This window comes from Nonomuraea sp. B208 (genome assembly GCF_057536035.1).
This window is the reverse complement of sequence record NZ_BAAJOU010000031.1, coordinates 1-115,343: the sequence shown is the minus strand read 5'-3', so window position 1 is coordinate 115,343 and position 115,343 is coordinate 1. Positions and strand designations below refer to the sequence as shown.

Genomic DNA, 115,343 nt, shown 5'->3' with positions numbered 1-115,343 from the left:
GGCCTCCAGCAGCTCGGTGGGCAGCGCCCGCGACAGGTACTGGGTCATGAAGAACACGCCGAAGGCGTTGACCAGCGCGGGCACGATCAGCGCGTAGTTGGTGCCGGTCCACTCCAGCTTCACCATGAGCATGTAGAGCGGGATGATGCCGAGCTGCGCCGGGACCATCATGGTGGCGACGGTGATGACCAGCATCGCGTTCCTGCCGCGGAACCTCAGCTTGGCGAAGGCGAACCCGGCGAGCGTGGAGAAGAACATCACCGCGATCGAGATCGACCCCGCCACGATCAGGGAGTTGACCAGCGCCAGCCCGAACGGCACGGTGTCGAAGACCCGGGAGACGTTGGCGAAGAAGTTCCCGCCGGGGATCAGCGGCGGCGGCACCTGCGCGAGCGCCGAGTTGTGCCGCGAGGCCACGACGACGCTGTAGTACAGCGGGAACGCCGAGAAGAACGCCACGGCCGTCAGGGTCAGGTAGCGCAGCCTCATACGATCCCTCCCTTCGCCCTGCGGGTGATGAGGAAGTTGACGCCGGAGACGATCACCACGGCCAGGAACATCAGCCAGGACGCGGCCGAGGCGTAGCCGAAGTCGAAGGTCGAGTTGGCGAAGGCCTGCTCGTAGACGTACAGCGCCAGGGTCTGGAACTGGCGGTCGGGGCCGCCGGTGGCGAAGGTGCCGCCCCCGCTGCCGGTGCTCTGCGCGAAGAGCATGGGCTCGGCGATGATCTGCATGGCGCCGATCGTGGAGACGATGACGACGAAGATGATCGTCGGGCGGATCATCGGCAGCGTGACGCTGCGCAGCTGCCGGAAGCTGCTCGCGCCGTCCAGGGTGGCGGCCTCGTACAGCTCGCGCGGCACGGCCTGCATGGCGGCCAGGAAGATCAGCGCGTTGTAGCCGGTCCACCGCCACATGATCATGACGGACAGGGCGACGTGCGAGGTGGCGGTGCCGGCCGCCCAGTCGATGTTGCCGACCCCGAACCACGACAGCATCCAGTTGATCAGGCCGAAGTCGCGGCCGAAGAGCTGGCTGAAGATCACCACGACCGCCACCACGCTGGTGACGTTCGGCAGCAGCAGCGAGATCCGGAACAGCGTCTGCAGGCGCAGCCGCCGGTTCAGCAGGTGCGCCAGCCAGATGGCGAGCAGGAGCTGGGGCGCGGTGGACAGCACGCCGATGGACAGCGTGTTGAAGGTGGCGTTCCAGAAGTAGCCGTCGGCCAGCAGCGTCGAGTAGTTGCCGAGGCCGACGAACTCCTGGGTGTCCGACAGCAGCGTCCACTCGTGCAGGCTGACCCAGGCCGTGTAGATCAGCGGGAACAGGCCGAACGCGCAGAACAGCAGGAAGAAGGGCGCGACGTAGGCGTACGGCGACACCCTCATGTCGAGGGTGTGCCGCACGCTGCGCCTACGCCGCCGCGTCGCCGCGAGGGGGTAGGTGCTCATTTGATCTTCTGTACGTCCTGAAGGACCTGGGCCCACGCCTCGTCCGGCGTCTGCTTGCCCTGCTCGACGCGGCCGAGGCCGTTGCCGATCGCCACCCGGACGTCGGCCTCCTTCGGGCCGAGGTGCTGCGGCTTGAGCGCCTTGGCGGCGTCGGAGTAGATCTTGCCGATGGGGGCGTCACCGAAGAACGGCTTGGTGAAGTTCTGGATCGACGGGTCGTCGTAGAGCGACGGGATCGACGGGAAGGTGCCCTCCTCCTTGAAGACCTTGGCCTGGTTGTCCTTGGAGGTCAGGAAGTCGATCAGCTCGGCGGCCTCCTTGGGGTGCTTGCTCTGCTTGGGCACCATCAGGTGCGAGCCGCCGCTGTTGCCCGAGCCGCCGGGAACGGTGGCGATGTCCCACTTGCCGGTCGCGTCCTTGGCCTGCTCCTGGATGAAGCCGGTCATCCAGGCCGGGCAGATGATCGTGGCGAACGAGCCCTTGGCGAAGCCCGTGTTCCACGGCGGGGAGAAGGCCGCGAGCTTGGCGGTCAGGCCCTCCTGGGTGAGCTGGTTGGACAGGTCCCAGGCCTTCTTCACGTCGGGGTTGGACGCGACGATGATGTTGTCCTGGGCGTCGTACAGGCCGGTCGGGGCCTGGTTGACCATCGCGCGGAAGATCTCGCCGGGGGAGTCGGTGAACTTCGCGCCCGCCACGTCGGCCGCGGCGAACTTCTTGCCGGTCGCGATGTACTGCTCCCACGTCGGCCACAGGGCCGCGACCTCGGCGCGGTCGGTGGGCAGGCCGGCCTTCTTGAACAGGTCCTTGCGGTAGCACATGGCCAGGCCGCCGACGTCGGTGCCGAGGCCGAGCACCTGCCCGCCGTCCTTGCTGAGGCCCTGCTGCCACTTCCAGTCGAGGTAGTCGGACTGGCGCTTGTCGAGGCCGAACTGCTTGAGGTCGACGAACTTGTTCGGCTGGGCCGTGAAGGTGCTGATGTAGCCGACCTCGACCGCTTCGACGTCCCCCGCGCCGGCGTTGGTGGCCAGCCGCTTGACCAGGTTGTTGTGATGGTCGTTGAACTGCGTGACGTTCTCGACGATCTCGATGTTCGGGTGGGTCTTCTTGTACTCCTCGTACAGGGGCTTGAAGCCGAAGTCGCCGAAGAGCCCGATGGTGAGCTTGATCTTCTCGCCCGGCTGCGCGCTCGCCGGTGCGGCGGCGTTCCCTCCGCCTCCGCCGCCGCACGCGGCGCTGAGCAGGGCCGCGGCGAGCAGGGGGACGGCAAGACGGATCCGAGGGGTCATGGAACCCTCCTGGGTTGTGCGTGGGGGACAGGTGAGAGAGCGCTCTCTCAGAGAGTCGTGCGGCTCACATGCCTGTGTCAACCGGGGTTAGATAACGATCGCCGTTACCCGAGAGAGCGTTCCCCGAAATGTTTCAGTCTCCCTGCGGACTGGGTTAGGCTGCCCCGGATGCACGAACGAGACCCCGCTCCCTGCCGCCACGGGCGCCGCGCCCGCCGCCGCCGCGCACGCCGACCGGGGGTCAGCCGCCGAGGACGCGGCCCGCCATGCGGGCGTACATGCCGCCAGGGCTCGGCGCGGGCGCCAGGAAACCCGGCAACTGGGGCAGGCCCACCGCGAACGGGTCGAGCCGCTCGTACAGCTCGTTCGCGTCCGCGGGCCGGTCCTCGGGCTGCTTCTCCAGCAGCTGCGCCAGCAGCGCCGCGAGGCCGGGCGGCAGGCCGGGCACGGCCGGCGGCTGCTCCTTGACCTGCTTCTCGAAGACCACGTAGTCGGTCGGCCCGGTGAAGAGCTGGCGGCCGGTCAGCATCTCGTGCAGCACGCAGCCCAGCGAGTAGAGGTCGCTGCGCGGCTCGGCCACCCCGTGCTGGATCTGCTCGGGCGCCATGTACGCGGGCGTGCCCAGGATCTGCCCGATCCTGGTGAACGTGGTGACGTCGGCGTCCCGCAGCAGCGCGAGGCCGAAGTCGAGCACCTTCACGCTGCCGTCAGGGCAGAGCATGAGATTGGTCGGCTTGAGGTCGCGATGGCAGATCGCGAGGGCGTGGGCCGCCGACAGCACCGCGCACGCCTGCGCCGCGATGGCCGCCGCCCACGGCACCGGCAGCGGGCCGTGCTCGCTCACCACGTCGGCCACGGTGACGCCCTCGATGAACTGCATCACCTGGAAGAGCCGCTGCTCGTGGGTGCCGAAGTCGTAGAGGACGGGCGCGCCGGGGTGCTCCAGCCTGGCCAGGATGCGGGCCTCACGGATGAAGCGCCGCTCCAGCTCGTGATCGGGGCCGCTCGGCAGGCGCAGCAGCTTGACCGCGACCCGGCGGTCGAGATGCCGGTCGTGCCCCGCGTAGACCGCCCCCATGCCGCCCGTGCCGAGAGGGAGGTCGTCGAGCACATACCGGTCGCCGATGACCATAGCCCCTCCCTCCCACCTTTGCGAGAAAAACTACACCGTCAGGACAAGGACGGCGTGAGGCTACGACGCCCGTCTCACGGAGTGAGGCCATCGGCCCCGCGAGGGAGTGCCGTCGCCTGGAGGAGTGGCGGGAGCGTAGCGACCAGAGCGGGGGAAGGCGGCGGCGTTGGGCGACCGAGCCTGCCTCACGGAGCGAGGCCATCGGCAGGGTGCAGGTGGCCGTCGGCCAAGCCGTCGAGGCCCAGTCTGATGAGGGTGTGGCCGAGGGTGGAGGTCTCGCGGATGGCGTCCTCCAGCACGGCGAGCTGGCGGAAGGCCTCGCCGTACGCCTTCTGCTCCTTCAGCGGCAGCCGGGGCAGCCGGGTGCGGCGCACGTCGAACCTGCTGGAGCCGGTGGTCGCCCGTCCGCCCGCGGCCCGCAGGTAGCCGGCCAGGAAGTCGGGGTCGAGCCGCCGGCCGTCCACCCGGTAGAGGGTCAGGTGGGGGCCCAGCGCCGCCCCGCCCTCGGCGATCACGCGCACGCTGGAGTAGGACGCCACGACGTCCCCGGACCGCAGCGTGACCAGGCCCTGCTGGGTGGCCGCCGAGCCGGAGGGCGGGCTGCCGCTGAGCACGTCGTCGGCGGTCAGCACGGGCACCTCGCCGCCGTCGGCGACCATCTTCGCCGGAGCCTGGATCATGGTCACCAGGCCCTCCTTGATCAGGTCGCCGAGCGTGATGGCGGGCTGGTCGAGCGGCTGCTCCAGCACCTTCAGGTCGGGCGGCGACGCGCTCGCGGCCAGGAACCGGTCACGGACCTCGGCGAACGCCTTGCCCACGTCGTCGCGGCGCTGGTGGCGGGCCGGGGTCATGTCGACCTCGTCGGCCAGCAGGTCGATGATGCGTACGGTCTGGTCGGAACGGTCCTCCAGGTAGGCCCGCCAGGCCGGCTCGACGAGCTCCAGGTCGCCGGCGGCGTCGAGGATCAGCACCTCGGACGGGGGCCGCTCGCCCGGCCTGGGCCGGCGCAGCAGCCACAGGTCGGCGCCGGGCAGCGCGACGACGGCCCGCAGGGCGCCCGCGCGCAGCAGGTTGGCCCGGATGCGGCGGCCCGCCTTGCGGCTGGCGGCGGCCGGGGGCATGAGGATGGCGACCGCGCCGCCGGGCTTGACGTGCGTGAGGCAGTGCTGGACCCAGGCGAGCTCGGGCTCGCCGCGCGGCGGCAGGCCGTACTCCCAGCGCGGGTCGCCGGTCAGCTCCTCGTAGCCCCAGGCCCGCTCGTTGAACGGCGGGTCGCACACGACGGCGTCGGCCCGCAGGCCGGGGAAGGCGTCGGCGCGCATGGCGTCACCGGCCACGACCTCGGCGTCGAGGCCGCGCAGCCGGAGCCGGGCCGCGGTGATGGCCGCCGAGGTCTCGCTCAGCTCCTGGCCGAGCACCTTGGCCGGGCGGCGGGGGGCCTCGCCGCCGGGTCGCGGGGTGCGGTCGAGGGCCAGCAGGAGCGTTCCGACGCCGCAGGCCGGGTCGAGGAGCGTGCCGCCCTCGGCGCGGACCAGCCGGACCATGAGCTCGGCCACGTCGTCGCGGGTGACGGAGAGCTGCCTCGAGTGGGCCTCCAGGTAGCGCTCGCACAGGAACTCGTACGCGGTCAGCGGCTCGTGCCGCTCGGCCAGCTCGGTGACGAGCCCGGCGAGCTCACCGTCGAGCCCACCGCCCGCGGGGGTGTGGTGGCCGGTGAGCAGGACGCCCGCCTGGGCCACCAGCTCGCCCAGCCGCAAATCACCCGCGGCTTTCAGGCGTTGCCATACCCGATCTCCCAGGGAGACCTGGTAGGACTTCCCATAGCGGCGCAGCCAGGACTCGATCTGGGGCAGGGAGAACAGCGGCTGATTGGCGGTGCCGCCCACCGGTTGGGGAAAATCGTCGTGGCGGCGGCGCCAGTTGCTGACCGCGGCACGCCCGACACCGGCGAGCCGGGCGATGTCCCCGGCGTTGACGGTCGGGTCGTGGCTCATGGTGCCCACAGTACGTCACAAGAGTCTTCAGCGCATCTGCTTGTGAAGTCTTTCAACCAATGATTTACTGCGGTGTATGAAGCACAACATCCGCTATGCCGCCGGATCAGATGTGGGCCGTCGCAGGGAGCAGAACGAGGACTCCGGCTACGCGAGCGGCCGGTTGCTCGTGGTGGCCGACGGGATGGGCGGTCACGCGGCGGGCGAGCTGGCGAGCTCGGCCGCCATCGCGGTCATGCGCGAGCTGGATGCCACGCTTCCCGAGACGGGCGCCGACCTGGAGGCCGCACTGGAGAGCGCGGTGGCCGAGGCGGGCCGCCGGCTGGTCGAGCTGGCCGACATCGACCCGGCGCGCCGGGGGATGGGCACCACGGTGACCGCCATGCTGTTCGACGGCTACCGTTTCGCCTTGGCCCATCTCGGTGACTCCCGCGGTTATCTGCTGCGCGACGGCGCTCTTTACCAGATGACCAAGGATCACACACTTGTGCAGTCGATGGTGGACGAAGGCCGGATAACGGAGGACCAGGCCGCGGTGCACCCCCGCCGTTCCATGGTGCTGCGGGTGCTGGGCAGCGAGGGGCGGGCCGAGCCCGACATGGCGCTGCGCGAGGCCGAGCCGGACGACCGCTATCTCCTGTGCTCCGACGGGCTGACCGCCGTGCTCGGCCCCGAGATGCTGCACGAGGTGCTGACCACCGTCGCCGACCCCGTCGTGGCGGTGCAGCGGCTCATCGACCTGGCCAACGAGGGCGGCTCGCCGGACAACGTGACCGTGATCGTGGCGGACGTGGTCGCGCAGGGAGCGGGCGACGTCGCGGTCTACCGCGTCGGCGCGGGCGCGTGAGGGCCCTCCTGGCTCACCGGTCACACCAGTCACTTAGCCGATATTTCATCTCATAGCAAGACACTTTCCGGGTGGCCCGCGCAATTTCCCGATGACGCTATTACAGTCCATCGTGGTTTTGTCGGTTTTCCCCCGGAGGAGTCACCCTGGACCCGATCGCCCAGAGGCTGCTGGAGACGGTACGGCAGGAACTCGGCTACAAGGAGAAGAGCGGCCAGTTCACCAAGTTCGGCCAGTGGTACGCGGATCGCGTCCAGGACAACCAGTTCCGCAACGCGCCCTGGTGCGACATGTTCCTCGCCTGGGCGGCGGACAAATCGGGCCTCACCCCCTACGTCGGTGAGTTCGCCTGGACCCCCTCGCACGCCGCCTGGTTCATGAAGCAGGGCGCCTGGAGCCAGCGGCCCGAGCCGGGAGCCCTGGTCTTCTACGACTGGCGCGGCGGCAAGTCCTACAAGGGCATCGACCACGTCGGGATCGTCGAGCGGGTCAAGGGCAAGAAGATCCACACGATCGAGGCGAACGTGGACGGGGTCTGGCTCAAGCGCAAGGTCCGCGAGACCGACAAGGTCGTCGGGTACGGCGTCCCGCGCCTGGTCAAGGCCAACGCCGACCGGGCCGGCGAGATCCCCGGCACCGAGCAGCCGTTCGTGCGGCCCCCGCAGTCCGCCACGGGCGGGAGCTCGCCGCTGGACTTCCTTGGCACGCCGCCCGCGCTGCTGGCCGCGATGGTGCTGGCCACCGTTCTGCTGTCCTTACGTTTCACCCGCCGGCGCGGCATCCACCGCCGCTTCACCTGGCCTTGGCCGGTCGCGTGGCCGTGGAACGAGCCGGACGGGCCCGGCGGGACCGAGGAGGCGGAGGCCCGGCGCCCCGCGCCGATCCCCGAGACCTTCCGCGGCAAGCTCACCCGCGTCGGCGCCCCGCCCGTCCCGAGACAGCAGCGAAAGCCCTCCCGCCCGGGCGGACGCCCGGAGGAGCCCGAGCAGCCCCGCGGCAGAGAGCCCGAGACGGCCCGCGCCAGGGAGCGCGAAACGGCCGGCGCCCGGGAGCGCGAGCCGGTCCGCGTCGGCGGAGGGCCGGGGCCGGGGCCGGGGCCGGAGGCGAAGGCCCAGAAGGCCCAGAAGGCCCAGAAGGACACCGGCGCGGCCGTCGCCCGTCACTCCACCCCGTCCCGCCGCAAACCGTACGATCCCCGCTGAAGCCCGCTCCGCCCCTCAGGAGGCGTTGAGCTCGACCACCACCTTCACGTCCCCCTGGGCCGGCTCGAACGCCTGCGTGGCCCGCTCCAGCGGCACCCGCCGCGTGATCAGCCGCTCCAGCCACCCCAGCTCCGCCTTGGCCAGGGACTCGGCCGCGGCCGCGAAGTGGTGCTGGTTGGCGTTGACGGTGCCGAAGACCACGTCGTTCTCCAGCACGATGTCCCGGTTGATCACGCCCGCGTCCACCCGGTGCGTACGCCCGCCCGCCGCGAGCCCGCACAGGCAGACGATCCCGCTGGCCGCCGTGGCCGTCATCGCGTCGATGACGAGCTGCCCCGCCCCGGTGCACTCGATGATGATGTCGGGCTGGAGCCGGGCCAGCGGCGCGAGCGAGGAGTCGGAGTGGTAGGTCCCGCCGAGCGCCTCCACCAGCTCGGACTTGAGCCCCTTGGGTGAGCGGTCCACGACGTGCAGCTCCAGGCCGCGCTGCCGTCCCATCATGGCGGCCAGCAGCCCGATCGGCCCCGCGCCGGTCACCAGCAGCTTGGCGGGCTCGAAGTAGGCCCGCGAGCCGATCCGCCAGATCTGGTCCCACGCCTTGGCCACCACGGACGCGGGCTCGGTCAGCACGCCGACGTGCTCCAGCGACGGGTCCAGGCGCACCGCGTACTCGGCCTCGACGGTCCAGCGCTCGCTCGCGTAGCCGTCGCGCTCCTTGATGCCGCGCTCGGTGTACTGGCCGTTGCGGCACATGTCGAACTCGCCGCGCGCGCACGCGCCGCACGGCACGGGGTCGGGGCGGCGTACGACGCCGACGACGAGGTCGCCCGCCGAGAACGAGGAGTCGTCAGGGGCCTCAAGGACCCGCCCGAACGACTCGTGCCCGATGACCATGCGCTCCCGGCCGGTCGGGGGCCAGCCGTACTCGGCCGCCGCCAGCTCCCTGTCGGTGCCGCAGATGCCGAGCGCGAGCCCTTCGACGAGCAACTCGCCCGGACCTGGCGTGGGTTCTGGCAGGTCCGTGACCTCCAGCGTGCCCCGTTTTCCCGGCGCGAACGTGAGTGCGCGCATCGGCCCCACCTCCTCGCCGGGTCCCCTACCCCACAGGTTCCTGGGAAATAGTAGGACGTCCTAGTATCTTGGGAGGAGAGCCCCTCACAAAGGAGTGATCAGGCGTGCACGTCCCGGTGAACCCCGTGCGTTTCGTGACCGCCGCGGCCCTGTTCGACGGCCATGACGCGGCGATCAACATCATGCGGCGCATCCTGCAGTCGCAAGGCGCCGAGGTGATCCACCTCGGGCACAACCGGTCGGTCGACGAGATCGTCACCGCCGCCATCCAGGAGGACGTCCAGGGCGTGGCGATCAGCTCGTACCAGGGCGGGCACGTCGAGTTCTTCACCTACCTGGTGGAGCTGCTGCGCGAGCGCGGCGCCGGGCACGTCAAGGTGTTCGGCGGCGGCGGAGGCGTGATCGTCCCCGAGGAGATCGAGCTGCTGCACTCGCGCGGCGTCACCCGCATCTTCTCGCCGGAGGACGGCCAGCGCTACGGCCTGCCCGGCATGATCAACAAACTGATCGAGGACTGCGACCACGAGCTGGGCGACCCGCCCGCGCCGGAGGCCGTGCTCTCCGGCGACCAGGCGGCGCTGGCCCGCGCGATCACGCTCATCGAGTCGGGCCGCGCCCCCGAGCCGCTGACCGACGCGCTCAGGCGCGCCGCGGGCGAGCGGCGCGCGCCGGTGCTCGGCATCACCGGTACGGGCGGCTCAGGCAAGTCCTCGCTGACCGACGAGCTGGTACGCCGCTTCCGCGTGGACAACGACGACAAGCTGCGCATCGCGATCGTCGCCATCGACCCCACCCGCCGGCGCGGCGGCGGCGCGCTGCTCGGCGACCGCATCAGGATGAACAGCCTGGGCCCCCAGGTCTACTTCCGCTCCCTGGCCACCCGCGGCGCGCCCAACGAGGTGCCCACCTGCCTCGACGACGTGATCGCCGCCTGCCGCGCCGCCGGGTACGACCTGGTGATCGTCGAGACGCCGGGCATCGGCCAGGGCGACGCCGGCATCGTCCCGCACGTGGACGTGCCCATCTACGTGATGACGCCCGAGTTCGGCGCGGCCTCCCAGCTGGAGAAGATCGACATGCTGGACTTCGCCGAGGCCGTGGTGATCAACAAGTACGAGCGCCGCGGCGCCGAGGACGCCCTGCGCGACGTCCGCCGCCAGCTCGTACGCAACCGCGAGGCGTTCTCCGCCCGCCCCGACGACATGCCGGTCTTCGGCACCATCGCCTCCCGCTACAACGACGCCGGCGTCACGGCCCTCTACCACCACCTCAGGGGCCTGCTGCTGCCGGAGCCCGGCCCCGGGCTGCTGCCGAAGGTCGCCGGCCGCACCTCGCAGGCGTCGGCCGCGATCGTCCCGCCCGCCCGCGCCCGCTACCTCGCCGAGATCGCCGAGACCGTACGCGGCTACCACGCCGAGACGCTGGCCCAGGCCGAGGCGGCCCGCCGCCGCCAGCAGCTCGCCGCCGTCCGCGACCTCCTGACAGGGGACGACGAGCGGCTACGGGACCTCCAGGACCGCGCCGAGCGCGAGCTGACCGACGAGAGCCGCGCGCTGCTCGCCGCCTGGCCCGCGACGGTCGAGCGCTACCGGGCCGACGAGCTGGTGGTCAAGGTCCGCGACAAGGAGATCCACACCCCGCTGTGGCGCGAGACGCTGTCCGGCAACCGCATCCCGCGCGTGGCCCTGCCCCGCTACAGCGACCACGGCGACCTGCTGCGCTTCCTGCGCGCGGAGAACCTGCCGGGGGCGTTCCCGTTCACCGCCGGGGTGTTCCCGTTCAAACGCGACGACGAGGACCCGACCCGGATGTTCGCCGGCGAGGGCGACCCGTTCCGCACCAACCGGCGCTTCAAGCTGCTGTCGGCCGGCCAGCCCGCGACCCGCCTGTCCACCGCGTTCGACTCGGTCACCCTCTACGGCAACGACCCCGACCCGCGCCCGGACATCTACGGCAAGGTCGGCACCTCGGGCGTGTCGATCGCCACGCTCGACGACATGAAGGCGCTCTACGACGGCTTCGACCTGACGGCGCCCGACACGTCGGTGTCGATGACCATCAACGGCCCCGCCCCGACGATCCTCGCGTTCTACCTCAACACCGCGCTCGACCAGGTCAGGGCGCGCTTCCGGGCCGAGCACGGCCGCGAGCCCGACGAGCGCGAGGACCGGGAGCTCGCCGCGCGCACGTTCGCCACCGTGCGCGGCACGGTGCAGGCCGACATCCTGAAGGAGGACCAGGGCCAGAACACCTGCATCTTCTCCACCGAGTTCAGCCTGCGGATGATGGCCGACATCCAGGAGTGGTTCATCCGCAACGGCGTGCGCAACTTCTACTCGGTCTCGATCTCCGGCTACCACATCGCCGAGGCCGGGGCGAACCCGATCAGCCAGCTCGCCTTCACCCTCGCCAACGGCTTCACCTACGTGGAGGCGTACCTCGCGAGGGGCATGAAGGTGGACGACTTCGCGCCGAACCTGTCGTTCTTCTTCTCCAACGGCATGGACCCCGAGTACAGCGTGCTCGGCCGGGTGGCCCGCCGCGTCTGGGCGATCGCCATGCGCGAGCGCTACGGCGCCGGCGAGCGCTCGCAGAAGCTCAAGTACCACATCCAGACCTCGGGCCGGTCGCTGCACGCCCAGGAGATGAACTTCAACGACATCCGCACCACCCTGCAGGCGCTCATCGCGATCTACGACAACTGCAACAGCCTGCACACCAACGCCTTCGACGAGGCCGTCACCACCCCGTCGGCCGACTCGGTCCGCCGCGCGATGGCGATCCAGCTCATCATCAACCGCGAATGGGGCCTGGCGCGCAACGAGAACCCGCTGCAGGGCTCGTTCATCGTCGAGGAGCTGACGGACCTGGTGGAGGAGGCGGTGCTGGCCGAGTTCGAGCGGTTGTCGGACCGCGGCGGCGTGCTCGGCGCGATGGAGACCGGCTACCAGCGCGGCCGCATCCAGGACGAGTCCATGCTGTACGAGATGCGCAAGCACGACGGCTCGCTGCCGATCGTCGGCGTCAACACCTTCACCAAGGACGACGGCGACGAGCCGGCGCCGCACCAGCTGGAGCTGGCCCGCGGCACCGAGGAGGAGAAGCAGTCGCAGCTCGACCGGCTGCGCGCCTTCCACGAGCGCCATCGGGAGGAGGCCCCGAGGCAGCTCGCCCGGCTGCGCGAGGCGGCGATGTCGGACGAGAACGCCTTCGCGGTCCTCATGGAGGCGGCCAGGCACTGCTCGCTCGGGCAGATCACCGAGGCCCTGTTCGAGGCGGGTGGCCAATACCGGCGCAACGTGTGAGCCGTCGTAGGATCGGCGATCGGGGAAACATCGGTATTCAGGAGGCTTTTTCATGTCCGACGTCACCTTCAAGGGCAACCCGATCACCGTGGGAGGCACCTTCCCGAAGCCGGGCGACAGCGCCCCTGACTTCCGGCTGGTGGGCGGCGACCTCGCCGAGCTGTCGCTGGCCGACCTCGGCGCGTCGACCAAGGTGCTCAACATCTTCCCGAGCGTCGACACCGGCGTCTGCGCCGCCTCGGTGCGCCGCTTCAACGAGGTGGCCGCCGAGCACCCGGACGTGAAGGTGCTGTGCGTCTCGGCCGACCTGCCGTTCGCGCAGAAGCGGTTCTGCGGCGCGGAGGGGCTGGACAACGTGACCATGCTGTCGCTCATGCGCGGCCGCGAGTTCCTGCGGGACTACGGCGTGGCGCAGGAGTCGGGGCCGCTCGCGGGCCTCGCCGCCCGCGCGGTCGTCGTGCTCGACGGCGACAACAAGGTGGTCTACTCCGAGCTCGTGCCGGAGATCACGCAGGAGCCCGACTACGACGGCGCGCTCGCCGCGCTGAAGTAGGCGGGCGTGCTCACCCGGTGCGGCGTCCTAGAGCTTCCTGGCGACGCCGCACAGGGTGAGCGAGGAGTCGGGGGCCGCCACGAAGTCGACGGTGTCGGCCGGCTCGGGATGCCACTCGGGGAGCCAGACCAGGCCGGGGTCCTCCAGCGCGAACCCGTCGAACAACTCCAGGATGCGCCCCCGTTCGCGCAGCGTGAGCGGCGCGTTCGAGCGTTCGTAGACCTCGGTGGCCCGCTGCGCGGCGGCGCGCCGGGGGCCGGAGGCGTCGAGGACCCCGTGGGAGAGCACGAGGTAGCTGCCGGGGGCCATCGCCTCGCGCAGGGTCGCAAGGATCTCCCGCGGCCGGTCGGCCTCGGCCACGAAGTGCATGACCGCCACCAGCAGCACGCCCACCGGCCGGCTGAAGTCGATCGCCCCGAGCACCTCGGGATGGTCGATGATGTCGCGGGGCTTGCGCAGGTCGCCCTGCACCACGACGGTGCCGGGCCGGCCGCACAGCAGCGCCCGCGCGTGCACCAGCACGACCGGGTCGAGATCGACGTAGACGACCCGCGAGTCCGGGGCCACCTTGGCGGCGACCTGGTCCACGCTGTCCTGCGCCGGCAGCCCCGTGCCGATGTCCAGGAACTGCCGGATGCCCGCCTCGGCGAGGTGGCGGACCGCCCGGCCCAGAAAGGCGCGGTTGGCCCGCGCCGCGGCCCGCGTCTCCGGAGCCACCCGGAGGACCCGCTCGGCCGCCTCGCGGTCGGCCGGGAAGTGGTCCTTGCCCCCGAGGTAGTAGTCGTAGAGCCGGGCTACGTTGGGCGTGTGCGGATCGAAGCCGAGGGACTTCTGGTCCAACCGCCGTACCCCCGATCAGGAGTTGATCATCATCGGTCCCGATTCTACGGACATCCGCCGACAGAAAGGGAGCCTTGTGGATGACATCGGCGTCCCGGTGACGGTTCCGGAGACCGTGCGGCGGATCGTGTCCCTGGTGCCGTCGCTGACCGAGGCCGTGGCGGCGACCGTGCCCGGCGCCCTGGTGGGCGCGACCGACTGGTGCTCACACCCCGCCGACCTCGACGTGGCGAGGGTGCGCGGCACCAAGAACCCCGACGTGGAGGCGATCGTCCGGCTCCGGCCCGACGTGGTGCTGGCCAACGAGGAGGAGAACCGCCCGGCCGACCTGGAGGCGCTGCGCGCGGCCGGGCTCGCCGTGTGGGTCACCAGGATCGAGACGCTGGAGCAGGCGTTCGCCTCGCTGGAGCGGATGTTCCTGCACGCCTGCCGCACCGCCCGCCCGGCCTGGCTGGACGCGGCGGAGGACGCCTGGCGGCTGCCGCCCCCGGCCGGCCGGCGCACGGCGATCGTCCCGATCTGGCGGCGGCCCTGGATGGTGGTCGGCCGCGACACCTTCGCCGGCGACGTGCTGCGCCGCCTCGGGGTGGACAACCTCTACGCCGGTCACGCCGAGCGCTATCCCAAGGTCCCGCTCGCCGAGTTGGTGGCGCGCCGGCCCGGCCTCGTGGTCCTGCCCGACGAGCCCTACGCCTTCGCCGCGGACGACGGCCCCGAGTGCTTCCCCGGCCTCGACTGCGCGCTGGTCAGCGGGCGGCTGCTCACGTGGTACGGCCCGTCGCTGACCGAGGCCGCCCGCGCGGTCCCGCGCGCACTGGGCGTCGGCTAGGCCGGCTTGGGCCGCAGGGCGGCGTCCACGGCGGCGGCGGAGAGCACGTGCTCCATCACGATCACCGCCATCCCGGTGACGCCCGCCCGGCCGCCCAGCGACGAGGTGACGATCTCCAGGTTCCTCGTCGTGTACGGCAGGCTCCGCCGGTAGACGACCTCGCGGATCCCGGTCAGATAGTGCTCCCGCGTCTCGGCCATGTCCCCGGCCAGCACCAGCACGGCCGGGTTGAGCAGGCTGACCGCCGTGGCCAGCACCACGCCGAGCGTGCGCCCGGCCTCCTGGGTGCGGGCGATGGCCGTCGGGTCGCCCGCCTGCACCAGCCGGACCACGTCCAGGCTGGACTCCTGGCCGAGGTCGGCGGCGAGGGCCCGCCCGCTCGCCAGCGAGGCCACGCAGCCGCGCGAGCCGCAGGTGCACACGCGGTCGTCGCCCTCACGGATGCGGACGTGCCCGATGTTGCCCGCGGCCTCCTCGACGCCCCGGTAGACCTGACCGTCGAGCACGATGCCGGTGCCGATGCCGGTCGAGACCTTGACGAGGACCAGCGCGTGGCTCTCCCGCCAGGACGCCCACCACTCGCCCAGCGCCATCGCGTTGGCGTCGTTCTCGACCAGGATCGGCACGTCGTAGCCCGCGCCGACGGCCTCGCTCACCGGGAAGTCGTCCCAGCCGGGCATGAGGAAGGAGCGGATCACCCGCCCGCCGACGTGGTCGACGGAGCCCGGCAGGTCGATCCCGATGCCGCACACGTCGCTCCGCGGCCGGCCGGCCCGGTCCAGTAACCGCTGGAAGCTCTCGCGCACCCACGACAGCACCGCCTCGGGGCCGAGGTCGATGCGCAGGCCGGCGCTCTCCTCGCCGAGCGGGCGGGCCGCCAGGTCGGTGAGCGCCACCCGCGCGTGGATGGCGCCGAGGTCGGCGACGAGCATCAGGCGCCGCCCCGCGTCCACGTCGAGGACCGAGGGCGGTCGCCCGCCCCCGGACGCCCCGACGCCGGACTCGTGGATGTAGCCGGCGTCGATGAGCCGATCGACCCGGTCGGTGATGGTCGAACGGGACAGGCCGGTGTGCTCGATGAGTTCCTTGCGTGTCCGGCAGGTGCCGTTCCGGATGAACTGGAGGATCTGCCCTGCCGTCAGCATGCGTGCTATCCCTTCTCTGCTCCAGCCGTCAGCCCTTCGGTCAGCAGGCGTTCACTGGCGAAGAACACGATCACGATCGGCAGCGTGAGGACCACCGATCCCGCCATCAGCACCGTCGTCGGGATCTCGATGCTCCCCGCGAGCTGGGACAGCCCGAGGGAGACCGTCCAGCTCTCGCGCTTGTCCACCAGGAAGAGCAGGGCGAACAGGAACTCGTTCCAGGCGATCATGAAGACATAGAGTCCCGTGGCCATCAGCGCGGGCTTCGACAGCGGCAGCACCACGCGCCAGATGGTCGACAGTCTCGTGCACCCGTCGATCGCGGCCGCCTCCTCCACGCTCTGCGGCACGGTCTCGAAGTAGTTGCGGAGCATGTATACCGTGACGGGCACCGTTTGCGCGATATACACGAGGATCAGGCCCACCAGTGACCCGCGCAGCCCGAGCATGGTGAAGAGCACGAACAGCGGGATGGCCAGCACGATCGCCGGGAACAGGTACACCGCGAGGAACAGGAAGTGCACCTGCCGCCGGCCGAAGAAGCTCAGCCGCGCCACCGCGTACGCCCCCGGGATCGAGATCAGCAGCGTGACCGCCACCGACGCGACCGCCACGATCGCGCTGTTGCGCATGAACGTCAGGAAGCCCTGCCTGGTCAGGACGTCCACGTAGGTGTCGAGGGTGAACCGTTCCGGCCAGATCGAGCCCGGGTCCAGGATGAGCTCCTGGATGTCGCGGACCGACAGCGTCACCATGTAGAGGAACGGGAAGGCGGTGGCCAGGAAGAGCACCAGGATCACCACCGGCTTCAGCACCCGCAGCAGCCCGCGCTCGAACCTATCTCTGCTCACGTTCGCCTCCCGCGAAGAACCGCAGGTAGATGGCCAGGAAGACGACCAGGAACACGGCGAGGACGAGGGCCTGCGCGGCCGCGGCCCCGATGTCGTCGCGCGAGGTCAGGAAGTTGTAGACCCGTACGCTGACCACCTCGGTGCCGGCCCCGCCGCCGGTCAGCAGGTAGACGTCGTCGAACTTGGTGAAGGTGAACACGAAGCGCAGCACCGACAGCAGCGCGATCGTCCGCCAGAGCTGCGGCATGATCACGTAACGGAAGCGCTGGGTCGGCGTCGCGCCGTCCACGACCGCGGCCTCGTCCAGCTCGGCCGGCAGCGCCTGGAGGCGGGCCAGGATGAACAGGAACGCGAACGGGAAGTACCGCCACGCCTCGAACGCGATCACCGTGAGCAGCGCCACCGGCACCTGCACGCCCAGGAACTCGCCCTTGGCCTGGGTGAGGAAGGCGATCGGCTCGCGCAGCCAGGTGTTGACGATGCCGTACTGCGGGTTGAGCATCGTCTCCCACAGGAACGCCACGGCCACGACGGGCGCCACGTACGGGATGAGGATCGAGGCCCGCACCAGCGTCCGCCCCCGGAACCTGTCGCGCAGCGCCAGCGCGGCCACCAGCCCGATCACGATGGACAGCCCGGTGCCGGCCACCGTGTAGACGAGCGTGTTGACCAGCGACGACCAGAAACCCGGCTCGGAGACGACGTAGCCGAAGTTCTCCAGCGTGTAGTGGCCGAAGACGCCGGTCCGCCGGATGTTGATCAGCCGGGCGTCCTGGAACGCCAGCATGATCGCCCACAGCAGCGGCAGCACCACCACGACCAGCGTGATGACGAGCGTCGGCGAGATCAGCGACAGTCCGGCCCGGCCCTCCTGCTGCCGCAGGGTGCGGGCAGGAGTCCGGCTCACTCTCTGATCCCGCGCTTGATGGACTCGACGTCGGCCTTGGCCTGGTCAGCGGCGGCCTGCGGGGTGAGCGAGCCGTCGACCAGCGCGCTCAGCGCCTTCGGCACCGGCAGCTCGCCCATGGTGGCGCCGACCAGCTTGCCCTGGCCCTGGGGGATGCCCCAGCGGGCGAAGGTGTCGGGGCTCTCGCGCAGGGTGGTGAGCACGTCGGCCGGGTAGATCTCCGACAGCGGCTTCTTGGTGTCGACGCCGGCGGGCAGCTTGTCCCACTGCTCGGCGAAATTCGTCCTGGTGGGGAACTTGCCCTCGGGGGCCATGCCGAGCCAGCGCGCGTAGCCCTCGTCCATCATGTACGTCACGAACGCGCTCGCCGGATCCTTGGCCGCGTCACGGGTGATCGCCCACGAGACGATCTCGCCGTACTGGGCGGGGGCGCTCCCGTCAGGGCCCTTGAGCGCGGTGACGATGCCGGTGTTCTTGGCCAGCCACTCCGGGTCCTTCCGGCATTCCGGGCAGCTCGGCAGCGCGTCCTTCCTGAGCCCGGCCAGCTCGTCCAGGATGAACGACGACCAGATCATCATGGCCGCCTTGCCGGAGAAGTACGTGGCTCTCGTGGTGTCGACGTCCTGTTTGCCCTTGACCGAGTAATTTTTGGCCAGGTTCGCATAGAACTCGAATGCCTTGACGCATGGCGGCGAATTAAGAACGACATTTCCGGAATTGTCGACCAGTTGGCACCCGTTCGCCAGCGCCACGTGCTCGAAACTCTGCGCCGTGAACGAGTCCTTCGGCGCGATCGCCAGCGTGATCCCGGCCGTCCCGGCGGTGTTCAGCTTTCGCGCGGCGGCCTCCAGCGCCTCGTACGTGTCCGGCGGTCGCAGCCCGGCCTTCTCGAACAGGTCCTTGCGGTAGAGGATCAACTGCGCCCATCCGTCGCTCGGCACGGCCAGCAGCTTGCCGTTCGCCGTGTCGAGCTCCAGCGCGCGGGGGGAGAAGGTGTCCCGGCCGAGCCGGTCCACGATCCTGCCGGGGGTCTCGGTGTCGAGCAGGTCGTTGGCCTCCAGCTCCCGTACCGACGCGAGGGGCAGCGCCCCGATGACGTCGGGCAGGTCGTCGGCGGCGGCCGCGGCGGTCACGGTCTGGCTGAACTGGTCCTCGGCGACGCCCACCAGCTCCACCTGGACGCCGGTCTTCCTGGTGAACTCGGCGATGATCTGCCTCTGCACCGCCATGCGGTCCTCTAGGTTCTCCTCGGTCCACACCGTGATCTTGGGGGCCGCGCCCTGCTCCTCGCCGCCGCCGCCGCAGGCGGTCAGCGTGGCGGTCACCAGCAGGGCGGCGGAGAGGACGGCGGAAACCTTCTTCGGCATTGCACGCTCCTCCGTTCGGGGATATGCCGCCCTTACCCCGGGAGCAGTTGCCGCAACGTCCGCCAGGCCACGCCGGGACCGGTAAGGTCGCTTTCCACAAGACACGCGGTCAGAAACCCCAATTACCTCAGCCGCATCGCGCGGAAGCCGTAGACTTACGCCGGTTACGGGCGCAACTATCGTGTGCAAAAGACCAATAAATCTTCTACTTCTGTTTGATCATTAAGCGTAAGTGTGGGGAATGCGCGTCATCACGTTCGAGGAGCCGGGCCGTGTCCGCGTCGGCCTGGAAGCTCCCGCCGAAATCGTCCCCGGCTCCGTCCGGGTCCGGACGATCTACTCAGGCGTCTCGGCAGGCACCGAGCTCACCGCCTACCGCGGAACCAACCCCTACCTCAACCGCAAGTGGGACACCGAGCGCCGCCTCTTCGTCGAGGGCAGCACGCACGCCTACCCCCTGAGCGGCTGGGGCTACCAGGAGGTCGGCGAGGTGGTGGAGGCGGCCCCCGACGTCGCCGACCCGCCCGTCGGCAGCCTCGTCTGGGGCATCTGGGGCCACCGGGCCGAGGCCGTCGTCCCCGCCGAGAAGCTGGTCGGCCACGTGCTGCCGCCCGGCGCCGACGCGCTCGGCGGCGTCTTCGCCCGCGTCGGCGCCATCGCGCTCAACGCCGTGCACGCCGCCGACATCCACCTCGGCGACCAGGTCGCGATCTTCGGCCAGGGCGTCATCGGCCTGCTGGCCACCCGCCTCGCCGTGCTCAGCGGCGCCCGCGTGGTCGCCGCCGACGCCATCCCCGACCGGCTGGAGCTGGCCAGGAGGTTCGGCGCGGCCGAGACCTTCGACGTGCGCGCCGGCTCCGTCGCCGAGTTCACCCGCAAGCGCCTCGCGGGCGCCGACACCGTCATCGAGCTCAGCGGCACCCACCTCGGCCTGCACGAGGCCATCAGGACCGTACGCAAGGGCGGCCGGGTCGTGGCCGCCGGCTTCTACCAGGGCGACGGCGTCGGGCTGCGGCTCGGCGAGGAGTTCCACCACAACCAGGTCCAGCTCGTCTCCTCCCAGATCGGCGGCGTCGCCTCGTGGCTCAGCCACCGCTGGGACGTCGAACGCCTCCAGCGCACCTTCATGGAGCTCGTGCACCGCGGCGAGGTCGAGGTCGCCGAGCTGATCACCCACGTCGTCCCCGTCGAGCGGGCCGCCGAGGCGTTCGACCTGCTCGACAAGCACCCGTCCGAGGTGCTCCAGCTCATCTTCCGATTCGAGGAGTGACCGTGAAGCTCGCCGTCCAGGAGCAACTCTTGCCCGGCCGCTCCCTTCAGGAGAAGTTCGCCTTCGCCGTCGAGGCCGGCTTCGACGCGATCGAGCTGCGTGGCAAGGGCGACTTCCACTTCGCCGGCCGCCTCACCGAGCTCAAGCGGGCGCTGGCCGACGGCGTCGTCATGCCGACGGTCTGCGTGGACATGCCGCACTTCATCGGCGACTTCGACCCCGCCAAGCGCAAGGACGCGATCCAGCAGCTCCGCTCGCAGCTCACCGTCATCGGCGAGCTCGGCGGCATCGGCGTCATGACCCCCGCCTCCTGGGGCCAGTTCTCGCTCCGGCTGCCGCCGTTCGAGCCGCCGCGCAGCGCCGAGCAGGACCGCGAGGTGCTGACCGAGGCGCTCGGCGTCCTCGGCGAGCACGCGCAGCGCAACGGCGTCCTGATCATGCTCGAACCGCTCAACCGGTACGAGAACCACATGGTCAACACGCTCGCCGACGCGGTCTCGTACTGCGCCATGGACTCCATCAGGGTCGTCGGCGACACCTACCACATGAACATCGAGGAGGACGACCCCTGCCGCGCGCTGGCCGAGGCCGCCCCCTACCTCGCCCACATGCAGATCAGCGAGTCCAACCGGCACCAGCCGGGCACCGGCCACCTCGACTGGGGCGCCCAGCTCGCCACCCTCGACGCCTACGGCTACGACGGCTACCTCGCGCTCGAATGCCGCCTGCGCGGCGAGCCCGAGGTCGTGCTCCCGCAGACCGCCGCGTTCGTACGGAAGTTCCTGTGATCCCGCGCGAGGCCGTGCGCGTCCTGGTGTCGAACTGGGACGGCAACCACACGGTCCCCTCCCGCCGCCTGTACCCCCACCAGTGGAGCTGGGACTCCGCCTTCATCGCCATCGGCCATTCACGCTGGTCGCCGCGGCGCGGCCGGGCCGAGTTGCTCAGCCTCCTCGGCGCGCAGTGGCGCGACGGCCGGGTGCCGCACATCGTGTTCAACCCCCGGGTGTCCGACGGCGCCTACTTCCCCGGCCCCGACTTCTGGCAGGTCCGCGCGCCGTCCGGCACCGCGACCTCCGGCATCGTGCAGCCGCCGGTGCACGCGCTGGCCGCGTGGAAGACCCATCTGGCCGAGCCCGACCCGGCGTTCCTGCGCCGCGTCTACCCCAAGCTCGTGGCCCAGCAGGAGTTCCTGCGCACGGCCCGGCGCTCGCCCGAGGGCCTGATCTCGATCGTGCACCCGTGGGAGTCGGGCATGGACAACAGCCCGGCCTGGGACCAGCCGCTGCGGGCCGTCCACGACCGCCCCACCGGCTACGTCCGGCGCGACCTCAGCACCGTCGACGCCGACGAGCGGCCCACCGACCGCGACTACGAGCGGTACGTCGCCCTCGCCAGGGCCTACCGCGACTCCGGCTACCGCACGCCCGGCGCGTTCCAGGTCGAGGACCCGCTGTTCAACGCCGCCTACGGGCAGGCCGAGCACGTGCTCGCGCTGATCGCCGCCGAGCTCGGCCTCGACCCCGGGCCACACCGGCGCGAGGCCGCCGCCGTCACCGCCGCCATGGTCGAGCACCTGTGGGACGGCGCGCTCTTCCAGCCCCGCGACCTGGTCGCCGGCCAGGTGATCCGCTCCGACAGCGCCGCCGGCCTCACCCCGCTCCTGCTGCCCGGCCTGCCGGGCGACGTGGTCGAGAGGCTGATCTCGACCGCGCTCGACCGGTTCGCGCTCAAGGACGGCGTGCTGCCCAGCTTCTCGCCGGCCGCGCCCGACTTCGACCCGGTGCGCTACTGGCGCGGGCCGAGCTGGGTCAACCTGAGCTGGCTGATCTGGCAGGGGCTCAGCGAGCACCGCCCCGAGCTGGCCCGGCCGGTCGCCGAGGGGATCGTGCGGGTGATCACCAGGTCGGGCTTTCGGGAGTACTTCGACCCGTTCACGCTGCGCGGCCACGGCTGCTCGGACTTCAGCTGGTCAGCGGCCCTCCTCCTCGACCTCGTGGCGGAGCACGGCCTGGAGGCTCTGACGCCGGCGGGCGGCGAGGTCGCCGAGGAGCTGGGGAGCGTCACGGAAGCCGACGACATCGGTGACCAGGTGCCGGCGTAGCAGGGGGCCCCACTCCCTGAGCAGGCCGATCGTCTCGTACGACAGCCGCTCCCTGTCCCAGGCGTGCGCCAGCCCGCGCGGCACCCTGCCGATCTGCGCGCAGCGCACCGACAGGCCGTTGTGGTGGAACTCCTCGCCGAGCCGCACCTCGTCCGCGCCCTCGGTGTAGAAGGCCAGGTCCACCAGCGTGCCCTGGGGGCGGAGCAGGCGCAGCCCGAGGGCGAGCGCGCGGGCCCGGCCGCGGCACTGGAACACCACGTCCGCGCCCCGGTCCTGCGGGGCGTGCCGCCAGCGCCGCTTCAGCGTAACGGCCGGGTCATCATCCGTTGACAGCACGTCCGCGCCGAGGGCCGCGGCGACCTCCAGCCTGGCCGGGGTCTCGTCCACGACGACGACCTCGGCCGCGCCGCCGTGCATCGCGAAGCAGGCCACCAGCAGGCCGACCACGCCCGCGCCCACGACCACGACCCGGCGGCCGCGCACGCCGTCGCCGAGCTGCCGCGCGGCCGGGCCGTACAGGTCGTGGGCGGCGTGCAGCAGGCCGTTGGCGCAGATGGGGCCCATGTGGGCGACGTAGATGCCGAGCAGCGGGTCGAGGTCTTCCGGCAGCTCGACGAAGCGGTCGGTGAGCGGGTCGGCGACGTACGCGGTGCGGTGCCCGTACGCCATGGCGACCCGCGCGCCCTCGCGCACGGCCGCGGTCCTGGTCTCCACCACCAGGCCGACCTGCATGTAGCCGATGCCGCGGACCGGGTACTCGATCGACGGCGTGCCCGGCACGAACAGGCCGAGCTCGCGGTCGAAGGTGGCGTTCAGATAGGGGTTGTCGCCCTTGACGTAGGTCAGCTCGGTCCCGGCGGAGACGCCGCTGTGCGTCGTCGCCACCCTGAAGCCGCCCTCGGGGAGCTCGGGCGGCTTCTCCTCGACGAGCGAGACCTTGCCGGGAGCCTCGATCGTGAGCACCTCACCCATCGAGCGTCACCGGCCCTCCCTCGGCGGCGGACCGGGCGAGGGCCAGGGCCAGGCGGTGGGTCCGCAGGGCCTCGCGGTACGTGGCCCGCACGTCCGCGTCCTTGCCCTGCACGGCGTCGATGAACTCGCGGTCCACGCGGGTCTTCGCGCGGCCGTCGTCCTCGATCACCCGCTCGCCGTCCACCACCAGGTGCGTCTCGGTGAGCTCCAGCGCGATGCCGTCGGCGCAGACCTCCAGCCCCACCCGGTGCTTGCGGGTGAGCAGGCAGGAGGTGGCGAGCATCCCGGCCGCGCCGCCGGCGAAGCGGAGGACGGCGGCGGACGCCCGGTCCACCTCGCCGTCGGGGGCCTCGCCCGAGGCCACGGCGTGCACCATCGTGACCTCGCCGACCAGCACCCGCGCCAGGTCCAGGACGTGGACGGCCTGCTCGACGACTTGGCCGCCGGACAGGTCGCGCCGCAGCCACCAGCCGACCGGCGGGACCTTGTCCAGCCAGTGGCCGATCGCGAGCCGTACGAGGCGGCCGGCCAGCAGTTCCGTGGCCCGGTCGAGGAGGTCGAGATAACGCCAGTGATGGCCGACCGCGGACGGAAGGGACCTGCGGTCGATTTCGGCCGCGATGGTTTCCGCGGTTCGGAGGTCCAAAGACAGTGGTTTTTCCACGAAAAGCGGGAGGTCGGACGACAAAACGTCCAGTTCGGGGTTACCGTGCGCGAAAGGAGGCACGCAAACATAGACCGCATCGAGACGGCCGGCACTGAGCAGGTCCGCGTGGCTGCCATAGGCGGGGGAGCCATGCCGTGAGGCGAGAGCCTCGGCCTTCGCGAGATCCGTGTCGGCGATCCCGGCGATCGTGACATCGGAGAACCCGGACAGGACGTCTGCGTGACGGGCGGCGACATTTCCGGCACCTACGATGCCGACTCGGGTCAGTGGGGACACAACCCCGCATATGCCACAACCAGTTGCTATCAAACAAAGATGTTCGAAGGCGCATGAAACGGGCAGGTTGCGGGTCCTCATGAGAACGGGGCCAACTGCATGAAAACAGATGTGCGAGCCTTATCCAGGGTCCAGGAGTGGTACGGCCCTCATTCGAGCACTGCCGCCGAATGGCCCGTCGACGCCTTGATGCTGGCCAAGGGAACCACCACGGTGAGTGTCGTGCTGCCTGCTCGCGACGAGGAGAGCACGGTCGGCGACATCGTCACCGTCATCCGCAGGGAGCTCGCCGAGCGCGTGCCCCTCGTCGACGAGATCCTCGTCGTCGACTCCAACTCCACCGACGCGACCGCCGAGCGGGCCCGCGCGGCGGGCGCCCGCGTCGTGGCGCAGAACGACGTGCTCTCCCACCTGCCCCCGCTGACCGGCAAGGGGGAGGCCCTGTGGAAGGGGCTCGCCGCCAGCAGCGGCGACATCGTCGTGTTCGTGGACGCCGACCTGCGCAGCTTCGGCCCGCACTACATCGCGGGACTGGTCGGGCCGCTGCTGGTCGACCCCGGCGTCCACTTCGTGAAGGCCACCTACGAGCGGCCCTACATCGGCGCGGACGGCGTCCCTCAGCGGGGCGGCGGCGGACGCGTCACCGAGCTGGTCGCCCGGCCGCTCATCAACATGTTCTGGCCCGAGCTGGCCGGGTTCGCGCAGCCGCTCGGCGGCGAGTACGCCGCCCGCCGCGCCGTGCTCGAACAGGTGCCCTTCGTCACCGAGTACGGCGTCGAGTTCGGCCTGCTGGTGGACCTGCTCGACCTCGTCGGGCTGGACGCCATGGCCCAGGTCGACCTCGGTCACCGTACCCACACCCACCAGGACATGAGCGCCCTCGGCCGGATGGCCGGGCAGATCATGCACACCGCCTGGTCCCGCCTGGAGCGGCAGGGCCGGGTGATGGCCTCCGAGCCGCCCGCCCACACGCTGCTGCAGTGGGGCCTCGACGGCGACGCCGGCCTGGTGGACGTGGCCGTGGCCGAACGCCCCCCGCTCGCCTCCGTCCTTGAGGAGGATCCGGCGTGAAGGTCCTCATGAACGCGGGCCCGTGGCTCACCGTCCCGCCCCCCGGCTACGGAGGGATCGAGAACGTCGTCGCCACGCTGGTGCCCGCGCTGCGCGAGCGCGGCGTGCAGGTGGTCCTCGCCTCCGTAGGGAGCAGCGATTTAGAGGTGGACGAGCTGATCAGCGTCTTCGACGACGGTCAGTTCGGCGAGCTGCAGAAGCCGTACAACCAGGTCATGGGCATCGCGCACGCCCACCAGGCGCGGATCGTCGCCGAGCTGCGCGGGCGCGACGACATCGACCTCGTCCACGACCACCTGGAGGTGGTGGGCCCGGCGGTGCTGGCGGCCTACGGCGGGCCGCCCGTCCTCCACACCCTCCACTGGGACCTGCGCAAACATCCGCACTTCTACGGCGCGTTCCCGTCCTCGATCAAGGTGAACGGCGTCTCGGAGTCGCAGCTCGCCCGCGCCCCCGAGGCCCTGCGCGCCGCCTCGCTCGGCGCGATCCACCTGGCCACGCCGCTCGCCGATCGGCGGGTCGAGGCCGAGCGCGGCGAGCACCTCGTGGTCATGGGCCGGGTCTGCGGGCTGAAGGGGCAGCACGTGGCGGCCCGCGTCTGCCAGAAGCTCGGGCTGCCGCTGGTGCTGGCCGGGCCGGTCAGCGGCCGGGACAGCCAGGCCGAGCTGGACGCCGTGGCCCAGGACCCCGACCATCCGCTGCACGGCCACCCCGACGTGCGCTACCACCTCGACCAGGTGACCCCGTACCTGGACCACGACCTCGTGAAGTGGGTCGGCGCGGTGGGCGGCGAGGAGCGCGACCGGCTCTACGCCTCGGCGCGGGCCGCGCTCTTCCCCATCCAGTGGGACGAGCCGGGCGGCACCGCCGTCGTCGAGGCGCTGGCGCTCGGCGTGCCGCCCGTCGGGCTGCGCCGGGGCTGCCTGCCGGAGATCATCGACCACGGCCGCACCGGCTTCCTCGCCGACACCGAGGAGGAGCTGGCCGAGTGGCTGCTGCGGATCGACGAGATCGATCCCGAGGAGTGCCGCGCGGAGGCCCGCCGCCGCTTCTCGCCGTCGGTGATGGGCGAGCGCTACCTGGAGCTGTACGAGCGGGTCCTGCGCGGGGCCTGACGCCGCTGAAGGGCCGCTCTCGCGGCCCTTCAGCGGGACGCCACGGCGGCGGCCGGTCGCACCCGCAGCGCCAGCCGGGCCGGGACGGAGGTGGCGAGCAGGGCCAGGCCGGTCGCGGCGGCGATCACGAGCGCGTACGTCCCCAGCGGCACGTACGGCGCCGCCGACCCCGTCATGCCCGCCCCGAACGCCGCCAGCGTGACCAGCGCGATCCCCGTCCCGAGCACCGCCGCCACCAGCGCCGCGCCCAGCGTCTCCAGCCGCAGCATGCGCAGCACCTGCCGCTTCGTGGTGCCCGCCAGGCGCAGCGCCGCCAGCTCCCTGACCCGCCCCGAGGTCGCCATGGCCACGGTGTTGACCACGGCGATCGCGGTGAAGGCGACGATCAGCCCGAGCGCGACGAGCGTGGCCTGCTGGTTCGCGCCGCCGCCCGGCGCGGCGTTCCCGGAGGCGCCGGACAGCTCCGCGCCGTCCGGGAGGGCCGCCGCGAGCGCGCCCGCGCCCAGCGTGGGGGCCGACACGAGCACGACGCCCGAGGGGTCGTCCACGTGCCGGGGGACCAGCTCGTACGGCAGGGTGAGCTCGCCGAAGCCGAGCCCGCGGGCGTAGAGCGCGGCCACCGTGAGCCGCGCGGGGGTGCCGTCGCCGAGCGTGAGCCGCAGCGGGTCGCCGACGCCGATCCCGAGCCGGGCGGCGGCCGCCGTGCTGACCGCGACGCCCTTCGCGCCGAAGCCGTCCATCGAGCCCTGGGTGACGCCCAGGTCCACGGTGCGCGGGTCGTAGGCGAGCGCCTGAGCGGAGAACTTGTCCAGCCCGACCCGGACCGTCGTGCGCAGCACCGGGGTGGCCGCCTCGACGCCGGGCACCTCGGCGAGCGCCGCCGCGTCCGCGCCCACGACCACGTAGCCGGCCCGCAGCCCCGCGCCGGCCTGCTCCAGCGCCGCCTGCCCCACCGTGGCGGGGGCGAACAGGATCGTGCACGTCATGGCCACCAGCAGGGTCAGCGGCGACAGCACCGAGGCCAGCCCCTGGGGTGTGGCCCGCAGGTTGCGCGAGGCCAGGAAGCCGCTCACCCCGGCCGCCCGCAGCGGCAGCACCCGCGCGGCCGCCCGCGCGAGCAGCGGCCCGAGCAGCGTCACGGCGACCGTCCACACCAGCGCCGTCAGCATCGTCACGGGCGTGGCCGCGGCCTCGGTCCGCAGCCCCGACAGCACCAGCGCCAGCACCACCCCGCCCGTCAGGCAGGCCAGCCCCACGACGGCCCGCCACCACGGGAGCCGCCCCCGGTCCAGCGCGGCCTCGCCGAGCGCCTCCACGGGACGGATGCGCGCGATCCGCCGGGCCGACACCCGCGCCGCCGCCAGCGCGGCCCCGAGCGTGGCCACGAACGCCACCAGCGGCGGGAACGGGCTGACGACCAGCCGCAGGTTCGCCGGGGTGGTCCCGAGCGCCACGAACGTGGCGTGCAGCCACACGCCGAGCCCCATGCCCGCGCCCGCCCCGAGCGCCCCGGCGGCCACGCCCACCAGCAGCGCCTCGCCGGTCACCAGCTCGCGGACCTGCTTCGGGGTCGCGGCGACGGCCCGCAGCAGGGCCAGCTCGCGGTGCCGCTGCTGCACCGACAGCGCGAACGTGCCGACCACGACGAGGATCGCCACCAGCAGCGACGTCCCGGCCAGCGCGCCGCCCATGCTGATCAGCGACACCCTGGCCTGCTCGGCGTCCAGGAACTCCAGCCGCCCGCGCTCGTCACCGGTGTACGCCACCGCGTCCCGCGGGAGGGGCACGTCGCCCGAGGCGAAGACGCCGATGGCGCTCACCAGGTCGGGCCGGCCCGCGAGCCTGCGGGCCTCGGCGGTGCTGAGGAAGACCGTGTCCTGGCTCGGCAGGGCCTGCGCGGTCACGCCCACCACGCGCCGGCCGCGCAGCCTGTCGCCGACCGCCAGCCCGGCGCGGGCGTCCACCACGACCTCGCCGGCCGCCCGCGGCTCACGCCCCTGGGCGATCGTGAACGGCGTGAGCCCCGCGGACTCCCAGCCGTGCCCGGTGAACCCGCCGAAGGGGAACGTCACCTCCGTGATCACCTTGGCCACGCCGGGCGCGCGGCGCAGCTCGGCGGCGGCCGAGACGGGCAGCCAGGCGCGCTCGGTCAGCGGCTTGGCCTTCGTCTTCGTCTTGCCCTTCCCCTTGTCGACGCTCTCCCTGACGTACTGGTCGGCGGCCACGACGAGCGGCGTGCCCGCGTACCGTTCGGGGGCGACCGCGCCGCGCAGGCCGGTCTCCAGCAGCATGAGGCAGGCGCACACCAGCGCCGCCGCGCACAGCAACGCCACGAACGCGCCCGCGAAGGCGCCCTTGCGGTGCCGCAGGGTCCTGATCGCGAGGCCGATCACGCGTACGCCCCCATCCTGGTCATGCGCTCGGCCACCTTGTCGGCGGTCGGCGCGCTCATCGCGTCCACGATCCGGCCGTCGGCGAGGAACAGCACGGTCCCCGCGTACGAGGCCGCCACCGGGTCGTGCGTCACCATCACCACGGTCTGGCCCATGGTCTCCACCACCTCGCGCAGCAGGCCCAGCACCTCGCGGGCGGTCATCGTGTCGAGCGCCCCGGTCGGCTCGTCACCGAACACCACCTCCGGCCGCGTCACCAGCGCCCGCGCGATCGCGACCCGCTGCTGCTGGCCGCCGGACAACTGGGCGGGCCGGTGCCCGGCGCGGCCCTCCAGCCCGACCCTGCGCAGAATCTCCGCCAGCCACTCCCCGTCCACGCGGGCGCCCGCCAGGCGGAGGGGCAAGGTGACGTTCTCCACCACGTCCAGCGCGGGGATCAGGTTGAACGACTGGAACACGAAGCCGACCCGGCGCCTGCGCAGCTCGGTCAGCTCCGTCTCGCCCATGCCCGCCAGCTCCGTGCCGCCGAGGCGCACCGACCCCGACGACGGCACGTCCAGGCCGGCCGCGCAGTGCAGGAACGTGCTCTTGCCCGATCCAGAAGGGCCCATCACCGCGGTGAACGTCCCGCGCGGGATGCCCGTCGTCACCTCGCGGAGGGCCGCCACCGCGCCCTGTCCCTTGCCGTACACCTTGCTCACGGCGTCCAGCCGCACCACGTCCGTCATGTCCTCAAGCCTGTCGGCCGGGCGCGGCGCGTCCCAGAGACACCGTCACCGATCACCCATGACGTCGTCATGAACCGGACACCCCTACATTGGTGTGCCGTGATTCGTGTACTGCTGGCCGAGGACCAGGCGGTGATCCGCGGCGCCCTCGCGGCCCTGCTCGACCTGGAGGAGGACCTGGAGGTGGTGTCCGCGGTCGACTCGGGGCAGGCCGCCGTGGACGCGGCCGCCGTCGGGCGGCCCGACGTGGCCGTTCTCGACATCGACATGCCGGGCGCGCTCGACGGGCTGGCCGCCGCCGCCGAGATCAGGGTCCGGGTGCCCGCGTGCCGCACCCTCATGCTGACCGGCTACGGCAAGCCGGGGCATCTCAAACGGGCGCTCGCGGCGCAGGTCGGCGGGTTCCTGCTGAAGACGGCCCCGCCGGAGGAGCTGGTCGCCGCCATCCGGGCGGTGGCCCGGGGCGAGCGGGTGCTGGACAAGGCCCTCGCGGTCACCGCCTGGGACCTCGCCGACAACCCGCTCACACCGCGCGAGGCCGACGTGCTGCGCCTCGCGGCGGACGGGGCCGACGCGCCGGACATCGCCGCCCGGCTCCACCTGACGCCCGGCACCGTGCGCAACTACCTGACGGCCATCGTGGCCAAGCTAAACGCGCGCAACCGTACCGACGCCGTGCGCATCGCCACCGAGAGCGGCTGGATCTGAGGCCCGCACCCGGGCCTCCAGCACGAACCAGCCGTCCTCGACGCCCGTGCTGAGGTGACCGCCGAGCGCGGCCAAGCGGGTGGTCAGGTTGCCGAGGCCGGAGGAGCCGCGACGGGCCGGGGCGGCCCGCGCGCCGTCGTTGCGTACGGTGAGCCGGACCAGGCCGGCGTCATGGGCGGTCACGATCGAGCAGTGACGGGCGGCCGGGCTGTGCCGCAGGACGTTCGTCACCGCCTCGCGCAGCACCGCGCTCAGCGCGGTCTCCACCTCCGGCGGCAGCGGCGGGTGGGCCAGCTCGGCCGTGACCTCGACGCCGGCCGCGGCCAGGGTCGCCCGCGCCGCGTCCGCCTCGGCGGCGAGCGACAGGTCGCGGTGCTCGCCGGAGACGGCGCGCAGGTCGTGCTCGGCGCGTTCGGCCATGGCGAGGACGTCCGCCAGCTCCGTCCGCGCCCGTTCCGGCGGCAGGCGGCGGGCCAGCTCGCACTTGAGCAGGATCGCGGCCAGGCTGTGGCCCAGGAGGTCGTGCAGGTCGCGGGCCGCGCGCAGGCGCTCCTCGACGACCGCGGAACGGGCGAGGCTCTCCCTGGCCGCCTCCAGCTCCCTGGCGAGCTGGGCCAGGCGGAGCAGGCTGTAGACCACCAGGCCGGTGACGACGTTGCTCACCGTGACGTTCACCGCCTCGGGCAGCGGAAGGGCCAGGTGGGCGGTGACGGCGCCGGTGGCCGCGACGACCGCCCCGGCCAGCGGCCAGGCCACCCAGGGGCGGAAGGCCAGCAGCACCGGGCCCGCCAGGAACCCGCCCACGCCCAGCCACACCGGGCCGAAGACCGGGATCGGCGCGAAGGTGAGCACCGCCATCACGGACAGGGCCGCCATGTGCCGGCCGGACACCGACCTGAGCTGCATCACCACGATCACGGCCAGCGTCGCGGCGGCCGGGAGCAGCAGGTGCGGCGGGATCAGGAGCAGCGCCTTGACGCTGAACCCGACGAGCACCGCCGCCAGCAGCCACACCGACACGTCCACCGACGCGAGGCCCAGTCCGGCCCGGTCGGGACCGCCCGCCTCGGGGGCGGGGAGCGCGGCCCGCACCGTGTAGTGGCCCTGCGGGGACAGGTCGCTCGTCAGCTCGCCGCCCGCGGCCCGCACCTGGGCGGCCAGGTCCGCCAGCCCGTCGCCGTCCTCGGCCGTGCGGCGGCCGTCGTCGCGGACGCGCAGCAGCACCCGGCCGCCCTCCTCGGCGGTCTCGATCACGCACGTACGGGCCGCCCCGCGCCGGACCACGTCCGTGACCGCCTCCCGCAACACCGCGGCGAGCAGCGACCCGGCCGGCCCGAGCGGCTCCTCGTGCCCGGCCCGCACCTCCACCGCCACCCCGGCGGCCTCCAGCATGCCCCTGGCCGTCGTCAGCTCGGGCCCGAGCGACATCGCCCGGTAACCGGCCGCCGCCGAGCGCGCCTCCGCCAGCGACCGCCGCGCCTCCGCCACGACCGCGCCCAGCACCTCGCCCGCCCCGGCCGGCGCCGCCACGGCCCGCCGCACGCCCATGATGATCGCCGCCAGGCCGCGCCCGAGACCGTCGTTGAGCTCGGCCGCGATACGCAGCCGCTCCTCGCCCACGGCCGCCGCGGCCAGCGCCGGGCGGGTGCCGTGCAGCTCGTCCACCCGCTGCACCAGCCGGATGAGCCCGGGGACGATCAACGTCATCAGCACCGTGGTGACCGCCAGGTCGAGCGTGCGCGGCACGTCGCCGGTCCGCGCGTACGCGATCACCACCGCGCCGAACACCACCAGCGGCGCGGCCGCCCACAGCCGGGTGACCAGCAGCGACCCGGCCAGGAAGCCGAACACCACGACCGACGCCCCGGAGCCCAGCGTCACCCAGCAGACCAGCGCGGCCTGCACGGCCACCAGCCACCAGGACCGCGACCAGAAGGTGAGCAGGCACTGCACGGCGAAGACCAGCGCCGTCCCCGGCGCGCCCGCCAGGACGTACACGCTGGACAACGCGGCCAGCACCGCGACGACGATCACCCGCGCGACAAGCACGGGCAGCAGCCTAGGAGAAACCTCTCGGCAGCACGGTGACGGGGCAGGGGGAGGCGCGCAGCATCTTCATGGCCAGCTCGCCCAGGAACACCCGGTGCGGCTGGGCGTCCTCGCTGGCCGCGCAGACCAGCAGCTCGCCGGGCAGCCACTCGACGCCGGCCATCGCCGCCGCCACGTCGTGGCCCTCGGCCACCTCCGCCTCCGCCTCGATGCCGGTGCTCTCCCACGCCAGCCGGACGGCGAGCGCGAGGTCGTCCCTGAGCCTGCTCTGATCCTCGGTACGCAGGTCGAACGTGATCAGCCGCAGCGGCACCCCCAGCCGCAGCGCCGCCTGCGCCACCCGCTCCACGGCGGCGTCGCACTGCGGCCGGTGCACGTACGCGAGCGTGAGCCGGCCGGGCTCCTCGGGCGGGACGTACTGGGCGGGCGCCACCATGACCGCCTCCGGCGACAGGTGGAGCAGGTGGTCGGCGGTGGTGCCGACGGCGATGCGCCCGTGCTGCCCGCCGCCCGCCGAGCCGACCACGACGAGGTCGGCGCGCATCCGGCTGGCCAGCACGGCGAGGCCGCGCCCGCTGCCCCGGCTCTCGTAGGCGAGGTATCCGGCGGGGGCGCCCCCCAGCTCCTCGGCCGCGTGCGCCAGGTTGGCCTGCGCCTCCACGGCCAGCCCGGGGCTCCCGGGCGGGTAGATCGTCGCCACCGTGAGCTCGCCGCCGGTCACCCGCGTGATCGCCGCGCCCAGGGCCAGAGCCTCCCGCCCGCCCGGCTCGCCGGTGTAGCCGACGATCACGTGCTCTCCGATCATGAATGCCCTCTTACCCGCTTTGAGCAGGGAATACGCGGCATCGTGCGGAACGTTGTAAACGTGCGGAGGCGCAAAGACAGTGAAGATCACTCTTGACACCACGTTCAACGGGTCACTCGGTCAGGTCACCCTCAGTCAAGCGGTTCAGCAGCTCCGGGAACGCGACCTCGCCTGCACCGTCCCCGCCGACGCCGTCGAGCGCAAGGTGACCGTGTTCGCCCGCTGCGTGGAGCGCGGGTTCACGCCGCTCCGCAGCGAGATCATGGCCGCCTACTACGTGGCCGAGCGCGACGCCACCGCCGAGGCCTTCGACCGCGGGCTGATCACCCGGGGCGAGCTGGAGAGCCGCCAGGCGCAGCTCACGAGCCTGCTTCTCAGCTGAACTTGCTGACTTTTTCCCAACATTCCGCCATAAGGTCGAGGCGCTCGACCACCGGAGTCCTTAAGGTCGTGTCCACTGCCCGTTCACGGATTGGACACTGGTGTACCGCGACATCGTCGACTTCGCCTCCAGCACGCCCGCGTGGCTGCACACGCTCGCCGAGGTAGGGACCGACGCGGGGTTATTCCTGTTCGCGGCGCTGTTCGTGCTGGCGTTCCTGCGCGCGTGGCGGGCGCCCGCGCGCGATCTGGCCCTGGTGATCGCCGGGCCGGTCGGGATCGTGCTGGCGTACGTGCTGAGCGAGGTCGTCAAGGTCCTCGTACGCGAGGACCGGCCCTGCCGGGGCGTGACCACGACCATCGCGGCCTGCCCGCCGGCCACCGACTGGTCCTTTCCCAGCAACCACTCGGTGATCGCGGCGGGCGCGGCGGCAACGCTCGTGCTCGTCTGGCGCGCCCTCGCGTGGCTGGTCGTCCCGCTGGCCGTCGTCATGGCGTTCTCGCGGGTGTTCGTGGGGGTGCACTACCCGCACGACGTGATCGCGGGCTTCCTGCTCGGGGCCGCACTCGCGCCGCTGTTCGCCCTGCTGGTGGTGGGGGCGTTCACCCCTGCCGTACGTCTGGTGCGAACGCGTCTGTCGCCGCGATGAGCCGGTCGAGGATGCCGGGCTCGGTGTAGGCGTGCCCGGCGTCGTCCACCACGTGGAACTCGGCCTCCGGCCACGCCTGGTGCAGGTCCCAGGCGGTCGCCATGGGGGTGCAGGCGTCGTAGCGGCCCTGGACGATCACCGCGGGGATGTGGCGGATCTTGTCCACGTCCCGGATGAGCTGTTCGGGGCCGAACCAGCCGCCGTGGGTGAAGTAGTGGTTCTCGATCCTGGCGAAGGCGACCGCCAGCCGGTCCTCGCCGAACTCGGTCACCAGGGCGGGGTCGGGCCGCAGCGTGATCGTCCCGGCCTCCCACTGGGCCCACGCCCTGGCCGCCGCGAGCCGGGCCGCGTCGTCGTCGCCCTCCAGCCGCCTGCGGAAGGCCGCGAGGAGGTCGCCGCGCTCCTCCTCAGGGATCGGGGCCAGATAACGCTGCCAGAGGTCGGGGAAGAGGAAGTTGGCCCCCTCCTGGTAGAACCAGCGCAGCTCCTGCGGGCGCAGCGTGAAGATGCCACGCAGCACCAGCTCGCTCACCCGCTCCGGATGCGCCTCCGCGTAGGCGAGCGCCAGCGCGCTGCCCCACGAGCCGCCGAACACCTGCCACCGCTCGATCCCGAGGTGCTCGCGCAGCCGCTCCATGTCGGCCACCAGGTGCCAGGTGGTGTTGGCCGACAGGTCGGTGGCCGGGTCGCTCGCGTGCGGCGTGCTGCGGCCGCAGTTGCGCTGGTCGAACAGGACGATCCGGTAGCGCTCGGGGTCCCACTGCCGCCGGTGCTTGGCGCTGCACCCGCCGCCGGGCCCGCCGTGCAGCATCACGGCCGGCTTGCCGTCCGGGTTTCCGCAGGTCTCCCAGTAGATCTGGTTGCCGTCGCCGACGTCGAGCAGTCCGGAGTCGTAGGGTTCGATGGGCGGGTACAGGGTTCTCATGGGCTCTGATCCTGCCGCATCCGCTACTGGGCCCACTCGTGGCGGGTCAGGAAGGACCGGTCGCCGGTCGCGTACTCGCGGAAGGCCCGGCGCACCTCCTCCAGCTCCGCCACCGTCGTCCTGACCAGCGTCCCTTCCTTGTACTCCAGCTCGTAGCCGGGCGACACCTGGATGAAGTGCCGCCCGAAGTTCACCAGCGCGGCGAACGGGTTCTGCGCCGACAGCGTGCCCAGCACGTCGTCGACCAGCCCCAGGTCCGGATCGTGCACGATCATCCCGTCGCCGGTGTGGAGTTGCATGCCCTCGTACACGCCGAGCGGCGCGACGTTGTGCACGAGGTCGCGCTGCGGGTCGTAACACACCAGGCCGTGCGCCCGCGCGATCGCGAAGACCTGCGCGGACACCTCGTCCATGCTGTCGAGGTCCATGGACACGAGCACGTGACCGTCCGGGTAGAGCCGGACCTCGCCGGGCAGCTCCTTGACGACCTCGGGCACCACGCCTGATCCGTCGCTGGGCTCGGCGCGCTTGACCGCCAGGTAGGTGGCGCGGGCCTGATCCCTGCCGATCGGCTCCGGCTCGTCCCAGACCATCAACTCAACGCTCATCCGTCCATCTTGTCGGACCCGTTTCGCGGCCCGCGCGCGGCTACACCGGTTTTTCCGAGTTCGGCACCAACTCCACGGTGCAGTTGGCGCACCGCCGCGCCTCCACGGGGATCTCGCTGAGGCACTCGGGGCACTCCTTCGTCGAGGACTTCCTGTCCCGCTCCACCCACCGGATCAGCCGCGTCATCGGCGCCACCACCAGCCAGTACACGATCGCCGCGATGATCAGGAACGTGATGAGGTGGTTGAGGAAGTCGCCGTACTTGAACACGCTGCCGTTGACGGTGAAGGAGTAGTTGGCGAAGTTCGGCTGCCTGCCGCCGGTGATGGCGCCGATCAGTGGGGTGATCAGGTCGGTGACCAGCGCCTGGACGAGCCCGCTGAAGGTGGCGCCGACGATCACCGCCACCGCCAGCTCGACGATGTTGCCACGGAGTAAGAACTGTTTGAAACCGCCCATGAGGTCGGCATATTGCCCGGGCGCGCGATCTGAAACCCGATCGTCCCTGATTCGGGCCCGTGAGAACGTCGAGGCCGGTCAGACCTCGGGTGCGAGCCGTTCGAGGTCGAAGCGCCCGTCCTTCACCCCTCGGATGAAGTCGGACCATTCGTCGACCGAGAACGGCAGGACGGCACCGCTGGCGTCCTGGCTGCCCCGCACCCAGACCTTGCCGTCCAGCACCGCGACTTCGACACAGTTGCCGCCGTTGCAACTGTGCCAGAAGGCATGGTCGAGAGCAGGCGAGCGAGTCATGCACTACCTCCTGGGGGTCGGCTGTAGAGGTATTGCGCCGTCGGGCATTTTACCCCGAATAAGAGAGGCGAATTCATGGGCCCGGTGACCGGGAGTGGGGACGGGTGTCAAAAGTGACGGGCGGCCACCCGTGAGGTGACCGCCCGGTGATATCGCGCTCTCAGCCCTGATGCGTTCCCTTGATGCGTCCGAGGAAGGCGTTCCAGGCGCTCGTCTCGAAGACAATGACCGGGCCATCAGGGTTTTTGTTGTCGCGGACGCCTACGGTGTCGGCGGAGAGCAGGGCTACCTCGACACAACTACCACCGTTGCAGAAAGACGAAGCTCGCCAATGGCGGATTGCGTCAGAGTGTGGCCGGGTGGACATTCTCTCCTCCGTGCACTATCAAGAGCGCTGCGACGTTCCGAATAATTTCGGGCACGACCAGTACGCGGTAAGGAAGACGCCCTTAGGCGTCTCAAGTGTCATGCATAGAGTGGCACTTCCGTCTGGCAATTGCCAGAGGAGCGCGGGCAAGGAGTTTCGAGTTGGACCGTTATATGGTTCTATGAGAACTTTGTCAGCATTTCTGCGACGCGGTTCAAGGACTCCTGGAAACCCAGCGCCTCGGCCCTCAAGTGGTCGATGACTTCCTCGAAATGCCTAATCGTTTTGTCGCTTTCGAGGTAGAAAAGACCCATCTGGTGCTCTACGAAGACGGTGTCTGCGATGTCAGAGTTTCGGCCGAATTCCAGGAAACGGAACGGGCTGTCGAAGCCCATGTGCGCCCCCGAGGTGAAGGGGATGACCTGGATGCGGACGTGGGGCAGCTCCGCGAGCTCGAGAATGTGCTGGAGCTGGGCCCGCATGACCTGTCCGTTGCCGACGTTGCGGTGGAGCACCGATTCGTCGAGGAGCACCCAGTAGCGTGGCGGGTCGGCCCTGAACAGCAGCTCGGTCTTGCGTTTGCCGCGCGCCTGGACCCGCTCCTCCAGGATGTCGGGCGCGATGCGCGGCAGCCAGCCGCGGATGACCGCCCGCGCGTAGTCCTCGGTCTGCATCGGCCCCGGCACCAGCTGGATGACGTACTCGGTGATCGCCGTCGCGCCGGCCTCCAGGCCCAGCATGGGCGCGAACTTGACGTCTTCGAGCGTCTGCCACCATTCCTTCTGGCGGGCCTCCCTGGCCAGGGTCATCAGCTCGGTCATCTTGGGCTCGGCCAGGCCGTAGAGCCGGCACAGGTCCCGGACGTCGCGCAGGCTGGCAGGGCGCTGGCCGCGCTCGATCCTGCTGATCTTGGTGGGGGAGCAGAGCAGTTGTTCGGCGACCTCCGCCGCGCTGAGCCCCTTCTCGTGGCGCAGCTCGCGCAGGCGCATGGCCAGCTGGCGCTGCCTGAGCGTGGGGTTCGGGAAGGCCATCGCACCCCTTTCGAGGAGCAGCTCCGAGAAGCGGCGGAGGGTTTTACCGCGATCATACCCACCGTTTTCATGATCCAACGTTAGGTAAACGTCACCGGCACGTTCGTATGGCAATTGCCATCTGCAGGTGGCTTTCTGGCCGAAGCAGGGTAAACCTTCAGCGGGCTTACCAGGAAGGGGCGATGACGAAGATCAGAAGCAGCTTCTCGAAAATGCCGCGACCACATTTGTCCCGGACGACCCATGAGAGCCGCCCGGGACGCCGGGCTGGGACGTGACTTGCCGCGTTTCCCAGTCAGCGATCATCCGCTCCTGCCAGAGCACTGGATGATCTCCTCCCGATTTTAGCAACTTGACCGACAATTCGCCGGTGCCGTTCACCCGCGTGAGTCCGGGTGCGTACGCCCGCGGGGGGCGTACGAGGGCCCGATGAGCGGCGGAGGCGGACGACGGGGTCCGTCTCCGGCCGAGTCCGCAGTCTGCCCTGGGCGCTACCACCAGGCGCCAGTCGAGAGGCCGCCGGGGTAGGGGGCCCGCCTGGGGTGGGCTGTGAAAGTGAGCCGCCTCCGGCAACCGCGCCGCCGGAGGCGGCTCGCTCATGTCCGGGTCCCGCCCGGAGGGGACAGTGGATGACTGGGATGACTGGAATGTCCGGGATCGGGCAGTGCTGGCCCGGCTGCTTGTCGGGTGACGAGGGGGGAACAGAACATGGGGAGAGACCGCAAGGGAGCCTCGATGATCGAAGTCTGGCCGGGAGACCCTTATCCGCTCGGGGCGACCTATGACGGCGCGGGGACGAACTTCTCCCTCTACACCGAGGTCGCCGACAAGGTCGAGCTGTGCCTGTTCGACGACGACAACGTCGAGTCGCGGGTGCCGCTCACCGAGGTGGACGGGTTCATCTGGCACGGCTACCTGCCGGGCATCGGGCCGGGGCAGCGCTACGGCTACCGGGTCCACGGGCCGTACGAACCGCAGCACGGCCTGCGCTGCAATCCGAACAAGCTGCTGCTCGACCCGTACGCGATGGCCATCGAGGGCGACGTGAAGTGGCACGAGGCGGTGTACGGCTACCGCTTCGGCAGCCCCGACACCCGCAACGACATGGACTCGGCTCCTTACGTCCAGCGCTCGATCGTCATCAACCCGTTCTTCGGATGGGGCCACGACCGGCCGCCCGCGACGCCGTACCACGACACGGTGATCTACGAGGCGCACGTGCGCGGGCTGACGATCAGCCACCCGAAGATCCCGGAGCACCTGCGCGGCACGTACGCCGCCCTCGGCCACCCGGAGATCCTCGACCACCTCACCAAGCTCGGCGTGACCGCGCTGGAGCTGATGCCGGTCCACCAGTTCGTGACGGACCACATCCTGGAGGATCGCGGGCTGTCCAACTACTGGGGCTACAACTCGATCGGCTTCTTCGCCCCGCACAACCGCTACTCCAGCCAGGGGCAGCGCGGCGGCCAGGTGCTGGAGTTCAAGGCGATGGTCCGGGCGCTGCACGAGGCGGGCATCGAGGTGATCCTCGACGTGGTCTACAACCACACCGCCGAGGGCAACCACCTGGGCCCCACGCTGGGCTTCCGCGGGATCGACAACGTCAACTACTACCGCACCGTGGACGACGACAAGCGCTACTACATGGACACCACGGGCACCGGCAACAGCCTGCTCATGCGCTCGCCGCACGTCCTTCAGATGATCATGGACTCGCTGCGCTACTGGGTCATCGAGATGCACGTCGACGGCTTCCGCTTCGACCTCGCCTCCACCCTCGCCAGGGAGCTGCACGAGGTCGACCGGCTGAGCGCCTTCTTCGACCTGGTCCAGCAGGACCCGGTGCTGTCGCAGGTCAAGCTGATCGCCGAGCCGTGGGACGTCGGCCCCGGCGGCTACCAGGTCGGCAACTTCCCCTCCCGCTGGACGGAGTGGAACGGCCGCTACCGCGACACCATCCGCGACCTGTGGCGGGGGCAGCCGGCCACGCTGCCGGAGTTCGGCTCCCGCTTCACCGGCTCCAGCGACCTCTACCAGGACGACAGCCGCCGCCCGGCCGCCTCGATCAACTTCGTCACCTGCCACGACGGCTTCACCCTCCAGGACCTCGTCTCGTACAACCACAAGCACAACGAGGCGAACAAGGAGGGCAACCGCGACGGCACCGACGACAACAGGTCGTGGAACTGCGGCGAGGAGGGCGCGGCGGGCATCGCCGTCGAGGCGCTGCGCGAGCAGCAGAAGCGCAACTTCCTCACCACGCTGTTCCTGTCGCAGGGCGTCCCGATGCTCTCCCACGGCGACGAGCTGGGCCGCACCCAGAAGGGCAACAACAACGGCTACTGCCAGGACAACGAGCTGACCTGGGTCGACTGGTCGGACGTGCGCGAGAACTGGCTGCTGCTGGAGTTCACCCAGCGGCTCGCCGAGCTGCGCAAGAAGCACCCGGTCTTCCGCCGCAGGAGGTTCTTCTACGGCAAGCCGGTACGCGGCCTCAACGACATCGCCTGGCTCACCCCGTCAGGGGAGGAGATGACGGACGGCGACTGGAACGTCGGCTACGCGAAGTCCCTCGCGGTCTTCCTCAACGGCGAGGCCATCACCGAGCCCGACCGGCGTGGCCGGCCGATCCGCGACGACTCCTTCCTCCTGCTGTTCAACGCCCACCACGACACCATCAAGTTCACGATCCCCAAGGACTACGGCGAGATGTGGCACACGGAGATCGACACGGCAATGCCGATCATGCTCGACGTGCGGATCTGCCGCGGCGGCGAGGCGATCGAGGTCCCCGGCCGGAGCGTACGGGTGCTGCGCCGTGTCTAGGCGGCCGACCTCGACGTACCGGCTGCAGCTGACCCCCGACTTCGGCTTCGCGGAGGTGGCGGGGATCGCCGGCTACCTGCGCGACCTGGGCGTCAGCCACGTCTACCTGTCGCCCGTGCTGGAGGCGGCGGAGGGGTCGCGGCACGGCTACGACGTCACCGACCACTCCAGGATCCGGGAGGCGTTCGGCGGGGCGAGCGGGTTCAGGGAGATGGCGCAGGTGCTCGCCGCGCACGACCTGGGGGTGGTGGTCGACATCGTCCCCAACCACATGAACACGGAGAACCCCGCGTTCTGGTCGGTGCTAAAGGACGGCCGCGACTCGCCGTACGCCGCCTGGTTCGACGTCGCGTGGGACGAGGACGGCAAGGTCGCGCTGCCGGTGCTGGGCGACGACACCGAGCCGGTCGTGGACGGCGACGTGCTGCGCTACCACGAGCACACCTTCCCCCACCCCGGCCACTACCGGCTGGTCGACTGGCGGCAGGGCCCCGGCTACCGGCGCTTCTTCGACGTCTCGACGCTCATCGGGCTGCGCGTCGAGGACCCGGCGGTGCTGTTCGCCACGCACGAAGTGATCTTCTGGCTCCTCGACGAGGGGCTGGTGGACGGGCTGCGGATCGACCACCCCGACGGCCTCGCCGACCCGCGCGGCTACCTGGAGCGGCTGCGCGCCCGTACCGGCGAGAAGACCTGGACGGTCGTCGAGAAGATCCTCATCGGCCCCGAGCGGCTGCCCGCCGACTGGCCCTGCGACGGCACCACCGGCTACGAGGTGCTCAACCGGGTCAACGGCCTGTTCGTCGATCCTGAGGGCGGGGAGGCGCTGGTCCGGCTGTTCACCGAGCTGACCGGGCAGCCCGCCGACTACCGGCAGGTCATGCAGGAGTCCAAGCGCGAGGTGCTGGAGCTGTTCTTCCGCCCCGAGGTCGAGCGGCTGGCCAGGTCGGCGGGCTGCGCGCCCGAGGCGGTGCGCGAGCTGCTGGCCGCGATGCCGGTCTACCGCGCGTACGTGGTGCCCGGCGAGCCGCCGCCCCCCGAGTCCGTCGAGATCGTCGAGCTGGCCGCCGCGTCCTGCTCGGCGGAAGACGTCGGGCCGCTGGTCCACGAGGTGCTGTACGGCTCGGCGGAGACGATCACCCGCTTCCAGCAGGCGTGCGGCCCCGTCATGGCCAAGGGCGTGGAGGACACCGCGCTCTACCGGTGGTTCCCGCTGGCCTGCCTCAACGAGGTGGGCGGGGAGCCGGACGTGTTCGGGACGTCCGTGGAGGAGTTCCACGAGTTCTGCGCCGGGATGCAGCCGTACACGATGACGACGCTCTCCACGCACGACACCAAACGCTCCGAGGACGTCAGGGCGCGGCTGTCGGTGCTGTCGGAGCTGCCGGAGGAGTGGGCCGACGCGGTCGGGCAGTGGTCGGCGGCCGTCAGCTTCGACCCCCACCTCGACTACCTGGCCTGGCAGAACCTCATGGCCGCCTGGCCGATCTCGGCCGAACGGTTCACGGACTACCTGCTCAAGGCGGCGCGGGAGGCCAAGACCCGGATCTCGTGGGTCGCTCCCGACCCGGCGTACGAGCAAGGGCTGCGCGAGTTCGCCGAGGCGGCGGTGCGGCTGCCGATCGGCAAGTTCACCGAGCGGATCGAGCCGTATGCGATGTCGAACTCGCTGGGCGCCAAGCTCGTGCAGCTCATGATGCCCGGCGTGCCCGACGTCTACCAGGGCAACGAGACGAGCGACTTCTCGCTGGTCGACCCGGACAACCGGCGTCCCGTCGGCTTCCCCGCCGAGCCCGCCACCCGCTGGGACGAGGCCAAGCTGCTGCTCACCCGGCAGGCGCTGCGGCTGCGGCGGCGGCTCGGGGGAGGGGCGGCGTACCTGCCGCTGGAGGCGGACGGGCCGGCGGCGGAGCACGCGGTCGCCTTCGCCCGCGGCGAGGACGAGCGCGGGCTGCCCCGGGCGGTCGCCGTCGCCACCCGGCTGCCGGTGCGGCTGGCCCGTACGGGGTGGGGCGGCACGACGCTCTCCCTGCCCCCGGGGACGTGGCGCGACCTGCTCACCGGCGCCGTCCACACCGGCCGCGTCCCGCTCGCTCACCTGCTCGGTCAGTATCCGGTCGCACTGCTGGAGAGACATGATCTTTGAGGTCTGGGCGCCGGACGCCACGACGGTCGAGGTGGACGTGCGGGGCTCACGCCGGCCGATGTCCCCCGGGGCCGGCGGCTGGTGGTCGGCGGAGGTCGAGGGGGCGGAGCACGGCACCGCGTACGCGTTCCTGGTGGACGGCGACGGGCCCTACCCCGACCCGCGCTCGCGCCGGCAGCCGGACGGCGTCTTCGGGCCGAGCGCGGTCTACGACCACGCCAGGTTCACCTGGTCGGACCACGACTGGAAGGGGCGGGACCTGCGCGGTTCCGTCATCTACGAGCTGCACGTCGGGACGTTCACGCCGGAGGGCACGTTCCACGCGGCGATCGAGAAGCTGGACCACCTCGTCGAGCTGTGCGTCGATCTCGTGGAGATCATGCCGGTCGCGCCGGTGCCCGGCGGGCGCAACTGGGGGTACGACGGGGTCGACCTCTACGCGGTGAACGAGACGTACGGGGGGCCCGACGGGCTCAAGTCGTTCGTGGACGCCTGCCACCGGGCGGGGCTCGGCGTGATCCTCGACGTCGTCCACAACCACCTGGGGCCGTCGGGGAACTTCCTGCGTCCGTTCGGACCGTACTTCGCCGGCTTCCCCGGCAGCTACTGGGGCGAGGCGGTCAACCTGGACGGGCCCGGCTCCGACGAGGTGCGGCGCTACTTCATCGGCAACGCGCTCCAGTGGCTGCGCGACTACCACGTGGACGGGCTGCGGCTCGACGCCGTGCACGCGCTGCACGACGCCCGCGCCACGCACCTGCTGGCCGAGCTGGCCGCCGAGGTGGACGCGCTGGCCTGCGTCGTCGGCCGGCCGCTGACGCTGATCGCCGAGTCCGACCTCAACGACCCGCGCATGGTGCTGCCGCTGGAGGCGGGCGGGCTCGGCATGAACGCGCAATGGGACGACGACGTCCACCACGCGCTGCACTGCGCGGTCAGCGGCGAGAGCCACGGCTACTACGAGGACTTCGCGAGCCTGCCCGCGCTGGCCAAGGTGCTGACCGGCGGGGTGCTGCACGACGGGACGTACTCCAGCTTCCGCGGGCGCTCCCACGGGCGGTCGTACGCGGGCGTGCCCGGCCACCGGCTGGTGGCCTGCCTGCAGAACCACGACCAGATCGGCAACCGGCCGCGCGGCGACCGGCTCCCCGTCGCGGCGCTGAAGCTGGGGGCGGGGCTGCTGCTGACCTCGCCCTTCACGCCGATGCTCTTCATGGGGGAGGAGTGGGGTGCGCGCTCCCCGTTCCTGTTCTTCTCCGACCACGTCGAGCCGCGACTCCGGGAGCGCGAGGCGGAGCGGCGGGAGCGCGAGTTCGACGGGTTCGGGTACGTGTGGGACGCCCCCGACCCGTCGGACGAGGAGACGTTCCTGCAGTCCAAGCTGGACTGGACCGAGCTCAAGGAGGAGGCGCACTGGTCGCTGCTGTGCTGGTACCGGGACCTCATCGCCCTGCGCAAGGCCCTGCCCGAGCTGTCGGACCCACGGCTGGAGCGCGTCAGGGTGGACGTGGATCCGGGCGGGAAGTGGCTGGTCATGTGGCGGGGGGAGCTGGCGGTCAGCGTGAACTTCGCGGAGGAGGCGGTGAGCGTGCCGGTGGCGGCGGGGGCGGTGCTGCTGGCGTCGGACGATCCGGTGCGAGCGGACGAGGACGGCCGCCTACACCTCCCGGGCCAGTCCCTGACCATCACCCGCCCCGACACCACCTGACCCGATATGTCCTGAACCTGATGTCCCTGTCCCTTGCCCGGACACGGCTTGACCTGGGACCCGACTCGGCTTGACCGACACGGCCCGTCCTGCACCTGCCTGACCTGCGCCTGTGGCTTTGGGCCCTGGCCTGGACCCCCTGACCTGGGCCCCTAACCTGGGCCCCAGACCTGGGCTCCTGACCTTAGCCCTGATCCGGCCTCCTGACCTGGGTCCTCGACCCGGGTTGCGCACGCGCGCACATGGGGTCGCCTGGGGCGGGCCCCGCGGATGCAGTTGAGGGAGCCTCTCGCTTGTCCACAGGCTGGGGTCGCGGTGCCACCGTCATCCACAGAATCCCGTTCGCCGCCCCGCCGCCCGGCCTCCGTCCTCGATCCTGGGTCCCGCACTCACCCGCACGGACCCCGATCCGAGGACCACGACCACGACCATGAGCCACGGAGGCCACCCCATGAAGATCGTTCTTCCGCTGCCCCGCACCCTGACATCCCTGTTCGTCATCGCCGTGGCCCGGCTTCCGGCGGACCCCGGCTCACTCGTGCCCTGGCGGATCGCGCCAGCTCACCGCAGGGCGGCGCTCGCCGCGATGGGCGCAGGTTTCCTGACCATCACCCGGCACGCCACCCCCTGGAGACCGGCAGGGGCGACGCTCCCCGCCGACCATCTGCGACGCCTGCGTCGCACCATGGCCCACCTCGTGGTCGCCGCCACTGCGCCTCCGCACCGCCTGCCCGCCATCGCGCAGACGGCTCGCGCGGTCGCCCGGGCCCTCGCCGACGCCTGCGACGGCGTCCTGATCGACCCCCTGACCGGCGCCTACGTACCAACCCGCGGACGGCGCGCCGACGAACCGCCACGCTTCGACCTTGGCGACGACTGGCTCGGCTGGGACGTCCAGGTGCACGACGCCGCCACCTGCCCGCCGTGGGACCCTGCCGACACGGCCGGTTGCGACTGCCTCCGGATGACCTCCCGCGGCCTGCGCAGGTTCGCGCTGCCCGAGATCACCCTCGATGGCGCGGCCTGCGCCCACAGCCTGTGCGCCACCCACCTCCTGCGCACGGTCGCCCACCACCTGGTCGCCGACCAGCTCGCCTACCTCGCGGCCCATCCCGGCGCCCCGCACCGCCGCCTCGACGACTTCCTCCACATCCGGCCGGAGGGCACGGGCGCGCCGTTCGGCGTCCGACTGACCCCGTACGACGCGGATCAGGGCGAGCTCGGCCGCACCGGCAGCATCCGCCGCCTCAAGGTCGGCCCGGCCCCTGGCGCCGGCCAGGTCACCCGCCTCAAGGTCGGCCCACCCTCGGGCTTCACCGGCTCGGTCAACGCCTGGCTCTGCGCCACTCGAGGCGCCCACCACGCCACGCTCACCTCCACCCCCACCCTGGCCGCCGCCTGATCCTGCCCGGGTTCGGTTTAGCTCGTAACCCGCCGCGGGGAGCTGCGGCGCACGCACGCGCCCCGAGAAGCTGTCCTCGCCTATCACCGCCTGGGCGAAACCCTGAGTGACCCACCCGCCGTGCTGGCCGCGTCATCCGCATGAGGATCACCGGGCTACCCAGGGATCAGCGTTGCGGCCTGAAGTGGAGTGGCTGGACGGCGTTTCAACGGCGGCCGACCGCCGCCGCTGGCCGGGATCAGCGGCTGAGAATGGTGCGCAGGACCTGCTCCAGCGTGGCCAGGGGGTCGTCCGCCATGGACGGGGATCGCCAGGCGACGTACCCGTCCGGGCGGACCAGGACGGCGCCGTCCCCGTTGACGCCATACCGCTCCCGCCAGCACCCCTCCACGTCCCGCAGTTCCTCGCCCACCAGCAGCCGGGTCAGTTGCACCCCGAGCCGTTCCTTCGCCATGCGCCCGGCGTCCATCCAGGCGTGACCGCCCTGCCTGTCGGCCATCAGGACGAAGCCCGAGCCGAACAGGTCGATGGTGGAGATGCGCTGGCCCTCCCAGTCGAGGATCACGTGCGGTGCCCGGCTGCCGGGCCGCCCGTTCGGTACGCGGGGGTCCTCCATGATGGAGCCGTCGTCGCCGGGCTCGTCCAGGATCGCCGTGGAGTGGTAGCGGTGCCCGATCAGGGCGCCGACCGGGTCGGCGAGCGGCTCCGGGTAGCCGACGCGGGCCGCCGGCGGCATGCGTACGCCGAGGTTGGCGAGTTGCGCGTCGGCGGTCAGCGCGCCGATGGGGCGGCGCTCGGCGTCGTACGTGTCGAGGAAGCCCGGTCCGGCCTGGCCGGTGACGACGAGCCACAGCCGCCAGGCGAGGTCGGCGCCGTCCTGGAGGGCGGTGCTGCCGCCCTGGCCGCCGGTGGGCGGCATGGTGTGGGCGGCGTCCCCGGCGAAGAAGACCCGGCCGGCGCGGTAGGTGTCGGCCAGGATGTGGGCCAGCCCGAACGTCGTACGGTCCAGCAGCCGCACGTCGAGGCCGGGACGGCCGGTCGCGACGCGGACGAGCTCGACGCAGCGCTCGTCGGTGAAGTCGGCCTCGGTCTGGCCCTCGGTCAGGTTGACGCCGAGGACGTGCGCGCCGACGCCGGTGCCGGTCACGATGACGCCGGTGAAGACGTCGTTCTGGAGATACCAGAGGGTGACCTCGCGCTCGCGCACCAGGCCGCCGAGGTCGGCGTCGAACATGATCGAGCACATCTGGCCCAGCTCGCCCTTGCCCGAGGTCGGCACGCCGAGGGCGCGGCGCAGGGGGCTGCGGTAGCCGTCGGCGGCCACCACGTAGTCGGCGCGGACGAGCCGTTCCTCCCCGTCGCCGGTGCGGATGCGGGCGGTGACGCCGTCCTCGTCCTGGTCGAGGGAGCTGAGCTCGGTGGAGAAACGCAGGTCGGCGCCCAGCTCCTCGGCGGCGTGACGGAGCACGCGCTCGATCTCGGCCTGGGGCGCGCCGATCTGGGCGGCCGGGGTGACCTTGCCGAGGAAGCTCATGTCCTCGTCCTCGCTGGCCATGATCATGTGAGGGGCGGGGTCGGTCAGGCTCTTGGCGATGGCGATGCGCATGTCGTCGCCGATGCCGGCCCAGATGCCGGACAGGGCTTCCTCCACGCCCGGCACGGGGCGCAGCAGCTCCACGGCGCGCGGGCCCACGCCGAACGCCTTGGGCTGGATGGACGTGCTCGGATGCCGTTCGACCAACATGACCGGCACCTCCCGCCAGGCCAGGAGCATCGCCGCACTCAGCCCCGCGTATCCCCCGCCGACCACAAGGACCGGCACTCGCTCCTGCTCCATTGCTCTCCACCTCCGGTGACGCGTACTATCGCGTTTGTGGCGAGCGACACGATATGTCGCGTCCGCGAAGCCGGTCAAGACATATCGCGAAACTGGGGAGTGAGGTCTTCGTACGGCCGCTACGGGCGGGGCCACGGATTCGGGGAGCGGAGCGTGAGGGCCAGGGCGACCGCCGACAGAGCGGCGAGCAGGCCCCACGACGGCGCGAACCCGTGGGAGACGTCCTTGAGCAGGCCGAGGGCGGGTGGGGTGAGGATGATGGCGATCTGGTTGACGGCCATCGCGGAGCCGAGGGCGAACCCGGTCCTGCCCGGCGGCGCCGACTCGGCCAGGTGGGCGACCCAGGGGCCGTACCAGCCGATGCCGAAGAACCCGAGCCAGACGAACAGGAGGGAAGCCGCGACTGGGGATTGACCGACGGGGGTGGCGAGCGCGACCAGGCCCACGATCACCGCGACCAGGCAGGCCAGCACCGAGGAGTAGCGGCCGGATCGGTTGAATCGGCGGTGGCGGTCGGCGGAGGTGCCGGGTCGGCTGCGGTCGCTCCAGGCGGCCAGGCAGATCCGGCCGGCCGCGCCCGCCGCCTGCACGGCCACGAAGACGAGGGCCGCCGTGCCGGGTGCGAGGGACGCCGTCTCGTGCAGGTGCAGCACGGTCAGAGCGCCGATGCCGCTGTGCACCGCCACCAGGCTTGTCCCGGACACCAGGATCCTGACCATGGCCGGCTCCCGCAGCAGACGCAGCCGCCGAGAGGACTCGGACGCGCGGGACCGCGATCCGGGCTGCCCTGTGGGGCGTGGGCCGGGGCGCGGTTCGGGTGACGGCGGGGGAAGAGCACCGGTGCTGGTGCTGGTGCCGTCACCGGTGCTGGTGCCGCTGGTGCTGACGCCGCCACTGGTGCTCGTGCCGGTGCGGGCTTCGGTGGCAGCGTGCGTGCGCGCGTGGGTGTCGATGTGGGTGTGGTTGTGAGTGATGTGGGTGTCAGCGTGAGCGTGGATGTCGGTGGAAGTGCGAGCGTGGAGGTCAGGCGGGGTCTGGGTTTGGGTGTCGGCGTGAGGGTGGATGTCGGTGGAAGTGTGGGCGTGGATGTGAGGCGGGGTCTGGGTTTGGGTGTCGGCGTGAGGGTGGATGTCGGTGGGAGTGTGGGCGTGGATGTGAGGTGGGGTCTGGGTTTGGGTGTCGGCGTGAGGGTGGATGCCAGTGGGAGCGTGAGCACGGATGCCAGTGGGGGTGTCGGGTTGGGGGTTGGTCGGGGGGAAGGGTGGGCGGCGGCAGAAGGCTGTGAAGGTGATCGCGCCCAGGGACGCGACCGCCGCCCCAACCACCAGCGTCGCCCGCCACCCGGCCGAGGCGGCCAGCGCGGGCAGTACGGCCGCCGCGAGCACACCCCCCAGCGGCAGGCCCGCCTGCCGGATGCCCATGGCGAGACCGCGCCGGGACGTGTCGAACCAGGACGCCACCGACTTGCTGCCCCCGGGCTGGACGGTGCTGTACCCCGCGCCCACCACCAGGAGGACGAGCAGCAGGGCCGCGTACCCGGGCGCGAGGCTTCCCACCGCCAGGCTCGCGGCCACCACGCACGCGCCCGCCCCGACGACCCAGCGTTCGTCGTAGCGGTCCAGCAGTTCTCCGGCGACCAGCAGGCCCGCCAGCGGCGCCAGCTGGGCGGCCGAGAGGAGAAGGCCGAGCTGGGCGGCGCTCAGGTCCAGGTCGTCCCGCAGGTGCACGCCCATCGCCCCGATGCCCTGGACGAAGAAGCCGGAGGCGGCCTGGGTGAACGTGGCGGCGGCCAGCACCACCCACCGGTACCGCCCGGCATGCCACACCGCACGTCCAGCGTCGACCGTCTCACAGGAGGCGAGGGCGGGAGTGGGGGAGGAGCCGCCGGGTGGGTCAGTGGGCGCGGGCTTCGTCATGCACGCGAGCCCGATACCAGGCCGGGTTCCGGACGGGCAGGCCGGTGGGTCCGTATGCCGGTGTGGTGTGTCATGGCGTCAGCCTGATGTAATGGCCTTATGCATCTCAACCCTTACGGCGAGGATGCCGTCAAGCTGGCCGCCGACCTGGCCAACCGCCGCCCCGCGACGCCCGCGGAGCTGGCCGGCCGCTGCCGCGAGGCGGGCATGGTGCTGGAGCGCCCGGTCACGCCGGACGATTTGGTCCGCGTGCACGCGGTCCTGGACGCCTGGGAGAAGGTCGTCGACACCGGCGACGAGCACGAGCGTGCCACGCTGGTCAACCGCATGCTGGCGGAGTCGGCCGCCTACCCCCGCATGACCGACCACGCGGGCGACTGGCACCTGCACTACCGTGACGACCGGCAGCCGCTCGGCGCGGTGCTGTTCGCGCTCATCTCCGTGGGCACCGCGCTGCACCTGGTGGGACGGGGCATGCACCGGCTCAGGCGGTGCGCGGTCAGCGAGTGTGCGGCGATCTTCGCTGACACCTCGCGCACCGGCCGGCAGCGCTACTGCTCGCCGCGGTGCGCCAACCGCGACGCCGTACGCCGCCATCGCGCGAGCCGCACGGCACCCGGCACCTGACCGCGCGAGCCGCACGGCACCCAGCACCTGACCGCGCGAGCCGCACGGCACCCAGCACCTGACCGCGCGAGCCGCACGGCATCCGGCACCTGACCGCGCGAGCCGCACGGCATCCGGCACCTGACCGCGCGAGCCGCACGGCATCCGGCACCTGACCGCGCGAGCCGCACGACCCCTGGGACCGAGCGTCAGGACAGGTGGCGTTCCAGGGACTCGATCTTGGTCGTCATGCCGTCCGTCACCCCTTCGCGCAGGTCGGCCTTGAGCACCAGGCTCACCCGGGGCGCGACCTCGGCGACGGCGTCCACGGCCCGCTTGACCACGGCCATGACCTCGTCCCACTCGCCCTCGATCGTGGTGAACATGGCGTCCGTGCGGTTGGGCAGGCCGCTGTCGCGGACCACCTTGACGGCGCGGGCCACCGGCTCGGCGACCCCTTCGCCGACGCCCAGCGGGGTGATGGAGAATGCGACGATCACGAAGCTGATCCTAGCTGAGCAGCCGAAAGGCCGGGAGAAGCGAAAAGCCACGACGCCGTCGAACGTCGTGGCCCACCGCTCACCCCGGCACGGTCACCCGTGGTCGTGGTCGTGCTCCTCGTCCTCTTCGTCACTGAGCCCCTCGGAGGGCTCCACGCCGAGCACGGCCTCCCGCGGCTCGATCTCCGCGATGTGGTCGACCAGCGCCAGCACGTGGTCCGGCTCGATCAGCCACTGCAGCGCCGAGGCGCCGGTGTCGTCGGCGTTGACCAGCTCGGCCTGCTCCGTGCGCTCCTCGTCGGTGAGGTCGGCGTCCGGGTGGCGGATCTCGGCGAGCGCCGCGGCCTGGAGGGCGTTCATGTCGAGCACCTCGACGGTCAGCTCGACCGTGAGGCGGAGGTACTTCGGTTCTTCATCAGTCATGGCGACGACTCTAGGGCAGCTTCCACTCGACGGGCGCCGCGCCTTGCCTGACCAGCAGCTCATTGGCGCGGCTGAACGGCCTGGAGCCGAAGAAGCCGCTGCGCGCCGACAGCGGGGAGGGGTGGGCGGACTCGACGCGCGGCACCTCGCCGAGCATGGGGGCGAGGTTGCGGGCGTCGCGGCCCCAGAGGATGGCGACCATCGGCTTGTTCCGCGCGACCAGGGCGCGGATGGCCTGCTCGGTGACCTGCTCCCAGCCCTTGCCGCGGTGCGAGGCGGGCTTGCCCGGCATGACGGTGAGGACCCTGTTGAGCAGCAGCACGCCCTGGTCGGCCCACGGCGTGAGGTCGCCGTTGGACGGACGGGGCAGGCCGAGGTCGCTCTCCATCTCCTTGTAGATGTTGACCAGGCTCCCCGGCAGCGGCCGCACGTCGGGGGCCACCGAGAACGACAGCCCGACCGGGTGGCCGGGCGTCGGGTAGGGGTCCTGGCCGACGATGAGCACCTTGACGTCGTCGAAGGGCTGACTGAACGCGCGGAGCACGTCGCTCCCCGCGGGGAGGTATTGCCTGCCCTCGGCGAGCTCCTTGCGCAGGAACTCGCCCATCAGGGCGATCTGCTCGGCGACGGGTTCGAGCGCCGCAGCCCATCCGGCTTCGACGATTTCATTGAGTGGACGACCGGCCATGGCCGTTGAGCTTATCTAGGTCTGGTACGCCTTGTGAGCCGAACGCCCGGAATGATCACGGGCGCCCGCCCCCGTGGCGGGCGCCCGTGAAGGTCCGTCACTTGACGGAGCCGGACATCATGCCCTGGACGAAGTACCGCTGGAACGCGAAGAACAGGATCAGCGGGATGATCAGCGACAGGAACGCACCGGACGAGAGAATGTCCATGTTCGAGCCGAACTGCCGCATCTGCGACTGCAGGTACTTGGTCATCGGCTGGTTGCCGGTGTCGGCGAAGACCAGCGCGATGAGCATGTCGTTCCACACCCACAGGAACTGGAAGATGCCCAGCGAGGCGATCGCCGGCTTGCCCAGCGGGAACACCACGGACGCGAAGATCTTCCACTCCGATGCGCCGTCCATGCGCGCGGCCTCCAGCAGCGAGGCCGGGATGCCGACGAAGAAGTTCCGCAGCAGGAAGATCGCGAACGGCAGGCCGAACGCCACGTGGAAGAGCACCACGCCCGGGATCGAGCCGAAGATCCCGACGTTGCCGTAGAGCACGGCGATGGGGATCAGCGCGATCTGGATCGGCACGATGAGCAGGCCCACCACGACGAGGAACGCGGTGTCCCTGCCGGGGAACTCCATCCAGGCGAAGGCGTAGGCCGCCATCGCCGCGATGCCGATCACGAGGACCGTGGTCGGCACCGTGATGAGCACGGTGTTCCAGAAGGAGGCGGAGAAGCCGCCGCTCAGCAGGTTCTTGTAGCTGGTGATGGTCAGCTCGGCCGGCTTGGTGAAGATCGTCCACCAGCCCTCGGCGCTGTTGACCTGGTTGGTCCGCAGCGAGACCACCATCAGGCCCAGCGTCGGCACCAGCCAGAACAGGCCGAGGATCACCATGACGACCTGGACGGCCCCGCTGCCCAGGCGATCGACCAGCTTGCCGGCGATGCCCCGGCGGGGCGCGCCGGCCCCCAGGCTGTCGGGCGCGGCGCCGGACGGCGCGCTCGCGGTGGCGGTGGTCATGTGTTCTCCCTCCTGAACCTGCGGATGTTCATGATCATGAAGGGAAGGACCAGAACCAGCAGGAAGATGGCCAGCGCGCTGCCGAGCCCCTGGTTGTTGCCGCCGCCGAAGGACACCCGCCACATCTCCAGCGCGACCACGTTCGCCTGTGGCTGGACCGAGGCCGGCGCGATGATGAACACAAGGTCGAACACCTTCAGCGTATTGATGATCATCGTCACGAAGACGACGAGCAGCACCGGCGAGAGCAGCGGCACGGTGATCTTGCGGAACACCTGCCACTCCGTCGCGCCGTCCATGCGGGCCGCCTCCAGCGCGTCACGCGGGATCGCCGCGAGACCGGCCGCCAGCAGGACCATCGCGAAACCTGCCCACACCCACACGAAGGCGCCGATGATGGCCGGCGTGATGAGGGTCGGGCCGAGCCAGGAGAGCCCGCCGTAGGCCGCCTCGAAGTTCGCCTTCGGCAGCCGCACCGTGTAGGAGCCGGCCGGCAGGCCCTCGAAGCGGAACGAGCCGTCCTCGGCGGTCGTGGCGGTGCCGGCCACCTCGTTGCCGCGCACGGCCTCGACGGTCATGCCGGGCAGGCCCTTCTCGGTGCCGTCCACCTGGCCGCTCGTGCCGCCGCCGCCCGCCGCGAAGTCGAACCACACGACGCCCGACAGCGCGTTGCCCGGCTGCGGGGCCTTCGCCGGCGCCGCGTTCGACGGCATGACCGCGGGCTTGACGCCCACGATGGGGATCAGCACCGGCTGGCCCGCCTGGGCGGGCTGCTTGGTGACGACGGCGCCGCCCTGGTCGGCGGCGACCGGGGACTGGTCGCCCTCGCGCGGCCGGGCCTCGGGATAGCCCTGCGAGGAGGAGAACGTGTCGTGCACGGTCGTCAGGATGGCGTTGGCCAGGCCCTTGTCGGGGCTCTGCTCGTACACCAGGCGGAAGATCACGCCGGCGGCCATGAGCGAGACCGCCATCGGCATGAACACGATCAGCTTGAACGCCGTCGCCCACTTGATGCGCTCGGTCAGCACCGCGAAGATCAGGCCGATCGTGGTGACGATGATCGGCGCGACGACGACCCAGATGAGGTTGTTGCGGATCGTCGTCAGCATCCCGCTGTCGGTGAAGATCGTCGCGTAGTTGCCGAGCCCGACGAATCCGGAGCCCCTGGCGTCGAACAGGCTGCGGATGATCGAGTAGACGATCGGGTAGACCACCCAGATCCCGAGCAGCAGCGCCGCCGGGAGGAGGAAGGCGATCGCGACCGCCGGCGAGGGGCCGAGGCGTCGTTTTTTCGGGGGGGTATCAGCCGGTCCGGTGGCGGCCCCGCCCGCGGTCGTCGCGGGCGGGACCTTCGGGCCGTCCAACCGTTCGGTCACGGCCTTACCTCTTTACTTCCAGGCCTTCTTGGCCTCGGCTTCGAGCGCCTCCTGGGCGCCCTTGACGTCGCTCGGCTTGCGCACGAAGTCCTGAAGGATCTTCCACTCGCCCTTGCCGTCGGTGCCGCCGAAGGCGCTGGGGGCCAGGTCGGACATGTCGTAGCGGACGGCGTCGCCGGCCGAGACGATGGTCTGGCCGAGCTGGCGGGTCAGCTCGTCGGGGTAGTTGTCGGGGGAGACGTTCTTGTTCGGCGAGAGGTAGCCGGGGAGCTTGGCCCAGACCTCGCCGCCCTCCTTGGAGGCCAGGAACTGCAGCAGCGCCTGGGCGCCGGGGGAGTCCTTCATGGCCACCGCGACGTCGCCGCCGAGGACGACGGGGGCGGTGTCACCGGCCTTGGGGAAGGGGAAGTACTTGGCGTCCTCGCCGACCTTGGCGCCGGAGTTGACCGCCTCGACGGCCACGAAGTCGGCCTCGATGACCATCGCGGCCTTCTTGTTGCTGTAGACCTTGCTCACGCAGGTCGGGAAGTCCGTCTGCATGGTGCCGGAGGTGCCGTCGACCAGGAACTCCTGCTTGCTGACGATCTGCGCGATCTTCTCCAGGGCCACCTTGACGGTCGGGTCGGTCCAGGGGATCTCGTGCTTGGAGAGCTTGTCGTAGTTCTCCGGGCCCGCCGAGGACAGGTAGACGTTCTCGAAGAGGTCGGTGAGGGTCCAGCCGGAGGCGCCGCAGAGCGAGAACGGGGCCGTGCCGGAGTCGGCGATCGTCTGAGCGTTCTTGACCAGCTCGTCCCAGGTGGTCGCGGGCTGCACGCCGGCGTCGTCGAAGGCGGGGGCGCGGTACCACACCAGCGACTTGTGCGCCGCCTTGATGAGCACGCCGTAGACCTGGCCGCCGGCGGAGCCGAGCTCCTTCCAGTACGGCGTGTAGTTGGTGTCGATCTCCTTGATGACGTCGGCGCCCAGCGGCTTCAGCGCGTTCTGGTCGGCGTACTGCTGGACCAGGCCGGGCTGCGGCAGGATGGCGACGTCCGGCGGGTTGTTGCCCTGGATGCGCGGGCCGAGGTAGGCGCCGGTGTCCTCACCGGTGGAGGCGTAGGTGACCTCGGCGCCGGTCTTGTCGGTGAACGCCTTCAGCACCTGCTCGAAGTTCTTCTGCTCGGCGCCGGTCCACTTGGCCGCGACCTCGAGCTTGACGCCCTTGAGCGGCTTGTCGCCGCCGGCGGCGCTCGCCGGGGCGGACCCCGACGCGGCGGGCTCCGTCGTGGAGGGCGCGTTGCCGCACGCGGCGACGGCTATCGCGAGCCCGGCCAGGACTGCTGCTGCTCTGGCTGTGCGCATGGTGTGCCTCACTGGGTTCTGATGATCTCGTCGAGTTCGGATTTCATCGAGACCGCGGCGTCGGCCGCGGACTCAGGGGTGGGGGTGCCGAGGGCCTTGGCGACCGAACTCGCGATCACCAAGCTCAGCTGGTTGTAGTTGGCGCTCACCGGACGTGCCTTGGCGGCGAGGATGCTCTCCTTGAGCACCGGCAGGTACGGAAAACGCTTGATCAGGTCGGGGTCGTCGTAGAGCTCGGTCCACACCGGCGGGAAGGACCCCTCGGTCAGGACGCGGCGCTCGTTCTCCAGGCTGGTGAAGTAACGGATGAACTCCTGGGCGGTCTGCTGGTGCCGGGAGAAGGCGCTGACGGCGAGGTTGGCGCCGCCGAGCGTGCTGGAGCCGGGCCCGTCGAGTCCGGGCAACCTGGTGACCGCGATCTTGTCGCCCAGCTCGACCCGGGCCGGGCCGTAGGCGTGGGGCCAGTTGCGGGCGAAGGCCAGCCGTCCCTCCTGGAAGGCGAGGCGGGTCTCCTCCTCCTTGTAGCTCAGCGACTCCTTGGGGATCCAGCCCTCCCGCAGCCCTTGGAGCAGGAAGCCGAGCGCGGTCTCCGCCTTGGCCGGGTCGAGGGTCACCCCGGTCCCGTCGCGGTTGAGTATCTGACCGCCGGCCGACTGCAGGGCCTCGGAGAAGTTGACGGTCAGCCCCTCATAGGCGAGGAACTGCCCGGCGTAGCCCTTGACGTCGTGCTTCTCGGTGATCTTCCGTGCCTGGTCGCGGAGCTCGGCCCACGTTCTCGGCGGCTTCTTGACCAGGTCGGTCCGGTAGTAGAGCAGTCCCGCGTTGCTCGTGTAAGGGACCGCCCACAGCTTGTTCTTGTAGACGGCCGTCTCCACGACGGGCGGCAGGAACCTGTCGAGCGGGAAGAGCCCGCGCTCCAGGGGGATGATCCAGCCGTTCTCCGCGAACTCGGCAGTCCACACCACGTCGAGCCCGAGCACGTCGTAGCGGCTGCTCTGGGCCTGGAGGTTGGCCACCATCTGAGCGCGCTGCTCGTCGGCGGCCTCGGGCAGCTCCAGCAGCGTCACCTTCTCGGCCGGGTGGGCCTGGTTCCAGCGGTCCAGCAGGGGTTGCAGGTACGCCGTGGTGTCGCGTCCGGTGGCGAAGGTGATGGGCCCGGTTCCGCCCGTCGCCGACTCGCCGCCGCCCTTGTCGCCCGCCGCCGCGCAGCCGGCCGTCGCCAGGAGCACGGCCAGCATGAGCGGAAGCGGACGGAGCACTCTGTTTCCTCCGTGTTCAACGGGGTTACATACGTGTTAGGTAGATGCATTCATGTTATGCACACCTGTAATCTGAAGGTCAATGGATAACCGCGTAACGCGTTCGTAACACGCGTTCCCATACGCCCGGGGAGGTGAGGCGTGCGGCTTCACCTGCTGGCGCTTCTGGCCAAGGAGCCGGCTCACGGCTACGAGCTGAAACAAGCGCTGGAGCAGACCTTCGGCAGCGCCTACCCCTCCCCGAACATCGGGCAGATATACGTCACGCTGGGCAGGCTGGAGAAGGACGGCCTGGTCAGGGCCGTCGACGTCGAGCAGTCCAACCGGCCCAACAAGAAGGTCTACTACCTGACCGCCAAGGGCCGCGAGCTGCTCGAGATCTGGGTGGACGAGCCCACCGAGGGCCCCCGCGTGCGCGACGAGTTCTTCATGAAGCTCGTGCTCGCGCCGCTCACCGGCATCGCCGACCGGATGGCGCTGATCAGCCGCCAGCGGCGTCACTATCTCGGGCTCATGAGCGACCTCAACGACCTGCTGTCCCGCACGCCCCCGACCGACCGGGTGGCCCTGCTGCTCATCGAGGGGGCCATGCTCCACCTGCAGGCGGACCTTGACTGGCTCGAACGGTGCCAGGAGGATCTGGCATGACCTCCGTCATCAAAACGGTCAATTTGGTCAAAATCTACCAGGACGGCGCCCTGCCCGTGCCCGCCGTACGCGGCGTGGACCTGCAGGTCGAGCCGGGTGAGTTCGTGGCCGTCATGGGCCCCTCCGGGTCCGGCAAGTCCACCCTCGTCCACCTCCTCGGCGGCCTCGACACCAGGACGAGCGGCGAGATCTGGCTCGACGGCAAGCGCGTCGACACGCTCTCCGAGAGCGCCTGGGCGGTGCTGCGCCGCCGGCGCATCGGCTTCGTCTTCCAGTTCTTCAACCTGGTCGCCAACATGACCGTGGGCGACAACGTCGAGCTGCCCGCGCTGCTCGCCGGAGCCTCGCCCAAGGTGGCCCGCGAGCGGCGCGAGAGCCTGCTCGCCGCGCTCAACCTCACCGACCGCGCCGACGCCGCGCCCGCCCAGCTCTCCGGCGGCGAGCAGCAGCGCGTCGCGCTGGCCAGGGCGCTCGCCAACCAGCCCGCCCTGCTGCTGGCCGACGAGCCCACCGGCAACCTCGACAGCCGCAACACCCGCGACGTGCTGCGCCTGCTCGGCACCGTGCACAAGGAGGGCCAGACCATCGTCATGGTCACCCACGACGCCCGTGTGGCCAGCCTGGCCGACCGGGTGGTCTCCCTGTTCGACGGCGAGATCGTCGACGACGGCCGCATCGCCCGCCGCCGCACCGGCACGGCCGGCGAGGTGATCGACCTCAGATGAGCGCCGCACTCGCGGGGAGCCGGTGGATCAAGGCCGACCTGCGGGCCAGGAAGGGCCAGGCCGTGCTCACCGTGCTGGCCGTGGCCGGGATCGTGGCCGCGCTGATCACCGCGGCGACCCTCCTGGAAGAGGGCACCAACCCCTGGCGGAGCCTGTTCGCCAGGACCGACGGCGCCCACGTCTGGCTCTACACCGACGACCGCCCCGACGTCTCGCTGACCGGCATCGACGGCGTGACGCAGGTCGCGGGCCCCTACCGGTCGGCGCCCGTCACCGTGGCCCAGGACGGCAAGAAGGAGCCCGCGGCGCTGCGCGCGATGCCCGCCACGCCGCCGGGGGTGGCGCATCCGGTCGTGGCCGAGGGCCGCTGGCTGGACCCGTCCCAGCCGGACGGGGTCGTGGTCGAGCGGTCCTTCGCCGAGTCGCTGCGGCTCCGGGTGGGCGCGCCGTTCACGATCATCGCGCTGAGCGGCGGGCGGCACACCCTCTACGTACGCGGCATCGCCGACTCCGCCGAGCAGGGCTTCTACCCGCAGTGGACGCCCGGCCTGGCGTACGTGCTGCCCCTCATGCTCGACCGGATCGAGCCCATGCTGGGCCGCAGCGAGTGGGTCACCGGGCTGCGCCTGGCCGACCCCGACGCCACGCAGGTCGTCTCGCAGCGCGTGGTCGTGATGCTGGAGGACAAGCTCCAGCGGGTCTACACCTGGCGCGAGGTCAGGGCCGCGATGGAGCTGGACAACCGGCTGCTGGGCACGCTGCTCGCGCTGTTCGGCGCGGTCGGGATGGTGGCCGCCGCGCTGGCGCTCGCCAACGCGGCCGGCGGCCGGGTGCTCGCCCAGCTCCGCGACCTGGCCACGCTGAAGTCCCTGGGCTTCACCAGGGGACAGGTGGCGCTGCTGCTGCTCGTGGAGCACGGCGCGCTCGGCCTGCTCGGCGTCGTGGCCGGCGCGGTCGCCGGCTGGGGCGTGATGGCGCTGATGCTGGGCTCGACCTCCGTCGCCCCCGCGCCGATGCTGGCCATCGTGGGCGGCACGGCGCTGGTCGTGCTCGCCGCCGTGGGAGTGCCCGCCTGGCGCGGCGGGCGCACGCCGCCGATCCCCGACGTGCCGACCGCGCCGCCGCGGGGCCGCCTGTCGCGGCTCGCGCGCCTGGCCCTCCTCGTACGGCTGCCGCCCGCGCTCGTGCTCGGCACCCGCGACGCCTTCACCCGGCGGATGCCGGCGTTCCTGACCGCGTTCGGGCTGGCCGTGCCGATGATGATGATCACCATCGGGCTCGGCGTGTGGGCCACGCTGGACGACTTCGCCGACCATCCCGAGCAGGTGGGCCAGCACGCCGCGCTGTACGTCCGCCCCGGCAAGGTCGAGCCCGCCGAGGCCAGGCGCATCGCCGAGAGCGACCCCGGCGTGGCCGCCGTCTACCCGGGCACGGAGGTCAACGCCCTGTCGCCCGGAGAGGCCCGGTCCGTACGGGTGCGGGCGATCGGCGCGTCGTCCACGCCGTACCCGTTCCCGGTGGTCGAGGGGCGGATGTACGGCCGTCCCGGCGAGGCCGTGGCCGGGCAGGGCCTGCTCGACCTGCTGGGCGTCGAGATCGGCGACCGGGTGCGGCTCACCGTGGGCGGCACACCGCTGATCGTGCGCATCGTCGGCCGCAACGTCGAGCCCGACCAGGACGGCGAGGTGCTGTCGGTCGGGCTGGACAGCCTGGCGGCCAAGGACGCGGTGCCGCCGGAGTTCTACGCGCTGGCCCTCAAGCCGGGCGCGGACACCGCCGAGGTGCGCGGCAGGCTGCTGGCCGAGTCGGGCGAGGGCCTGGAGGTGCAGGAGGCGGTCAACCCGGCCGACCGGCTGGCGGTCATCCGGGTGATCATCGTGGCGCTGATCGGGGTGCTGGCCCTCATCGGGCTGGCCAACCTGCTCACCGCGAGCGCGCTCGGCCTGCGCGACCACGCCTTCGACCTGGCGGTGCTGAAGGCGATGGGGCTGACGCCGCGCCAGGTCATGGCGACGCTGGTGACCGCCACGGGCCTGCTGGTGGTGCTGGGGGTCGGCGCGGGCGCGGCGGCGGGGATGTCGGTGGTGACGAGCCTGATCGATCTGCAGGGTCACACGAGCGGGGTGGGGGCGGGCATCGGCCGCGCCCCCTCCGCTCTGACCCTGACGATCGCCGTGCTGACGGCCGTGGGCACGGCCCTCGCGGTCGCGCTCATCCCCGCCCGCCGCGCGGCCCGTGCCCAGGTGCCCGTCACCTCTCGCTGACGACCTCCGCGGACTCCCTGCGGGCGGCCGCGCCGCGCTTGAGGCTGAACCAGTAGAAGCCGTGGCCGGGCAGCGTCAGCAGGTAGGGCAGCTCGCCGATCGTCGGGAACTGCACGCCGCCGCGCGCCTCGACCGGCGTCATCCCCTCGAACCTGCGCAGGTCGAGCTCGACCGGCTGCGGGTACTTCGACAGGTTGTTGACGCACAGCATCACGTCGTCGCGCTCCTCGCGGATGAACGTGAGCACCGACGGGTTGGACGACCACATTTCCGTGTAGGCGCCGGTGCCGAACACCGAGTGCTTGCGCCGGATCTGCAGCATCCTGCGGGTGAAGTGCAGCAGGGAGCCCTCGTGGCGCTGCTGGGCCTCCACGTTGACCGCCTGGAAGCCGTAGATCGGGTCCATGACGGCCGGCAGGTAGAGCCGTCCGGGGTCGGCCGTGGAGAAGCCCGCGTTGCGGTCGGGGCTCCACTGCATCGGCGTGCGGACCGCGTCGCGGTCCTCCAGCCAGATGTTGTCGCCCATGCCGATCTCGTCGCCGTAGTAGATGATCGGCGAGCCGGGCAGCGACAGCAGCAGGGCCGTGAACAGCTCGATCCGGTCACGGTCGTTGTCGAGGAGCGGCGCGAGGCGGCGGCGGATGCCGAGGTAGGCGCGCATGCGCGGGTCCTTGGCGTACTCGCTGTGCATGTAGTCGCGCTCTTCCTCGGTCACCGTCTCGAGCGTGAGCTCGTCGTGGTTGCGCAGGAAGATGCCCCACTGGGCGTGCTCGGGCAGCTTGGGAGTGCGCGACATGATCTCGGAGATCGGCTCGCGGGTCTCCTTCTTCACCGCCATGTAGATGCGCGGCATCAGCGGGAAGTGGAAGGCCATGTGGCACTCGTCGCCGCCCGTGGTGGGGTCGCCGAAGTACTCGACGACGTCCTCGGGCCAGCCGTTGGCCTCGGCCAGCAGCACCCGGTCGGGGTAGAGACGGTCGACCTCGGAGCGGATGCGCTTGAGGTACTGATGCGTCTCCGGCAGGCCGGAGCAGGCGGTGCCCTCCCGCTCGAACAGGTAGGGGACCGCGTCCAGGCGGAAGCCGTCGATGCCGAGGTCCAGCCAGAAGCGCAGCACCTCCAGCATGGCCTCCTGCACCGCCGGGTTGTCATAGTTGAGGTCCGGCTGGTGGTGGAAGAAGCGGTGCCAGTAGTACTGCTTGCGCACCGGGTCGTAGGTCCAGTTGGACTCCTCGGCGCCGATGAAGATGATCGGCGCGTCGGGATATCCGGTGGGATCGTCCGACCACACGTAGAAATCGCCGTACGGGCCCTCGGGGTCGTGCCGCGAGGCCTGGAACCAGGGATGCTTGTCGCTGGTGTGGTTCATCACGAGGTCCGTGATGATCCGCAGGCCCCGCTCGTGGGCGGCCTCGATCAGCTGGATGAAATCCCCGAGATCTCCGAAGTCAGGAAGGATCTTCATGTAGTCGGAGATGTCATAGCCGCCGTCGCGCAGCGGCGACTCGTACAACGGCAGCAGCCACAGGCAGTCGACGCCGAGCCATTCGAGATAGCCGAGCTTCTCGATGAGCCCGCGAAGGTCGCCGGTGCCGTCGCCGTTGGAGTCCTTGAACCCCCGGACGAGGACCTCGTAGAACACCGCCCGCTTGTACCAGGCTGGATCTTCGGAGACGAATGCCTCGGAGATCGGCTCCGGCGTTGGGGATGCGTTGATCATATGTCGCTCACAGGAAGAGATGTGGGCAGGACGAAGTCACCGGTTCCCCGGCGTTCTCAATTGGTGACCGCGCCGCCTGGAGTCGTCATCCCTGCGAACTCCATGCCCTCGAACGGGACCGGATTTGTGATCCGCTGCCCGTTTGTGCGGCGCTTACGGGCCGAACACTACCAGCCCGTCGGCTTTCCGGAACCCGCTTCTGCTGTGCCGGGTGTAATACCCACGAGATCCGTATGTAACCACGTTGTTACCGAGAGTTCATGAGAAAGGTGGGACCAGGTCGGCGAGGTCGTTTTCGAAGTCGCTCAGCCAGAGTCCGAAGAGTACCAATCCACGCACCCAGAAGCGGTCGTTCCAGCCATTGAACCTGGTGAGTGCGTCCGGGCCCCCCGCCACCACCTCGTGCAGGTCCTCCGACAACAGCCCCGGCACCCGGCTCACCAGCGTCTCCAGCATGCTGTGCGCATAGTTTCGGGCCGGTGCCGCCGTGGAACGCAGCGGCACCCGCTGGAGCGGCTGCTTGACGACGTTCGTGGAAGGAAGGGCCGCCACCCGGGGATTGGCCGCGTACAGCACCTCGCGGTAGAAGCGGCCCTTGTCCTTGCGGGCCACCCCGACGGAGAGCGCCGCGTCGAAGAAGTCCGGATGGATGAACGGCGCGGCGAACGACGCCTCGGGCCCCACCAGGTTCACCGCCGAGCGCGCGATGCCCCGCACCGTCCTCGTGTGCAGCACCGACAGCGGCAGCTCGGCCCGGTGGCCGTGGAGCATGGAGGTGGCCGCCGCGAACTGCTCGCGCACGCTCTCCTCCATCCACTCCGCCGCCGCCTTCGACAGGAACGGCCGCGAGGGCGCGCCCAGCGACAGCGACCCCAGCACCGCCGCCGACCGCTCGGCCTGCGTCCGCGCCTCCAGCGCGGCCCCGCTCACCATGAAGTTCTTCAGCAGCGGCCCGCCGGCCAGGCCGTCCACCAGGATGCGGCCCGCGCCGTGCACCTCCTTGGCGAAGGGGGCGTACCAGGCGTGGTGCGGGGTGAGGTACTCCAGCCTGCGGGCCACCTCGACGGCGTCCGCCGGGTAGTCGGCCGGGTCCTGGGTGATCACCCGGTGCGGGATGCCCAGCTCCTTGGTGATCGCGCGGGCGAAGGCGATGTCGGTGTCGGTGCCGTCGTCGGGGCTCGTGGTCCACGACTCGACGTCCGCGCCCCGGGCCTTGGCCACGCTCGCCAGCAGGCGGGAGTCGTAGCCGCCGCTGACCGGCACGAGCAGCTTGCGGCCGTCGTACTCGGCGTAGACGTGGTGCAGCAGCTCGACGATCTCGGCGGGGCTGGTCCACGCCTCGTACGGCTCGGTGCGCAGCCAGCGCGGCAGCCGCCGCTCGACCGACACCCGGTCGTGCCGCCACACCAGCGCGCTCGACCCCGGCAGCCGTTTGACCTCGGTGTACGGCGTCGCCTCGCCCAGCGGGAACGTCACCTGGAGTATCGAGGCCCAGGCCGACCAGTCGATCGCGATCGGCACCAGGGAGAGCAGCGGCTGGATCAGCGAGGAGAAGTAGACCGCCTCGCCGAGGCGCACGTAGTAGAGGTCCACCAGTCCGAGCGCCCCCGTGTGCAGGGTCACCTGGTGGCCGTCGCCGATGAGGCCGGGCGTCTCGTACGTCTCGGCCACCGTCATCCAGTCGTCGGCGGCCGGCGGGCGGCGCTCGCCCCAGGCGAAGGCGTACGAGTCGGCCGCGCGGTGATAAGGCGGCAGCGGCGCCGAGCTGAACAGCGCGGCCTCAGGCGTCTGGAGCGCCGGCCGCACCCGCGGGCCCGCCCCGGTGAGCTTGCCCACTATGGCGGTGTCGATCCGGCCGAGAGCGCCGCAGACGTAGGGCCGCACGTTGAACTGCACCGGATCTCATCCCTTCGAGCCGCTTCTCGCAAAAGAGTATCCTTTGCCAGGCTGAGGAAGCGGAGGTCGACTTGTCCACTGAGCTTGAGAGCACGCGCCGGGCACTGCGAGACGCGGTGGCGCAGGCCGAGCGCGCCGCCGAGCTGGCGAGGCTGCTCGACGCCGCCCAGGCACGGCTCGCCGAGGCCGAGCGCAGCGTCGAGGAGGCCAGAGCGCTCGCCGAGCGGCTGAGCGAGGCCGAGGCCGCGCTGGAGGCCGAGCGGGCCGCCGCCGACAAGCTCCGCAGGGAGCTGGCCGAGCAGCGCTTCCAGGCCGAGGTGGCCAACTGGAAGCTGTCGTCGATCAAGGTCGCCCGCTGGAACCGGCTCGGCGACGCGATCAAGAGCGGCAAGAGCAACCCGGTCCGGCTCGCCAAAGGCCTGCGGACGGCCGCCAAGCCGGTCAAGCGGCCGAGCGCGCCCAAGCGCAAGCCGGTCACCCCCGTCGCCGGCAAGGATGAGCGGCCCGGGGCCGCCTACCAGGCGACGACCTCCACCCGCACGCTCGGCGGCGCGTCGTTCAAGCTCAAGCCGTTCCGGGTGCCGACCGGGCCGAACACCAGGCCGCACATCACCGCGGCGGTGATCGCCGACCCGCACGCCGAGGCCCTGCTCCGCTACGAGTGGCGCCAGACCACCGGCTTCACGCCCCGCGACTTCGCCCGGGTGCTCCCGCTGGAGGTGCCCCACCTGCTCGTGGTCGAGTCGGTCACCGAGGGCCCGTGGGCCGAGGAGATCACCGGCGAGCCGGGCGAGGGCATCCGCGCGCTGCTGGCCTGGTGCGCCGAGCGCGGCATCCGCACCGTGTTCTGGCACACCAAGGGCCCCGTCGACGCCTACGCCGCCACCGCGCAGCTCTTCGAGCACCGCTTCACCAACGACCTGTCCGTGCCCTGGCCGCGGCTGCAGTACGGCGTCCAGCCGCGCGTCCACAACCCGCTGCCCCTGGCCGGCGGGCGCATCGACCGGGTGCTCACGCTCGACCAGCTCCTGCCGGGCCACCTGACCTACCCCGACGTGCTGACCTCCTACCGGTGGCCGGCCGCCGCCGACTGCCCGCCCGGCACGCCCCAGTGGCGGCTGGCCGAGATCGCGGCCTGCGGCACGCCCATCGGCACCGAGGCCGACTCGCGGCGGGCGCACGTGGCGCTGCGGCGGGCGTACCAGATGGGGACGATGACCGAGCGCGTGGACGAGATGCTGGAGACCGTCGGGCTGCCCAGCGCCCGCGCCACGCTGGAGACGTCCGTGCTGCTGCCGATCACCGACCCGCACCTCATGGAGCACGGGCTCGCCCAGGTCGCCAAGCAGACCGGCGTGGCCCAGGTGATCGTCATCGGGCCGCCCGAGGCCGAGCTGCGCGCCCGCGACGTGCTGCCGGACCTCGACGTCGTCCACCGCAGGCCGCAGCCCTCCATGAGCGAGGGCGCGATGCTCGCCGCCGGGCTCGACCTGTGCGAGGCCGACCTGGTGGCGGTCATGGACCCGCGCGACGTCTACGGCCCCCACTACCTGGCCGACCTGCGCAGGGCGTTCCTGTTCAGCACCGCCGACATCGTCGGCAAGGCCGCCTACTACGCCCACCTGCGCAAGCCCCAGGCCACGCTGCTCAAGCAGCCCGAGGCCGAGTACGCCTACCTGCCGGAGATCGCCGGCGCAACCCTGCTCGCCCGCAGGAACGCCCTGCGCGAGATCGGCTTCGCCGACCTCAGCGAGGGCTGGGACGAGGTCATGATGCGGCAGTGCCGCACCGACGGGATCAAGGTGTTCTCGGCCGACAGGTTCGGATATGTACGGGTGCGCGACGAGGACCGCTGGCTCCTCGGCGCCGCCCACCTGGTGGAGTACGGCTCCGCCGAGCCCCACGCGCTCATCTAAAGTCGTCGCCGTGACGTTCCCGGAGCTGACCGAGGCGCTGGGGGAGCCGCCCGCGCCCGAGGGGACCTGGGAGCGCCGGGCGCTGCTCGTCTCGGCGGCGGCGCTCCGGCGGCGGGTGCCCGTGGCGGAGCTGGCCGGGCGGGTCCGCGCGGTGCCCGGCGTGGCGGCCGTCGCGGCCCGCGCGAACGGGCTCCTGGAGATCGAGGTACGCGCGCCCGGCACGCTGCTGGAGTCGCTGGAGGTCCCGGCGATCCCGGAGCCGGACTGGCCGGACTTCCCGCGCACCTGGGACAACCCCGGCTTCGTGGTCAGGTACGGCCACGCGCGGGCGCGGGCGGTCACGAGGTGGGCCCGCGCGCTCGGGGTGCCAGGCGACGGCTTCGACCCGGCGGCGCTGGACGGCCCCTGGGACCGGGCGGTGCTGCGGGCGCTGGCCGAGCTGCCGGGCCGGGCGATGAGCAGGGAGCCGGGGTGGGAGGCGTACCTGGTGCGGCTGGCCCTGGCCTTCCACGACGCGCACGAGCGCGCGCCCGCGGTGCCGCGCGGCGACGAGCCCGCGCGGCCGGTGCACACGGCGCGGGTGCGGCTGGCGGTGGCGGTGGGACAGGTGCTGATGGGTCCGGAACGGCTGTGATTGATCGCAAAATATCCGGCCAAACCGCGAAAAAGCGTAAAAAAATCCCACGTGGAGCCCGATCCCGTCTCGATACGTGGTCACCAGGTCATGGTGGAGTGGCGGTTCCGATAGCCTCGATCGGGTGAGTCGATTCGTCCATCCCGCCGGGGACCGGCACGCTGAGATGCTGCCCCAGGAGCGCCCGCCGCAGGCGCCCGCCGACCTCAACCGGATCCAGCCCGCGATCTGGCCCCGAACGTCGACCCGGACCGATGGCGCGCTCACGGTCGGCGGCGTGGACGTGCGCGACCTCGCCCGCGACTTCGGCACCCCGCTCTACGTCCTCGACGAGGACGACGTGCGCTCGCGCATGCGCGACTACGCCGGCGCCTTCGCCGGCTCCGAGGTCCACTACGCCGGCAAGGCGTTCCTGTGCAAGGAGATCGTGCGCTGGCTCCAGGACGAGGGGCTCGGCCTCGACGTGGCCAGCGGCGGCGAGCTGGCCGTGGCGCTCAGCGTCGGCTTCCCGCCCGAGCGCATCACCGTCCACGGCAACAACAAGTCCGTCGCCGAGCTGACCAGGGCCCTTGAGGCCGGCGTCGGGCACGTCGTGGTCGACTCCTTCGAGGAGATCGCCAGGCTCGGCTACCTCGCCGAGCAGCTGGGCAAGCGGCCCAAGGTGATGATCCGGGTCACCACCGGCGTCGAGGCCCACACCCACGAGTTCATCGCGACCGCGCACGACGACCAGAAGTTCGGCCTCTCGCTCGGCCACGGCGCGGCGGCCGAGGCCGTACGCCGCGTGCTCGCGCTGCCGCAGCTCGAACTCGTCGGCCTGCACTCCCACATCGGCTCCCAGATCGTCGACACCGGCGGGTTCGAGGTGGCCGCGCGGCGGCTGGCCAGGCTGCTGGTGGAGATCAAGGACGAGCACGACGTGGTGCTGCCCGAGCTCGACCTCGGCGGCGGCTACGGCATCGCCTACGTCGAGGGCGACGACGCGCCCGACATCAAGGTGCTGGCCGACGGCCTGCGCGAGATCGTCACCAAGGTCTGCGTGGACGCGGGCCTGCCGGTGCCCCGGCTCACCGTCGAGCCCGGCCGCGCGATCGTCGGGCCGGGCGGCATCACCCTCTACGAGGTCGGCACGGTCAAGGACGTCGAGGGGCTGCGCACGTACGTCAGCGTCGACGGCGGCATGAGCGACAACGTCCGCACCGCGCTCTACGGCGCCGACTACACCGCGGTGCTGGCCAGCCGCGAGAGCGACGCCGCGCCCATGCTGAGCCGCCTGGTCGGCAAGCACTGCGAGAGCGGCGACATCCTCGTGCGCGACTGCTACTTCCCGGCCGACCTCGCGCCCGGCGACCTGGTGGCGGTCTCCTCGACCGGCGCCTACTGCCGGTCGCTGGCCAGCAACTACAACTACCTGCCCAAGCCGGCCGTGGTGGCCGTCTCGGGCGGCAAGGCCCGGGTGATCGTACGGGGCGAGACCGAGGACGACCTGTTGAGGGGGCAGCTGTGAAACCGCTGAAAGTGGCTCTGCTGGGCTGCGGGGTCGTGGGCTCGCAGGTCATCCGGCTCCTGCACGAGCAGGCCGACGACCTCGCCGCCCGCGTGGGCGCGCCGCTGGAGCTGGCCGGGGTGGCCGTGCGCCGGCTCGGCCGCAAGCGTGACGTCGAGGTCGATCCCGCGCTGCTGACCACCGACGCCGAGGCGCTGGTCGCCCGCGACGACGTCGACATCGTCGTCGAGGTCATCGGCGGCATCGAGCCCGCCCGCGGCCTCATCGTCTCGGCGCTGTCGCGCGGCAAGTCCGTCGTCACCGCCAACAAGGCGCTGCTGGCCGAGGACGGCGCCACCCTGCACGAGGCGGCGCGGGCCGGCAACGGCGACCTCTACTTCGAGGCGAGCGTGGCGGGCGCGATCCCGCTGCTGCGGCCCCTCCGCGAGTCGCTGGCCGGCGACCACGTCAACCGCGTGCTCGGCATCGTCAACGGCACCACCAACTACATCCTCGACAAGATGGACTCCACGGGCGCGTCCTTCACGGACGCCCTGGAGGAGGCCCAGACGCTCGGCTACGCCGAGGCCGACCCCACGGCCGACGTCGAGGGCTTCGACGCCGCCGCCAAGGCCGCCATCCTCGCCGGGCTCGCCTTCCACAGCCGGGTGACGGCCGCCGACGTGCACCGCGAGGGCATCACCGAGATCACCGCCACCGACGTGGCCTCCGCCAAGGCCATGGGCTACGTCATCAAGCTGCTGGCCATCTGCGCCCGCTCCGACGACGGCCGCTCGTTCGGCGTGCGGGTGCACCCGGCGATGATCCCGCGCACGCACCCGCTCGCGGGCGTGCGCGAGGCGTACAACGCGGTCTTCGTGGAGGCCGAGTCGGCCGGGCAGCTCATGTTCTACGGCAAGGGCGCGGGTGGCGCGCCCACGGCCTCGGCCGTGCTCGGCGACCTGGTGGCGGTGGCCCGCAACCGCCTGGCGGGCACCCGCGGCCCCGAGGAGTCCACCTACGCCGACCTGAACGCCCACCCGATGGGCGAGACCGTCACGCGCCTCCACATGGCGCTCGACGTGGCCGACAAGCCGGGCGTGCTGGCCAGGGTGGCCGAGCTGTTCGCCAAGCACGACGTGTCCATCCAGACCGTCCGCCAGGAGGGGCACGGCGACGACGCCCAGCTCGTCATCGTCACCCACCGCGCCACCGACGCCGCGCTCACCGCGACGCTGGAGGGGCTGCGGGAGCTCGACATCGTGCGGGCCGTGGCCGGCGTGATGCGCGTCGAGGGCGACGACTAGCGCCTGAGGGGCCGCGAAACGGGCGTAAGGTAGGCGCCGACTGAATCCCCGCGGTCGAGGAGCACCCATTTCATGTCCGTCACCCCGTGCGGTTTCCTGCGCACGCCGGAGAAGGGGCCGGCCCGCCTGCACTGGGCGGGCGGCGGATGGGCGGTCGACGGCCGTCCGCCCGCCGTGCCCGAGCTGCGCCCGCTGCGCGGCCTGGAGATCGAGTGGCCGGACGGGCCGGTGCCCCTCGACGGGCTCATGGAGCTGGCCGCGGCCGGCGTCCCGCTGACCGCCGAGCGGGCCCCCGGCTGGGTGCCCGCCGGCCTCGCGGCGCTGCTCACCGACCGCGACTGGCTCGGCCACGCCGCCGACGGCACCGCGCGCAGCCTCGCCGACCTGCGGCGGGAGGAGCACAGCGTACGCCTGCGCCGCCTCGCGCACCCCGCGCCGGAGACCCCGCCCAGCGTCAGCATCGTCATGGCCACCAAGCGGCCCGCCCTGGTCGGCGCGGCGCTGGCGCAGATGGAGCGGCAGCGCGGCGTGACGGCCGAGGTGGTGCTGGGGCTGCACGGCGTGCCGTTCGAGCACGTACGCCAGGCGGTCGAGGCGTGCGCGCTGCCGGTGCGGTGGGTCGAGGTCGCGGAGTCGGTGCCGTTCGGCGAGGTGCTCAACCGGGCGGCGGCGGCGGCCGGCGGCGACCTCCTCGCCAAGTGGGACGACGACGACTGGTACGGCCCGCACCACCTGTCCGACCTGTACATGGCCCGCACCTACGCCGAGGCCGACATCGTGGGCACGACCGCCGAGTTCTTCTACCTGGAGCCGCTGAAGGCCACGATCAGGCGGACGACGTTCGCCAGCGGCGCCCGCTATCCGAGCGAGGTCTACTCCGACCACGTGGCCGGCGGCACGATCATGGTGCCGCTGGCGCGGTTCAGGGAGCTGGGCGGGTTCCCGCCGGTCGCGCGGGCCGTGGACCTCGAATTCCTCAAGGCGGCCTCGGGGGCGGGCGCGAAGATCTACCGTACGCACGGTCTCGGCTACGTCCTGCGCCGCGGGCTGAGCGGTGACCACACCTGGCAGCTCCCGCTCGCCCACTTCGTCAAGGTGGCCGCCAACCAGTGGCGCGGCTTCCGGCCGAGTCTGCTCATGGAGGCCGCGTGACCGGCCCGATCGCCCGCGTACGCGGCAACGACTACCGGACGCTGCGCCCGGAGGCCGGCTTCACGCCCGAGCTGACGGTCAGCGTCGTCGTCCCCGCGTACGGCGGGCAGGACAAGCTCGACCTCGTGCTGGCGGCGCTCGCCCGGCAGACGTACCCGGCGGAGCTCACCGAGGTGATCGTCGTCGACAACGGCAGCGAGCCGCCGCTGCGCCTGCCCGGGACCGCGCCCAAGGGCGCCCGGCTGATCCGCTGCCCCGAGCCCGGCCGGGCCGCCGCGCGCAACGCCGGGCTGGCCGAGGCCACTGGCGAGGTCGTCCACTGGCTCGACTCCGACGTGGTGCTCACGCCCGGCGCGATCGAGGCCCACATGCGCTGGCACCACACGGCGCCCTACCTCGTCGTCACCGGCTACATAAGGTTCACCGAGGCCGAGCTGCCCGCCGAGCTGCCCGACGACCTGGAGACCTCCTTCGAGCCGGCCGAGCCGCACGCCTGGATCGTCGATCTCGTCGAGCGCACCGGCGGGCTCACGGACAACCCGCAGCGGCCCTTCAGCCTGCACGTCGGCGGCGCCACCTCGGTCCACGCGCGGCTGATCGCGGCGGCCGGGCCGATGGACGACGACCTGGTCCTCGGCCAGGACACCGAGATGGGCTACCGGCTGAGCCAGGCCGGCGCGGTCTTCGTGCCCGAGCCGGCCGCCCGCGCCTACCACCTCGGGCCCACTATGCGGATGCGCGACAAGCCGGCCATCGACCGGGTGAGCCACGCGTTCGTGGCCGACCGCGTCCCCGCCTACCGGTGGCTGCGCGGGCATCCGGGGCGGCAGTGGAAGGTCCCCTACGTGACGGCCGTCGTGGACGGCACGGCGGGCTACGACGAGGTGCGGGCGAGCGTGGACGCGCTGCTCGCCGGCACCGTGCCCGACCTGTCGGTGCTGGTCGTCGGGCCCTGGGACACCCTGCGCCGCGAGCGCCGCGCCCCGCTCCGCGATCCCGCCCTGGACCTGGTGCTGGTCGAGGGCCACTACCGGTACGACGGCCGGGTGCGCCTCGCCGCCGCCGAGGACGTGGACCCCGCGGTGCCGTACGTGCTGCGGCTGCCCGCCGGCTGGGTCCCCGGCGAGGACAGCCTGGCCCGGCTGCTCGACCTGGCCCGCGACGAGGGGCTGGGGCTGGTCAACGTGCTGCTGGGCGAGTCGGCCGAGGGCGTCGTCGCGGCCCGGCTCGAACGCCTCTCCGCCTTCGCCAGGGCCCGCCTCGTGGCCGGGCCCGGCGAGGACCTGGACGACGTGGTGGACGAGGTGTCCGGCGTCACGTGGGTGGACGGCGAGACGTACGGGTTCACCACCGAGGCGGCGGCGCCGGTGGGGCGGCGGAGCGCGTACCGGGCGCGGGCCGAGGCCCAGGCCGAGGCGGCCCGGCTGGCCAAGGAGAACGAGCGGCTGCGGGCGCAGGTCGGCAAGTGGAAGGAGGAGGCCGGCCGCTGGCGCAAGTCGGCGGTCGAGCTCCGGCGCGAGGTCGGCACCCTGCGGCGCGAGCTCGCGGCCGCCAACCGCGCGGCCCAGCAGAGCCTCCGCACGGTTGTCTCCACCACCATGCGCCGCGCCCTCCGCCGTCCCCGGGACTGAGCGCTCCGCCCCCGCCTCAGGTCAGTTGGGGCGCAGGGCGGACTTCAGCCGGCCGAGCAAGGAGCGCTCGTCGGCGGCGGGCACCGTCACCGGCTCCGGCGCGGGGATGGTGACCGGCTCGGGCTGCTTCGGGGCCGGCCAGTAGCGGTCCGGCGGCTCGTGCCGTACGCCGTGCGTGGCCGCGATGACCGCGTCCACGTCGGCGGGGCCCGCGCCGGGCTCGGTGAGCAGGACCGCGCGCCCCAGCGCCGACGTACGCTCCAGCCGGGCCGTCCGCCCGTCCGGCAGGTCCACGACGAGCACGCCCGTCAGGTCCTTCTGCGCCGACTCGACCATGCGCTCCAGCGTCGCCCGGTGCAGCGGCACGTCCACCGGCCCCCGGTAGCGGAACGGGCACGGCGCGGGCGTGGGCGCGGCCTCGTCGATGAGCCTGATGCGTTCGTCGTGCGCGAACAGGTCGCGCATCAGCCGCAGCTCGAAACACGGGTCGCCGAGCACGGAACGCCGCCCGTCCCGCAGCCGCGACCACGGCCCCACCAGCGTCACGACGACGTCCTGCAGCTTGCCGCCGAGCGCCGCCGCGACGGCCTGCCGCACCACCGACTCGGAGGTGTCGGTGACGTCGAGCACGACCTCCACGTACGGCACCAGCCACCGCCGCCCCGGATCCTTGCGCAGGTCCCTGCGCAGCGGGATGCGGTGCGCCAGGTAGGGCTCGACCGCCCGCACCGCCCGCTCCCGGTCGCGGTGCTGCGCCGGCAGCCCCAGGTGGACGGCCTGCGCCTCCAGGTCGGGCACGAACACCACGCCGTGCATGGCCAGCCGGTAGGCGAACTCGGTGTCCTCACCCCGCGCCACGGTCGGGTCGAGACCGCCCACGGCGTGGAAGACCTCGCGCGGCAGGGCGAACGTCGGCCCCGTGCACACGTGGTACGGGTTGCGGCTCGCGCGCAGCCCGTCGGTCTTGGCGATCGTCGCCTCGGTGGAGCTGGAGACGGCCTCGTCCAGCGCGAACACCTCGTCCAGGCGCCGGGCCTGGAAGACCTGCCTGGGCGTGACGGCCGGCGGCTCGACGAACTTCTTCATCCCGATCGTGACCAGGTAGTCCGTCACGTGGTGCCAGCGGGCCAGCGCCTCGATGTGCTCGCGGCAGGCCACCATGTCGGAGTCGAGCCGCTGGATGATCTCGCCGTCGGCGGCGTTGGCGCCGGTGTTGACGGCGTTGGAGATGCCCCAGCCGTCGCGCACCCGCACGATACGCGTGTTGACCGGCCGCAGCTCGGGCAGCCGGATGGGCGGCTCGCTGCCGTCGTCGACGACGAGGACCTCCATCAGCCGGTCCGGGTACGTCTGCGCCGCCAGCGCCGCCAGCGTCAGGTCGAGCTTGTCCTGCCCGCCGTGCGCGGGTATCACCACGCTCACGGAAAGGGCGGGTGACCAGGCGCCCAGTGGCGGCGCCTCGATCGGCGAATAGTCGTTCTGCCTCAGAGCAGGACGCGCGTTCATGGTCGTGACCCCCTGGCGAGACCTTATCGGGAGATGCTGAGAATTTCCTCAATAGCGTCGCTGTCCAACCCATACGTCCGACCCGTGTCCGAGCTGTGTCCGAGCCCGTGCCCGACCCTGTGTCCGACCCTGTGTCCGATTCATGGACGCGAATCCGATGCGGTCGCCCGCACCCCGTACACTCTGTGACCAACACCGCAGGTAGGGAGTCATCATGAGCAGGTCGTGGCGTGGCCTCATCGAGGAATACCGCGAGCGTCTTCCCGTGACGACGAAGACGCCGGTCATCACGCTGCTCGAAGGCGGCACGCCGCTGGTGCCCGCGCACCGCGTCTCCGCCCTCACCGGGTGCGACGTCTACCTGAAGGTCGAGGGGGCCAATCCGACCGGCAGCTTCAAGGACCGCGGCATGACGATGGCCATCAGCAAGGCGGTCGAGGAGGGAGCCAAGGCGGTCATCTGCGCCTCCACCGGCAACACCTCGGCCTCCGCGGCGGCCTACGCCGTGCGCGCCGGGCTGACCTGCGCCGTCCTGGTGCCGCGCGGGAAGATCGCCATGGGCAAGCTCGCCCAGGCGCTCGTGCACGGGGCCACGCTGCTGCAGGTCGAGGGGTCGTTCGACGACTGCCTGGAGATGACCCGCAAGCTGTCGTCCAGCTACCCGATCGCGCTGGTCAACTCGGTCAACCCCTATCGGCTGCAGGGGCAGAAGACGGCCGCGTTCGAGATCGTCGACACGCTCGGCGACGCGCCCGACATCCACTGCATCCCGGTGGGCAACGCGGGCAACATCTCGGCCTACTGGATGGGCTACCAGGAATACTTCACCGACGGCCTCGCGACGCGGAAGCCGCGCATGTTCGGCTTCCAGGCGAGCGGCGCCGCCCCGATCGTCCAGGGCGCGCCGGTGACCCGCCCGCACACCATCGCCACGGCCATCCGCATCGGCAACCCGGCCTCCTGGTCGCTCGCCACGGCGGCCCGCGACGAGTCCGGCGGCGTCATCCAGTCGGTGACCGACCGGCAGATCGCGGCGGCGTACAAACTGCTGGCCCAGGAAGAGGGCGTGTTCGTGGAGCTGGCCTCGGCGGCGAGCGTCGCCGGTCTGCTCCAGGCGCACGAGCAGGGCCTGGTCGAGCCGGGGCAGCGCATCGTCTGCACCGTCACCGGCAACGGGCTGAAGGACCCTGACTGGGCCATCTCGGGAGCGCCGGCGCCGACGGTGATCCCCATCGACGTCCACGCCGCCGCGGCGGCGCTCAACCTCGCCTGACGGAGGTCACGGGGAGTGAGGATCTGATGCGTGAATGAGGACCGTTGACATCCGCGTGCCCGCCACCTCGGCGAACCTCGGCCCGGGTTTCGACGCGCTCGGCCTCGCGCTGAGCCTGTACGACGAGGTCGAGGCCGGTCTCACCGGCGAGCGCGGCGTCGAGGTCAGCGTGAGCGGCGAGGGCGCGGGTGAGGTCGACCGCGGCGAGCGCCACCTAATCGTGCGCGCCATGCGCGAGGCGTTCGGCCGCATGGGGGTGGCGCAGCCCGCGGGCATCCGCCTGCGCTGCCGCAACCGCATCCCGCACGCCCGCGGCCTCGGCTCGTCGTCGGCCGCCGTGTGCGCCGGGCTGCTCGCGGCCCGCGCGCTCGCGGGGGTCGAGTGGCCGGACGACGAGGTGTTCGCGCTGGCCACCGAGATGGAGGGCCACCCCGACAACGTGGCGCCGTGCCTGGCCGGCGGTCTCACCGTCGCCTGGTCCGACCACGCGGGGACGCCGCATATGGTGAAACTGGCTCCCGACCAGCGGGTCCGTCCCGTCGTCCTGATTCCGTCCGCGCGGCTGGCGACGGAGACCGCCCGGGGGCTGCTGCCGAAGGACGTGCCCCACAAGGACGCCTCCTTCAACGCCGGCCGGGCCGCGTTGCTGATAGCCGCGCTGACCCAGCGGCCCGAGACGGGGCTCCTGCTCGCCGCCACGGAAGATCGACTCCATCAGCACTACCGCGCGCCTGCGATGCCGCAGAGCGCGGCTCTGGTAGAACGTCTGCGTGCAGTGGGCGTGCCCGCGGTCGTTTCGGGAGCGGGTCCCACGGTTCTTGCGTTTTCGACATCGGATACGCAGGATTTGATCGCGCCAGAAGTGGGTAATGACTGGCACATCCAGCAAATGGACGTCGACCCGGTTGGTGCGAACGTTCAGTTCCCCGAGACACGCTGATGCCTCTTTAGACCTTCAGGGAATAGCCGTGTGCGCTGGTGATGTTAGGCTGATAGCCGCACCAGATGCCCCCTTGGTGGGTGCGTGCTTGTCAGCCACACATCGCTGCATCATGCTTCACGTCGCGAGGCGTGGGCAGCGCGGCTGTCTCCCCGGAATTAGTCGCCTCCGGTTGGCCCACACCCGGTTGGCCCGAACCGAGGCGTCTTCGACGGGGATCTGCGCGTTCGAATCCAATCGACATCTGGTTGGCGACAGCAATCTGGGGGGTGTCAGGCACGCGCCACGGCCCAGCGGCGGCGTGACCAACCCCTCCCCAAGAGTGGCGGCCGTCTCCAGCGACAGCCGAAGATCGCAAAGTGCACCCCGACCCGGTCTGTCCCGCCGGATCGCAAGCACCTCCGGGACGCCCGGCAGAACAAAACCGGCGCCCGACCCCTGGGAAGGACCTTTTAGTTGAGCGACACCACCGAACTCCTCTCCGACGCACCAGGCGCTGAGCCCGCGTCCGGCGACACCCCCACTCGCGCCGCGGCCAAGCCCCGTGCGCGTCGCTCCGGCACCGGCCTGTCCGCCAAGGTGCTGCCCGAGCTGCAGAAGATCGCAGCTGAGCTGGGCATCAGCGGGACGGGGCGCATGCGGAAGAGCCAGCTGATCGCGGCCATCCAGGAGAAGCAGGGTGGCGGCACGGGCGACGCCGCGCCGGCCCCCGCGGCCGCCGCGGAGGCGCCCGCCCCCGTGGCCGAGACGGCCCCCGCGGCCGAGCGGCCCACCCGGGCACGCAGGGAACGTTCCCGCGCCAAGACCGCGGTCGAGGAGCCCGCGCCGCAGCCCGTGGCCGCCGCGCCGGAGCCCGTGGCCCAGGCGCCCGAGCCCGTGGCCGCGCCCGCCGAGACCGTCGTCGAGCAGGCCCAGGCCGCCGACGGCGGCCAGGGCGAGTCGCGCGCCGAGCGCGGCGAGAGCCGCAGGGAGCGCCGCAGCCGCGGCGAGCGCCGTGAGCGCGGCGAGCGTTCCGCAGACCGCTCCTCCGAGCGCTCCTCCGACCGTGGCGAGCGCGGTGACCGGGGCGAGCGCGGTGACCGTGCTGACCGTGCTGACCGTGGTGACCGCGGCGAGGGTGGCCGCACCGACGGCAGGGCCGACGGTCGCGCCGCCGACGCGGGCAGCCGGGGCGACCAGCGGGGCGACCAGCGCGACCAGCGCGGCGACCAGCGGGGCGGCGGCGCCGACGACGACGAGCGCGGTGGCCGTGGCCGCCGTGGCCGCTTCAGGGAGCGCAACCGTGGCCGTGGCCGCGAGCGCTTCGAGGCGGGCGAGCCCGTCATCGGCGACGACGACGTGCTCATCCCGATCGCCGGCATCCTCGACATCCTCGACAACTACGCCTTCGTCAGGACCAGCGGCTACCTGCCGGGCAGCAACGACGTCTACGTCTCGCTCGCCCAGATCCGCCGCAACGGCCTGCGCAAGGGCGACGTCATCACCGGCGCGGTCCGCCAGCCCCGCGAGGGCGAGCGGCGCGAGAAGTTCAACGCCCTGGTCCGCCTCGACACCGTCAACGGCATGGACCCGGACCAGGCCCGCAACCGGCCCGACTTCAACAAGCTGACGCCGCTCTACCCGCAGGAGCGCCTGCGTCTGGAGACCGAGCCCAACATCCTCACCACGAGGATCATCGACCTCGTCTCCCCGATCGGCAAGGGCCAGCGCGGCCTCATCGTCTCGCCGCCCAAGGCCGGCAAGACGATGGTGCTGCAGGCCATCGCCAACGCGATCACCCGCAACAACCCCGAGTGCCACCTGATGGTCGTGCTCGTGGACGAGCGGCCTGAAGAGGTCACCGACATGCAGCGGTCGGTGAAGGGCGAGGTCATCCACTCGACCTTCGACCGTCCCGCCGAGGACCACACCACGGTCGCCGAGCTCGCCATCGAGCGCGCCAAGCGCCTGGTGGAGCTGGGCCACGACGTGGTCGTCCTGCTCGACTCGATCACCCGTCTCGGCCGCGCCTACAACCTGGCGGCGCCGGCGTCCGGGCGCATCCTGTCGGGTGGTGTCGACTCCACGGCCCTCTACCCGCCCAAGCGCTTCTTCGGCGCCGCCCGCAACATCGAGAACGGCGGCTCGCTGACGATCCTCGCCACGGCCCTGGTCGAGACCGGGTCCAAGATGGACGAGGTCATCTTCGAGGAGTTCAAGGGCACCGGCAACATGGAGCTCAAGCTCAACCGCTCCCTCGCCGACAAGCGCATCTTCCCCGCGGTGGACGTCGACGCGTCCGGCACCCGTAAGGAAGAGATCCTCATGGCCAGGGAAGAGCTCCAGATCGTCTGGAAGCTGCGCCGGGTGCTGCACGCACTCGACATGCAGCAGGCGCTGGAGCTGCTCCTGGAGAAGATGAAGGAGACCAAGTCCAACGCGGAGTTCCTCCTGCAGGTCCAGAAGACCACGGTGAGCAGCGACCGCGACTAGCGACCGCGACGGCGAAGGGCGGCAGGTGACTCACCTGCCGCCCTTTCCGCGTTCACGGGGGACGATACGGGGGCCGATACGGGGGCTAGCCCCACCCCCGGACACGAGTCAGCTCCATTCCGGCGCGGAGCCGGGCGGTGCAGGCTTGAGGGCATGCGATCCGTGGCGTTGAAGGACCGGGTGCCCTGGGGACCCAAAGGGCCGCTGGGAGTGCTGGCCGATCCCATGACGTGGCGGGCGGCGGCGTACTTGCTGGTCAGCGGGGCGATCGGGCTCGGCTGGTTCCTGCTGTTGTCGTTCGCGGTGCCGGTCTCGCTCACGCTGGCGGTGGTGTGGGTGGGCGTGCCGCTGGCCATGGCGACCGTGCTCATGTGGCGCGGCGGGGCGATGCTGGAGCGGCGGGTGCTGCGGGTGGCGTTCGGGGTGCGCATCGCGGACCCGTACCGGCGGCGGCCGGAGGGCGGGGTGGCGGCGTACCTCCAGTGGCTCGTCACCGACCCCGCGACCTGGAAGGACCTGGGTTACCTGCTCATGCTGCTGCCGCTCGGCGCGGTCGAGACGGTGGTGTCGTTCGGGCTGTGGGTGTCGACGGCGGTGCTGCTCCTCGCGCCGGCGATCCTGGCGGCGAGCGTGGCCGAGGGCCAGACGTACGCGGTGGAGGACCACGTCGGCGCCTGGCTGTGCGTGCCCGCCGGGCTCGTGCTGCTCGTGCTGACCGCCTACCTCGCCCGCGCGATGGGCTGGCTGCACGGGACGCTCGCGACCGTGCTGCTCGGCGCACCCGAGGAGGAGCGGCTGCGGGTCAGCCGTGCCCGGGGGGTGGACGCGGCCGAGGCCGAGCGGCGCAGGATCGAACGCGATCTGCACGACGGCGCGCAGCAGCGGCTGCTGTCGGTGGCGGTGGACCTCGGGCGGGCGCAGGCCAAGTTCGACACCGACCCCGAGACGGCGCGCGAGCTCATCGTCCAGGCCCACGCCGGCACGAAGGCCGCCATCGCCGAGCTGCGCGACCTCGCGAGGGGCATCCATCCGGCCATCCTCAGCGACCGCGGGCTCGACGCCGCGCTGTCGGGGCTGGCCGCGCGGGCCCCCGTCCGCGTGGACGTCACGGTCGAGCTGACCGAGCGGCCGCCCGCCGCGGTGGAGAGCATCGCGTACTTCATCGTCGCCGAGGCGCTGGCCAACATGGCCAAGCACGCGGTCGCCACGGAGGCGTCGGTGTCGGTGTTCAGGGAACGGGCGGCCGTGGTCGTGGACGTGTGGGACAACGGCGTCGGCGGCGCCCTCGTCACCCCCGGCGGCGGGCTGGCGGGGCTGGCGGACCGGGCGGCCACCATCGACGGCGTGCTCGTCGTGCACAGCCCCGTCGGCGGCCCCACCATCGTGCGTGCGGAGCTGCCCTGCGAGTGGTAGGCATGGGGCCATGCGCGTGGTGATCGCCGAGGACTCCGTACTCCTGCGCGAAGGGCTCGCCCGGCTGCTGGCCGACGGCGGCATCGACACGGTCGCGGCCGTCGCCGACGGGCCTGCGCTGGAGGCCGCCGTCCGCGCGCACCGGCCCGACCTGGCCATCGTCGACGTACGCATGCCGCCCACGCACACCGACGAGGGCCTGCGGGCAGCGCTGCGGGTGCGCGCCGAGCGTCCCGACTTCCCGATCCTCGTCCTGTCGCAGTACGTCGAGGAGCGCTACGCGGGCGACCTCATCGGCCGGGCCGTCGGTTATCTGCTGAAGGAGCGGGTGGCCGACGTGACCGAGTTCCTGGAGGCGGTGCGTCAGGTGGCGGCGGGCGGCACGGTCATCGACCCCGAGGTCGTCGTGCAGCTCCTCAGCAGGCAGCGCCGCGGCGCGCCGCTCGACTCGCTCTCCCCGCGCGAGCGCGAGGTGCTGGCCCTCATGGCGGAGGGCCGCTCCAACACCGCCATCGCCGCGCGGCTCGTCGTCACCGAGGGCGCGGTCGAGAAGCACATCTCCGGCATCTTCGCCAAGCTGGCCCTCGGGCCGGCGCCCGAGGACCATCGGCGGGTGCTCGCCGTGCTCACCTACCTGGGCCGATGAGTCAGCGGACGTCCACGAACTCCTGCGGCGACAGCGAGGCGCTGGTGGTCTTCGTGCCGGGCACCCTGACGCGGTAGTAGCCGTCCTTGCGGGCCGTGTACGTCTTGGCGTACCTGCCGGTCGAGGTGGTCTTCGCGAAGCCGAGCAGCTTGTACGTCTTGGTCCCCTTGACCTTGAAGTACACCTCGACGATCTTGCGCGGGTACGCCTTCGAGCCGCGGTAGACCTTCCCCGACACCTTGACCTTCTTGCCCGCCGTGACCTTGGCCGGGGCCGAGATCGTGACCCTCGACCGCGCCTTCTTGGAGGCGCCGTTGACGGGCTCGGCGACGGTGAAGCCGGCCACGCCCTTGAGCGTCTGGCCGCCCTTGTGCGCGTACACCTCCAGCGTCCAGTCGCCCGGCGCGGTGTCGTCGGCGAAGTAGGTGGTGCCGCGGTACTTGCCGTCCGACTCTCTGGCGAGGTCGCCCAGGTCGTAGAACTCGCCGCCGCCCGCGCTGACGAGCTTGGCCGACACCTTCGAGGCGTCCTTCACGCTCGCCTCGACCGTGACCTTCACGTCCTTGCCGGTGACGAGTCTCACCGGATCCGGGGTGACCTTGGCGGCGGTGATGCCCTGTTTGCCGGCCACCTGTACGACGAACGGCGTGTTGCTCGTGCCGCCGTCGCGGGTGACGGCGACGTTGAGCTTCCATTCGCCCGCCGGGTCGTCCGCGGCGATCCGCCACCTGCCGGTGATCCGCTGCGTGGCCGAGGCGTCGCCGGGCCGGAAGTCGAACGTCACCGTACGCGCGGCTCTGCCCGGCGCCTCGATGCCGCCGGTCACGCCCGTGACCTGGGCGGGGTCCTTGAGGTTGAGCGTCACGGTGCCCTCGACCTCGTTCTGCAGCGGGACGGAGGCGCTGGCCGACGCCTCGCCCGTGAAGTCGCCCGCGGCCGTGCGGCCGGTCGCGTCGGCGACGCTCGTGCCGGTGCCTCCCAGGAGAACGGCGGCCCCCATGGCGGTCGCGAGCAGCGACCTCAGCCTTCTTCTCATCCGGAGTTCCTAACAAGAGTGAGGGATGGTGCAAAGGAGCCTATTGCGGCGACGCGCGGAGTGCGGGGGCGGTGCGCGGGAATGCACGATGGCCTGGGATGGTTGCACGATCTGGCACACTGGTAGCTGACCATTTTGCGGTTCCGGTTCACGCCATGCCTAGCGGCGACCCGGCGGCCGCAGCCCGAAAGGACAGCGATGAAGCGCGACATCCACCCCGATTACCACGTGACGCAGGTCTCCTGCTCCTGCGGTAACACCTTCACCACCCGCAGCACCGCCAAGAACGGCGTGATCCACGCCGACGTGTGCTCCGCCTGCCACCCGTTCTACACGGGCAAGCAGAAGATCCTGGACACCGGCGGCCGGGTGGCGCGCTTCGAGAAGCGCTTCGGCAAGAAGGCCGCGGGCAAGTAGCTCACCACACGCCGGCCCGGCCGCACATCCGCGTGCGCCGGGTCGGCGTTGTCGGTAAGCGACACCACGCCCCTGGCCGATCCACACACCTCAAGGACCCACGGTGAACCTCGACGAGTTGCTCAAGGAGTATTCCGAGCTGGAGCTGCAGCTCGCCGACCCCGCCGTGCACGCCGACCAGTCCAAGGCCCGCACCCTGGGCCGCCGCTACTCCCAGCTCACCCCGATCGTGACCACCTATCGGGAGCTGGCCACGGTCCGCGAGGACCTGAGCGCGGCCAAGGAGCTCGCCGGCGAGGACGAGTCGTTCGCGGCCGAGGCCGCCGAGCTCGAAGCGCGCGTCCCGCAGCTGGAGGAGCGGCTCAAGCACCTGCTCATCCCGCGCGATCCCAATGATGACAAGGACATCATCATGGAGATCAAGGCGGGCGAGGGCGGCGAGGAGTCCGCGCTGTTCGCCGGCGACCTGCTGCGGATGTACCTCCGCTACGCCGAGCGGCTCGGCTGGAAGACCGAGGTCATCGACTCCCAGCCGTCCGACCTCGGCGGCTACAAGGACGTCACGGTCGCCATCAAGGCCAAGGGCGACGAGGGCGTGTGGTCCAGGCTCAAGTTCGAGGGCGGCGTCCACCGCGTGCAGCGGGTGCCCGTCACCGAGTCGCAGGGCCGCATCCACACCAGCGCCGCCGGCGTGCTCGTCTACCCCGAGGCGGAGGACGTCGAGGTCCAGATCGACCCCAACGACCTGCGCATCGACGTCTACCGCTCCAGCGGCCCCGGCGGCCAGAGCGTCAACACCACCGACTCCGCGGTCCGCATCACCCACCTGCCGACCGGCGTCGTCGTCTCCTGCCAGAACGAGAAGAGCCAGCTCCAGAACAAGGAGTCGGCGATGCGCATTCTGCGCGCCCGGCTGCTGGCCATCGCCCAGGAGGAGGCCGAGGCCGCGGCGCAGGCCGAGCGCAAGTCGCAGGTCCGCACGGTCGACCGCTCGGAGCGCGTCCGCACCTACAACTTCCCGGAAAACCGCATCTCCGACCACCGCGTCGGCTTCAAGGCGTATAACCTCGACCAGGTGCTCGACGGTGAGCTCAATGCCGTCACCCAGTCCCTCATCGACGCCGAGATGGCGGAGAAGCTCGCACAACACTCATGAGTCTGCTGCTGGACGAGATCGCCCTCGCCACCGCCCGGTTGGCTGAGGCAGGCGTGCCCTCACCGCGCACGGACGCGGAGGAGATCGCGGCGTTCGTCCACGGCGTGCGCAGAAGCGAGCTCCACACGGTCAAGGACGCCGACTTCGACGCGCTGTTCTGGGAGGGCGTCGCGCGGCGCGAGGCCCGTGAGCCGCTGCAGCACATCACCGGCCACGCCTACTTCCGCTATCTGGAGCTCGCGGTCGGGCCCGGCGTGTTCGTGCCGCGCCCCGAGACCGAGGTCATGACCGGCTGGGCCATCGAACGGCTGCGCGAGATGGACGTCAACGCGCCGCTCGTGGTGGACCTCGGCACCGGCTCGGGGGCCATCGCGCTGTCGATCGCCCAGGAGGTCGCGCTGGCCGAGGTGCACGCCGTGGAGGTCGATCCCGCGGCCTACACCTGGGCCAAGCGCAACATCACCGAGCTCGGCCAGGGCCGCACCCACCTGCACCCGGAAGACCTCGCCGAGGCGCTGCCCGAGCTCGACGGCAAGGTCGACCTGGTCATCTCCAACCCGCCCTACATCCCGCCCGGCGCGATCCCGCGCGACCCGGAGGTCCGTGACTACGATCCCGCCCGCGCGCTCTACGGCTCGGGCGACGACGGCCTCGAGGAGGTCCGCGCGGTCGAGCGCACCGCCCGCCGGCTGCTGCGGCCGGGCGGCTGGGTGGCCGTCGAGCACGCCGACCAGCAGGGCCGGGCCGTCTACCTGACCTTCCCCGAGGACAACGGCTGGCGCGACGTGCGCCTGCGCCAGGACCTCACCAGAAGGGACCGCTTCGTCACGGCCCGGCTGGGCCAGGACTGAGTCACCACCGAGGAGCTATCCGTGGGACGACGCTTTGACTGCTCGGACCCCGAGCAGAAGGCCGAGGGGCTGAAGGAGGCCACCGAGGCCGTACGCAGGGGCGAGCTCGTGGTGCTGCCCACCGACACCGTCTACGGCATCGGCGCCGACGCCTTCACCCCGGCCGCCGTCACCGCCCTGCTCGACGCCAAGGGGCGCGGGCGCGACATGCCGCCGCCGGTGCTCGTGGGCACCGTACGAGCCGCCACAGCGCTCGTGGACGACCTGGGGCCGTACGGGCAGGATCTCATCGACGCCTTCTGGCCGGGGCCGCTCACGCTCGTCTGCAAGGCCAACAGGGCCCTTTCCTGGGACCTGGGCGACACCAAGGGGACGGTGGCCGTCCGCATGCCGCTCCACCCGGTGGCGCTCGAACTGCTGAAGGAGACCGGCCCCATGGCCGTCTCCAGCGCCAACCGTTCCGGCGCCCCGGCCGCCACGACGGCGGAGGACGCGGAGACGCAGCTCGGCGAGTCGGTCGCGGTCTACCTCGACGGCGGCAAGACCACCGACGACACGCCCTCCACCATCCTCGACCTCACCACCGCCGTGCCCCGGCTGCTGCGGCGCGGGGCCATTCCGGTCCAGAAGCTGCGCGGCATCATCGGGTACGTCGCCACCGACGACTGACGCTCCGGGCGGGATGACCTGCCGCTCGACGTATACCGTCTGCTTATCCCGGCTGCGGTGGCGCTCCGGCCGTGATTACGGTGAGGCCCGGAGCGGCTAGACGTCGGGGAGTGGCCCATGGGCAAGTACGACGGCATGGATCCCAAGCTCGTGCGCGAGCTGCTGTCCGAGGCGAAGCACGCGGCCACGGAGATGCGGGCGGTCGAGGACCGCGTCCGCTCCGCGCTGGGCCGCGCCGGGGTGTCGGTACGGGCCACGCACCGCCCCGTCCAGGTCGCCGAGGCCGTCGACGCCATGGTCAAGGACGTGAACGGGCGGCTCGCGGTGCTGGAGAAACGGGCTGAGCAGCCCGACAAGTCCGACACCACCCGCCCCGCTGATCCGGTGTCGCCCGGCAGACGGCCGGGGGACGACGAAGGGGCGAAGGACGTACGCGGGGGCGACAAACCCACCCAGGAAACCCCGAAGCCCGACGCTGACGGCAAGACGGGCGCTGACGGGAAGACGGACTCTGACGGGAAGAAGGGGTCCGACGGGAAGCCCGACGCTGACGGCAAGACGGGCGCTGATGGCAAGACCGACTCTGACGGGAAGAAGGGGTCCGACGGGAAGACGGGGTCGGACGGCAAGACCGGTTCCGACGGGAAGCCTGACGCTGACGGCAAGACGGGCGCTGACGGCAAGACCGAATCCGACGGCAAGACCGAATCCGACGGGAAGAAGGGGTCCGACGGGAAGCCCGATGCTGACGGTAAGTCCTGTGACGGCACCGGGGACAAGAACACCGGGACCGGGAAGGACACAGGCACAGGCACCGACACGGGCACGGGGACGAGAAAGGACGACAACGGCGTCACCGACACCCCCGCCAAGAACCACCCCGACGACACAGCAGCTACAAAACCCCATGTCGTCGAAGTAGACGGGGTCAAAGTCCTCCAGATCCCCTTGGACCCGCCCACGGCCGAGCAGGTCGAGAACATGCTCAGGAACGCCGACCAGGCCCAACCCGCCGAAATGCCCAAACCACCCACGACCGACCCCGGCGCACCAGCGACCCCCGGCACGAGCGAGATCCCACCCCAGGACATGCCGAGCGTCGAGGCGCCGGCAGGCGAGTACGGCAAGGGCGAATGGGCCGGACGCGACATCCGCCCCGACGGCACCCCTGGCTCCATCAACCCGAACGACCCCTCGTCCACGACCCCACCAGCGGACAGCGGCACCGTCGAAGCCGCCTACCCGCGGGACGACAGCAGCGCGACGACCATCACACCGATCGACGACAAGCCCTCGAACCCGGGCACAGGCCCGGACACAGGCTGCGACTCCACCACCGACCGCACCCCGGGCGGAAACAACACGACACCAGAGGGCACAGGTAAGGGGGACGCCGGCGCCCCCTCGGCCGGCACGGGCGCGACCCCTGGCGGCATCGGCTCGGAGTCGGGTGGCGCGGATCCCACGCCACCTGGTGGCGGCGCGAGCCCGGACGGCGCAGGATCCGCGCGCGGCGACGCCGGTGCGACGACGCCGAGTGGGGAACGTGCGACGCCGGGCGACGCCGGTACGACGACGCCGAGCGGCGAACGTACGACGCCGGGCGACACCGGCACGGCTCGCGGCGACAGCGGTTCGGCCTCGGGCGGAAACCAAGGGGTGGTCATCCCGCCGACACCCCCGGCGGCCGACGGCGGCGGCGCAGGGGCGGCAGGCACCGCACCAGGAGGAGGCGGCGAGGGCGCGACCGGAGGCAACGGCGGCACCACGCCACCGGCAACCGGCGGGGACGCCACGCCAGGGTCCGGCCAGGGCACCGCGCCGGGTTCCGGCGGTGACGGCACTCCAGGGTCCGGCCAGGGCACCGCGCCGGGTTCCGGCGGTGACGGCACTCCAGGGTCCGACCAGGGCACCGCACCGGGTTCCGGCGGTGACGGCACTCCAGGATCCGGCCAGGGCGCCGCGCCGGGGTCGGGTTATGAGGCGGCGGCTGGTGGCGGGGCCGGCTCGGGAGGTTCGGGGATAAGGCTCATGGACGACCCCGGCGTCTCGGTGGTCGCCCACGGGTACGGCGGTGCCGGCGCGGAGGGCGGCGGGGCTCACGGTGGCGCGCAGGTGCGGATCACGGCTGGGGGAGAGATCCCCGGGTGGGCCGGGAACGGCGGTGACGTGGTGTCCTTCGGGCCGACGGCTCCCGATCTGGACGTCCCGCGGGCCGCCCACCCCCAGGACATCCCGTCCGTACGCATCCCGCCCGCCGAGCCCGGCGACCACGGCACCGACGCCCGGCCCGCCCAGGACATCCGGCCCGACGGCCCCCCGGGCACGATCGACCCCGACCGGCCCACCCCCCGAAATCCCGAGACGCCGGAAAGGACCGCGTGATGTACGCCGACCCCCCGGCCCCCCGCCCCAAAGCCGTGGACGAACGCCCCCCGGCCACCTCCACCGGCCCCCTGGACAACCAGCCCGCCGCCTGGGAGTTCAACCCGGAGTACCAACGCCTGGTGGTCGCCTGGCAGACCGTCCTGCCCCAGCTGGAGTCACTCAGGACGACCCTGGACAAGGCGTTCAACCTGGCCAGGAGCCCGCAGACCTGGGACGCCCCGGTCGGCGAGCGGTACGTCCAGGACATCCGCGAGTGGCGCACCAGGCTGGCCGTCTACCGGCACGCGGTGCTGACGGCGATCAGTGACGAAGCTCACGACACGCCCCGCTGGATCCCGGTGAAGACGAGCGCCCCCCACGCGTTCCCCTGACGCGCGGCGGACCCGCTCCTCGGAGAGCCGGACACCGGGTCGTACAGTGGGGGAATGGGTGCGCAACCCTACTACGGCCCGGACTTCGGGCTGCTGCGGCGGAACGATCCGGAGCTCGCCGAGGTGCTGCTCGACGAGCTGGCCCGCGAGCGCCGCGGGCTGCAGCTCATCGCGAGCGAGAACTACACCTCGCCCGCCGTCCTCGCCGCCCTGGGCTCGACCCTGACGAACAAGTACGCCGAGGGCTACCCGGGCCGCCGCTACTACGGCGGCTGCGAGGTGGTGGACCGCGCCGAGCGGCTGGCCATCGAGCGCGCGACGCGGCTGTTCGGCGCCGAGCACGCCAACGTCCAGCCCCACTCAGGGGCCTCGGCGAACCTGGCCGCCTACGCCGCGCTCCTCCAGCCCGGCGACACGATGCTGGCGATGGCCCTGGCGCACGGCGGCCATCTCACGCACGGCTCGAAGGTGAACTTCTCGGGACGGTGGTTCGACGTCGTGCCGTACGGGGTGCGCAGGGACACCGAGCTGATCGACTATGACGAGGTGCGGGACCTGGCGCTGCGGCACCGGCCGAAGGTCATCGTGTGCGGCGCCACGGCGTACCCGAGGCTGATCGACTACGCGGCCTTCCGCGGCGTCGCCGACGAGGTGGGGGCGTGGCTGCTGGCGGACGCGGCCCATCCGATCGGGCTGATGGCGGGCGGTGCGATCCCGTCGCCGGTCCCGTACGCGGACATCGTGACGTTCACCACCCACAAGACGCTGCGCGGGCCGCGCGGCGGCGCGATCCTGTGCACCGCCGAGCTGGCCGCCAGGATCGACCGGGCGGTGTTCCCCTTCCTGCAGGGCGGGCCGCTCATGCACGTGGTGGCGGCCAAGGCGGTGGCGTTCGGCGAGGCGCTGCGGCCGGAGTTCGCCGGTTACGCGCGCCGGGTGGTCGCCAACGCGCAGGCGCTCGCCGGGGCGCTGGGCGCGGAGGGGATGCGGGCGGTCTCGGGCGGCACCGACACGCACCTGGCGCTGGTCGACCTGCGCGACACGGGCGTGACGGGGGCGGAGGCCGAGCGGCGGTGCGCGGCGGCGGGCATCACGCTCAACCGCAACGCCATCCCGTACGACCCCGAGCCCCCGGCGGTCACCTCGGGCATCCGGGTGGGGACGCCCTGCGTCACCACGCAGGGGCTGGGGCCGGAAGAGCTGGTGGAGGTCGGGAAGCTCGTGGCCACCGCGGTCCGCGAACCCGGCGCCGCCGAGGAGGTCAGGGAGAGAGTCACGGCGCTGCTGACCATCTATCGGCCATATCTCAGCGAATATTAAGCTGGTCTGTGTCGTTTTCCGGTCACACCTGGCCGGGACATCCGGGAAACTAGGGTCGTGCGCGAATACCTGTTCATGGCGCTCATCGCGGCGGCGGTGACCTATCTGCTGGTCCCGCTCGTGCGGCGCTTCGCGATCCGCATCGGCGCCATGCCGGAGGTTCGTGACCGCGACGTGCACACCACGCCGACGCCCCGCCTGGGCGGTCTGGCGATGTACGGCGGACTGGTGGCGGGGCTGCTGGTCGCCAGCCAGCTCACGCACACCGGCAAGGCGCTCAACGAGACCGACGGCAACGCGGTCACGGCGCTCATCGTGGCCGGCGGGCTGATCACGCTGACCGGGTTCCTCGACGACTGGTGGGGCATGGACGCCTTCATCAAGCTCGGCGGCCAGGTCGCGGCGGCGGGCGTGCTGGCCTTCTTCGACATGCGCCTGCTCTACATCCCGCTGCCGCAGGACTGGGGCGGGTCCGTCAGCCTCGACCTCACGCTCAGCACCGTGATCACCATCATGGTCGTGGTGGTGACGATCAACGCGGTCAACTTCGTCGACGGCCTCGACGGCCTCGCGGCCGGGATCGTCTGCATCGCCGGCATGGCGACCTGGGCCTACTCGATCTTCCTGGCCGTCAACATCAGCGGCGGGCGCATCACCACGACGGCCGCCATCGCGGCCATCCTCATCGGCACCTGCCTCGGCTTCCTGCCGCACAACTTCCACCCGGCGAAGATCTTCATGGGCGACACCGGGGCGATGCTCATCGGGCTCGTGCTGGCCTCGTCCATCGTCACGGTGACCCCAGTCGACCCGGGGATCATCGAGGGCATGAACAAGGTGCCGGTGCTGCTGCCGCTGCTGCTGCCGGCGGCGGTGCTGATCCTGCCGCTGGTCGACCTCATCACGGCGGTCGTGCGGCGCACCTCGCGGGGGCTGTCGCCGTTCGCGCCCGACCGCGGCCACCTGCACCACCGGCTGATGGACATCGGCCACTCGCACCGCAGGTCGGTGCTCATCATGTACGCCTGGGCGTTCCTGTTCGCGTTCGGCATCGTCGGCATGTCCACGATCGGCGTGCCGGTCCTGCTGTTCCCCGTGGTCATCGTGTTCGCGCTGGCGGTGCTCGTGCTGATGGCGCTGCCGCGCTGGCGGGGCCGGGGCGGCACGCACGCGGCCTCGCGCGGCAAGCAGCCCGACGACGACGGCCCGCCCACCGGCCCGATGCCGCCGATCCCGCCGGAGCCCGAGGTCAGGCGGCGGATGCAGCAGCCGCCTGACGGGCCGGGCGCGCAGCGCGCGGCCGCCGACGGCAATCCGGTCATTCCAGCATTTCCGAGCCGTTCTTGATCGCGAACTAGAAACGGCAGGTAAAAGCGGTCTTCCGTGAGCTTGTGATATCTTTCACGAGCAGGGACCCCCGACGCACTTGTCCGCGGGGTAGCAAACGCTCGCTTGATAACTCGCTGATGGAGCACCGATGCAGGCCAACGACGTGCGCGTACTCAAGAGCGCCGCGATTCCGACCCTCGCGGTCGGGGTGGCCGCGGTGGTCGTCGCTCTTCTGACCGCCGGCGGCAAGGGCGCACTGGGCGCCGCCCTCGGCACACTGCTGGTCGGGGTCTTCTTCAGCGTCAGTGTGGTGGCGGTCTCCTACGCCGCCCGTATCTCCCCGCAGGTGATGGCGATGGCGGCGATGGGGAGCTACCTCGTCAAGGTCGTCGTCATCATGATCGTGCTCAACGCGTTCCGCGACACCACGATCTGGAACACCCTCGCTTTCGCTTGGTCGGTCGTGATCTGCACGCTCGTGTGGACCGGGTTCGAGGTCCGCGCCTTCATGAAGACCAAGATGCTGTACGTCGACCCCGAGGCCAAGGTCCCCGGACAGGGTGACTCATGAGGCCGTCCCTCTGGGCGGGGCCCGATATGACTAGTCCTCTACTCGCCTGCTATCGTCGGGGCCGCGATGAGCGCACAGGAACGCCGACCGGAGACAGACGGTCGCGACTTCGCCGACGCCATGTGGTCAGTCCCCAGCTATCTGCTCGCAGGGATGGCCTTCTACGGCGGTCTCGGGTGGTTGCTGGACCGGTGGTTGGACATGTCCGCGTTCTTCCCCATAGGCGTGGTCTTGGGGGTTGTGCTCGCCGGCTACCTGGCCTACCGGAAGTTCGGTCGCTAGCCCGGCGCAGCGATCACTCCGCCGAGGTAACTCTTGTGATCCACTACGACGTTGAAGGGAACGCCGCGTGAGTGCGCTGACGGTCCTCGCTCCTCATGGCGATCAGTTCGGGGCGCCTACGCCTGAAGAGCTGTTCAACCTGCCCCCGATCATCCCGGGGGTGGACTGGTTCACCAAGCCGGTCCTGCTCGCCCTGCTCACCTCGGTCGTGGTGATCGCGCTGTGCTGGGGCGCCTTCGCCAAGCCCAAGCTGGTGCCGAGGGGCCTCCAGAACGTCGTCGAGTACGGCTACATGTTCGTCCGCGACCAGGTCGCCCGGCCCTTCCTGGGCAAGGACGCCGACCAGTGGATGGGCCTGCTGGTCTCGATCTTCTTCGTGGTCCTCCTGTGGAACTTCATGGGCGTCGTCCCCGTGCTGCAGTTCCCGGTCGCCTCGCACATCGCCTTCCCCGCCGTGCTCGCCGGCCTGATCTACGTCATCAAGGTCTACCTCGGCATGAAGCACCAGGGCCCGGTCGGCTACTTCAAGAACATGATGTTCCCCCCCGGCCTGCCCAAGTTCATCTACGTGCTGCTCGCGCCGATCGAGTTCCTGTCGAACCTGATCATCGCCCCCTTCACGCACGCGGTCCGACTCTTCGCGAACATGTTCGCGGGTCACATGCTTCTGGCCTTCTTCAGCATGGTCGGCTTCTGGTTCCTGTTCGAGAAGCTGACCCCGCTGGGCGCTCCCGTCGGCGTCGTGGGCGTGGTGATGACCATCGTCCTGACCGGCTTCGAGATGTTCATCCAGTTCCTGCAGGCCTTCCTGTTCGCGATGCTGGCCGCCATGTACATCGGCGGCTCGCTGCACCCCGAGCACTGAGTCCCACGCACACCACACGGAATGTCCATGACCGGTGATACCCACGTCATCGGCCGTTAAGTAAAGGAATAACAACAATGAGCGTTCTCGCTGAGGTCTCCGGCAACGTCACCGCCATCGGTTACGGTCTCGCCGCCATCGGCCCCGGCATCGGCGTCGGCATCATCTTCGGTCAGGGCGTGCAGGCCATCGCGCGCCAGCCCGAGGCTTACGGCCTGATCCGCCAGAACATGCTCCTCGGCTTCGTCCTCACCGAGGCCCTCGCCCTGATCGGCCTGGTGGCGCCGTTCATCTTCTCGGGCATCTGATCGCCCTCAACTGACGAAAGGCTGCAACATGATCGTTAAGGCAGCTACGCTCCTTGCGGCGGAGGAGGGTGGCAACCCCCTCATCCCGCACACGTACGAGCTCGTCGTCGGTATCTTCGCGTTCCTCGTCGTCTTCCTCGTCGTCGGGCGCATGCTCGTGCCGCGTATCCAGAAGACGCTGGCCGAGCGGACGGACGCGATCGAGGGCGGCATCAAGCGGGCCGAAGAGGCCCAGGCCCAGGCCCAGGAGCTGCAGCGCCAGTACGCGGCCAACCTCGAGGAGGCCAGGCGCGAGGCCGCCAGGCTCCGCGAGGAGGCACGCGAGCAGGCGTCGCAGATCAAGGCCGAGCTCCGCGAGGAGGCGCAGGCCGAGGCCCGCCGCCTCGTCGAGGCTGCTCACGCGCAGATCGAGGCCGACCGTCAGGCCGCCTTCGCGCAGCTCCGCACCGAGATCGGCCGCCTGTCGACCGAGCTCGCGGGCCGCATCGTGGGCGAGTCGCTGGAGGACGAGGTTCGGCAGAGCCGCATCGTCGACCGGTTCCTCGACGAGCTGGAGAGCTCCAACGCGCAGGCGGTGCGCTGATGCGCGGTCTGAGCAGGACGTCGCTGGCCGAGGTCGAGGAGCGGTTCAACGCGGTCGCCGGCAGTGCCGACCTCGGGACGCTCTCCGACGAGCTGTTCGCGGTCGCGGATCTGCTCGACCGCGAGCACGGCCTGCGCCGCGCCCTGTCCGACCAGGCCAGGCCGGCGGAGGTCAAGACGCGCACCGTGCGCGCGCTGCTGGAGGGCAAGGTCGGCGCGGTCACGCTGACCACCGTCGAGAGCGCGGTCGCGGCTCGCTGGTCACGCGCCGGCGACCTCGCCGACGTGCTCGAACGGCTCGGCGTGGTCGCCGCGGCCGCTGAGGCGGAGAGCCAGTCGCGGCTCGACGACGTGGAGGACGAGCTCTTCCGCTTCGGTCGCGTCGTGGCCGCCAACCCCGACCTGCGCCGCGCGCTCGCCGACACCGCGGGCCCCGCCGAGGGCAAGCGGCAGCTGCTGAGCGACCTGCTCAGCGGCAAGGTGGCGCCCACCAGCCTGCGCCTCATCACGCAGGTGGTTCTGCACCCGCGAGGACGTAGCCTGGAAGTAGGGCTCGAGGAGTTCGGCCAGCTCGTGGCCCAGCAGCGCCAGCGCCTCGTGGCGGTGGTGCGCAGCGCCGTCGAGCTGACCGAGGCACAGAAGCGGCGCCTGTCGTCGTGGCTGCGCACCTCGTACGGGCGTGACGTGCACCTGAATGTCGAGGTGGACAAGCGAGTGCTCGGTGGGTTCTCGGTCCGCATCGGCGACGAGATCATCGACACCACCATCGTGGGACGAATCGAAGAAGTCCGCCGCCGGTTGGCCGGCTAGGCGAAATAGGGAGACAGAGTAGAGATGGCGGAGCTTACGATCCGGCCGGACGAGATCCGGGACGCGCTTGAGCGCTTCGTCCAGGCGTACGAACCGGAAGGCGCCGCGCGCGAGGAGATCGGGACCGTCGTCGACGCCGGCGACGGCATCGCCCATGTCTCCGGCCTGCCCTCGGCGATGGCGAACGAGCTGCTCGAGTTCGAGAACGGCACGCGCGGCCTGGCGCTCAACCTCGACACCCGTGAGATCGGTGTCGTGATCCTGGGCGACTTCAGCGGCATCGAGGAGGGCCAGACGGTCCGCAGGACGGGCGAGGTCCTGTCCGTGCCCGTCGGCGACGACTTCCTCGGCCGTGTGGTCGACCCCCTGGGCAACCCCCTCGACGGCAAGGGCGCCATCACCGCCGAGGGCACGCGTGCCCTTGAGCTGCAGGCCCCCTCGGTCGTCCAGCGGCAGCCGGTGAAGCAGCCGCTGCAGACCGGCATCAAGGCGATCGACGCCATGACGCCGATCGGCCGTGGCCAGCGCCAGCTGATCATCGGTGACCGCGGCACGGGCAAGACCGCGATCGCCGTCGACACCATCCTCAACCAGCGCGAGGCCTGGGCCTCCGGCGACCCGGCGCAGCAGGTCCGCTGCGTCTACGTCGCGGTCGGCCAGAAGGGCTCGACGATCGCGCAGGTCAAGGCCCGGCTCGAGGAGGCCGGCGCGATGGAGTACACCACCATCGTCGCCGCTCCCGCCTCCGACCCGGCCGGCTACAAGTACCTCGCCCCCTACACCGGTTCGGCCATCGGCCAGCACTGGATGTACCAGGGCAAGCACGTCCTCATCGTCTTCGACGACCTGACCAAGCAGGCCGACGCCTACCGCGCCGTGTCCCTGCTGCTGCGTCGCCCGCCGGGCCGTGAGGCCTTCCCCGGCGACGTCTTCTACCTCCACTCCCGGCTCCTGGAGCGTTGCGCCAGGCTCTCGGACGACATGGGCGGCGGCTCGATGACGGGTCTGCCGATCATCGAGACCAAGGGCAACGACGTGTCGGCGTTCATCCCGACCAACGTCATCTCCATCACCGACGGCCAGTGCTTCCTGGAGACCGACCTGTTCAACGCCGGCGTCCGCCCGGCCATCAACGTCGGCATCTCCGTCTCCCGAGTCGGCGGTTCGGCGCAGGTCAAGGCCATGCGCAAGGTCGCCGGCACGCTGAAGCTGTCGCTGTCCCAGTACCGCGACCTGGAGGCGTTCGCCTCGTTCGCCTCCGACCTCGACGCCGCCTCCCGTGCCCAGCTGGAGCGCGGTCAGCGGCTGGTCGAGCTGCTCAAGCAGCCCCAGTACTCCCCGTTCCCCGTGGAGCGCCAGGTCGTGTCGGTGTGGGCCGGCACCACCGGTGAGCTGGACGAGGTGCCGACCGAGGACATCCGCCGGTTCGAGGCCGAGTTCCTCGACTACCTGCAGTCCTCGCACAAGGGCGTCTTCGACACCATCCGCGAGACGAAGGACATGGGCGACGACACCGTCACCACCCTCAAGGACGCCATCACGGAGTTCAAGAAGGGCTTCACCACCTCCTCGGGCGAGCTGCTGGTGAAGGACGAGCCGGTCGCTCCGCTGGAGGCCGGCGAGGTCGGCCAGGAGAAGATCAAGAAGGTCGTCCGCCCGGCGACGGAGAAGTAGTCCATGGGTGCCCAGCTCAGGCTGCTGCGGCGGCGGATCAACTCGGTCAAGTCGACCGCGAAGATCACGCGCGCCCAGGAGCTCATCGCCTCCTCACGGATCGTGCGGGCGCAGCAACGGATGCAGGCGGCGCTGCCGTACGAGCGCGAGATCATCCGCGCCGTCACCGGCGTCGTCAGCAACGCGGCCAGCGTCGACCATCCGCTGACCGTGGCGAAGGACAACCCCGCCAAGGCGGGCGTTCTGATCGTCACGAGCGACAGCGGGTTCTGCGGCGGCTTCAACGCCAACGTGCTGCGTGAGGCCGAGGCCCTGCGCGGGCTGCTGGAGAGCCGTGGCCTTGAGGTCGTGCCGTTCGTCACCGGGCGCAAGGGTGTCACCTGGCACTCCTTCCGCGGCCGGACGATGGGCGGCGAGTGGGTCGGCTTCTCCAGGAAGCCGGCCTACGCCGACGCCAAGGAGATCGCGGGTGTCCTCATCGACTCGTTCAAGGACGAGAACGGCATCGACGAGATCCACATCGTCTCGACCGAGTTCATCTCCATGCTGACCCAGAACGTCGTCGTCAAGCGCGTTCTGCCGCTGGAGGTCGAGGAGACCGAGGCCACGGAGTCCACCCAGATTCCGCCGTACTTCGAGTTCGAGCCGACCGCCGGCGACGTGCTGGAGTCGCTGCTTCCGCGTTACGTGGAATCCCGGATCTTCACCGCGCTGCTGCAGTCGGCGGCCTCCGAGGAGGCCGCCAGGCGGCGCGCCATGAAGTCGGCGACCGACAACGCCAACGAGCTGATGCGGGTGCTCACCCAGCAGATGAACCAGGCTCGCCAGGCCGAGATCACCCAGGAAATCAGCGAGATCGTCGGTGGCGCCAACGCGCTCGCTGACGCCGCAGCGGGGAAAGAGTGAAATGACTGCAGAGGCTGTTGAAACTGTAGAAGCCGCCGCGGCCGGCACCGGCCGTGTGGCGCGCGTCACCGGCGCCGTCGTCGACGTGGAGTTCGGCGTCGACGCGATGCCCGACATCTATAACGCGCTCAAGGTCGAGGTCACCCTCGGCGGCGAGACCAAGACGCTGACCCTGGAGGTCGCCCAGCACCTCGGCGACAACCTGGTCCGCGCCATCTCCATGCAGCCCACCGACGGCCTGGTCCGCGGCCAGGCGGTGCAGGACACCGGCGCGCCGATCTCGGTGCCCGTCGGCGACGTCGTCAAGGGCCACGTGTGGAACGCGCTGGGCGAGACGCTGGACGTCCCGACCTCGTCGCTGAAGATCACCGAGCGGTGGGGCATCCACCGTCCGGCCCCGGCCTTCGACCAGCTCGAGTCCCGCACCGAGCTGCTCGTCACCGGCATCAAGGTCATCGACCTGCTCACCCCGTACGTGCAGGGTGGCAAGATCGGCCTGTTCGGCGGCGCCGGCGTGGGCAAGACGGTCCTCATCCAGGAGATGATCCGCCGTGTCGCCCGCAACTTCGGCGGCACCTCGTGCTTCGCCGGCGTGGGCGAGCGCACCCGTGAGGGCAACGACCTCTGGCTGGAGATGGAGGAGGCGGACGTCCTCAAGGACACCGCGCTCGTCTTCGGCCAGATGGACGAGCCGCCGGGCACCCGTCTGCGGGTCGCGCTGACGGCGCTGACCATGGCGGAGTACTTCCGCGACGTGCAGAAGCAGGACGTGCTGCTCTTCATCGACAACATCTTCCGCTTCACGCAGGCCGGTTCCGAGGTCTCCACCCTGCTCGGCCGCATGCCGTCGGCCGTGGGTTACCAGCCCACGCTGGCCGACGAGATGGGCGTGCTCCAGGAGCGCATCACCTCGACCCGCGGTCACTCGATCACCTCCATGCAGGCGATCTACGTCCCCGCGGACGACATCACCGACCCGGCCCCGCACAACGCGTTCGCGCACCTCGACGCGCAGACCGTTCTGTCGCGGCCGATCTCGGAGAAGGGCATCTACCCCGCGGTGGACCCGCTCGACTCCTCCTCCCGGATCCTCGACCCGCAGATCGTGGGCGAGGAGCACTACCGGGTGGCCCAGGAGACCAAGCGGATCCTGCAGAAGTACCGCGAGCTCCAGGACATCATCGCGATCCTCGGCATCGACGAGCTGTCCGAGGAGGACAAGGTCACCGTCCAGCGGGCCCGCCGCATCGAGCGCTTCCTGTCGCACCCGATGTACGCGGCCGAGGCCTTCACCGGCCAGCCGGGCGAGACCGTGCCCCTCGACGAGACCATCGCCTCCTTCAAGGGCCTCTGCGCGGGTGAGTACGACCACCTGCCCGAGCAGGCGTTCTTCATGGTCGGCGGCATCGAGCAGGCCGTGGCCAAGGCCAAGGAACTCCAGCGTCGCTAATCGCCATACGGTGGCGGCCCGGGCATGGTCCCGCGCCGCCACCTGATCGGAAAGGAACCTGCACAAGTGGCGAAGCTACGCGTAGGGGTTGTCTCACCCGAGCGTGAGATCTGGTCTGGCGAGGCCGACATGGTGATTGCCAAGACCGTGGACGGCGAGATCGGTATTATGCCGCAACATGCACCTGTGCTCGGCGTTCTCGTCGAGGGCGGTGTGCTGCGCGTGAAGCGGGAGGGCGAGGTCGACCTCGTGGCGGCTGTTCACGGCGGGTTCATCTCCGTGGCCGACAATGAGGTGTCCGTGCTCGCCGAGGTCGCCGAGCTCGGGTCGGAGGTCGACGTCGCGGCTGCCCGTGACGCGCTCGACCGCGCTCAGGCCTCCATCGAGGCCAACCAGGAAGACGCCGACGCGGCGATCGAGGCCAAGCGTGCCAGGGCCCGGCTCCGCGCGGCGGGGGAAGACGTATAACAGAGCTGTCAGGGGGCGGCATGGTGGCGACGGTTGTGGTTCTCGTAGTGCTGCTCGCCGCCCTCGTGGTGCCGCGCGTGTTCATGCTGCGCTCGCGCGGCAACGTACCCTGTCGGTTGCGGGCCGGTGACCGCGGCTGGCGCAGCGGGGTGGCCCGCTATGCCGACGGGGAACTCCACTGGATTCCGCTCCTGGGCGTCCGACTGAGGCCGCGCCACGCGATCGCGAGGCGCGGCCTCGTCGTTTCCGCCCGTCGCGAGCTCGGCGACGGCCTCTACGCGGTGGACTGCAGCGGCAGCACGCGGGGCATCTCGCTGGCGATGAGCGCCGACGCGCTCACGGGCTTCCTGGCGTGGCTGGAGTCCGCGCCGCCCAGTGCCTACCTCGACGTGGCCTGACGGGGCCGCAGCGCGGGCCTGAGCGCCGCCCCGGGGGTGTTCAGCGGGTCCCGCCCGGCTTCCACAGGATCTCCTGGCCGGCGTGGGCCACGCGGCAGGCGATGAACAGCAGGTCCGACAGCCGGTTGAGATATTTCGCGGTCAGCGGGTTCATGTCGTCGTGGATCTGCAGGGCGGCCCACGTGGTGCGCTCGGCCCTGCGTACGGTCACGCGGGCCACGTGCAGCGCCGCCGTCGCGGGGTCGCCGCCCGGCAGGATGAAGCTGCGCAGCGGCTTCAGCCCCTCGTTGAGCCGGTCGCACTGCTCCTCCAGCCGGTCGATGTAGGACTGCTCGACCCGCAGCGGCGGGTATTCGGGGTTGTCCGTGACCGGCGTGGCGAGGTCGGCGCCGACGTCGAAGAGCTCGTTCTGCAGGCGGGTCAGCAGCTCGGCCAGCTCGCCCGGCAGGGTGCCGAACGACAGGGCCAGCCCGAGGTGGGCGTTGGCCTCCTCCACGTCGGCGTACGCGGCCAGCCGCGGATCGGTCTTGGCGGTCGTGCTCATGTCGCTCAGCCTGGTGGTGCCGTCGTCGCCGGCACGGGTGTAGATGCGAGAGAGAACGACCGGTTTGTCCTTGTCGGCACGCGTCATGCGCTCAGCGTAATGACAAAAGTCATCCCGATCGGACGCGGGATGCATGTCCGGCCCGTGATTTCGGTGACTACCTGGGCGAACGGTGTGAACGCCACTATTGACCCATGACGAAGGAGAGGACCTGATGCTGGAGATAAGCGAGCTGCGCAAGCGCTTCGCGGGCGGCCCCGACGCCCCCGGCGGAAAGGTCGCGCTGGACGGCGTGGGCTTCAGCGTGCGGCCTGGGGAGATGTACGGGTTCGTCGGCGCGAACGGCGCCGGCAAGACGACCACCATGCGGATCGTCATGGGCGTGCTCCAGGCCGACTCCGGCTCGGTGAGCTGGCAGGGCCGCCCGCTCGACTACGACATGCGACGCCGCTTCGGCTACATGCCGGAGGAGCGCGGGCTGTACCAGAAGATGCGGGTCGCCGAGCAGATCGAGTACTTCGGCCGCCTGCACGGGCTCAGCGCGCCGGCCGCGCAGAAGGCCACCGAGGAGCTGATGGAGCGGCTGGGCATCGCCGAGCGCAGGAACGAGGCCGTGCAGGCGCTCTCGCTGGGCAACCAGCAGCGCGTGCAGCTCGCGGTCGCGCTGGTGCACGACCCCGAGGTGCTGGTGCTGGACGAGCCGTTCTCCGGCCTGGACCCGATCGCCGTGGACGCGCTGGCCGGCACCCTCCAGGAGCGGTGCAGGGGCGGCGTGCCGGTGATCTTCTCCAGCCACCAGCTCGAGCTGGTCGAGCGGCTGTGCGACGCGGTCGGCATCGTCGCGCGCGGGCGCATGGTGGCCTCCGGCACCGTGGCCGAGCTGCGTGCCGCCGAGGGCGACACGCTGCGCGTGGAGGTCCGCGACCCCGCCCCCGGATGGGCCGACGGCCTGCCCGGCACGGTCACCGTGCGCGGCGACCGGCACATCCTGCGCACGACGAACGCGGACGACCAGGAGGTCCTGCGCCGCGCGATCAAGGCGGGCCGCGTCGAGCACTTCGGCGTCGAGCAGCCGACCCTCACCGAGATCTTCAAGGAGGCCGTGGCGTGAACGGTGTGATGCTGGTCGCCCGCAGAGAGGTGATGACGCAGATCCGTACGAAGGGGTTCGTCATCGGCCTGCTGGTGACGGCTCTCCTGGTGGCGGCGGTGTCGTTCGCGCCCAAGCTCATGGACCGCCCCGACTCCTACACCATCGGCACCGTGAACAGCGAGCGGCTGCCGCTGGACCGGGCGGCGCCGGAGGCGAAGTTCGAGTGGCGGGAGTTCGCCGACGAGGCCACGGCCCGGCAGGCCGTGCTCGACGGCGACGTGGACGCCGTCGTGGTCGGCGGGACCAAGGTGCTGGCGGACGGCCAGCTCGACGACGAGCTCGGCGTGCTGCTGCAGAGCGTGAACCGCGAGGTCAAGCTCGGCGCGGCGGGCGTGTCGATCCCGCCGCTCCAGATGGAGACCGTGGGCGAGGACGCGCGGTACGACTCGGCCCGCACCGGGATCGCCGTGGTGCTCGTGCTGGTGCTGTTCATGCTGATCATCAGCCAGGTGTCGATGGTGGCGATGGGCGTCGTGGAGGAGAAGGGCAGCCGTATCGTGGAGATCCTGCTCTCCTCGATCCGGCCCTGGCAGCTGCTCGCCGGCAAGATCATCGGCCTGGGCGTGCTCGGCCTGATCAACCTGGTGGCGATCCTGGCCGTCGGCCTCGGCGCCGCGGCCGCCTCCGGCGCCGCCGCGAACTTCCCACCCGGCATCGGCGGGCTCGTGGCCGGGGTGCTGGTGTGGTTCGTGCTCGGCTACGCGTTCTTCGCGACGCTGTCGGCCGCGTTCGCCTCGCTCGTCTCCCGCCAGGAGGAGGTCGGCAGCGTGATCTCGCCGCTGACCATGGTCATCATGGTCACGTACTTCGTGGCCTTCTACGCCACCACCGACCCCACGGGCACGCTGGCCACGGTCATGTCGTACGTGCCGCCGTTCTCGTCCATGGTCATGCCGGTGCGGATGGCGGCGACCGAGGTGCCGCTGTGGCAGGTGGGCGCGTCCATGGCGGCCATGGTGCTGGCGGTGCTCGCGGTGCTGTCGTTCGGCGCCGGGGTGTACCGCCGGGCGGTGCTGCGCACGGGAGCGCGGCTCAAGCTCACCGAAGTGCTGCGCGCCGGGTAGGCGGACGGCGGCAGCATGGAAGCGCTCCAACGAGCCCGGCGCATCACGTGGATCACGTTGATCGCCGGTCTCGTCATGTTGTGGCTCATCCTCGCGCTGGGCAGCACGGTGCTGTTCGGCGAGGGGAGGTTCCCCTGGTGGCGTGCCGTGCCCGCGTTCGCGGCGGCGGTGGGCTTCACCTGGCTCGCCTGGCGGGCCATCGACGCCGTGATGGCCGGCCGCTATCCCCTCCGCGAGATCGTGGTGAGCGCGGTCCTCGCGGTCATCGGAGCGGCGGCGGGCGGGGGAGACCCCTTCGGCTGGGGCTTCCTCATCATGGTCTGGGTCTACACCGCCACGCTGCGGGTCTCCAAGCGCACAGCGGTCCTGCAGTCGGTGGGGGCCCTCGTGGTCGCCGTGGGGCTCGGCCTGCTCGGGGTGGTGACCGACACCGGGGTGACCGGCGCGGACCTGAGCCTGCCGGAGGCCGTGCTCTTCTACGGCGGGGTCTACGGCGTCTGGTGCGCCTCCCTGCCCCCGTCCGGCCGGCTGTGGTTGTGGATCTGGACACTGGCGGAGCAGGCGCACCAGGGCAGGGAGGCGCACACGCGGCTCGCGCTCGCCGAGGAGCGCCTGCGCTTCGCCCGCGACCTGCACGACCTGGTGGGCCACCAGCTCTCCGCCATCGCGGTCAAGACCGAGCTGGCCAAGCGGCTGTCGGAGGCCGATCCCGCGGCGGCGAGGGCCGAGCTGACCGAGATCAACACGCTCACCCGCAAGGCCCTGCGCGAGCTGCGCGAGGCCGTGCGCGGCTACCGCGAGCTTGACTTGACGGCCGAGCTGGATAGCGTGAAGGGAGTGCTCGAAGCGGCCGGGGTCCGCTGCGAGGTGCGCCTGCCCTATCGTGAGCTCCCCGCCGGGCTGGCCCCCGTCTTCGCCTTCGCGGTGCGCGAGGCGGTCACCAACGTGCTGAAGCACAGCACGGCGACGTTCTGCGACATCTCGATCAGGTTCACCCCCGAGCAGGCGGAGCTGTCCGTACGCAACGACGGGGTCGCCCGGAGGCAGGCCGCGGACCTGGGCAGCGGGCTCACCGGCATGGCGGAGCGGCTGGCCGCCGTGGGCGGCGCGGTGCGCGCCCGGCCCACGGAGGATGGCGAGTTCCTGCTCGAAGCTGTCGTGTCGCTGCCTGTGGATGGGTAGGGGTGACATGCAGGAGGTCCGTTCCGCGCATCTGTGCGCGCGGCGCGACCGGCTGTGCGCGTGACTGAGGAGGTGGCATGCGCGTCCGAGGCAATCCGAGAGCTCAAGTGGTGCGGATCGGGGCCAGGCTCGACGCCGGCACGTCTGCGGGGGTGCGCGAGCGGCTGCACGACGCTCTCGACGCCGGCGAGGGCGACCTGATCCTCGATCTCTCCGAGCTGGAGATGATCGACGCGACCGGTCTCGGCGTGCTCGTGGGGGCGCATCGGCGCGCGATGGGCGCGCAACGCCGCCTCGTCCTACGGGGGGTGCCACCGCGGATCATGCGGATCCTCGCGGTGACCCGGCTGAATCGGGTCCTGCTCGTGGAGGTTCCGGCGGCCGCGGTGGCCTGAGGACATATAGCGGCGGGCGGCGATCAGCCGCCGCCCGCTCTTTCTCACTTAGACAAAATCCGGATTACGGATGGTGCGCATCCCTATGCGCACGGAATACCGCGAGATTTATCCCGGTGCCGTCCCGGATCAGGGCGCGGCGAGGCTGCGCATGAAGATGTGCACCGCGGTCGCCACGAGATCGTCGGTGGCCGGCTGCGGCTCGGCCAGCAGCCATTCGATGAGCAACTCCTGCAACGCCCCAATGGCGCCGAGTGCCAGCAGCCGCCGATTCACGTGCGGATCCTGCGGAAAATCCGCGGCGGCCTCCTGGATGATGCGGGCGAAGGACTCTATGGCCCGCTGGCGCGACATTGACAGCACGTCGCCCGATCTGCGCACCTCGACGTGCATGATGCGGGCGCGGCGCCAGTCGGCCGTGGCGAACTCGATATAGGCGCGAATCCCCGCCCGCACCCGCCCTTCGAGGGTGTCCGGGGCCTCCTGTAACGCTTTGGCCACGACGCTCAGGCTTTCCTCCACGCAGCGCTGGTGCAGCGCCTGAAGCAGCTCCTCGCGACCGCCGAAACATTCGTAGAAGGCGCGGTTCGAGATCCGCGCCTCCGAGCACAACCTTTCGATCGTCGTCGCCGCGAATCCCGGCTTCGCGTATAGCGTGTAGGCGGCCGTCATCAGCCGCTCCCGTCTGTCCGCCAGCCTTTGCTCAGCCGACATTCCCCGGTAAGACCGGTTCACATTCCACCCGTCCAACATGATCGTGGCCCCCAGAGCACACAATTATGGACGGATGATCCGTTTAGGGAAAGAGTACGAAGATTATCTTTTACGTCGGCCGTGCAAGAACGTGACAAGCCTGATCAGCCGCTCAAGCTCGGCGGGCCCTCGGGAGAACGAGGTCAGGTTCATCCCGGGCATCGCGAAACGCTGTCGCGAGATCGCTTTGGGTCTGCTGAACTCGCGCAGGCCGTCGGCCCCGTGGATGCGCCCGAAGCCCGAGTCGCCGACGCCGCCGAACGGCAGGGACGGCACCCCGGCGAACGAGATGACCGAGTTGATCGCCGTCATACCGGTCCGCATGAGGCGGGCCAGCTCCGTCGCCCGGCGCGCGTTCCTGGAGAACACCGTCCCGCCGAGCCCGTACGACGAGGCGTTGGCCAGCTCCAGCGCCTCCTGCGCGTCGCGGGTGCGCCGCACGGTGATCGTGGGGCCGAACGTCTCCTCGCGCACGGCCGCGGAGTCCTCGGGCACGTCCTCGACGATGACCGGGTCCACGAACGGCGGCCGCACCGCCCCTGGCCCGCCGGTGACCACCCGGCCCGCCTTGGCGGCGTCGTCGATGTGCCGCTTGATGACCTCGACCTGGGCGGGCATGGTGATCGGCCCGTAGTCCTCACCGGCGCGCACCTTGGTCACCCGCTCGGACAGCTCGCGCATGAACCCGTCGTAGACCGCGTCCACGACGTAGACGCGCTCGACGCCCACGCAGGTCTGGCCGGCGTTCGACAGCGCGCCCCACAGGCAGGCGTCGGCGGCGGCGCCGAGGTCGGCGTCGGCGTCGACGATGAAGGCGTCCTTGCCCCCGCACTCGGCCACGATCGGCGTGAGGTTCTCGGCGCAGGCGGCCATGACGCGCTTGGCCGTGGCCGTCGAGCCGGTGAAGGCGATCTTGCGGACGCGCGGGTCGGCGGCCAGGGCCGCGCCGGTCTCGCCCAGGCCGGTCACCGCCTGGAAGACCGGGTGCTCGGGCACCGCCTCGGCGAACAGCTCCGCCAGCCGTACCCCGACGCCGGGGGTGAACTCGCTCGGCTTGAACACCACGGCGTTGCCGGCGGCCAGCGCGTACGCGATGGAGCCCATCGGCGTGAAGACCGGATAGTTCCAGGGGCCGATCACCCCGACGACCCCGAGCGGGAGGTATTCGAGCGTGGCGGCCAGGTTGAGGCCGATCATGCCGGTCGCGACGCGGCGGCGGCCCAGCACCTTGTGGGCGTTGCGCGCGGCCCAGTCGATGTGCGTGATCGCCAGCACGATCTCCAGCGTGGCGTCGCCGACCGGCTTGCCGGTCTCCTCGTGGACGAGCCGGGCGAGCTCCCGCAGGTCACGGGTGACGACCGCCTTGTAGTCGAGCAGCCGGCGCCGGCGCTCGGCGTGCCCCAGGCCCGCCCACCAGGCGGCGGCCGCGTCGGCCCGGCCGACCGCCTCGCGGACGGCCTCCGGGCCCTGCTTCGGGTGGCTGCCGACGATCGCGCCGGTGGCCGGGTTCAGTGAGTCGAACGTCACCGTGGTCATGGCGTCACGATAATCCGGTAAGCCATCGCTTACTAGGGCAAGGTGGGCGTGACGACCTGCGGCGCGTCAGAACAGGGTGGGGTTCTCCGGCTCGATGCCGCGCAGCGCGTCGTAGTCGAGCGTGACGCAGTCGATGCCGCGGTCGGTGGCGAGCACCCGGGCCTGCGGCTTGATCTCCTGGGCGGCGAAGACGCCGCGGACCGGCGCGAGCAGCGGATCGCGGTTGAGCAGCTCCAGATAGCGGGTGAGCTGCTCGACGCCGTCGATCTCGCCACGCCGCTTGATCTCCACGGCCACGGTCGCGCCGAGGCCGTCGCGGCAGAGGATGTCGACGGGACCGATGGCCGTCATGTACTCGCGGCGGATCAGCGAGTATCCCTCGCCCAGTGTCGTGATGTGCTCGGCGAGCAGCTCCTGCAGATGGGCCTCCACGCCGTCCTTGATGAGCCCGGGATCGACGCCCAGCTCGTGGCTGGAGTCGTGGAGGATCTCGGCCATGGTCAGGACCAGCTTCTCGCCGGTCTTGCCGTGGGTGACCGTCCAGGTGCCGCCGTCCTCCTTGAGCTTGCACGGCGGGTTCATCCAGTTGAGCGGCTTGAACGCGCGGTCGTCGGCGTGGATGCTCACGCTGCCGTCCGCCTTGATGAGCACGAGCCTCGGCGCCATCGGCAGGTGAGCCGTGAGCCGTCCTACGTAATCCACGCTGCATCGCGCGATGACCAGCCGCATGACGACCCACCTTAGCGGCTCTGGAAAACTGGGGGCATGGCGATCGACGGGGGCATGACGTTGCGCGGGTCCGGAGGCGGCACGGGATGAGCCCGCGACGGGCCCGCCGCAGGGAGTCCTCCCGCCCCTTCGGCTTCCCGACCGGCCTCGACAAGGTGGAGGAGTGGCCGGACGGCGAGTGGAAGGTCCGCATGCTCACGGGCGCCGCGTCGACGAAGAACTACCGCTGCCCCGGCTGCGACCAGGAGATCCGCCCCGGTCAGCCGCACCTGGTGTCCTGGCCCGCCTGGTCGGGCGGCGACGAGGAACGCCGCCACTGGCACCAGCCCTGCTGGCGCAAGAGGCTCGACCGCGGCCCCGGCCGCAGCCGTTACTAGCCCCCGTTACTAGCCCCGTTACTGGCCCCCGAAAGGAACGATGGTGGAGATTCGCGCGGCGACGGAGCTGCCGGCCCGGCGGGAGCCGATCGAGCTGCACACGGCCGACGGCCTGACCCTGGTCGGCGAGCTGGCCCTGCCGGCCGAGCGGGCCCCGGTCGCGACGCTGGTGACCCTGCACCCGCTGCCGACCCACGGCGGCTTCATGGACAGCCACCTCTACAAGAAGGCCGCCAACCGGCTGCCGGCCCTCGCGGACCTGGCGGTGCTGCGCTTCAACACGCGCGGCACCTCCTCGGATCGCGGCACCTCGCAAGGGGCCTTCGACGGGGGCGAGGGCGAGCGCTTCGACGTGGCCGCCGCGCTGGAGTACGCCGAGTTCCACGACCTGCCGCGGGTGTGGGTGGTCGGCTGGTCGTTCGGCACCGAGCTGGCGCTGAAGTGGGGGCACGACCCGCTGGTGCAGGGCGCCATCCTGCTCTCGCCGCCGCTGCACCGGGCCACCGACGACGACCTCGACGCCTGGGCGGCCTTCGGCCGGCCGCTGACCGCGCTGGTGCCGGAGTTCGACGACTACCTGCGGCCGGAGGAGGCGCGCGAGCGCTTCGCGCGGGTGCCGCAGGCCGAGGTCGTCGGCGTCGACGGGGCCAAGCACCTGTGGGTGGGGGAGCCGTACGTGCGGATCGTGCTCGACGAGATCGTCAAACGGGTCAACCCGGCCGCCTATCCGCTGCCCACCGAGGTCTGACGAGGATTTGCGCGCGGACGCGAGCTTTGAAGCTTTTCGTGAACATAATGAGCAGAACTCTGGACTCCACGTCTGACACAGGGTGACAATCCGAGCGTCAATCGAAGATCGTGGAGACGCCGGGCGGTGTCCGTTCCGCGCGTAACCCCTGCTCAGCATGGGCGAGGACAAATGCGGGTCGTGCGTTTACTAGGTGCGGCGGCGATGGCGTTTCCGATGGTGGCGGTGGTCCTGACACAGGCACCGTCCGCCGCGGCCGAGACCCCTCCGGCGGCGCATGCCGCGGCGCCGCCGGAGCAGGCCGGGCCGCCCGGCCAGGAGGGCGCGGAGCGGCAGGCGGCGGCCCTGGCCCGGCGGGACAACCGCACCGTCGAGATCGAGTCCATGCGCGGCGAGACCCGCCGCGTCTACGCCAAACCCGACGGCACGTTCACGCTGGAGCAGTACGTACGCCCGATCCAGGTCCGCAGGGACGGCGGCTGGGTGCCCGTGGACACCACGCTCCGCCTGCGCCCGGACGGCGCGATCGAGCCGGTCGCCGCCGCGGTCGGCGTCACCTTCTCCGGCGGCGGCGACGGCCCGCTGGCCCGCCTGTCGCGCGGCGGCAAGACCCTGGAGCTGGGCTGGACCGGCCCGCTGCCCAAACCCACGCTGAACGGCGACACCGCCACCTACGCCGAGGTCAGGCCGGGCGTCGACCTCCAGGTCACGGCCGACGTGGACGGCTTCTCGCACCTGCTCGTGGTCAAGACGCGGGAAGCCGCGCAGGGCCTGACCGAGCTGGCGTACCCGCTGGCCGCCGAGGGCCTGTCGGTGAAGACCGACGCCGCGGGCAACCTGCGGGCGCTCGACGAGGCAGGCGGCGCGCTCTTCCTCGCCCCCACGCCCAAGATGTGGGACTCCGAGGGCCTGACCAGCCCGAAGGCGCTCAGGGAAGGCCGCTCGCCCGAGGCCCGCGAGGCCACGATGGGCGTCGCGGTCAAGGGTCGCGAGCTGCGGCTCAAGCCGGACCGCGCGATGCTGACGGACCCGGAGACCCAGTTCCCCGTCTACCTCGACCCCTACTTCTCGGCCTCGCGCGGCTCGTGGACCGCGGTCTGGAGCAACTGGCCGAACTCCAACTACCTCAACTCCAGCGACGTCGCCCGGGTGGGGCACGTCGAGTCGCAGAAGAACCGCTCGTTCTTCCAGATGGCGACCGGCGCGACCATCCACGGCAAGCAGATCATCAAGGCGACGCTGCGGACGTACGAGACGTGGTCCTACTCCTGCAGCGCCCGCAAGGTCGAGGCGTGGGGCACCGGCGCGATCAGCTCCAGCACCACCTGGAACAAGCAGCCGTCCTGGACCAGGCTGCTGAGCACGGTGAACGTGGCCAAGGGCTGGGGCGCCTCCTGCCTGCCCGGCGGCGTCGAGTTCGACATCACCTCCTGGGCCGCCGACGCCGCGGCCAAGAAGTGGAACCAGATGACCGTCGGCCTCCGGGCCACCAGCGAGACCGACGTGTACGCCTGGAAGAAGTTCAAGAACAACCCGACCGCGGTCATCGAGTACAACTCCATCCCCAACGACCCGGTCGCCGCCGACGTCTGGTCGGACCCGGGCGGCCCCTGCGTCTCCGGCGACGACCGGCCCATCATCAGCACGGCCACGCCCAAGCTGTGGGCCAAGCTCAAGGACGCCGACAACTCGGTCAAGGGCCGCTTCGAGTGGTACAACGCCGCCGGTGTGAAGGCCGGCGAGTACGTCACCGCCACCGGCTCCTCCGGCACCGCCTTCGCCGCCACCGTCCCGACCAGCCTGTACGCCGACGGCGCACTGGTCCGCTGGCGGGTACGCGCCGAGGACGGCAAGGCGAACAGCGCCTGGAGCCCCTGGTGCGAGGCCACGGTGGACGCCACCGCGCCCGGCCAGCAGCCCACGATCATCTCCTCCGAATACCCGGAGAACAGCTGGTCCGACGGCCTCGGCCTGGCCGGGACGTTCAGCTTCGGCCCCAACGGCGTCACCGACGTGGCCTCCTACCTCTACGGGCTCGACACCAGCCCCACCACGGTGGTCGCGGCGGGCGAGGAAGGCAAGGCGACGGTCCAGATCACCCCGCGGCACGACGGCCCCAACGTGCTGTCGGTCCGCAGCAAGGACCGCGCCGGGCAGCTCGGCCCGATCCGCACGTACGTCTTCAACGTCAACTTCGGCCGCCCGCCGGCCGGGCACTGGCCGCTCGACGAGGGCCAGGGCGGCACCGCCGCCGACGCGGGGGGCACCCACCCCGCCACCCTGACCGGCGCGACGTGGACGAGCGGCCGCACCGGCTCGGCACTGCGCCTGGCCAGCGGCTCCGCGCAGACCTCCGGCCCGGTCCTCGACACGAGCCGCAACTTCGCCGTCGCCGCCTGGGCCCGCCTGACCTCCAACGCCGCCACCGCGACCCTGCTCACCCAGGAGGGCGGCAGGACCGGCGGGTTCGCCCTGCAGTACTCCAAGAGCGACGACCGCTGGGCGTTCACCCGCACCGCCGCCGACGCCGACGGCGTGGCGACCACCCGCGCCCTGTCGGCCGCCGCGCCCCGGCTGAACGAGTGGACCCACCTGGCCGGCGTCTACGACACGGCGTCCCGGCAGCTCTCGCTCTACGTCAACGGCCGCCTGGAGTCCACGGTCGCCTTCACCCAGCCGTGGAACGCCGCCGGCCCGTTCGTCGCCGGCCGAGGCAAGGTCGCGGGAGCGGCGGCCGAGTTCTGGCCGGGCGACGTGGACGACGTGCGCGCCTACGGCCGGGCCGTGTTCGCCGACGAGATCGCCGACCTGATCAACAGCGCGTCCACGCTGGTCGGCCACTGGACGCTGGACGAGGAGAGCGGCACCGCCGCCGCCGACTCCTCCGGCCGGGCCACGCCCGCCACGCTCGCCGGGGCCGCCTCCTGGACCTCCGGCTGGCTGGACGGCGCGCTCGCGCTCGACGGCGTCACCGGCGCGGCCCAGACCACCAAGCCCGCGGTCTCCACCGCCACCGGCTTCACGGTCGCCCTGTGGACCCAGCTCGACTACCTGCCCACCAAGGACGTCGCCGCCGTGTCCCAGACGGGCAACCGGGCCGCCGGGTTCCAGCTCGGCTACGACACCGCGCAGCAGCGCTGGGTGTTCGGGATGGCCTCGGCCGACACCGACACCGCGACCCTCGTACGGACCCGCTCCGACTCCCTCGCCAACCCGATGGAGTGGACCCACCTGGCCGGTGTGTACGACTCCCTGACCGGCCAGCTCCGCATCTACGTCAACGGCCGCCTGTCCGCCACCACGGTCACCGGCCACACCAGCACCTGGAACGCCACCGGACCGCTGCAGCTGGGCCGCACCAAGAGCGCGGGCGCCCTGACCGGCTACTGGCCGGGCACCGTCGACGACGTCCGCACCTACGACGGCGTGCTCAACGCCGATCAGATCGCCGCACTCGCCGCCCAATAATCCCTTCTTTTCGCCCAGTACACCCCCTCGAAGAGCAGCACCACCCGACTGGGAGAGTCATGGATCTGCCGAGTGAGTTAGAGCTGCCCGAATCCCGATGGAATCGCCCTCCGGAAACCCCGGAGTTCGCCGACGCCCCCGACCCCTACTGGAACCGCTTCCTCCACCCGAAGCCCGAATCCCCCTGGCCGCGCCGCCTGGCGACGATCCTGTCCGTCATCCTCATCGTTCCCATGGCGTACGCCATGCCCGCCGAGGCCGCTCCCCGCCCCGCTCCCCAGGTGCGGAAGGAGACCCCGGTCAAGGGCACCAAGGTCCCGGTCCTGCCGCCGCTGGACAACCCGGTCGCCAAGCAGGTCTGGACGGCCCCGCCCGGCGTGAGCTGGCCGAAGCCGCAGACCGCCGAGCTGGGCGGCACGGACGCGGCGGCGCGGACCCTCGCCGCCGGCGACTTCCCGGTCAGGCTGGCCCCGCCGCAGAAGGCCGCGAAGAACGCCAAGTCCGCCGACGCGGCGGAGGCGGCGGAGGCGGTGACCCCCGTCAAGGTCGAACTGCTCGACCCCGCCAAGTCCGACCGGCTCGGCCTGACGATGCGCGTCTCCCCGAGCGAGAACGGGGTGGCCGCCCGCTCGGCCGGCAAGGCGACGACGACCCGGCTCCAGATCGACTACTCCGGTTTCCGCTACGCCTACGGCGGCGACTACGGCGCCCGCCTGCGCGTGGTCAAGCTGGAGGAGTGCGCGCTCACCGGCGCCGCGGACTGCCCGCAGCCCACGCCGGTCAAGAGCGAGAACAACGCCGCAGACGGCACGGTGACCGCCGAGGTCGAGACGGCCGGCCTGTACGCGGTGACCGCCGCCGCCTCGGGCCCGTCGGGCGACCACGCCGCCACCTCCCTGTCGGCGGCGTCCGACTGGAGCGTCGGCACCCAGTCCGGCGACTTCAGCTGGGGCTACGAGATGCGCGTGCCGCCGTCGCTGGGCGGTGAGGAGCCGGAGATCTCGCTCGGCTACTCCTCGCAGAGCGTGGACGGGCGCACCGTCTCCACCAACAACCAGACGTCCTGGGCCGGTGAGGGCTTCGAGCTGAACCCCGGCGGCTTCATCGAGCGCCGGTACAAGTCGTGCATGCTCGACGGCAAGAAGACCGGCGACCTGTGCTGGGACCAGGACAACGCCATCATGTCGCTCGGCGACTCGTCGGTCGAGCTGATCAAGGACGCCACCACCAAGCAGTGGCGGCCCAAGCGCGACGACGGCACCAGGATCGAGTACCTCACCGGCGCCACCAACGGCGACAACAACGGCGAGTACTGGCGGGTCACCACGCCGGACGGCAACCAGTACACCTTCGGCCTGAACCGGCTGCCCGGCTGGGCCAGCGGCAAGGCCGAGACCAAGTCGGTGCAGACCGTGCCAGTGTTCGGCAACAACAGCGGCGAGCCCTGCTACAACAGCACCCCGGCCAACGCCTGGTGCCAGCAGGCCTACCGGTGGAACCTCGACTACGAGGTGGACACGCACGGCAACGCCACCACGTACTGGTACGAGCGCGAGACCAACTACTACGGCCGCAACATGAAGCCGGAGCAGGGCACCCAGTACGTGCGCGGCGCCTACCTGACCCGCATCGACTACGGCTACCTGAGCAACGAGCTGTTCACCAAGCAGCCGGCCGCCCGCGTGGTGTTCGACGTGGCCGAGCGCTGCCTGCCCAGCGGCACGGTCACCTGCGCGCCCGAGCAGCTCAAGAAGGAGACCGCGAGCCACTGGCCGGACGTGCCGTTCGACCAGATCTGCGACAGCGGGGTGAAGTGCACCGACCGCCTCGCGCCGACGTTCTTCACCCGCAAGCGGCTGGTCAAGGTCACCACGCAGGTGCGCAACGCGGCCGGCCAGTTCACCCCGGTGGACTCGTGGGCGCTGACGCACCAGTTCCCCGCCTCCGGTGACGGGATGAGCCCGGCGCTGTGGCTGGCCTCGATCCGGCAGACCGGCCACGTGGGCGGCACGATCACGTTGCCGCCGGTGACGTTCATCGGCGTGCAGCTGCCCAACAGGGTCGACGCGAACGAGGGCCGGGCCCCGCTGGTCAAGTGGCGGGTGCAGGCCATCAACAACGAGTACGGCGGCGAGCTGCGCATCAACTACTCGGCGGCCGACTGCAAGCCGGGCGACGTGCCCGCGGCCGACAAGAACACCAGGCGCTGCTTCCCGCAGCGCTGGGCCCCGCCGAACGAGGCCGAGGTCACCGACTGGTTCCACAAGTACCTGGTGGCCCAGACCATCGAGGTGGACCGGGTGGCCGGCTCGCCGAACGTGGTCACCGACTACGAGTACCTCGACGGCGCCGCCTGGCACTACGCCGACAACATCCTGGTCAAGCCCGAGCACCGCACGTGGGCCGACTACCGCGGCTACGGCCGGGTCCGCGTCCGCGAGGGCGACGGGCAGGACGGCAAGCGCACGCTGACGGAGTTCCGCTACTTCCGCGGCATGCACGGCGACAGGCTCGCCGACGGCTCCAAGCGCAGCGTCCAGGTGGAGGACTCCGAGGGCGTCAAGCGCGACGACCTCGACCAGCTCGCCGGGTTCGAGCGGGAGGAGACCCTCTTCGACGGTGACGGCGGCGCGGTGCTGACCTCGACCGTCCAGGACGCCTGGTCGGCCAAGACGGCCGAGTCCACGCAGGGCGGCGTCACCAAGACCGCGTACATGGTGCAGCCCACGTCCATGGTCACCCGCACCGCGGTGTCGGGCGGCAAGTGGCGGCGTACCGGCGAGGACCGCACGTACGACACCAAGGGCCTGCTGCTGCAGGTCGAGGAGAAGGGCGACCTGGCCACCGCCGACGACGACCAGTGCACCCGCTACACCTACGCCCGCAACGACACGAGCTGGATGCTCGACTTCCCCAGCAGGGTGCAGAAGGTCGCGGCGGCCTGCACCACCGGGGTGGCCAAGCTGGCCGCCGACGAGATCCTCGCCGACGAGAAGATCCAGTACGACGGCCAGTCGAACGGCCAGGCCCCGACCAAGGGCGACGTGACCGCGGTGCAGGAGCTCGTCTCGGCCGAGGGGCAGACGATCACCGGCAGCGCCAACACGTACGACGCCTACGGCCGCGAGACCAGCGAGACCGACCCGGTCGGCACCAAGTCCGTCACCACCTACGTCCCGGCCTCCGGCGCCCTGCCGACGGAGACCACCGAGACCAACCAGCTCGGCCACACCGAGCGCACCATGCTCGAACCGGCGTGGGGCGAGCCGACCGCCGAGGTCGACGCCGCGGGCCGGCGCGTGGACATGGAGTACGACGCGCTCGGCCGGCTGATCAAGGTCTGGCAGCCGGACCGCAGCAAGGCCGCCGGCCAGTCGCCCAGCACCGAGTTCTCCTACCAGGTGCGCAACGACGGCCCCAGCGTCGTCACGACCAAGACGCTGAACGCCGACGGCACCTACACCACCAGTCACGAGCTGTTCGACGGTCTGATGCGCGAGCGCCAGACCCAGGAACCCGCCCCCGTCGACGACCAGACGCAGGATCCGGCGCTGCGCGACGGGCGCACGATCACCGACACCTTCTACAACTCGCAGGGCGAGGAGTACAAGGCCAACACCGGCTACTTCGCCACCGGCAAGCCGTCCACCGAGCTGTTCGGGGTGGCAGACGCCGCGGTCCCCACCCAGGTCGTCACGCTGTTCGACGGCGCGGGTGAGGCCAACGCCGAGGTCTTCAAGGTCAAGGGCGTGGAGAAGTACCGCGTCTCGGCCAAGGACCAGGGCGACCGGCTGGACGTCACGCCGCTGCCGGGCGACACCGCCACCACCAGGATCGGCGACGCGCAGGACCGGCTCGTCGAGCTGCGCCAGTACAAGGGCTCGACCCCGACCGGCGAGTACGAGTCCACCAAGTACACCTACGACAAGGCCGGCCGGCTGGCGACGGTGACCGACGCGGCGGGCAACGTCTGGCGGCACCACTACGACCTGCGCGGCCGCGAGATCAGGACGGAGGACCCCGACAAGGGCGTCACGACCACCACGTACAACGACGCCGACGAGATCGTCACCACCACCGACGCGCGCGGCCGGACCCTCTGGTACGGCTACGACGCCCTCGGCCGCAAGACGGAGCTGCGCGAGGGCTCGGCGACCGGCACGCTGCTGGCCGAGTGGAAGTACGACGCGCTGGCCAAGGGCCACATGCACGCGGCCATCCGGTACGTGGACGGGCAGGCGTACACCGCCGAGATCAACGCCATCGACTCCGACTACCGCACGCTCCGCCAGACCGTGACCATCCCGGCACGGGAGGGCAAGCTGGCGGGTTCCTACCAGCTCAACACCCGCTACACGCTCGACGACCAGGTCCAGTCGATCAGCTTCCCGGCGGGCGGCGGCCTGGCCGAGGAGTCGGTCGTCTACAGCTACGACGGGCTGAACCAGCCGGTCAAGGTCACCGGCCTGTCGGCGTACGTGAGCGCGGCCCGCTACAGCAAGCTCGGCGAGACCCTCCAGTACGAGCTGGGCGAGGGCAGCAAGAAGACCTGGCTGACCTACACCCACGACGAGGGCACCCGCAGGCTCACCGGCATGCGGCTGGACCGGGCCGGCGCGCCCGCCAGCGACCTGGACCTGTCCTACACCTACGACGCGGCCGGCAACGTCACCAAGATCGCCGACCGGGCCGTCCAGGACACCCAGTGCTTCACCCACGACCATCTGCGCCGGCTGACCTCCGCGTGGACGGCCACCGACGACTGCGCGAGCGGCGCCCCGCAGTCAAGCAAGATCGGCGGCGTGGCCCCGTACGCGGTCAGCTACGCCTATGACGTCACCGGCAACCGTACGAAGGAGACCAAGCACGCCTGGGGCGGCGCCAACGAGCAGGTGCGCACCTACACCTACCCGGCGGCCGGCGGCAAGCAGCCGCACGCGCTGCAGAGCGTCGGCGCCGACCTGTTCGGCTACGACGCCGCCGGCAACACCACCAGGCGCAAGGTCGGCAACGCCGACCAGACCCTGACCTGGGACGCCGAAGGCAACCTGGAGTCGGTGACCGAGGGCGGCAAGACGACCTCGTTCGTCTACGACGCCGACGGCGACCGGCTGCTGCGCAAGACGCCCACGGACGCCACCCTCTACATCGACGACATGGAGCTGCGGCTCGACTACGCCAAGAACACCGTCGAGCAGACCCGCTACTACACCATCG

The 115,343-nt window shown here is 71.2% G+C and carries 98 protein-coding genes and 1 pseudogene (1 of these 99 running past the window's edge); 59 read left to right on the top strand and 40 right to left on the bottom strand.

What is annotated here, in order from left to right; all coding sequences use genetic code 11:
* The 5 genes from AC27IY_RS44420 to AC27IY_RS44400 form a co-directional block, all read right to left on the bottom strand.
* Positions 1–489 carry the 5' portion of a carbohydrate ABC transporter permease gene (locus tag AC27IY_RS44420; protein ID WP_344209615.1) on the bottom strand. Its footprint begins 315 nt before the window's first position, so only the first 489 of its 804 coding nucleotides appear in the window; the start codon lies at positions 487–489; its stop codon lies beyond the left edge, outside the window.
* Positions 486–1,451 carry a carbohydrate ABC transporter permease gene (locus tag AC27IY_RS44415; protein WP_329584209.1) on the bottom strand — a complete coding sequence of 322 codons (966 nt, stop codon included), beginning with the start codon at positions 1,449–1,451 and terminating at the stop codon, positions 486–488. The genes AC27IY_RS44420 and AC27IY_RS44415 overlap by 4 nt, the downstream gene beginning before the upstream one ends.
* Positions 1,448–2,737 (bottom strand): ABC transporter substrate-binding protein, encoded by a 1,290-nt coding sequence (locus AC27IY_RS44410; RefSeq protein ID WP_364449139.1) that lies wholly within the window; start codon positions 2,735–2,737, stop codon positions 1,448–1,450. The genes AC27IY_RS44415 and AC27IY_RS44410 overlap by 4 nt, the downstream gene beginning before the upstream one ends.
* Positions 2,738–2,978: 241 nt before the next feature.
* Positions 2,979–3,869 carry a serine/threonine-protein kinase gene (locus AC27IY_RS44405; RefSeq protein ID WP_344209610.1) on the bottom strand — a complete coding sequence of 297 codons (891 nt, stop codon included), beginning with the start codon at positions 3,867–3,869 and terminating at the stop codon, positions 2,979–2,981.
* A gap of 185 nt (positions 3,870–4,054) precedes the next feature.
* Positions 4,055–5,863, bottom strand: coding sequence for an HsdM family class I SAM-dependent methyltransferase (locus AC27IY_RS44400; protein ID WP_487181672.1), 1,809 nt, complete (start codon positions 5,861–5,863; stop codon positions 4,055–4,057).
* A 76-nt stretch (positions 5,864–5,939) separates the two neighbouring features.
* Between AC27IY_RS44400 and AC27IY_RS44395 the strand changes: the two genes are divergently transcribed.
* Together AC27IY_RS44395 and AC27IY_RS44390 are read left to right on the top strand one after the other, a co-directional pair.
* The gene (locus AC27IY_RS44395; RefSeq protein WP_344209606.1) at positions 5,940–6,710 is read left to right on the top strand and encodes a PP2C family protein-serine/threonine phosphatase; all 771 of its coding nucleotides are present in this window, start codon (positions 5,940–5,942) and stop codon (positions 6,708–6,710) included.
* 146 nt (positions 6,711–6,856) lie between these two features.
* The gene (locus AC27IY_RS44390; RefSeq protein ID WP_487181736.1) at positions 6,857–7,912 is read left to right on the top strand and encodes a CHAP domain-containing protein; all 1,056 of its coding nucleotides are present in this window, start codon (positions 6,857–6,859) and stop codon (positions 7,910–7,912) included.
* A gap of 15 nt (positions 7,913–7,927) precedes the next feature.
* On the opposite strand, the gene AC27IY_RS44385 is transcribed toward AC27IY_RS44390, so the two are convergent.
* On the bottom strand, positions 7,928–8,983 hold the full coding sequence (locus AC27IY_RS44385; protein ID WP_344209602.1) for a glucose 1-dehydrogenase: 1,056 nt from the start codon (positions 8,981–8,983) through the stop codon (positions 7,928–7,930).
* Between the two features lie 104 nt (positions 8,984–9,087).
* Between AC27IY_RS44385 and icmF the strand changes: the two genes are divergently transcribed.
* Together icmF and tpx are read left to right on the top strand one after the other, a co-directional pair.
* On the top strand, positions 9,088–12,288 hold the full coding sequence (gene icmF / locus AC27IY_RS44380) for a fused isobutyryl-CoA mutase/GTPase IcmF (protein ID WP_487181671.1): 3,201 nt from the start codon (positions 9,088–9,090) through the stop codon (positions 12,286–12,288).
* A gap of 52 nt (positions 12,289–12,340) precedes the next feature.
* On the top strand, positions 12,341–12,841 hold the full coding sequence (gene tpx, locus AC27IY_RS44375; protein WP_344209598.1) for a thiol peroxidase: 501 nt from the start codon (positions 12,341–12,343) through the stop codon (positions 12,839–12,841).
* Between the two features lie 27 nt (positions 12,842–12,868).
* On the opposite strand, the gene AC27IY_RS44370 is transcribed toward tpx, so the two are convergent.
* Positions 12,869–13,681, bottom strand: coding sequence for an SAM-dependent methyltransferase (locus tag AC27IY_RS44370; RefSeq protein WP_344209596.1), 813 nt, complete (start codon positions 13,679–13,681; stop codon positions 12,869–12,871).
* A 76-nt stretch (positions 13,682–13,757) separates the two neighbouring features.
* Here AC27IY_RS44370 and AC27IY_RS44365 point away from each other — a divergent pair, with 76 nt between their 5' ends.
* A complete protein-coding gene (locus AC27IY_RS44365; protein WP_487181670.1) occupies positions 13,758–14,510 on the top strand; it encodes a helical backbone metal receptor in 753 nt (250 codons plus the stop codon).
* Here the strand turns inward: AC27IY_RS44365 and AC27IY_RS44360 are convergent.
* Genes AC27IY_RS44360 through AC27IY_RS44345 form a run of 4 tightly spaced genes read right to left on the bottom strand, consistent with a single transcriptional unit; the run spans position 14,507 to position 18,780 of the window.
* Positions 14,507–15,655, bottom strand: coding sequence for an ROK family transcriptional regulator (locus AC27IY_RS44360; RefSeq protein WP_371249999.1), 1,149 nt, complete (start codon positions 15,653–15,655; stop codon positions 14,507–14,509). The two genes, AC27IY_RS44365 and AC27IY_RS44360, sit on opposite strands and share 4 nt — an antisense overlap.
* Positions 15,656–15,660: 5 nt before the next feature.
* Positions 15,661–16,506 carry a carbohydrate ABC transporter permease gene (locus AC27IY_RS44355; RefSeq protein ID WP_344209590.1) on the bottom strand — a complete coding sequence of 282 codons (846 nt, stop codon included), beginning with the start codon at positions 16,504–16,506 and terminating at the stop codon, positions 15,661–15,663.
* On the bottom strand, positions 16,493–17,413 hold the full coding sequence (locus AC27IY_RS44350; RefSeq protein WP_364449102.1) for a carbohydrate ABC transporter permease: 921 nt from the start codon (positions 17,411–17,413) through the stop codon (positions 16,493–16,495). The genes AC27IY_RS44355 and AC27IY_RS44350 overlap by 14 nt, the downstream gene beginning before the upstream one ends.
* Positions 17,410–18,780 carry an ABC transporter substrate-binding protein gene (locus AC27IY_RS44345; protein ID WP_487181669.1) on the bottom strand — a complete coding sequence of 457 codons (1,371 nt, stop codon included), beginning with the start codon at positions 18,778–18,780 and terminating at the stop codon, positions 17,410–17,412. Before AC27IY_RS44345 ends, AC27IY_RS44350 begins: the two co-directional genes overlap by 4 nt.
* Before the next feature lie 241 nt (positions 18,781–19,021).
* Here AC27IY_RS44345 and AC27IY_RS44340 point away from each other — a divergent pair, with 241 nt between their 5' ends.
* The 3 genes and pseudogenes from AC27IY_RS44340 to AC27IY_RS44330 form a co-directional block, all read left to right on the top strand.
* Positions 19,022–20,050 (top strand): zinc-dependent alcohol dehydrogenase, encoded by a 1,029-nt coding sequence (locus tag AC27IY_RS44340; protein WP_487181668.1) that lies wholly within the window; start codon positions 19,022–19,024, stop codon positions 20,048–20,050.
* Positions 20,051–20,052: 2 nt separating this feature from the next.
* Positions 20,053–20,838: a sugar phosphate isomerase/epimerase family protein gene (locus AC27IY_RS44335; protein WP_329584178.1), complete on the top strand. Its 786-nt coding sequence runs from the start codon at positions 20,053–20,055 to the stop codon at positions 20,836–20,838.
* A pseudogene (locus tag AC27IY_RS44330) lies at positions 20,769–22,013 on the top strand (MGH1-like glycoside hydrolase domain-containing protein); the annotation flags it as partial. The gene AC27IY_RS44335 and the pseudogene AC27IY_RS44330, both read left to right, overlap by 70 nt.
* Positions 22,014–22,022: 9 nt before the next feature.
* On the opposite strand, the gene AC27IY_RS44325 reads toward AC27IY_RS44330, so the two are convergent.
* Both AC27IY_RS44325 and AC27IY_RS44320 read right to left on the bottom strand, forming a co-directional pair.
* Entirely contained in the window at positions 22,023–23,126 is a 1,104-nt protein-coding gene (locus tag AC27IY_RS44325) for a zinc-binding dehydrogenase (protein WP_449948655.1), read from the bottom strand.
* Positions 23,119–24,150: a Gfo/Idh/MocA family protein gene (locus AC27IY_RS44320; RefSeq protein WP_487181667.1), complete on the bottom strand. Its 1,032-nt coding sequence runs from the start codon at positions 24,148–24,150 to the stop codon at positions 23,119–23,121. Before AC27IY_RS44320 ends, AC27IY_RS44325 begins: the two co-directional genes overlap by 8 nt.
* An 18-nt stretch (positions 24,151–24,168) precedes the next feature.
* Between AC27IY_RS44320 and AC27IY_RS44315 the strand changes: the two genes are divergently transcribed.
* A complete protein-coding gene (locus AC27IY_RS44315; RefSeq protein ID WP_423474532.1) occupies positions 24,169–25,140 on the top strand; it encodes a glucosyl-3-phosphoglycerate synthase in 972 nt (323 codons plus the stop codon).
* Positions 25,137–26,255 carry a glycosyltransferase gene (locus AC27IY_RS44310; protein ID WP_423474533.1) on the top strand — a complete coding sequence of 373 codons (1,119 nt, stop codon included), beginning with the start codon at positions 25,137–25,139 and terminating at the stop codon, positions 26,253–26,255. Before AC27IY_RS44315 ends, AC27IY_RS44310 begins: the two co-directional genes overlap by 4 nt.
* Positions 26,256–26,284: 29 nt before the next feature.
* Here AC27IY_RS44310 and AC27IY_RS44305 read toward each other — a convergent pair whose 3' ends face one another.
* Positions 26,285–28,648: an ABC transporter permease gene (locus AC27IY_RS44305; protein WP_487181666.1), complete on the bottom strand. Its 2,364-nt coding sequence runs from the start codon at positions 28,646–28,648 to the stop codon at positions 26,285–26,287.
* Complete coding sequence (locus AC27IY_RS44300; RefSeq protein ID WP_487181665.1) at positions 28,645–29,376, bottom strand: ABC transporter ATP-binding protein; 732 nt, start codon at positions 29,374–29,376, stop codon at positions 28,645–28,647. The genes AC27IY_RS44305 and AC27IY_RS44300 overlap by 4 nt, the downstream gene beginning before the upstream one ends.
* Positions 29,377–29,475: 99 nt before the next feature.
* Here AC27IY_RS44300 and AC27IY_RS44295 point away from each other — a divergent pair, with 99 nt between their 5' ends.
* A complete protein-coding gene (locus AC27IY_RS44295; RefSeq protein ID WP_487181664.1) occupies positions 29,476–30,084 on the top strand; it encodes a response regulator transcription factor in 609 nt (202 codons plus the stop codon).
* Here the strand turns inward: AC27IY_RS44295 and AC27IY_RS44290 are convergent.
* Together AC27IY_RS44290 and AC27IY_RS44285 are read right to left on the bottom strand one after the other, a co-directional pair.
* Complete coding sequence (locus AC27IY_RS44290; RefSeq protein WP_487181663.1) at positions 30,025–32,133, bottom strand: sensor histidine kinase; 2,109 nt, start codon at positions 32,131–32,133, stop codon at positions 30,025–30,027. The genes AC27IY_RS44295 and AC27IY_RS44290 overlap by 60 nt on opposite strands.
* 10 nt (positions 32,134–32,143) lie before the next feature.
* Positions 32,144–32,938 carry a universal stress protein gene (locus AC27IY_RS44285; RefSeq protein ID WP_423444062.1) on the bottom strand — a complete coding sequence of 265 codons (795 nt, stop codon included), beginning with the start codon at positions 32,936–32,938 and terminating at the stop codon, positions 32,144–32,146.
* 79 nt (positions 32,939–33,017) lie between these two features.
* On the opposite strand from AC27IY_RS44285, the gene AC27IY_RS44280 reads away from it, so the two are divergent.
* Together AC27IY_RS44280 and AC27IY_RS44275 are read left to right on the top strand one after the other, a co-directional pair.
* Positions 33,018–33,320 (top strand): hypothetical protein, encoded by a 303-nt coding sequence (locus tag AC27IY_RS44280; RefSeq protein ID WP_487181662.1) that lies wholly within the window; start codon positions 33,018–33,020, stop codon positions 33,318–33,320.
* 100 nt (positions 33,321–33,420) lie between these two features.
* Entirely contained in the window at positions 33,421–33,969 is a 549-nt protein-coding gene (locus AC27IY_RS44275; protein ID WP_329584161.1) for a phosphatase PAP2 family protein, read from the top strand.
* On the opposite strand, the gene pip is transcribed toward AC27IY_RS44275, so the two are convergent.
* From pip to AC27IY_RS44245, 6 genes are all read right to left on the bottom strand, one after another.
* On the bottom strand, positions 33,923–34,894 hold the full coding sequence (pip, locus tag AC27IY_RS44270) for a prolyl aminopeptidase (protein ID WP_487181661.1): 972 nt from the start codon (positions 34,892–34,894) through the stop codon (positions 33,923–33,925). The two genes, AC27IY_RS44275 and pip, sit on opposite strands and share 47 nt — an antisense overlap.
* A gap of 23 nt (positions 34,895–34,917) precedes the next feature.
* Positions 34,918–35,502, bottom strand: coding sequence for a hypothetical protein (locus AC27IY_RS44265; RefSeq protein WP_364449066.1), 585 nt, complete (start codon positions 35,500–35,502; stop codon positions 34,918–34,920).
* A 40-nt stretch (positions 35,503–35,542) separates the two neighbouring features.
* Positions 35,543–35,962, bottom strand: coding sequence for a large conductance mechanosensitive channel protein MscL (gene mscL / locus AC27IY_RS44260; protein WP_423444068.1), 420 nt, complete (start codon positions 35,960–35,962; stop codon positions 35,543–35,545).
* A gap of 78 nt (positions 35,963–36,040) precedes the next feature.
* Positions 36,041–36,256 carry a DUF397 domain-containing protein gene (locus AC27IY_RS44255; RefSeq protein ID WP_423444070.1) on the bottom strand — a complete coding sequence of 72 codons (216 nt, stop codon included), beginning with the start codon at positions 36,254–36,256 and terminating at the stop codon, positions 36,041–36,043.
* Between the two features lie 160 nt (positions 36,257–36,416).
* On the bottom strand, positions 36,417–36,623 hold the full coding sequence (locus AC27IY_RS44250) for a DUF397 domain-containing protein (protein ID WP_344209548.1): 207 nt from the start codon (positions 36,621–36,623) through the stop codon (positions 36,417–36,419).
* 179 nt (positions 36,624–36,802) lie between these two features.
* Positions 36,803–37,654 (bottom strand): helix-turn-helix domain-containing protein, encoded by an 852-nt coding sequence (locus tag AC27IY_RS44245; protein WP_423474542.1) that lies wholly within the window; start codon positions 37,652–37,654, stop codon positions 36,803–36,805.
* Positions 37,655–38,389: 735 nt separating this feature from the next.
* On the opposite strand from AC27IY_RS44245, the gene glgX reads away from it, so the two are divergent.
* The 4 genes from glgX to AC27IY_RS44225 all read left to right on the top strand — a co-directional run bounded on the left by glgX (position 38,390) and on the right by AC27IY_RS44225 (position 45,739).
* On the top strand, positions 38,390–40,483 hold the full coding sequence (glgX, locus tag AC27IY_RS44240) for a glycogen debranching protein GlgX (protein ID WP_344209544.1): 2,094 nt from the start codon (positions 38,390–38,392) through the stop codon (positions 40,481–40,483).
* Positions 40,476–42,629: a malto-oligosyltrehalose synthase gene (treY, locus tag AC27IY_RS44235; protein ID WP_487181660.1), complete on the top strand. Its 2,154-nt coding sequence runs from the start codon at positions 40,476–40,478 to the stop codon at positions 42,627–42,629. Before glgX ends, treY begins: the two co-directional genes overlap by 8 nt.
* The gene (treZ, locus tag AC27IY_RS44230; RefSeq protein ID WP_487181659.1) at positions 42,619–44,337 is read left to right on the top strand and encodes a malto-oligosyltrehalose trehalohydrolase; all 1,719 of its coding nucleotides are present in this window, start codon (positions 42,619–42,621) and stop codon (positions 44,335–44,337) included. Before treY ends, treZ begins: the two co-directional genes overlap by 11 nt.
* 451 nt (positions 44,338–44,788) lie before the next feature.
* Positions 44,789–45,739 carry a hypothetical protein gene (locus tag AC27IY_RS44225; protein WP_487181658.1) on the top strand — a complete coding sequence of 317 codons (951 nt, stop codon included), beginning with the start codon at positions 44,789–44,791 and terminating at the stop codon, positions 45,737–45,739.
* A gap of 238 nt (positions 45,740–45,977) precedes the next feature.
* Here AC27IY_RS44225 and AC27IY_RS44220 read toward each other — a convergent pair whose 3' ends face one another.
* Positions 45,978–47,576 carry an FAD-dependent monooxygenase gene (locus AC27IY_RS44220; protein ID WP_487181657.1) on the bottom strand — a complete coding sequence of 533 codons (1,599 nt, stop codon included), beginning with the start codon at positions 47,574–47,576 and terminating at the stop codon, positions 45,978–45,980.
* Between the two features lie 119 nt (positions 47,577–47,695).
* A complete protein-coding gene (locus tag AC27IY_RS44215) occupies positions 47,696–49,492 on the bottom strand; it encodes an MFS transporter (protein ID WP_487181656.1) in 1,797 nt (598 codons plus the stop codon).
* A gap of 99 nt (positions 49,493–49,591) precedes the next feature.
* On the opposite strand from AC27IY_RS44215, the gene AC27IY_RS44210 reads away from it, so the two are divergent.
* Positions 49,592–50,119 carry a CGNR zinc finger domain-containing protein gene (locus AC27IY_RS44210; RefSeq protein WP_449948699.1) on the top strand — a complete coding sequence of 176 codons (528 nt, stop codon included), beginning with the start codon at positions 49,592–49,594 and terminating at the stop codon, positions 50,117–50,119.
* A gap of 188 nt (positions 50,120–50,307) precedes the next feature.
* Here AC27IY_RS44210 and AC27IY_RS44205 read toward each other — a convergent pair whose 3' ends face one another.
* From AC27IY_RS44205 to AC27IY_RS44175, 7 genes are all read right to left on the bottom strand, one after another.
* Entirely contained in the window at positions 50,308–50,598 is a 291-nt protein-coding gene (locus AC27IY_RS44205; protein ID WP_344209530.1) for an MTH1187 family thiamine-binding protein, read from the bottom strand.
* A 93-nt stretch (positions 50,599–50,691) separates the two neighbouring features.
* Positions 50,692–51,021 carry a hypothetical protein gene (locus AC27IY_RS44200; protein WP_423444088.1) on the bottom strand — a complete coding sequence of 110 codons (330 nt, stop codon included), beginning with the start codon at positions 51,019–51,021 and terminating at the stop codon, positions 50,692–50,694.
* A gap of 10 nt (positions 51,022–51,031) precedes the next feature.
* On the bottom strand, positions 51,032–51,709 hold the full coding sequence (locus AC27IY_RS44195) for a uracil-DNA glycosylase (RefSeq protein ID WP_344209528.1): 678 nt from the start codon (positions 51,707–51,709) through the stop codon (positions 51,032–51,034).
* Positions 51,710–51,806: 97 nt separating this feature from the next.
* Positions 51,807–52,721, bottom strand: coding sequence for a carbohydrate ABC transporter permease (locus AC27IY_RS44190; RefSeq protein ID WP_423474560.1), 915 nt, complete (start codon positions 52,719–52,721; stop codon positions 51,807–51,809).
* Positions 52,718–54,097 (bottom strand): ABC transporter permease subunit, encoded by a 1,380-nt coding sequence (locus AC27IY_RS44185; protein ID WP_487181655.1) that lies wholly within the window; start codon positions 54,095–54,097, stop codon positions 52,718–52,720. Before AC27IY_RS44185 ends, AC27IY_RS44190 begins: the two co-directional genes overlap by 4 nt.
* 12 nt (positions 54,098–54,109) lie before the next feature.
* Complete coding sequence (locus AC27IY_RS44180; RefSeq protein ID WP_423444094.1) at positions 54,110–55,438, bottom strand: ABC transporter substrate-binding protein; 1,329 nt, start codon at positions 55,436–55,438, stop codon at positions 54,110–54,112.
* Positions 55,439–55,446: 8 nt separating this feature from the next.
* Positions 55,447–56,697, bottom strand: coding sequence for an ABC transporter substrate-binding protein (locus tag AC27IY_RS44175; protein ID WP_487181654.1), 1,251 nt, complete (start codon positions 56,695–56,697; stop codon positions 55,447–55,449).
* A gap of 141 nt (positions 56,698–56,838) precedes the next feature.
* Here AC27IY_RS44175 and AC27IY_RS44170 point away from each other — a divergent pair, with 141 nt between their 5' ends.
* From AC27IY_RS44170 to AC27IY_RS44160, 3 genes are read left to right on the top strand one after another with little or no spacing between them, the layout of a single operon-like run.
* Complete coding sequence (locus tag AC27IY_RS44170; RefSeq protein ID WP_329584123.1) at positions 56,839–57,345, top strand: PadR family transcriptional regulator; 507 nt, start codon at positions 56,839–56,841, stop codon at positions 57,343–57,345.
* Complete coding sequence (locus tag AC27IY_RS44165; RefSeq protein ID WP_091090771.1) at positions 57,342–58,070, top strand: ABC transporter ATP-binding protein; 729 nt, start codon at positions 57,342–57,344, stop codon at positions 58,068–58,070. Before AC27IY_RS44170 ends, AC27IY_RS44165 begins: the two co-directional genes overlap by 4 nt.
* Positions 58,067–60,334 carry an ABC transporter permease gene (locus AC27IY_RS44160; protein WP_423444097.1) on the top strand — a complete coding sequence of 756 codons (2,268 nt, stop codon included), beginning with the start codon at positions 58,067–58,069 and terminating at the stop codon, positions 60,332–60,334. The genes AC27IY_RS44165 and AC27IY_RS44160 overlap by 4 nt, the downstream gene beginning before the upstream one ends.
* Here AC27IY_RS44160 and treS read toward each other — a convergent pair.
* Positions 60,321–62,054, bottom strand: a complete 1,734-nt coding sequence (gene treS / locus AC27IY_RS44155; RefSeq protein WP_344209515.1) for a maltose alpha-D-glucosyltransferase — start codon at positions 62,052–62,054, stop codon at positions 60,321–60,323. The two genes, AC27IY_RS44160 and treS, sit on opposite strands and share 14 nt — an antisense overlap.
* Positions 62,055–62,312: 258 nt before the next feature.
* The gene (locus AC27IY_RS44150; RefSeq protein WP_364449016.1) at positions 62,313–63,950 is read right to left on the bottom strand and encodes an asparagine synthetase B family protein; all 1,638 of its coding nucleotides are present in this window, start codon (positions 63,948–63,950) and stop codon (positions 62,313–62,315) included.
* Between the two features lie 71 nt (positions 63,951–64,021).
* Here AC27IY_RS44150 and AC27IY_RS44145 point away from each other — a divergent pair, with 71 nt between their 5' ends.
* From AC27IY_RS44145 to AC27IY_RS44120, 6 genes are all read left to right on the top strand, one after another.
* Positions 64,022–65,866, top strand: coding sequence for a hypothetical protein (locus AC27IY_RS44145; RefSeq protein ID WP_487181653.1), 1,845 nt, complete (start codon positions 64,022–64,024; stop codon positions 65,864–65,866).
* A 10-nt stretch (positions 65,867–65,876) separates the two neighbouring features.
* On the top strand, positions 65,877–66,500 hold the full coding sequence (locus AC27IY_RS44140) for an anticodon-binding protein (RefSeq protein WP_487181652.1): 624 nt from the start codon (positions 65,877–65,879) through the stop codon (positions 66,498–66,500).
* Between the two features lie 124 nt (positions 66,501–66,624).
* On the top strand, positions 66,625–68,007 hold the full coding sequence (gene lysA / locus AC27IY_RS44135; protein WP_423474568.1) for a diaminopimelate decarboxylase: 1,383 nt from the start codon (positions 66,625–66,627) through the stop codon (positions 68,005–68,007).
* A complete protein-coding gene (locus tag AC27IY_RS44130) occupies positions 68,004–69,293 on the top strand; it encodes a homoserine dehydrogenase (protein WP_364449005.1) in 1,290 nt (429 codons plus the stop codon). The genes lysA and AC27IY_RS44130 overlap by 4 nt, the downstream gene beginning before the upstream one ends.
* Before the next feature lie 72 nt (positions 69,294–69,365).
* Positions 69,366–70,445 (top strand): family 2 glycosyl transferase, encoded by a 1,080-nt coding sequence (locus AC27IY_RS44125; RefSeq protein WP_423444108.1) that lies wholly within the window; start codon positions 69,366–69,368, stop codon positions 70,443–70,445.
* Positions 70,442–72,076, top strand: a complete 1,635-nt coding sequence (locus AC27IY_RS44120; RefSeq protein WP_487181651.1) for a glycosyltransferase — start codon at positions 70,442–70,444, stop codon at positions 72,074–72,076. The genes AC27IY_RS44125 and AC27IY_RS44120 overlap by 4 nt, the downstream gene beginning before the upstream one ends.
* A gap of 21 nt (positions 72,077–72,097) precedes the next feature.
* Here AC27IY_RS44120 and AC27IY_RS44115 read toward each other — a convergent pair whose 3' ends face one another.
* Positions 72,098–73,498, bottom strand: coding sequence for a glycosyltransferase family 2 protein (locus tag AC27IY_RS44115; RefSeq protein ID WP_487181650.1), 1,401 nt, complete (start codon positions 73,496–73,498; stop codon positions 72,098–72,100).
* Positions 73,499–73,796: 298 nt separating this feature from the next.
* Here AC27IY_RS44115 and thrC point away from each other — a divergent pair, with 298 nt between their 5' ends.
* The 5 genes from thrC to AC27IY_RS44090 all read left to right on the top strand — a co-directional run bounded on the left by thrC (position 73,797) and on the right by AC27IY_RS44090 (position 80,326).
* The gene (gene thrC, locus AC27IY_RS44110) at positions 73,797–74,855 is read left to right on the top strand and encodes a threonine synthase (RefSeq protein ID WP_329584109.1); all 1,059 of its coding nucleotides are present in this window, start codon (positions 73,797–73,799) and stop codon (positions 74,853–74,855) included.
* 34 nt (positions 74,856–74,889) lie between these two features.
* Positions 74,890–75,795: a homoserine kinase gene (gene thrB, locus AC27IY_RS44105; RefSeq protein WP_487181649.1), complete on the top strand. Its 906-nt coding sequence runs from the start codon at positions 74,890–74,892 to the stop codon at positions 75,793–75,795.
* Positions 75,796–76,251: 456 nt separating this feature from the next.
* A complete protein-coding gene (gene rho / locus AC27IY_RS44100) occupies positions 76,252–78,267 on the top strand; it encodes a transcription termination factor Rho (RefSeq protein ID WP_487181648.1) in 2,016 nt (671 codons plus the stop codon).
* A 153-nt stretch (positions 78,268–78,420) separates the two neighbouring features.
* Positions 78,421–79,680, top strand: a complete 1,260-nt coding sequence (locus AC27IY_RS44095; protein WP_449948735.1) for a sensor histidine kinase — start codon at positions 78,421–78,423, stop codon at positions 79,678–79,680.
* 10 nt (positions 79,681–79,690) lie between these two features.
* Entirely contained in the window at positions 79,691–80,326 is a 636-nt protein-coding gene (locus AC27IY_RS44090; protein ID WP_344209491.1) for a response regulator, read from the top strand.
* A 1-nt stretch (position 80,327) separates the two neighbouring features.
* Here AC27IY_RS44090 and AC27IY_RS44085 read toward each other — a convergent pair whose 3' ends face one another.
* A complete protein-coding gene (locus tag AC27IY_RS44085) occupies positions 80,328–81,362 on the bottom strand; it encodes a hypothetical protein (RefSeq protein WP_423474583.1) in 1,035 nt (344 codons plus the stop codon).
* Between the two features lie 198 nt (positions 81,363–81,560).
* On the opposite strand from AC27IY_RS44085, the gene rpmE reads away from it, so the two are divergent.
* From rpmE to AC27IY_RS43990, 19 genes are all read left to right on the top strand, one after another.
* On the top strand, positions 81,561–81,779 hold the full coding sequence (gene rpmE / locus AC27IY_RS44080) for a 50S ribosomal protein L31 (RefSeq protein ID WP_111179920.1): 219 nt from the start codon (positions 81,561–81,563) through the stop codon (positions 81,777–81,779).
* Positions 81,780–81,882: 103 nt separating this feature from the next.
* Entirely contained in the window at positions 81,883–82,935 is a 1,053-nt protein-coding gene (gene prfA, locus AC27IY_RS44075; RefSeq protein ID WP_423444125.1) for a peptide chain release factor 1, read from the top strand.
* Positions 82,932–83,786: a peptide chain release factor N(5)-glutamine methyltransferase gene (gene prmC, locus AC27IY_RS44070; protein ID WP_344209481.1), complete on the top strand. Its 855-nt coding sequence runs from the start codon at positions 82,932–82,934 to the stop codon at positions 83,784–83,786. The genes prfA and prmC overlap by 4 nt, the downstream gene beginning before the upstream one ends.
* 21 nt (positions 83,787–83,807) lie before the next feature.
* Positions 83,808–84,455, top strand: coding sequence for an L-threonylcarbamoyladenylate synthase (locus tag AC27IY_RS44065; RefSeq protein ID WP_344209479.1), 648 nt, complete (start codon positions 83,808–83,810; stop codon positions 84,453–84,455).
* Between the two features lie 117 nt (positions 84,456–84,572).
* Complete coding sequence (locus tag AC27IY_RS44060; RefSeq protein ID WP_487181647.1) at positions 84,573–86,840, top strand: hypothetical protein; 2,268 nt, start codon at positions 84,573–84,575, stop codon at positions 86,838–86,840.
* Positions 86,840–87,214 (top strand): hypothetical protein, encoded by a 375-nt coding sequence (locus tag AC27IY_RS44055; protein ID WP_364448974.1) that lies wholly within the window; start codon positions 86,840–86,842, stop codon positions 87,212–87,214. Before AC27IY_RS44060 ends, AC27IY_RS44055 begins: the two co-directional genes overlap by 1 nt.
* Positions 87,215–87,268: 54 nt before the next feature.
* A complete protein-coding gene (locus AC27IY_RS44050) occupies positions 87,269–88,534 on the top strand; it encodes a serine hydroxymethyltransferase (protein ID WP_487181646.1) in 1,266 nt (421 codons plus the stop codon).
* Positions 88,535–88,591: 57 nt separating this feature from the next.
* Positions 88,592–89,881: a glycosyltransferase family 4 protein gene (locus AC27IY_RS44045; protein ID WP_344209470.1), complete on the top strand. Its 1,290-nt coding sequence runs from the start codon at positions 88,592–88,594 to the stop codon at positions 89,879–89,881.
* Positions 89,882–90,011: 130 nt separating this feature from the next.
* The gene (locus AC27IY_RS44040) at positions 90,012–90,434 is read left to right on the top strand and encodes a Cg1360 family ATP-synthase-associated protein (RefSeq protein WP_344209468.1); all 423 of its coding nucleotides are present in this window, start codon (positions 90,012–90,014) and stop codon (positions 90,432–90,434) included.
* A gap of 66 nt (positions 90,435–90,500) precedes the next feature.
* Positions 90,501–90,716, top strand: a complete 216-nt coding sequence (locus tag AC27IY_RS44035; protein WP_329584088.1) for an AtpZ/AtpI family protein — start codon at positions 90,501–90,503, stop codon at positions 90,714–90,716.
* A gap of 67 nt (positions 90,717–90,783) precedes the next feature.
* On the top strand, positions 90,784–91,581 hold the full coding sequence (gene atpB / locus AC27IY_RS44030; RefSeq protein ID WP_423444133.1) for a F0F1 ATP synthase subunit A: 798 nt from the start codon (positions 90,784–90,786) through the stop codon (positions 91,579–91,581).
* Between the two features lie 77 nt (positions 91,582–91,658).
* Positions 91,659–91,889, top strand: coding sequence for an ATP synthase F0 subunit C (atpE, locus tag AC27IY_RS44025; protein ID WP_020546689.1), 231 nt, complete (start codon positions 91,659–91,661; stop codon positions 91,887–91,889).
* A gap of 28 nt (positions 91,890–91,917) precedes the next feature.
* A complete protein-coding gene (locus AC27IY_RS44020) occupies positions 91,918–92,472 on the top strand; it encodes a F0F1 ATP synthase subunit B (RefSeq protein WP_423444136.1) in 555 nt (184 codons plus the stop codon).
* Positions 92,472–93,281 carry a F0F1 ATP synthase subunit delta gene (locus AC27IY_RS44015; RefSeq protein WP_487181645.1) on the top strand — a complete coding sequence of 270 codons (810 nt, stop codon included), beginning with the start codon at positions 92,472–92,474 and terminating at the stop codon, positions 93,279–93,281. The genes AC27IY_RS44020 and AC27IY_RS44015 overlap by 1 nt, the downstream gene beginning before the upstream one ends.
* 24 nt (positions 93,282–93,305) lie before the next feature.
* Positions 93,306–94,955 (top strand): F0F1 ATP synthase subunit alpha, encoded by a 1,650-nt coding sequence (gene atpA, locus AC27IY_RS44010; RefSeq protein ID WP_364448958.1) that lies wholly within the window; start codon positions 93,306–93,308, stop codon positions 94,953–94,955.
* Positions 94,956–94,958: 3 nt separating this feature from the next.
* Positions 94,959–95,861 (top strand): F0F1 ATP synthase subunit gamma, encoded by a 903-nt coding sequence (locus AC27IY_RS44005; protein ID WP_344209455.1) that lies wholly within the window; start codon positions 94,959–94,961, stop codon positions 95,859–95,861.
* A 1-nt stretch (position 95,862) separates the two neighbouring features.
* Positions 95,863–97,311 carry a F0F1 ATP synthase subunit beta gene (atpD, locus tag AC27IY_RS44000; RefSeq protein ID WP_344209453.1) on the top strand — a complete coding sequence of 483 codons (1,449 nt, stop codon included), beginning with the start codon at positions 95,863–95,865 and terminating at the stop codon, positions 97,309–97,311.
* Between the two features lie 66 nt (positions 97,312–97,377).
* Entirely contained in the window at positions 97,378–97,779 is a 402-nt protein-coding gene (locus AC27IY_RS43995; protein ID WP_091090848.1) for a F0F1 ATP synthase subunit epsilon, read from the top strand.
* Between the two features lie 35 nt (positions 97,780–97,814).
* Positions 97,815–98,177: a DUF2550 domain-containing protein gene (locus AC27IY_RS43990; protein ID WP_344209450.1), complete on the top strand. Its 363-nt coding sequence runs from the start codon at positions 97,815–97,817 to the stop codon at positions 98,175–98,177.
* Positions 98,178–98,217: 40 nt separating this feature from the next.
* On the opposite strand, the gene AC27IY_RS43985 is transcribed toward AC27IY_RS43990, so the two are convergent.
* Positions 98,218–98,808 (bottom strand): cob(I)yrinic acid a,c-diamide adenosyltransferase, encoded by a 591-nt coding sequence (locus AC27IY_RS43985; RefSeq protein ID WP_487181644.1) that lies wholly within the window; start codon positions 98,806–98,808, stop codon positions 98,218–98,220.
* A 127-nt stretch (positions 98,809–98,935) separates the two neighbouring features.
* On the opposite strand from AC27IY_RS43985, the gene AC27IY_RS43980 reads away from it, so the two are divergent.
* From AC27IY_RS43980 to AC27IY_RS43965, 4 genes are all read left to right on the top strand, one after another.
* Positions 98,936–99,832, top strand: a complete 897-nt coding sequence (locus tag AC27IY_RS43980; RefSeq protein WP_344209446.1) for an ABC transporter ATP-binding protein — start codon at positions 98,936–98,938, stop codon at positions 99,830–99,832.
* Entirely contained in the window at positions 99,829–100,938 is a 1,110-nt protein-coding gene (locus tag AC27IY_RS43975) for an ABC transporter permease (RefSeq protein ID WP_423444144.1), read from the top strand. The genes AC27IY_RS43980 and AC27IY_RS43975 overlap by 4 nt, the downstream gene beginning before the upstream one ends.
* A gap of 15 nt (positions 100,939–100,953) precedes the next feature.
* A complete protein-coding gene (locus tag AC27IY_RS43970) occupies positions 100,954–102,120 on the top strand; it encodes a sensor histidine kinase (RefSeq protein ID WP_423444146.1) in 1,167 nt (388 codons plus the stop codon).
* A 77-nt stretch (positions 102,121–102,197) separates the two neighbouring features.
* A complete protein-coding gene (locus AC27IY_RS43965) occupies positions 102,198–102,515 on the top strand; it encodes an STAS domain-containing protein (protein ID WP_344209440.1) in 318 nt (105 codons plus the stop codon).
* Between the two features lie 129 nt (positions 102,516–102,644).
* Here AC27IY_RS43965 and AC27IY_RS43960 read toward each other — a convergent pair whose 3' ends face one another.
* The 3 genes from AC27IY_RS43960 to nucS form a co-directional block, all read right to left on the bottom strand.
* Positions 102,645–103,187, bottom strand: coding sequence for a TetR/AcrR family transcriptional regulator (locus tag AC27IY_RS43960; RefSeq protein ID WP_487181643.1), 543 nt, complete (start codon positions 103,185–103,187; stop codon positions 102,645–102,647).
* 144 nt (positions 103,188–103,331) lie between these two features.
* Positions 103,332–104,804 carry an aldehyde dehydrogenase family protein gene (locus tag AC27IY_RS43955; protein ID WP_487181642.1) on the bottom strand — a complete coding sequence of 491 codons (1,473 nt, stop codon included), beginning with the start codon at positions 104,802–104,804 and terminating at the stop codon, positions 103,332–103,334.
* A 66-nt stretch (positions 104,805–104,870) separates the two neighbouring features.
* Positions 104,871–105,533 carry an endonuclease NucS gene (gene nucS / locus AC27IY_RS43950; protein ID WP_329584061.1) on the bottom strand — a complete coding sequence of 221 codons (663 nt, stop codon included), beginning with the start codon at positions 105,531–105,533 and terminating at the stop codon, positions 104,871–104,873.
* A gap of 86 nt (positions 105,534–105,619) precedes the next feature.
* Between nucS and AC27IY_RS43945 the strand changes: the two genes are divergently transcribed.
* The 4 genes from AC27IY_RS43945 to AC27IY_RS43930 form a co-directional block, all read left to right on the top strand.
* Positions 105,620–105,910 carry an ATP/GTP-binding protein gene (locus AC27IY_RS43945; RefSeq protein WP_364448934.1) on the top strand — a complete coding sequence of 97 codons (291 nt, stop codon included), beginning with the start codon at positions 105,620–105,622 and terminating at the stop codon, positions 105,908–105,910.
* Between the two features lie 43 nt (positions 105,911–105,953).
* Positions 105,954–106,658 (top strand): alpha/beta hydrolase, encoded by a 705-nt coding sequence (locus tag AC27IY_RS43940; RefSeq protein WP_344210458.1) that lies wholly within the window; start codon positions 105,954–105,956, stop codon positions 106,656–106,658.
* Between the two features lie 204 nt (positions 106,659–106,862).
* Positions 106,863–110,126, top strand: a complete 3,264-nt coding sequence (locus AC27IY_RS43935) for a LamG-like jellyroll fold domain-containing protein (RefSeq protein ID WP_487181641.1) — start codon at positions 106,863–106,865, stop codon at positions 110,124–110,126.
* A gap of 59 nt (positions 110,127–110,185) precedes the next feature.
* Positions 110,186–115,343 (top strand): type IV secretion protein Rhs (locus AC27IY_RS43930; protein WP_487181640.1); only part of this gene is annotated, 5,158 nt, incomplete at its 3' end.

Coding starts and splice junctions, on each gene's coding strand:
- AC27IY_RS43935 (WP_487181641.1), top strand. CDS start 106,863: ATGGCGTTTCCGATGGTGGCGGTGGTCCTGACACAGGCACCGTCCGCC.
- AC27IY_RS43945 (WP_364448934.1), top strand. CDS start 105,620: ATGAGCCCGCGACGGGCCCGCCGCAGGGAGTCCTCCCGCCCCTTCGGC.
- AC27IY_RS44300 (WP_487181665.1), bottom strand. CDS start 29,376: ATGACGGACGTGGTGCGGCTGGACGCCGTGAGCAAGGTGTACGGCAAG.
- AC27IY_RS44245 (WP_423474542.1), bottom strand. CDS start 37,654: ATGGCCTTCCCGAACCCCACGCTCAGGCAGCGCCAGCTGGCCATGCGC.
- AC27IY_RS44345 (WP_487181669.1), bottom strand. CDS start 18,780: ATGCCGAAGAAGGTTTCCGCCGTCCTCTCCGCCGCCCTGCTGGTGACC.
- AC27IY_RS44050 (WP_487181646.1), top strand. CDS start 87,269: ATGGGTGCGCAACCCTACTACGGCCCGGACTTCGGGCTGCTGCGGCGG.
- AC27IY_RS44210 (WP_449948699.1), top strand. CDS start 49,592: ATGCATCTCAACCCTTACGGCGAGGATGCCGTCAAGCTGGCCGCCGAC.
- AC27IY_RS44360 (WP_371249999.1), bottom strand. CDS start 15,655: ATGCTGACGGCAGGGCAGATCCTCCAGTTCATCCGGAACGGCACCTGC.
- AC27IY_RS43985 (WP_487181644.1), bottom strand. CDS start 98,808: ATGACGCGTGCCGACAAGGACAAACCGGTCGTTCTCTCTCGCATCTAC.
- AC27IY_RS44250 (WP_344209548.1), bottom strand. CDS start 36,623: ATGTCCACCCGGCCACACTCTGACGCAATCCGCCATTGGCGAGCTTCG.
- AC27IY_RS44285 (WP_423444062.1), bottom strand. CDS start 32,938: ATGATCGGAGAGCACGTGATCGTCGGCTACACCGGCGAGCCGGGCGGG.
- nucS (WP_329584061.1), bottom strand. CDS start 105,533: ATGCGGCTGGTCATCGCGCGATGCAGCGTGGATTACGTAGGACGGCTC.
- AC27IY_RS43955 (WP_487181642.1), bottom strand. CDS start 104,804: ATGACCACGGTGACGTTCGACTCACTGAACCCGGCCACCGGCGCGATC.
- AC27IY_RS44085 (WP_423474583.1), bottom strand. CDS start 81,362: ATGAGAAGAAGGCTGAGGTCGCTGCTCGCGACCGCCATGGGGGCCGCC.
- treZ (WP_487181659.1), top strand. CDS start 42,619: ATGATCTTTGAGGTCTGGGCGCCGGACGCCACGACGGTCGAGGTGGAC.
- AC27IY_RS44400 (WP_487181672.1), bottom strand. CDS start 5,863: ATGAGCCACGACCCGACCGTCAACGCCGGGGACATCGCCCGGCTCGCC.
- AC27IY_RS44020 (WP_423444136.1), top strand. CDS start 91,918: ATGATCGTTAAGGCAGCTACGCTCCTTGCGGCGGAGGAGGGTGGCAAC.
- AC27IY_RS44385 (WP_344209602.1), bottom strand. CDS start 8,983: ATGCGCGCACTCACGTTCGCGCCGGGAAAACGGGGCACGCTGGAGGTC.
- AC27IY_RS44255 (WP_423444070.1), bottom strand. CDS start 36,256: ATGACTCGCTCGCCTGCTCTCGACCATGCCTTCTGGCACAGTTGCAAC.
- AC27IY_RS44190 (WP_423474560.1), bottom strand. CDS start 52,721: ATGACCACCGCCACCGCGAGCGCGCCGTCCGGCGCCGCGCCCGACAGC.
- AC27IY_RS44040 (WP_344209468.1), top strand. CDS start 90,012: ATGCAGGCCAACGACGTGCGCGTACTCAAGAGCGCCGCGATTCCGACC.
- AC27IY_RS44015 (WP_487181645.1), top strand. CDS start 92,472: ATGCGCGGTCTGAGCAGGACGTCGCTGGCCGAGGTCGAGGAGCGGTTC.
- AC27IY_RS44320 (WP_487181667.1), bottom strand. CDS start 24,150: ATGAGGACCCGCAACCTGCCCGTTTCATGCGCCTTCGAACATCTTTGT.
- rpmE (WP_111179920.1), top strand. CDS start 81,561: ATGAAGCGCGACATCCACCCCGATTACCACGTGACGCAGGTCTCCTGC.
- AC27IY_RS44035 (WP_329584088.1), top strand. CDS start 90,501: ATGAGCGCACAGGAACGCCGACCGGAGACAGACGGTCGCGACTTCGCC.
- AC27IY_RS44160 (WP_423444097.1), top strand. CDS start 58,067: ATGAGCGCCGCACTCGCGGGGAGCCGGTGGATCAAGGCCGACCTGCGG.
- thrC (WP_329584109.1), top strand. CDS start 73,797: ATGAGCAGGTCGTGGCGTGGCCTCATCGAGGAATACCGCGAGCGTCTT.
- AC27IY_RS44195 (WP_344209528.1), bottom strand. CDS start 51,709: ATGGCCGGTCGTCCACTCAATGAAATCGTCGAAGCCGGATGGGCTGCG.
- glgX (WP_344209544.1), top strand. CDS start 38,390: ATGATCGAAGTCTGGCCGGGAGACCCTTATCCGCTCGGGGCGACCTAT.
- prmC (WP_344209481.1), top strand. CDS start 82,932: ATGAGTCTGCTGCTGGACGAGATCGCCCTCGCCACCGCCCGGTTGGCT.
- AC27IY_RS44315 (WP_423474532.1), top strand. CDS start 24,169: ATGAAAACAGATGTGCGAGCCTTATCCAGGGTCCAGGAGTGGTACGGC.
- atpD (WP_344209453.1), top strand. CDS start 95,863: ATGACTGCAGAGGCTGTTGAAACTGTAGAAGCCGCCGCGGCCGGCACC.
- AC27IY_RS43965 (WP_344209440.1), top strand. CDS start 102,198: ATGCGCGTCCGAGGCAATCCGAGAGCTCAAGTGGTGCGGATCGGGGCC.
- AC27IY_RS44005 (WP_344209455.1), top strand. CDS start 94,959: ATGGGTGCCCAGCTCAGGCTGCTGCGGCGGCGGATCAACTCGGTCAAG.
- AC27IY_RS44410 (WP_364449139.1), bottom strand. CDS start 2,737: ATGACCCCTCGGATCCGTCTTGCCGTCCCCCTGCTCGCCGCGGCCCTG.
- AC27IY_RS44415 (WP_329584209.1), bottom strand. CDS start 1,451: ATGAGCACCTACCCCCTCGCGGCGACGCGGCGGCGTAGGCGCAGCGTG.
- mscL (WP_423444068.1), bottom strand. CDS start 35,962: ATGGGCGGTTTCAAACAGTTCTTACTCCGTGGCAACATCGTCGAGCTG.
- AC27IY_RS44060 (WP_487181647.1), top strand. CDS start 84,573: ATGGGCAAGTACGACGGCATGGATCCCAAGCTCGTGCGCGAGCTGCTG.
- atpA (WP_364448958.1), top strand. CDS start 93,306: ATGGCGGAGCTTACGATCCGGCCGGACGAGATCCGGGACGCGCTTGAG.
- AC27IY_RS43970 (WP_423444146.1), top strand. CDS start 100,954: ATGGAAGCGCTCCAACGAGCCCGGCGCATCACGTGGATCACGTTGATC.
- pip (WP_487181661.1), bottom strand. CDS start 34,894: ATGAGAACCCTGTACCCGCCCATCGAACCCTACGACTCCGGACTGCTC.
- AC27IY_RS43980 (WP_344209446.1), top strand. CDS start 98,936: ATGCTGGAGATAAGCGAGCTGCGCAAGCGCTTCGCGGGCGGCCCCGAC.
- AC27IY_RS44215 (WP_487181656.1), bottom strand. CDS start 49,492: ATGACGAAGCCCGCGCCCACTGACCCACCCGGCGGCTCCTCCCCCACT.
- AC27IY_RS44340 (WP_487181668.1), top strand. CDS start 19,022: ATGCGCGTCATCACGTTCGAGGAGCCGGGCCGTGTCCGCGTCGGCCTG.
- AC27IY_RS44125 (WP_423444108.1), top strand. CDS start 69,366: ATGTCCGTCACCCCGTGCGGTTTCCTGCGCACGCCGGAGAAGGGGCCG.
- AC27IY_RS43960 (WP_487181643.1), bottom strand. CDS start 103,187: ATGACGGCCGCCTACACGCTATACGCGAAGCCGGGATTCGCGGCGACG.
- AC27IY_RS44165 (WP_091090771.1), top strand. CDS start 57,342: ATGACCTCCGTCATCAAAACGGTCAATTTGGTCAAAATCTACCAGGAC.
- thrB (WP_487181649.1), top strand. CDS start 74,890: ATGAGGACCGTTGACATCCGCGTGCCCGCCACCTCGGCGAACCTCGGC.
- AC27IY_RS44405 (WP_344209610.1), bottom strand. CDS start 3,869: ATGGTCATCGGCGACCGGTATGTGCTCGACGACCTCCCTCTCGGCACG.
- tpx (WP_344209598.1), top strand. CDS start 12,341: ATGTCCGACGTCACCTTCAAGGGCAACCCGATCACCGTGGGAGGCACC.
- treS (WP_344209515.1), bottom strand. CDS start 62,054: ATGATCAACGCATCCCCAACGCCGGAGCCGATCTCCGAGGCATTCGTC.
- AC27IY_RS44090 (WP_344209491.1), top strand. CDS start 79,691: ATGCGCGTGGTGATCGCCGAGGACTCCGTACTCCTGCGCGAAGGGCTC.
- AC27IY_RS44180 (WP_423444094.1), bottom strand. CDS start 55,438: ATGCGCACAGCCAGAGCAGCAGCAGTCCTGGCCGGGCTCGCGATAGCC.
- AC27IY_RS44220 (WP_487181657.1), bottom strand. CDS start 47,576: ATGGAGCAGGAGCGAGTGCCGGTCCTTGTGGTCGGCGGGGGATACGCG.
- AC27IY_RS44395 (WP_344209606.1), top strand. CDS start 5,940: ATGAAGCACAACATCCGCTATGCCGCCGGATCAGATGTGGGCCGTCGC.
- atpE (WP_020546689.1), top strand. CDS start 91,659: ATGAGCGTTCTCGCTGAGGTCTCCGGCAACGTCACCGCCATCGGTTAC.
- AC27IY_RS44200 (WP_423444088.1), bottom strand. CDS start 51,021: ATGACTGATGAAGAACCGAAGTACCTCCGCCTCACGGTCGAGCTGACC.
- AC27IY_RS44225 (WP_487181658.1), top strand. CDS start 44,789: ATGAAGATCGTTCTTCCGCTGCCCCGCACCCTGACATCCCTGTTCGTC.
- AC27IY_RS44055 (WP_364448974.1), top strand. CDS start 86,840: ATGTACGCCGACCCCCCGGCCCCCCGCCCCAAAGCCGTGGACGAACGC.
- AC27IY_RS44095 (WP_449948735.1), top strand. CDS start 78,421: ATGCGATCCGTGGCGTTGAAGGACCGGGTGCCCTGGGGACCCAAAGGG.
- AC27IY_RS44325 (WP_449948655.1), bottom strand. CDS start 23,126: ATGGGTGAGGTGCTCACGATCGAGGCTCCCGGCAAGGTCTCGCTCGTC.
- AC27IY_RS44265 (WP_364449066.1), bottom strand. CDS start 35,502: ATGAGCGTTGAGTTGATGGTCTGGGACGAGCCGGAGCCGATCGGCAGG.